At 33.0% G+C, this 86,238-nt stretch carries 71 protein-coding genes and 2 pseudogenes (1 of these 73 cut by a window edge); 39 read left to right on the top strand and 34 right to left on the bottom strand.

The window, feature by feature from the left end; all coding sequences use genetic code 11:
• Window positions 1-135: 135 nt before the first annotated feature.
• The 3 genes from WFZ86_RS13750 to WFZ86_RS13740 all read right to left on the bottom strand — a co-directional run bounded on the left by WFZ86_RS13750 (window position 136) and on the right by WFZ86_RS13740 (window position 2,500).
• The gene (locus WFZ86_RS13750) at window positions 136-636 is read right to left on the bottom strand and encodes a hypothetical protein (protein ID WP_342692461.1); all 501 of its coding nucleotides are present in this window, start codon (window positions 634-636) and stop codon (window positions 136-138) included.
• A 73-nt stretch (window positions 637-709) separates the two neighbouring features.
• On the bottom strand, window positions 710-1,561 hold the full coding sequence (locus WFZ86_RS13745; RefSeq protein WP_342692460.1) for an alpha/beta hydrolase: 852 nt from the start codon (window positions 1,559-1,561) through the stop codon (window positions 710-712).
• 66 nt (window positions 1,562-1,627) lie between these two features.
• Window positions 1,628-2,500 (bottom strand): AraC family transcriptional regulator, encoded by an 873-nt coding sequence (locus tag WFZ86_RS13740; RefSeq protein WP_342692459.1) that lies wholly within the window; start codon window positions 2,498-2,500, stop codon window positions 1,628-1,630.
• Between the two features lie 185 nt (window positions 2,501-2,685).
• Here WFZ86_RS13740 and WFZ86_RS13735 point away from each other — a divergent pair, with 185 nt between their 5' ends.
• The 3 genes from WFZ86_RS13735 (at window position 2,686) to WFZ86_RS13725 (ending at window position 4,663) form a co-directional block, all read left to right on the top strand.
• Window positions 2,686-3,081, top strand: coding sequence for a secretion protein (locus WFZ86_RS13735; protein WP_342692458.1), 396 nt, complete (start codon window positions 2,686-2,688; stop codon window positions 3,079-3,081).
• A 367-nt stretch (window positions 3,082-3,448) separates the two neighbouring features.
• Window positions 3,449-3,847 (top strand): secretion protein, encoded by a 399-nt coding sequence (locus tag WFZ86_RS13730; RefSeq protein ID WP_342692457.1) that lies wholly within the window; start codon window positions 3,449-3,451, stop codon window positions 3,845-3,847.
• A 417-nt stretch (window positions 3,848-4,264) separates the two neighbouring features.
• The gene (locus tag WFZ86_RS13725; RefSeq protein ID WP_342692456.1) at window positions 4,265-4,663 is read left to right on the top strand and encodes a secretion protein; all 399 of its coding nucleotides are present in this window, start codon (window positions 4,265-4,267) and stop codon (window positions 4,661-4,663) included.
• 81 nt (window positions 4,664-4,744) lie between these two features.
• Here WFZ86_RS13725 and WFZ86_RS13720 read toward each other — a convergent pair whose 3' ends face one another.
• Entirely contained in the window at window positions 4,745-8,185 is a 3,441-nt protein-coding gene (locus WFZ86_RS13720; RefSeq protein ID WP_342692455.1) for a methylmalonyl-CoA mutase family protein, read from the bottom strand.
• Window positions 8,186-8,472: 287 nt separating this feature from the next.
• Between WFZ86_RS13720 and purU the strand changes: the two genes are divergently transcribed.
• Window positions 8,473-9,327 carry a formyltetrahydrofolate deformylase gene (purU, locus tag WFZ86_RS13715; protein WP_342692454.1) on the top strand — a complete coding sequence of 285 codons (855 nt, stop codon included), beginning with the start codon at window positions 8,473-8,475 and terminating at the stop codon, window positions 9,325-9,327.
• A gap of 37 nt (window positions 9,328-9,364) precedes the next feature.
• Here purU and WFZ86_RS13710 read toward each other — a convergent pair whose 3' ends face one another.
• The 3 genes from WFZ86_RS13710 to WFZ86_RS13700 form a co-directional block, all read right to left on the bottom strand.
• The gene (locus WFZ86_RS13710; protein WP_342692453.1) at window positions 9,365-11,560 is read right to left on the bottom strand and encodes an outer membrane beta-barrel protein; all 2,196 of its coding nucleotides are present in this window, start codon (window positions 11,558-11,560) and stop codon (window positions 9,365-9,367) included.
• A 25-nt stretch (window positions 11,561-11,585) separates the two neighbouring features.
• Complete coding sequence (locus WFZ86_RS13705) at window positions 11,586-12,716, bottom strand: nuclear transport factor 2 family protein (protein ID WP_342692452.1); 1,131 nt, start codon at window positions 12,714-12,716, stop codon at window positions 11,586-11,588.
• 107 nt (window positions 12,717-12,823) lie between these two features.
• Window positions 12,824-13,759, bottom strand: a complete 936-nt coding sequence (locus tag WFZ86_RS13700) for a helix-turn-helix domain-containing protein (protein ID WP_342692451.1) — start codon at window positions 13,757-13,759, stop codon at window positions 12,824-12,826.
• Window positions 13,760-14,168: 409 nt separating this feature from the next.
• Here WFZ86_RS13700 and WFZ86_RS13695 point away from each other — a divergent pair, with 409 nt between their 5' ends.
• A complete protein-coding gene (locus WFZ86_RS13695; protein WP_342692450.1) occupies window positions 14,169-14,888 on the top strand; it encodes a DUF4197 domain-containing protein in 720 nt (239 codons plus the stop codon).
• Between the two features lie 193 nt (window positions 14,889-15,081).
• Here the strand turns inward: WFZ86_RS13695 and WFZ86_RS13690 are convergent, their stop codons facing one another.
• The 5 genes from WFZ86_RS13690 to prfA all read right to left on the bottom strand — a co-directional run bounded on the left by WFZ86_RS13690 (window position 15,082) and on the right by prfA (window position 21,439).
• Window positions 15,082-15,867, bottom strand: coding sequence for an alpha/beta fold hydrolase (locus tag WFZ86_RS13690; protein WP_342692449.1), 786 nt, complete (start codon window positions 15,865-15,867; stop codon window positions 15,082-15,084).
• Window positions 15,868-15,964: 97 nt separating this feature from the next.
• Window positions 15,965-16,771, bottom strand: coding sequence for an ABC transporter substrate-binding protein (locus WFZ86_RS13685; RefSeq protein ID WP_342692448.1), 807 nt, complete (start codon window positions 16,769-16,771; stop codon window positions 15,965-15,967).
• Between the two features lie 307 nt (window positions 16,772-17,078).
• Window positions 17,079-17,900, bottom strand: a complete 822-nt coding sequence (pyrF, locus tag WFZ86_RS13680) for an orotidine-5'-phosphate decarboxylase (RefSeq protein WP_342692447.1) — start codon at window positions 17,898-17,900, stop codon at window positions 17,079-17,081.
• 109 nt (window positions 17,901-18,009) lie between these two features.
• Entirely contained in the window at window positions 18,010-20,208 is a 2,199-nt protein-coding gene (locus WFZ86_RS13675) for a DUF5723 family protein (RefSeq protein WP_342692446.1), read from the bottom strand.
• 154 nt (window positions 20,209-20,362) lie between these two features.
• Complete coding sequence (gene prfA, locus WFZ86_RS13670; RefSeq protein WP_342692445.1) at window positions 20,363-21,439, bottom strand: peptide chain release factor 1; 1,077 nt, start codon at window positions 21,437-21,439, stop codon at window positions 20,363-20,365.
• A 527-nt stretch (window positions 21,440-21,966) separates the two neighbouring features.
• Here prfA and WFZ86_RS13665 point away from each other — a divergent pair.
• Window positions 21,967-24,123 (top strand): hypothetical protein, encoded by a 2,157-nt coding sequence (locus WFZ86_RS13665; protein WP_342692444.1) that lies wholly within the window; start codon window positions 21,967-21,969, stop codon window positions 24,121-24,123.
• A 109-nt stretch (window positions 24,124-24,232) separates the two neighbouring features.
• Here WFZ86_RS13665 and WFZ86_RS20415 read toward each other — a convergent pair whose 3' ends face one another.
• Window positions 24,233-24,523: a hypothetical protein gene (locus WFZ86_RS20415; RefSeq protein ID WP_425402877.1), complete on the bottom strand. Its 291-nt coding sequence runs from the start codon at window positions 24,521-24,523 to the stop codon at window positions 24,233-24,235.
• Between the two features lie 202 nt (window positions 24,524-24,725).
• Window positions 24,726-24,956, bottom strand: coding sequence for a transposase (locus tag WFZ86_RS13655; protein ID WP_342692443.1), 231 nt, complete (start codon window positions 24,954-24,956; stop codon window positions 24,726-24,728).
• Window positions 24,957-25,256: 300 nt separating this feature from the next.
• On the opposite strand from WFZ86_RS13655, the gene WFZ86_RS13650 reads away from it, so the two are divergent.
• The 7 genes from WFZ86_RS13650 to WFZ86_RS13620 all read left to right on the top strand — a co-directional run bounded on the left by WFZ86_RS13650 (window position 25,257) and on the right by WFZ86_RS13620 (window position 30,428).
• Complete coding sequence (locus WFZ86_RS13650; RefSeq protein ID WP_342692442.1) at window positions 25,257-25,565, top strand: hypothetical protein; 309 nt, start codon at window positions 25,257-25,259, stop codon at window positions 25,563-25,565.
• A 153-nt stretch (window positions 25,566-25,718) separates the two neighbouring features.
• A complete protein-coding gene (locus WFZ86_RS13645) occupies window positions 25,719-26,318 on the top strand; it encodes a hypothetical protein (protein WP_342692441.1) in 600 nt (199 codons plus the stop codon).
• 563 nt (window positions 26,319-26,881) lie between these two features.
• Entirely contained in the window at window positions 26,882-27,868 is a 987-nt protein-coding gene (locus tag WFZ86_RS13640; protein WP_342692440.1) for an alpha/beta hydrolase, read from the top strand.
• Window positions 27,869-28,203: 335 nt separating this feature from the next.
• Complete coding sequence (locus tag WFZ86_RS13635; RefSeq protein WP_342692439.1) at window positions 28,204-28,731, top strand: hypothetical protein; 528 nt, start codon at window positions 28,204-28,206, stop codon at window positions 28,729-28,731.
• A gap of 168 nt (window positions 28,732-28,899) precedes the next feature.
• Window positions 28,900-29,532 (top strand): hypothetical protein, encoded by a 633-nt coding sequence (locus tag WFZ86_RS13630; protein ID WP_342692438.1) that lies wholly within the window; start codon window positions 28,900-28,902, stop codon window positions 29,530-29,532.
• 358 nt (window positions 29,533-29,890) lie between these two features.
• A complete protein-coding gene (locus tag WFZ86_RS13625; RefSeq protein ID WP_342692437.1) occupies window positions 29,891-30,142 on the top strand; it encodes a type II toxin-antitoxin system ParD family antitoxin in 252 nt (83 codons plus the stop codon).
• The gene (locus WFZ86_RS13620) at window positions 30,135-30,428 is read left to right on the top strand and encodes a type II toxin-antitoxin system RelE/ParE family toxin (protein ID WP_342692436.1); all 294 of its coding nucleotides are present in this window, start codon (window positions 30,135-30,137) and stop codon (window positions 30,426-30,428) included. Before WFZ86_RS13625 ends, WFZ86_RS13620 begins: the two co-directional genes overlap by 8 nt.
• A gap of 235 nt (window positions 30,429-30,663) precedes the next feature.
• On the opposite strand, the pseudogene WFZ86_RS20410 reads toward WFZ86_RS13620, so the two are convergent.
• Window positions 30,664-30,789 (bottom strand): annotated as a pseudogene (locus WFZ86_RS20410) (transposase); the annotation flags it as partial.
• A gap of 256 nt (window positions 30,790-31,045) precedes the next feature.
• Here WFZ86_RS20410 and WFZ86_RS13610 point away from each other — a divergent pair.
• The 4 genes from WFZ86_RS13610 to WFZ86_RS13595 all read left to right on the top strand — a co-directional run bounded on the left by WFZ86_RS13610 (window position 31,046) and on the right by WFZ86_RS13595 (window position 34,711).
• Window positions 31,046-31,201, top strand: a complete 156-nt coding sequence (locus tag WFZ86_RS13610) for a hypothetical protein (protein ID WP_342692434.1) — start codon at window positions 31,046-31,048, stop codon at window positions 31,199-31,201.
• 454 nt (window positions 31,202-31,655) lie between these two features.
• A complete protein-coding gene (locus tag WFZ86_RS13605; protein ID WP_342692433.1) occupies window positions 31,656-32,189 on the top strand; it encodes a DUF1697 domain-containing protein in 534 nt (177 codons plus the stop codon).
• A gap of 150 nt (window positions 32,190-32,339) precedes the next feature.
• On the top strand, window positions 32,340-33,041 hold the full coding sequence (locus WFZ86_RS13600) for an LA_2272 family surface repeat-containing protein (protein ID WP_342692432.1): 702 nt from the start codon (window positions 32,340-32,342) through the stop codon (window positions 33,039-33,041).
• Between the two features lie 461 nt (window positions 33,042-33,502).
• Window positions 33,503-34,711, top strand: a complete 1,209-nt coding sequence (locus tag WFZ86_RS13595; protein ID WP_342692431.1) for a hypothetical protein — start codon at window positions 33,503-33,505, stop codon at window positions 34,709-34,711.
• A 302-nt stretch (window positions 34,712-35,013) separates the two neighbouring features.
• Here WFZ86_RS13595 and WFZ86_RS13590 read toward each other — a convergent pair whose 3' ends face one another.
• The 3 genes and pseudogenes from WFZ86_RS13590 to WFZ86_RS20490 form a co-directional block, all read right to left on the bottom strand.
• On the bottom strand, window positions 35,014-35,250 hold the full coding sequence (locus tag WFZ86_RS13590; RefSeq protein ID WP_342692430.1) for a group II intron maturase-specific domain-containing protein: 237 nt from the start codon (window positions 35,248-35,250) through the stop codon (window positions 35,014-35,016).
• 262 nt (window positions 35,251-35,512) lie between these two features.
• Window positions 35,513-35,722 (bottom strand): transposase, encoded by a 210-nt coding sequence (locus WFZ86_RS13585; protein ID WP_483788276.1) that lies wholly within the window; start codon window positions 35,720-35,722, stop codon window positions 35,513-35,515.
• A 12-nt stretch (window positions 35,723-35,734) separates the two neighbouring features.
• A pseudogene (locus tag WFZ86_RS20490) lies at window positions 35,735-35,812 on the bottom strand (hypothetical protein); the annotation flags it as partial.
• A gap of 307 nt (window positions 35,813-36,119) precedes the next feature.
• Here WFZ86_RS20490 and WFZ86_RS13580 point away from each other — a divergent pair.
• Window positions 36,120-36,719: a hypothetical protein gene (locus WFZ86_RS13580; protein ID WP_342692429.1), complete on the top strand. Its 600-nt coding sequence runs from the start codon at window positions 36,120-36,122 to the stop codon at window positions 36,717-36,719.
• A gap of 162 nt (window positions 36,720-36,881) precedes the next feature.
• Window positions 36,882-37,298, top strand: a complete 417-nt coding sequence (locus WFZ86_RS13575; RefSeq protein WP_342692428.1) for a hypothetical protein — start codon at window positions 36,882-36,884, stop codon at window positions 37,296-37,298.
• Between the two features lie 634 nt (window positions 37,299-37,932).
• Here WFZ86_RS13575 and WFZ86_RS20485 read toward each other — a convergent pair.
• Window positions 37,933-38,076: a hypothetical protein gene (locus WFZ86_RS20485; protein ID WP_483788277.1), complete on the bottom strand. Its 144-nt coding sequence runs from the start codon at window positions 38,074-38,076 to the stop codon at window positions 37,933-37,935.
• 291 nt (window positions 38,077-38,367) lie between these two features.
• On the opposite strand from WFZ86_RS20485, the gene WFZ86_RS13570 reads away from it, so the two are divergent.
• From WFZ86_RS13570 to WFZ86_RS13510, 13 genes are all read left to right on the top strand, one after another.
• Entirely contained in the window at window positions 38,368-38,922 is a 555-nt protein-coding gene (locus WFZ86_RS13570; protein ID WP_342692427.1) for a hypothetical protein, read from the top strand.
• 173 nt (window positions 38,923-39,095) lie between these two features.
• Entirely contained in the window at window positions 39,096-39,503 is a 408-nt protein-coding gene (locus WFZ86_RS13565) for a hypothetical protein (RefSeq protein WP_342692426.1), read from the top strand.
• Window positions 39,504-39,610: 107 nt separating this feature from the next.
• Window positions 39,611-40,066: a VOC family protein gene (locus WFZ86_RS13560; RefSeq protein WP_342692425.1), complete on the top strand. Its 456-nt coding sequence runs from the start codon at window positions 39,611-39,613 to the stop codon at window positions 40,064-40,066.
• 296 nt (window positions 40,067-40,362) lie between these two features.
• The gene (locus tag WFZ86_RS13555) at window positions 40,363-41,208 is read left to right on the top strand and encodes a retropepsin-like aspartic protease (protein WP_342692424.1); all 846 of its coding nucleotides are present in this window, start codon (window positions 40,363-40,365) and stop codon (window positions 41,206-41,208) included.
• A 211-nt stretch (window positions 41,209-41,419) separates the two neighbouring features.
• Window positions 41,420-41,896: a DUF6265 family protein gene (locus WFZ86_RS13550; RefSeq protein ID WP_342692423.1), complete on the top strand. Its 477-nt coding sequence runs from the start codon at window positions 41,420-41,422 to the stop codon at window positions 41,894-41,896.
• A 193-nt stretch (window positions 41,897-42,089) separates the two neighbouring features.
• A complete protein-coding gene (locus WFZ86_RS13545) occupies window positions 42,090-44,459 on the top strand; it encodes a TonB-dependent receptor (protein WP_342692422.1) in 2,370 nt (789 codons plus the stop codon).
• Window positions 44,460-44,476: 17 nt separating this feature from the next.
• Window positions 44,477-45,712, top strand: coding sequence for a DUF4374 domain-containing protein (locus WFZ86_RS13540; RefSeq protein WP_342692421.1), 1,236 nt, complete (start codon window positions 44,477-44,479; stop codon window positions 45,710-45,712).
• Window positions 45,713-45,802: 90 nt separating this feature from the next.
• Window positions 45,803-46,924: a PepSY-associated TM helix domain-containing protein gene (locus WFZ86_RS13535; RefSeq protein WP_342692420.1), complete on the top strand. Its 1,122-nt coding sequence runs from the start codon at window positions 45,803-45,805 to the stop codon at window positions 46,922-46,924.
• Between the two features lie 409 nt (window positions 46,925-47,333).
• Window positions 47,334-48,848 (top strand): ankyrin repeat domain-containing protein, encoded by a 1,515-nt coding sequence (locus WFZ86_RS13530; RefSeq protein ID WP_342692419.1) that lies wholly within the window; start codon window positions 47,334-47,336, stop codon window positions 48,846-48,848.
• Window positions 48,849-48,925: 77 nt separating this feature from the next.
• Window positions 48,926-49,405 carry a DUF2271 domain-containing protein gene (locus WFZ86_RS13525; protein WP_315171575.1) on the top strand — a complete coding sequence of 160 codons (480 nt, stop codon included), beginning with the start codon at window positions 48,926-48,928 and terminating at the stop codon, window positions 49,403-49,405.
• A 114-nt stretch (window positions 49,406-49,519) separates the two neighbouring features.
• Window positions 49,520-51,703, top strand: a complete 2,184-nt coding sequence (locus tag WFZ86_RS13520; protein WP_342692418.1) for a PepSY domain-containing protein — start codon at window positions 49,520-49,522, stop codon at window positions 51,701-51,703.
• Window positions 51,704-52,069: 366 nt separating this feature from the next.
• Window positions 52,070-52,288: a hypothetical protein gene (locus tag WFZ86_RS13515; RefSeq protein WP_342692417.1), complete on the top strand. Its 219-nt coding sequence runs from the start codon at window positions 52,070-52,072 to the stop codon at window positions 52,286-52,288.
• Between the two features lie 674 nt (window positions 52,289-52,962).
• Window positions 52,963-53,955 carry an FAD:protein FMN transferase gene (locus WFZ86_RS13510; RefSeq protein ID WP_342692416.1) on the top strand — a complete coding sequence of 331 codons (993 nt, stop codon included), beginning with the start codon at window positions 52,963-52,965 and terminating at the stop codon, window positions 53,953-53,955.
• On the opposite strand, the gene WFZ86_RS13505 is transcribed toward WFZ86_RS13510, so the two are convergent.
• The 8 genes from WFZ86_RS13505 to WFZ86_RS13470 form a co-directional block, all read right to left on the bottom strand.
• Window positions 53,952-55,349 (bottom strand): MATE family efflux transporter, encoded by a 1,398-nt coding sequence (locus WFZ86_RS13505; protein ID WP_342692415.1) that lies wholly within the window; start codon window positions 55,347-55,349, stop codon window positions 53,952-53,954. The two genes, WFZ86_RS13510 and WFZ86_RS13505, sit on opposite strands and share 4 nt — an antisense overlap.
• A 29-nt stretch (window positions 55,350-55,378) precedes the next feature.
• Window positions 55,379-57,166 carry an IucA/IucC family protein gene (locus WFZ86_RS13500; protein ID WP_342692414.1) on the bottom strand — a complete coding sequence of 596 codons (1,788 nt, stop codon included), beginning with the start codon at window positions 57,164-57,166 and terminating at the stop codon, window positions 55,379-55,381.
• On the bottom strand, window positions 57,163-57,747 hold the full coding sequence (locus WFZ86_RS13495) for a GNAT family N-acetyltransferase (protein ID WP_342692413.1): 585 nt from the start codon (window positions 57,745-57,747) through the stop codon (window positions 57,163-57,165). The genes WFZ86_RS13500 and WFZ86_RS13495 overlap by 4 nt, the downstream gene beginning before the upstream one ends.
• Window positions 57,748-57,758: 11 nt before the next feature.
• Window positions 57,759-60,191, bottom strand: a complete 2,433-nt coding sequence (locus WFZ86_RS13490; RefSeq protein ID WP_342692412.1) for a GNAT family N-acetyltransferase — start codon at window positions 60,189-60,191, stop codon at window positions 57,759-57,761.
• Between the two features lie 48 nt (window positions 60,192-60,239).
• Window positions 60,240-61,334 carry an acyltransferase family protein gene (locus WFZ86_RS13485; protein ID WP_342692411.1) on the bottom strand — a complete coding sequence of 365 codons (1,095 nt, stop codon included), beginning with the start codon at window positions 61,332-61,334 and terminating at the stop codon, window positions 60,240-60,242.
• A 24-nt stretch (window positions 61,335-61,358) separates the two neighbouring features.
• A complete protein-coding gene (locus WFZ86_RS13480; protein WP_342692410.1) occupies window positions 61,359-62,690 on the bottom strand; it encodes a lysine N(6)-hydroxylase/L-ornithine N(5)-oxygenase family protein in 1,332 nt (443 codons plus the stop codon).
• Window positions 62,691-62,694: 4 nt separating this feature from the next.
• Window positions 62,695-64,230, bottom strand: a complete 1,536-nt coding sequence (locus WFZ86_RS13475; RefSeq protein WP_342692409.1) for a pyridoxal phosphate-dependent decarboxylase family protein — start codon at window positions 64,228-64,230, stop codon at window positions 62,695-62,697.
• A 249-nt stretch (window positions 64,231-64,479) separates the two neighbouring features.
• Window positions 64,480-65,058, bottom strand: a complete 579-nt coding sequence (locus WFZ86_RS13470) for a response regulator transcription factor (RefSeq protein ID WP_342692408.1) — start codon at window positions 65,056-65,058, stop codon at window positions 64,480-64,482.
• A 414-nt stretch (window positions 65,059-65,472) separates the two neighbouring features.
• Here WFZ86_RS13470 and WFZ86_RS13465 point away from each other — a divergent pair, with 414 nt between their 5' ends.
• Window positions 65,473-67,767 (top strand): TonB-dependent siderophore receptor, encoded by a 2,295-nt coding sequence (locus WFZ86_RS13465; RefSeq protein ID WP_342692407.1) that lies wholly within the window; start codon window positions 65,473-65,475, stop codon window positions 67,765-67,767.
• A gap of 76 nt (window positions 67,768-67,843) precedes the next feature.
• Here the strand turns inward: WFZ86_RS13465 and WFZ86_RS13460 are convergent, their stop codons facing one another.
• On the bottom strand, window positions 67,844-70,477 hold the full coding sequence (locus tag WFZ86_RS13460; RefSeq protein ID WP_342692406.1) for a valine--tRNA ligase: 2,634 nt from the start codon (window positions 70,475-70,477) through the stop codon (window positions 67,844-67,846).
• 219 nt (window positions 70,478-70,696) lie between these two features.
• Between WFZ86_RS13460 and WFZ86_RS13455 the strand changes: the two genes are divergently transcribed.
• A complete protein-coding gene (locus WFZ86_RS13455) occupies window positions 70,697-71,080 on the top strand; it encodes a DUF1573 domain-containing protein (RefSeq protein ID WP_342692405.1) in 384 nt (127 codons plus the stop codon).
• Between the two features lie 6 nt (window positions 71,081-71,086).
• Here the strand turns inward: WFZ86_RS13455 and WFZ86_RS13450 are convergent, their stop codons facing one another.
• On the bottom strand, window positions 71,087-72,424 hold the full coding sequence (locus tag WFZ86_RS13450) for a retropepsin-like aspartic protease (protein ID WP_342692404.1): 1,338 nt from the start codon (window positions 72,422-72,424) through the stop codon (window positions 71,087-71,089).
• A 126-nt stretch (window positions 72,425-72,550) separates the two neighbouring features.
• Here WFZ86_RS13450 and WFZ86_RS13445 point away from each other — a divergent pair, with 126 nt between their 5' ends.
• The 5 genes from WFZ86_RS13445 (at window position 72,551) to lgt (ending at window position 77,687) form a co-directional block, all read left to right on the top strand.
• Window positions 72,551-73,750 carry a pyridoxal phosphate-dependent aminotransferase gene (locus WFZ86_RS13445; RefSeq protein WP_342692403.1) on the top strand — a complete coding sequence of 400 codons (1,200 nt, stop codon included), beginning with the start codon at window positions 72,551-72,553 and terminating at the stop codon, window positions 73,748-73,750.
• A 183-nt stretch (window positions 73,751-73,933) separates the two neighbouring features.
• Window positions 73,934-74,605, top strand: a complete 672-nt coding sequence (folE, locus tag WFZ86_RS13440; RefSeq protein ID WP_342692402.1) for a GTP cyclohydrolase I FolE — start codon at window positions 73,934-73,936, stop codon at window positions 74,603-74,605.
• 150 nt (window positions 74,606-74,755) lie between these two features.
• Entirely contained in the window at window positions 74,756-76,234 is a 1,479-nt protein-coding gene (gene cysS, locus WFZ86_RS13435) for a cysteine--tRNA ligase (protein WP_342692401.1), read from the top strand.
• Between the two features lie 197 nt (window positions 76,235-76,431).
• Window positions 76,432-76,677 carry a membrane protein insertion efficiency factor YidD gene (gene yidD, locus WFZ86_RS13430; RefSeq protein ID WP_342692463.1) on the top strand — a complete coding sequence of 82 codons (246 nt, stop codon included), beginning with the start codon at window positions 76,432-76,434 and terminating at the stop codon, window positions 76,675-76,677.
• A gap of 59 nt (window positions 76,678-76,736) precedes the next feature.
• A complete protein-coding gene (lgt, locus tag WFZ86_RS13425; RefSeq protein ID WP_342692400.1) occupies window positions 76,737-77,687 on the top strand; it encodes a prolipoprotein diacylglyceryl transferase in 951 nt (316 codons plus the stop codon).
• A gap of 50 nt (window positions 77,688-77,737) precedes the next feature.
• Here the strand turns inward: lgt and WFZ86_RS13420 are convergent, their stop codons facing one another.
• The 5 genes from WFZ86_RS13420 to gyrB all read right to left on the bottom strand — a co-directional run.
• Window positions 77,738-78,346 carry an acyloxyacyl hydrolase gene (locus WFZ86_RS13420; protein WP_342692399.1) on the bottom strand — a complete coding sequence of 203 codons (609 nt, stop codon included), beginning with the start codon at window positions 78,344-78,346 and terminating at the stop codon, window positions 77,738-77,740.
• Between the two features lie 75 nt (window positions 78,347-78,421).
• A complete protein-coding gene (locus WFZ86_RS13415; RefSeq protein WP_425402878.1) occupies window positions 78,422-80,506 on the bottom strand; it encodes a prolyl oligopeptidase family serine peptidase in 2,085 nt (694 codons plus the stop codon).
• Window positions 80,507-80,971: 465 nt separating this feature from the next.
• Entirely contained in the window at window positions 80,972-83,950 is a 2,979-nt protein-coding gene (secDF, locus tag WFZ86_RS13410) for a protein translocase subunit SecDF (protein ID WP_342692397.1), read from the bottom strand.
• A 228-nt stretch (window positions 83,951-84,178) separates the two neighbouring features.
• Window positions 84,179-85,114, bottom strand: coding sequence for a malate dehydrogenase (gene mdh / locus WFZ86_RS13405; protein WP_342692396.1), 936 nt, complete (start codon window positions 85,112-85,114; stop codon window positions 84,179-84,181).
• A 54-nt stretch (window positions 85,115-85,168) separates the two neighbouring features.
• On the bottom strand, window positions 85,169-86,238 hold the 3' portion of the coding sequence (gene gyrB, locus WFZ86_RS13400; protein WP_342692395.1) for a DNA topoisomerase (ATP-hydrolyzing) subunit B. It continues 874 nt past the right edge of the window; 1,070 of the gene's 1,944 nt are visible here — the last part of the coding sequence; the start codon falls outside the window, past its right edge; the stop codon is at window positions 85,169-85,171.

Below are 86,238 nucleotides of genomic sequence, written 5' to 3'. Positions count from 1 at the left end.
CACCAAAACAAAATTAAAATGAGAACCTATAAAACAAAAAACAGTAGCAAACCTGAGCTTGCTACTGTCTAAAATTGTACTTTTATTTTTTATTAATCCTGTATCACTTTTTCAGGACTAGACAAAAATAAAAAATTACAATCTGATTTGTTGTACTTGACTTTCATTTAAACTCAAAGCTTTCATAACTGAAATATAGTTATTAGTATCAAGGTTTTTAGAAAAATATCCTGGTACAATCACAATTCTAAATGTTTGATTGTTTAAAAATTGAGGAGTTAAAGCCAAGTTATAATTACCACCTGCATAGATTGTAAAATCCTCTTTACTAAAATCAAAATCATAATCTAATTCACCTTGCGAGGTAAACACTGTTCTAGGAATTTGTTGCCAAACCGGTGTCGAAGCATCAATAGTTCCAATCATTCTATAAATCAAGACAACATCAGAAGCATAAATTTTAGGATTTAAAGATCTGTAAATATTATAACCATCTGTTATGTTATAATCAAAATTCACATTTTTTAGCTCAAATACTTCTGCAATAGTATCTGAATCCACATTATCATCATTAGTTGTGCAACCAGAAAATGCTATTAATCCTATAACAGCAAATAATGTAATTATACGTTTCATAATTATTTAATTTTTAAGTTATATAATGTTCTGTTCAAAAATCGAACCAAAATTCCGAATCATTCCAAAACAGCTATTTTCTAGAAATTATTTTACTAAAAAACAAAACATGATAAGGCAATGCATTTTCCCAATATTCCCAAGTGTGCGCTCCTGGTCGCTCTGTATAGTCATGCTCTACTTTATTATACACCAATCTGCGATGTAATTCTCTGTTCGGTTCAATTAAAAAATCATCAACACCACAATCTATTATTAAAGGCAATTTATTAGCCTTAATAGTATCGATCATTCTTAAAACCGCGTATTTCGCATACATCTCTTGGTTACCACTTTGATCGCCAAAAACAGGCTGCATCAATTGTATTACTTGCGCCGAAGATTCTCTATTGAGCATAACGCTCATATCAACAGCTCCACTCATACTTCCTGCTGCGCAAAATAATTCTGGATGTTTGGCCGATAAATAAAGTGCACCATGTCCTCCCATTGACAAACCTGTTATAGCACGAGCTCGCTTATCAGCAATTGTTCTATACGTTTTATCAACTGCGCCAATTACCTCCTTAGTAATAAAAGTCTCGAATTGGCTACCTGAATTAACTGGGCTATCCAAATAAAAACTAAAAGTCTCCCCTTCTGGCATTACAATAATTATATCGTATTGATCGGCTAGATTTTTAACTACTTCTTTATTTGGGGTTTTGCTCAACCAATCATTAAAATGCCCATAAGCACCATGCAACAAATACAAAACTGGATATGCCGTTTTACTTTTTGTATAGGAATTAGGAAGTACAACTGCGGCTTTGTAGGTTTTATTCATCGCCACACTTGCTACTTGCAGTGTATCAACTTTGGCCGCAAAAATAAATGTGCTGTTAAAAAACAAACACAAATAGAATATAGATTTCAACTTTTTCATTTTGTAAAATTTATTTTATGCAATTTACAAAACTTAAGGTTTGAAATTTCTGTAAAATATGACAACTTACTTTAAAATTGTTTTCAATTCGTTGCGATATTGAGAAGCGCTTTTGCCCGTATAGGCTTTGAACGATTTATTGAAATGACTAAAATTATTAAAACCACTCTCAAAACACACTTCATTAATACTCATCGGTTTTTCAGCCAAAAGCTTAGATGCGTGTACGATTCTGTATTCATTAACAAAAGTGGTAAAAGTCTTATTTGTTATTTTCTTGAAATACCTACAAAAAGAAGGAATCGTCATGCTAACCAAATCAGCCACTTCTTCTAAAGCAATAGGTTCTTGAAAATGGTCTTTTACGTAATTAAAGACAACATTAATTCTGTCGTTATCCTGAACTTGCAATTCTAACGAAAAACCAACCGCATTCAAAATAATACTTTCATTAGACTCACTCATATCATGAAGCACACTCCAAAGCATCATCAGTCTATTAAAAGGATCCAACTGATCCATGATTTCAATCTTTGCTCCAATTCTAGCTTTACTTTCTCCTAAAAAAGCAATTCCAGCTTTGGCTTGTTGTAGCAAATTTTTTACCGACGCCATCTCAGGGATAGAAAAGAAATCATTCCCAACAAAATCAGGTTTCATTTGGATGACCGTTTCTGATTTATTACCCGTTTGCGCATTGGTAAATCCACAATGAGGCAAATTGCTACCTATTAATATAAGGTCACCATCTGTAAAATAAGAAAGATGACTTCCTATTTGTCGCTTTCCAGTACCCCCTTGAACATAAACCAATTCGATTTCTGGATGATAATGCCATAAATGGGATTTACTATTAGTGTTATCATCATACTTAGCAATAGTAAATGAACTTCCGTAAGAAGGAGAAATGACTTCTAATGCTGCTTCAACTTTTTTCATAGGCTTAAGAATTGGGTATTAACAAAGCTATCAAATATCAATACAATTTTACCTTTTTTAACATATAACGTTTTCGTAAATGACAAAATAGCATAGAATCATGAAAAATGTGTTGTGCAGATCTTAGCAGGATCAAAGTAATTTAGCAAAATAAATAATGACTAATAATTTAAAAAAATGAACATATGAAAATGATGAATAAATTAGGTTTAGTAACACTTTTTGCATTAACAAGTATAAACACTTATGCAGTAGATGGAGATTTTTTACTTAACGTAAAAAAAGGTAAAGGAAACGAAATTAGCTTTGCTATGAATGACATTCAAAAAGCTTATATCGCTATATATGATGTAGAAAACAACTTAATTTTTTCTGAAAACGCTAAAGGTGAAAATGGAATTGTAAAAATCTACAATCTGGACGAATTACCAATGGGAACCTATACGTTGGTAGTAAAAACTGATCTTAAAGAAGTAACGCACGAAATTAAAGTAGGAGCTTCTGAAGCAACTTTGAGCAAAAGAGCCTATTTAGAAGTTTACAAGACTTCTTTCGCAAATCAAAATGTTGCTTTTAATTAATTAGTACTTCGACCATAAAAATTCATACTTTTTAAAAGCTGTCATTTATTGACGGCTTTTTTTTTGCAATCTACTTATCAACCAACAAGCTATATCTTAAATTATTTTCAAAGAAATCATTAAACTAATAAAGTAAATTCATCAAAACAAAGAAATCAAGCGCTTTTTTAATAAATAAACCAATCTAAAAATCAAAAAAAAGATATTCTATTTTACCCAAAACATATGCTTATTTATCCTAATTTTCACTATATCGTTTTCGAAAAGACAATTTAGCATTAAAATTAGAAAATTTAGTTGTGCTCCTTTCGTATAGGTTACTCTAATTTAGCCTCAGAAATTTAACCAACAACTTAAAACAAGAATTATGAAAACAATCTCAAAATTAAGTGTAGTGGCTTTATTCGCATTAGCTAGTTTAAACACCTATGCTATCGACGGCGATTTTTTACTAAATGTAAAAAAGAGACAAGGAAACGAAATTAGCTTTGCTCTCAACGGACAGCAAAAAATTAAGGTTACGATATATGATATAAATCATAATGTATTGTTTTCAGAGAAGGCATCTGGACAAAAAGGCATCTCCAAAACTTACAATCTTGATGAATTCCCAGAAGGCAAATACTATTTGATTGTTACCACTGATTACAAATCGGTTAAACATGAAATTAAAGTTAATGCCTCGTCAGCTGTACTAAGTAAAAGGCCTGTTTTAGAAGTATACCTTAAAGAAGCCGAGGATAAAAAACTACTTGAAGTCAAATAAATATAACAACACTAACTTCATTCTCATTCTAGACCGTCTCATAGACGGTCTTTTTTTATCTCCTTCTAGTCAAGCCTTGAGTATTCCCTAAAAATTCACAGGAATAAAAATTGTTTAAACAAAAAAAGTTGCAATTTTTTATTATATTCAATAAAAAATCAATTTTAACAAACATTAATCAATAAATAGAACCAAAAAAGCTAATATTTTAAACATAATTCACACTTTTATCAAAAAACTAAAATCACAAGCTATACAGAATTACCAAAACACTATTCTATTTTACCCCAATTAACACTATATCGTTTTCGAAAAGAAAAAATAACACCTAAATTAGAAAATTCTGTTGTGTTATGATTTCGATTGTTAGGCTACTTTAGCATCAGAAATTTTAACTAACAACTTAAAACAAGAATCATGAAAACAATCTCAAAATTAAGTTTAGTGGTAGTATTTGCTTTAGCTAGTCTAAACACTTACGCAATTGAAGGCGATTTTTTACTCAATGTAAAAAAAGGAAAAGGAAACGAAATTAGCTTTGCTCTCAATGGACAACAAAAAGTTACAGTTTCTATCTATGATGCAGACAATAATCTTCTATTCTCAGAATATGCTTCGGGATTAAAAGGAATTTCTAAAACCTATAGTTTGGAAGAATTCCCTGAAGGCAAGTATATCTTGGTGGTAGAAAACAATTTAAAAACCGTAAAACATGAAATCACTATTTCAGACAAAGAAACGGTTTTGAACAGAAAAGCAATAGCGGAGGTTTACAAAAACAGTGCAAAAAAATACCTTGCCGTTGCGAATAACTAAAAATTGGTTTTTTAAAGTGTGTTTTAAAAAGAAAGGCTGTCAGTATTGACAGCCTTTCTTGATTTATTGCAATTGACAGGATTACATATTTCTTCTGTACTGTCCACCTACTTCAAACAAAGAAGCCGTAATTTGCCCTAAAGAACAAACTTTTGTTGCTTCCATCAAATGATCGAAGATGTTTTCATTCTTGATTGCTGCTTCTTGTAAGGTTTTCAAATGTTGAGCTACCAAATCAGCATTTGCTTTTTGTAAATTATTCAACATGGTGATTTGATATTGCTTTTCTTCTTCGGTAGCACGAATAACTTCAGCTGGAATCACCGTTGGAGATCCTTTAGAACTCAAGAACGTGTTTACCCCAATAATTGGGAACTCACCTGTATGCTTTAATGTTTCGTAATACAAACTTTCTTCCTGAATTTTAGAACGTTGGTACATTGTTTCCATAGCCCCAAGTACACCACCACGTTCTGTAATTCTATCAAATTCTTGTAAAACAGCAGCTTCCACTAAATCAGTCAATTCTTCGATGATAAAAGCACCTTGAATTGGATTTTCGTTTTTAGCCAAACCTAACTCTTTATTGATGATCAACTGAATCGCCATCGCTCTACGCACCGATTCTTCTGTTGGCGTAGTAATCGCCTCATCATATGCATTGGTGTGTAAGGAATTACAGTTATCATAAATTGCGTACAAAGCCTGCAAAGTCGTACGAATATCATTGAAATCAATTTCCTGAGCATGCAACGAACGACCTGAAGTTTGAATATGGTATTTCAACATCTGAGCTCTTTCATTAGCACCATATTTATTTTTCAAGGCTTTCGCCCAAATTTTTCTAGCTACACGACCGATAACTGCATATTCTGGATCGACACCATTCGAGAAAAAGAACGATAAATTCGGTCCAAAATCATTAATATTCATTCCTCTACTCAAGTAGTATTCTACATAAGTAAAACCATTGGCCAAAGTAAAAGCCAATTGTGTAATAGGATTAGCCCCAGCCTCTGCGATATGATATCCTGAAATAGAAACCGAATAAAAATTTCTAACATTTTTAGCAATAAAATACTCCTGAACATCCCCCATTAGTCGCAATGCAAACTCCGTAGAGAAAATACAAGTGTTTTGCGCTTGGTCTTCTTTTAAAATATCGGCTTGAACGGTTCCGCGAACTTGCGCTAGCGTTTTAGCTTTTATTTCATTATAAATTTCCAATGGCAACACTTGATCACCAGTTACTCCCAAAAGTAGTAATCCCAAACCATTATTACCTTCTGGTAAATCACCTTGATATTTTGGACGCTCTACTCCTTTTTCTTGGTAAATCGCTTTTATCTTAGCTTCCACTTCATCAACCAAATCATTCTGCTTGATATACATCTCACATTGTTGATCGATAGCCGCATTCATAAAAAACCCAAGCAACATAGGTGCTGGTCCATTGATTGTCATACTCACCGAAGTCATAGCATGCACTAAATCAAAACCCGAATACAATTTTTTAGCATCATCCAAGCAACAAATAGAAACTCCTGCATTTCCGATTTTACCATAAATATCAGGACGAATATGTGGATCGTTTCCGTATAAAGTCACACTATCAAAAGCAGTTGAAAGTCTTTTGGCTGGTAAACCTGCACTTACATAATGAAAACGTTTGTTAGTTCGCTCTGGTCCACCTTCACCTGCAAACATTCGTGAAGGATCTTCTCCTTCACGTTTAAAAGGATATAATCCTGCAGTAAATGGAAATTCACCTGGGACATTTTCTTGCAAACACCAACGCAAAATATCGCCCCAAGCTTGGTACTTAGGCAAAGCCACTTTAGGAATTTGCGAATGCGACAAACTTTCGGTATGTGTCGCCATTTTGATTTCTCTATCGCGAACCTTAAAAGTATAAACTGGATTCTTGTATTTATTCACTTTTTCATTCCAAGTCAGAATCATTTCCCAATTGTAAGGATCTAAATCCATTTTTACTTTGTCGAATTGATTCAAAAGTAAATTCAAAAAGATTCGGTTTTCGTCATGTGGTGCTGTAGCTGATGGCAATACAGATGCGTCATCAATTCCAGCTTTATTGAGTTCTGGTTTCTTATTGGAAACCGTCTCGATTGTTTTGTATATTCCGTATAACTTTTGAGCTACTTGCTCTTGACTTAAAGCCGTTTCATCGTATTTACGGTTGTTCTCAGCAATTTCAGATAAGTAACGCGTGCGATGTGGCGGAATGACAAAAATTTTCTCACTCATTTCGCGAGTAATTTTGAAAGTCGATTTTAAATCAGAACTGGTTTTCTCTACAATTTTATCCATAATCGATTTGTAGAGTGTGTTCATTCCTGGATCGTTAAACTGAGAAGCAATCGTCCCAAAAACAGGCATTTCATCAGGATTTACATCCCATAAATTATGATTGCGTTGGTATTGCTTTTTCACATCTCTAAGCGCATCCAAAGCACCACGCTTGTCGAATTTATTCAAGGCCACTAAATCGGCAAAATCAAGCATGTCAATTTTTTCCAATTGCGTAGCTGCTCCAAACTCAGGTGTCATTACATATAATGAAACATCTGAATGATCCATAATTTCAGTATCCGATTGCCCGATTCCTGAAGTTTCTAAAATAATAATATCGTATTTCGCCGCCTTAAGTACCTGAATCGCTTCGGCTACATATTTAGACAAAGCCAAATTAGATTGACGTGTCGCCAACGAACGCATATATACTCTAGGATTATTGATTGCATTCATACGAATTCTATCGCCTAATAAAGCTCCACCTGTTTTACGTTTCGATGGATCTACAGAGATTAATCCGATTGTTTTTTCGGGGAAATCAATTAAAAATCGTCTTACCAATTCATCTACCAAAGAAGATTTTCCTGCTCCACCGGTTCCTGTGATTCCTAGAACGGGAATTTTAGAAGTTTCATTTTTAGTATGAATTGTATCAAAAATTGGTTTTGCAATTTCAGGAAAATTCTCTGCCGCCGAAATAAGTCTTGCAATCGCAGTTGGTGTTTTATCTTCGATTAATTCTAATTCATTAGTCAATTGATTGCCAATAGCAAAATCAGAACGTTCCACCAAATCATTAATCATACCTTGTAAGCCCATCGCACGTCCATCATCTGGAGAATAAATTCTGGTGATACCGTACTGATGTAATTCTTCAATTTCTGAAGGTAAAATAACCCCTCCGCCTCCACCAAAAATCTTGATATGTCCTGCTCCTTTTTCTTGAAGCAAATCATACATATATTTAAAGTACTCGTTATGTCCCCCTTGATAAGAAGTCATTGCAATAGCATTGGCATCCTCTTGAATAGCGGTATTCACCACTTCTTCAACACTTCGATCGTGTCCTAGATGAATTACTTCCACCCCAGTTGACTGAATAATACGACGCATAATATTTATGGCAGCATCATGGCCATCGAACAGAGAAGCTGCCGTAACAATTCTTACTTTATTAACAGGAATATAAGGTTTTTGTGGTTCCATTTTATGAATATGATAATTTATAGTGCCAAATTACACATTTTTTAAAATAAAAATCGACATTTTATTGAATTAACATAAAACAACTAAATGCTGCTATTTCTTAAAAAAAATAAGTTAGTTTTGGTAAAAAAGGAGAACTAATCGCAATAGAATCAAAAGAAAACGTTTTCTTTTGTCAAATAAACAAACAAGATCTCAACCTCAAATAAACAAAAAAATAGTCATTCATCACGTTTAATGATAAAAACATTTTAAAACCTAGAAATAAAGCATAATTAAAAGAAAAAATGCAAAAAATTACCATCCTCATTCATTGTAAAGACCAAAAGTCAATTATAGCCTCAGTTACTAACTATATCGCCTCGATAGAAGGAAACATTATTTATTTGGACCAACACGTTGATGCCGATGAAAATGTTTTTTTTATGCGACTAGAATGCGAATTAGAATCGGAAAAATGGCCTGTCGAAGCCATAAAAGCTGATTTTGAAACCAATCTAGCCCTTCCATTTGATATGGATTGGAAAATTTATCCGCAACAGCAAAAACCTAGAATGGCCTTATTTGTCTCTAAATACGATCATTGCCTATACGATATTTTGGGGCGTTATAGCGCTGGCGAATTATCTCTTGAAATCCCAGTTATCATTAGCAATCATGAAGATTTAAGAAAAGTAGCCGAACAATTTTCTATTCCTTTTTATTGCGTTCCTTTTACCAAAGAAATCAAAGAAATTGGCGAAAAAGGACAATTGGAATTACTAGATCAATACAATATCGACTTCATTGTTTTGGCGCGCTACATGCAAATCATAACCCCGAAACTGATAGAAAAATACCAAAGCAACATTATCAATATTCATCATTCCTTTTTACCCGCTTTTCCTGGGGCAAAACCCTATCATTCTGCCTTTAAACGCGGCGTAAAAATTATTGGTGCTACTAGTCATTATGTAACCGAAGGTTTGGACGAAGGCCCAATTATCGAACAAGATATTGCTCGTGTAACCCACAGTCATTCCATTGAAGATTTTATTATGAAAGGACGCGATTTAGAACGAATGGTTTTGGCAAGAGCCATTAAATTGCATGCTGAACGAAAAACTATGGTGTATAACAACAAAACGGTTGTGTTTTCTTAGGAAGCACAACCGTTTTATCATTATAAATTCGATTTACTTACCTAGCTCTTCCGCTCTCAGATTCGCCTGATGATGTATTTCCGTAGTTAACTTTTTTCAATTTTCCGAAATCGTAAGTTAGTATAAGTCTATAGTAGTCAGTATTGAGTGTTCTTCCATATTCAACAAATGTTTGACCCACTTCATAATTTCCCTCTGGTTTATCCTTATGAAATATATCGTTTGCCATGAGCTTTACTTTTAAGGATTGATTAAAAAAATTCTTTTCGACTCCTAAAGTAAGTAGCGAACGACTTTTTCGATAAAAAAGACCATCATATTTCTCTCCCAAATACCATCCTAACAATTGAATTTTAAATACTTTTTTAATATCAAATTGATTGCTGGAATAAAAATAATAAAGTGGCTTACTCTCTTTTAGACTAAAAATTATATCATTGGATGTAAATTCATCATAGCTCACATTAACGGTATTCATAGACGTCCACCAATCATTACTGTAGGGAACAGAAAGCGATGCAAAATAGGACTGCAACGTACTCAGGTTTAAAGTTTTTAACACATATGAATTTTCATTATCTCCTTCTAATGCTGCACCAGAAATTGGGTCTGTGGTATAATTGTACCCTACTTTAAAATTATATTTACTTATTGATGTTGCTATTTCAAATGATTGCGTTCTTTCAGGTTTTAATTCAGGGTTCCCTTCGATGGTTATAAATGCATCTTGATAAATAATAGTGGGATTCAAAGCTTGATATCTGGGTCTGGTCACTCTTGATGAGTAAGAAACTCTAATTTGAGTTTTTCCAGACAATTTCATATTGATATACGAACTTGGAAAAAAATCTATATAATCTTCCCTTTTTTGAATAATGGTATTCAAATCATATTTAGTAAACTCACTTCGTATTCCGATACCGTAATTAGTGTTTTCATTAATTTCTCCAGCATAATTCATGTAAACCGCAGAAATCATCTCTTGATATTTAAAATCATTAGATAGCCCCTTATCCAAAACAAATGAATTACCGTTTTTAGCAACATAAAAATCAGAAACAGATTTGTTTCCAACGTTGCTGTATTTTGCCCCAAAGTCAAGTTCCCCTTTATTACTAAAGACTTTTGCATAATCAATTTGCGAACTAAAAACTTTAATTTTATGACCTATTATATTGTTTAAATTCCTAAATGATTCTTCCCCATTCACACTATTATTTTCATCAATGTAATCATTTGTATCTGAATCAAAAAGAGAGTACTGAGTTCCAATAAATAAAGAAGTACCCAGGCTATCTATTTTTGTGTTGTAATTTGCCGAAATTGAATTATTATTGGTTATAACGTCATTATAAATCTTACTTTTAAAAAAACCGTCCATAGTATTAGAAGTTATACTATTTTCACTTTTAGTAGTCCCTCCTAGATTATTCGAATATCCACTATACTCAACTGAGATATTTTTCTTTTCGTTAAAATCATATTGACCTCCTAGGGTATAGTTGGAGAAATTTTTATATTCTCTTTCCCAATCCGTTTTTAATTTTGATTTAAAATCATCAATTTCTGGTGGCCTTGTTCTTGTTGTATTTAAAACTTCTCTGGATTCTCCAAGTAGTAAACCATAGCTACCAATCAATGATAGTTTCTTTTTTCTATAGTTTATGTTAACATTAGAGGTAGAGCTTGGAGCGGAAAAATCAGATACAGTATAATATTGATTGACGGTCCCTTTATATCCCTCTTCAAAATTTGCAATCGTAATTACATTAATAACTGCTTTACCCTCGGCATCATATTTTGAAGATGGATTTGATATAATTTCTATTTTCTTTATCTGGGAGGCAGATAAAGAGGCTAAGCGTTCATTCGTTATTTGTACACCGTTCAAATAAATTATAGCTTCTCCTTTTCCAAAAACAGATACTCCATTCTCTGCAACAATAACATTAGGCGATTTAGAAAGAATTTCAATTACAGAGGTACTTGTAGCTAGAATGGTATTGGCTACATTCACCTCTACCGTCCCGTTTGATTTATTCCTAAACAAAGGTACTTTAGACACAATTTTCACTTCATCTAAATCGACTGTGGATTTTTTTCCAATCTTTACAGTATCCTTTTCAACTTTATTTTTAGAATTTGTAATTTCTGTTATCGTATTAATTGCTTGAGCATTTCCAAGCATTGAAATAAATACTAATGGTAATAGCAATAGCTTTTTCCTTTTCATTTTTTTTGAATTGAGAGGATAGAATTTAATACTGTGAAATTGCAAAACTGCCATTTATTAATTCTATAATCTTTAAAGCTACACCTCTTGACGATTCAAAATTTTGTCCAGTAACGATTCTTCCGTCTGTTTCTATATGTGAGACGCTACGAGCAGAGAACTTAAAAACTCCTCCTCTTTCTTCAATTGTCTTTTGAATTAAGAATGGGAAATACTTAAAATATTCTCCATCTTGTTTTTCGAATGAATCAGGGTAACCACTAATTTTTTTTCCTGCCACTAGATAATTGCCGTCATTTGTTTTTAAGTTTACAATTCCTGCGGTTCCATGACAAACAGAAGAGATAATGCCCTTATTTTCTTCATATACTTTTAAAGCAATAGTTTGAATTGCTACATTTTCAGGTACATCATACATGGCAGATCCACCACCAATGTAATGAACAGCTTTGTATTTTTTTGAATCAATTTCAGCTGGCTTTCTAGTGTTTTTTAGAGCATACATAAAATCTTGGTCGTATAAATATTGCTTTTGCAAAGTGTCGGAGGTGTTGATATACCCTAATGGAATACTGCCTCCTTCTGGACTTACAAAATCGACGGTGTATCCTGCTGTTTTAAAAGTATCATAAGCATTTACTATTTCAGAAAAACTATTGCCTGTTGTTATGGTTGATTTGCCATAGTAATGGGCATTAGAAACAATGAATAGGATATTTCGTCCTGACTTGTTAGACTCTAAACTACTTGCGGATTTACTGATTATTTTCCATTCGCCTTGAATCTTTTTGAGCAAAAACATATCAATATATTCTACTTTTTTATTAGGTATTACTATTTCTGCTTTAGCCAAAGCTATATTGTTATACAAATCAATTGAGATGATTCTGCCTATTCGACCATTAAACTGCCCCTGAATACCTTTTTCAAACCATTTGGTGTATTCCTTAACTGGCACAATCCAAAGGTCTTTGTCTTTATGACTTAAAAATAGATTGGCTTCGGGATAAAATGCCTTTTCGATGCTATCCGGTTTGTTGTAAGAACTCCCATTAATGTAATTTTCAATACATTTTTTAACAGATGCTTCTTCTGTTTGTGCCAATAAACAAATTGGCAAAAATAATAGTGCGATAAAATAGATGACTTTTTTCATAACCTTTTGAAATGTTTAATTGATTATTAATGCTGCGAAATTGCAAAACATCAATCAATTCAAAGGGTAAAAATCAGAAATCAGTAGTACGGATTTATATATTTGGACTATTTATACGCATTTTGAAGAAAAATGGCTGGAGTTGTGCCTTTTAATTTCTTGAAAGTAGCAAAGAAAGTAGATTTGGAATTAAACCCCACTTCATAGCCGATACCTTCCAATGTTAGTTTATTCTCTGAAACCATAATAGTACAAGCATCTTTGATGCGGTATTCGTTGATAAAAGCGGTAAAGTTTTTACCCATATTATCATTCAAAAGTTGTGACAATTGGTGTGCCGAAATATTGATTTCTTTTGATAATTCACTTAAAGTAAGATTGGCGTTTCGGTATATTTTTTTTTCAAGCATTAAATGATTTAGTTTTTCAATCAAAGCGGCAGCTGTGTCATCATCAACCTTTTTAGTCCCGTATTTATTTAAACTAGGAAAAAACAAATCATCTGTTTTTTTTCTATATAAAAGTTTTAATATGAAAATGTATAGTATAAACGTATAAGCAATTGAACCACTAATATAAATTGGATAATTGATTGGCAGTAAACTTAAAACATAAGAAGTAAAAATAAGTATATTACCGATATAGATACTCAACAACCATTTTTCAAACCCACCAAATTTCCTATCTGTTGCTGTTTTGCGTATTGAAAATAATTTATACAGCATTGTTCTGAGCAAAAATCCCGTTACCAAGATATAGACAAACCATTGCAAGTAAATTATTTTCACGAAATAGAGATTCCAATATTTCGGATAGGTTTCATACGGAAATACAATTCCTACAGGTAAAATAACAGCTAACAAAACAACAAAATTCCATTTACATTTGTTAGGAATAACAATAGTTTGTTCAATAGATGATTTTACAAAATAAAATAATGCTGGGCCAATAAAAAAACAGGCTGAAAGTCCAATTTGCAAATAAATCCTTGGCAAATCTGGTTTGAAAAACAAAAAAACAGATTTACCTATTCTGATGCTCAATGCCAACAATAATATACCTAAAAAATAATTGGAAAGACGTTTCTTCTTAGTGAAAAAGAAAAAATAGCAACTTAAGATTAAGCCATTGAATGTACCCAATGCACTAAAAAAAACAAGAGCTCTTTCGTGAAATTCATTTTTACTATATTTGTTTTTTTGCAATATTAGCTAAAATACCTGTTAACTTCCCATCAATCCTACTCGTTGAAAAAACATTTCTAGTCTGTTGATACTATTTCATACAAGAATTAATAGTTGTTTTTTCAATACTAATATTACCACTCAAATATAAGATCAAATATCTAAATATAGATCCTGAGTTTAAAAAAAACATTTTACATTTTTTTGGGAAAATTTAAAATTGACAAAACCTTTCATTTCCCTACTTTTGAAAAAAATTAAAACTAAAATGAAAAAAGCCTTATTCTTATTACTATTAATTTTACCCGCAATTAGTAACGCTCAATTCAAAAACATTCTAAAAAAATCATCCGAAACGGCAACTGGTCTTTTAAACAAAAATGGAACTGTAGATATCGCCGCTGGACTAAAAGAAGCTTTAAACAAGGGGATCACAGAACAAGTTTCTAAACTGACCCAAGTAGATGGTTTCTACAAAAATGAATTGGTCAAAATCGTAATGCCCGAAGAATTGTCCAAAGTTGATAAAACCTTGCGCAAACTAGGAATGGGTTCTCTAGCCGACGACGGAATTAAAACCCTTAACAGAGCCGCAGAAGACGCTGTAAAAGAAGCAACTCCAGTGTTTGTAGCCGCTATAAAAAACATCAAAATTGCAGACGCTAAAACTATTTTGATGGGCAATGAAAATGCAGCAACAACCTATTTACAGCAATCGACAAACAAAGAATTATACGATAAGTTTATTCCAATAGTACAACAATCCATCGGAAAAGTTGGAGCCGATAAAATTTGGAACAACATTATCCAAAAATACAATACCGTTCCTTTAGTATCAAAAATCAATCCCGACCTAAATGACTATGTTACAAACAAAGCACTTGAAGGCGTTTTTAAAATGATTGCCATTGAAGAAAAAAACATCAGAACCAATTTACAATCAAGAACTTCGACTGTTTTAAAGAAGGTTTTTGCTATGCAAGATTAACATAATATAACAAGAAAAAAATACCAAAAAAACGTTGTTAAACAGACTTAACTTATTGACAACAAAGTAATAACATAATTTTAACAAAGACATCTCGACTTATTCCTGACCTTTGTAATGTAATAAACTGGTTATTTATTATTTGGTTTTGGTTAGTTATAAAAATGTCGATATCTCAAGATGTCGGCATTTTTTATTGCGCAGTATTTAGAAAAGAAAGAACGGCTGCATTGAAAGCCAAAGGTTGCTCAACATTCACCACATGACCACATTTTTCAATAACAAAAAGTTTTGAAGAACGATAATGATTCTCGACTACCTTTCGAACAGAAGGCAAAAACATATAATCTTCTTCTCCCATAATGTAAAGTGTAGGAATATTCAATTCTACTTGTCTGAACCATTTCAGCACAGGATTAATTTCGGCTGTGAGTTTAAACCATTTTATAAACTCTTTTTGATATAATTTTTTAGCTTCATTGATAAACAACAATCTCGACTGCTTATGACTTTTCTTAGGCATAATAACGAACGCAAAAAAGCGATACAATACTAAGTAAGGCAATACATATTTGAAGGCGTTACCCAAACGCATTAAAATTTGAGAACGGAAATTCATTTTCAAAATAGCACCACCCAAAATCATACTTTGCACTTTTTGAGGATACATTTCTGCCAATTGACGAATCAAAATCGTACCTAATGAAATCCCAACAAAATGAGAACGTTCAATTTTTAAATGCTCTAAAACTTCCACTATATCATTCGCCAAAGCTGAAAAAGTATATTTCTGCTTAAAAGCCGTTTTCAGGGTTGGTTTAGATTCTCCATGCCCTCTAAGATCCAAAAGTAAAACGTTGTATTGTTTTTGAAAATCTCGAATTTGCTTAAACCATATCGACGAACTCCCACCAGCACCATGGACAAAAGTTACCCATTGCGTACTTGTTTCATTCTTATAAATCGTATAATTAAGCATTCGTTAGTTTTTTTTGTAAAAATAGAATAATAATTTTAAAAGCCAATTAATGAATTGAAATTAGCAATCTAAACACAAATCATTATCCACCTACAACTTAAACATCAATAAACAACTCTTTATGCCATTTTTTGAAATAAGAAATAGCCTTCAACAATCGGCTGCCGTGCCAAGAGAAATACTCGCCATCGACTAAACGTATTTTGGCGTTTGGAAACAAGGAAGTGAATTCGGCTAAATCTTCGTTTTTAAAAGGATAAGGTTCCGAAGAAAGCAATACCAAATCAACAGCGTCATATCGAGTCGACGCATCAACAGCTATTTCGGGGTAACGGGATTGCGTTCCAAAAAAATTATCGAATCGATTCAATCGTAACAACTCGTTGATAAAAGTAGCTGATCCTGCCACCATATAAGGCTTTTTCCAAATAAAATAAGCTACTTTTTGAACAGGAATAGTTGCTACAAAAGTCGTAAAATCAGCCAAAGCCAAATCTATACTTTGATTCAAAGCTTGAGCTTTGGCAGTTGTATCGAAAAGCAACCCAAAATCGGTAATCATTTGTAAATTATCTACAATCGTAACTACATTAGTTACCCAAACTGGCGCAATTTCAGAAAGCTCTTGCACCATTTCTAGTGTATTTTCTTCTTTGTTGCAGATAATGATATCAGGTTGTAAGGCTTTGATTTTATCAAAATGAACCTGTTTGGTGCCTCCGACAATTTTTTTGGTCTTAAGCAAATGATTTGGATGCACACAAAACTTGGTAATTCCAACGATTTGGTCCTCTAATCCTAAATCAAACAACAACTCAGTTTGTGAGGGAACCAACGATACAATTCGACGAGGTGTCGATTCAAAAAAATGAGAAGTACCGATTTGATCTGTTAGTTGTTTCATATTATTTAAACTTAAACACAAAAATTTAACCGCAAAGGTCACAAGGATTTACGCAAAGCACACAAAGTTCAACATAACACCTTTGTGTAGCTTCGTAACTTCTTAGCGTTTCTTCGTTGTAAAATATTTAACCACAAAGGGCACAAGGATTTTCACAAAGTTCACAAAGAAAAAACTTCAATAACCTTAAATGCCTTAAATGGTTTGAAAAAACTTAATCGCAAGGATTTACGTAAAGAACGCAACGGTTTAAACAAACAATATTAAATATTAAATATTAAATATTAAACCTTTAAACCTCAAAATTTCAACCCCTTAACTTAAGAATCTCCTCCATTTCCTGTTGCATTTTCAAAGCTTCGTTTCTAGCAACTTCCGCAAAATCTTCTTTATTCGAAGCGTAAATAATAGCGCGAGACGAGTTAATCAACAAACCAACTTGACTATTCAATCCGTATTTGCAAACCTCAGACAAACTTCCTCCTTGTGCGCCAACACCCGGAACCAACAAGAAACTATCAGGGACAATTTTACGAATTTCAGTAAAGTATTCTGCTTTGGTGGCACCAACGACATACATCAAATTTTGGCTATTCTTCCATGATTTTGAAGTTTCTAAAACCTGTTTGTACAATTCTGTGCCATTTACAGATAAGGTTTGGAAATCAAAAGCACCTTCATTAGACGTCAAAGCCAACATAATCGTATGTTTATTCTCGAAAGCCAAAAATGGTTCTACCGAATCTTTCCCCATATAAGGTGCTACCGTTACACTATCAAAGTTCAAATCCTCAAAAAAGGCCTTAGCATACATCGAAGAAGTATTCCCAATATCGCCACGTTTTGCATCCGCAATCGTAAAGAGTTCAGGATAATTGGCATTGATATATTCAATCGTTCTTTGCAACGACTGCCAACCTTTTATGCCATACGCTTCAAAAAAAGCTGTATTGGGTTTGTAGGCCACACATAAATCGTGGGTCGCATCGATAATGGCTTTATTGAATTCGAAGATAGGATCTTCCGTTGCTAACAAATGAGAAGGTATTTTATTCAAGTCAACATCTAAGCCTACGCATAGAAATGATTTTTTGAGTTGGATTTGTTCTAATAGTTGTTGTGTAGTCATTTCTATTGCTAATTTGTCCTCTTTTCTAAGAAGTGTATTGGGTTAAGTGGTGTGCAAAAATAAAAAAAGCCATTCAATTAAGAATGGCTTTCTTCAGAATTAAAAAAAATTATAATTTACCTTCATTGATAGTTCCTACATGTATCACTTCAGTTCTTCTATTTTGAGCTCTCCCTTTAGCCGTTTTATTACTAGCTACTGGTTTAGTATCACCAAATCCTTTAAATGTTAAATTATCTGGATTTATTCCTTTAGCAACCAAAGCATTCATCACCACTTTGGCTCTTGCTTCTGAGAGTTTTTGATTTGCAATTGGATTTCCTACACTATCGGTATGACCTTCGATAGAGAATTTCGCATTAGGATAATTTTTGATTATTTCCTTAATAGCATCCAATCTCCCGTCAGTTTCTCCTTTATCACTAGTTTGCAAGATTGCTTTTCCTGTAACAAAAAATACAGCACTAGCTTGAACTTTTAATTCTTTCAATACTTCTTTGGTAACTTCTGGACAGCCTTTATTACTTGCTGGACCAGAAATCGTTGGACAAGCATCTTCTTTATCTACAATTCCATCTTTATCAGCATCATATAGTGGGCAACCTCCATTGTCAACCAATCCTTTTTCTTTTGGACATTTATCATCTTTATCAAGAACACTATCCCCATCTGTATCTGGCCAAGGACAACCTTTGTTTTCAATAGGACCAGCAACCGTAGGACACCCATCAACATTATCCAAAAGAGTATCTTTATCGGCATCGCCCCAAGGACAACCATTATTTTCTGTTGGGCCAGCTACAGTAGCGCATTTATCATCTTTATCTACCACTGAATCGCCATCTGTATCAGGCCAAGGACAACCATTATTTTCGACAGGACCAGCAACCTTAGGACAAGCATCAAATTTATCCAAAACTCCATCTTCATCAGTGTCTTTAAACTTCTTTTGGCAAACTGGATATTTAATACCTACATAAATATCAGCGCCTTTTGAATTACTAGACACTAAATTTGTTAAAACTGAGCTCGATCCGATAAAAAGAGGTCCAAATCTCAAAGAAGATCCTACTTGAGTCCCCGTATATTCCATATAGCTAACAGGAATTGCATAAGTAAACCATCTTGTTTCAAAACGTGGCGTTAGCGTTACAGCATTGGCAATACTATTTTTATTAACGGCATTTTTATTTACTAAACTAAAATCACTGTTTAAGTTCAAATAAAACTTACGGTGTATGTTCCAGTCCACATTAGCATGCAAAGCTGTTGGTAAACTTGTTTTTATCCCTCTTTTTGTAGCAACTTTGGTATAATTATCGTTAAAAAACTCATATACATCGCCGATATTATCCACTGTTTCTTGTGTCACTACGCCTGTTACATCATAAGTGTCTTGCTTGGCATTTGAATAATTAATTGATCCAATATCTGTTACAGATATCCCAAAACGCAACTTATATTTATTCAAAGGCTTAAAGTTATTATCTACAGGCTTTGCGTTATTCAAATCATAGTTTTCATAATCAGGTCTCCATTCATATTGAAAACCTAGATCAAAACCTAACCCACTAGAATTGGCATCAAATTCAATATCTGAATTATTTTCAAAATCTTGGCTTCCTCCTATCGTTACAAGACCATTTGAAGCTAAAACACTCAATTGAGGATTTGCATTATTTTTAACAAATGTTGCTGACAAATCCTTACTATTAGCATAACCATTTACACCACCTTGCAAATATTTGATAGTAAGACCTCCTTTTAGAAAGTTTTGATTTTTATTCAAAATAACCGCAGCATAGGATATCCCAACTTCTCCCCAAGAATTTGAAACGGTATTTAAATTCCCAACAGAATAAGCAAAATCATTCGAAGAGTCAAGTCCTTCCTTAACTTCGTCAATCAAATTACCATTTGCATTTACCACATTGGTTATCGTTCTTGCTCTTGTAAATATTGCTATAGAATGTTTTGGAGCAATATTGAACATAAACGATGGGCCTAAAAAATCAACATTTACAACGGCATTGTTGTTTGATGTAGGAGTAAATTTTGATTGACGATCAAAATCATAGTCTTTTTTAAAAATGTCGCTAAACTTAACCCCATACAAATCATTTCCAGCAGAAGCGCTAATCGAGAATAAATTAATATCGGTTTTAAAACGAGAGTCAACAATAGAGGCTGGATTGTAAAGTACCCCTTGAATTCCTGCATAGTTATCCGAAGTATAGCCCACATAAGACTGAGCATTGACAGACGTTACAACTATCATGAACATGAAAAATAGTATAGTTTTTTTCATTGAAATAAATTGGTTAAATAGTGATTAAGACTTAAATTATTTTTTTATGTAAACTTTATTAAGATTTTAATTATTTTTTAGTGTTGCAGGCACAAAAAAAACATTTACTTAGAACTTGTAAGTAAATGTTCTTTTTTGGGTTGCTATTGCTAAATTAAAAAACCTCGCTAGCTTCTTTCAATTTCTCCATATTGTTCACCAATTGTAATTCGGCCACAATTTTCTGAATATCACCGTTCATGATGTTACCCAAATCATATAAGGTCAAACCAATTCGGTGATCCGTTACACGACCTTGCGCATAATTATAAGTACGAATTTTAGCAGAACGGTCGCCTGAACTCACTTGCGACGTACGTTTTGAAGCATCTTCCGCTTGTTTTTTGGCCAATTCCATTTCGTACAAACGAGAACGTAATACGTTCAACGCCTTGTCTTTATTCTTATGTTGAGATTTTTGATCCTGACATTGCGCCACCAAACCAGTTGGAATGTGCGTCAAACGAACAGCAGATTTGGTAGTATTTACCGATTGTCCACCAGGTCCTGACGAACAGAAAAAGTCCACACGAACATCATTCATATCAATTTGCACATCAAATTCTTCTGCTTCTGGAAGCACCATAACCGTTGCTGCCGAAGTATGCACACGTCCTTGAGTTTCTGTTTGTGGTACACGTTGTACACGGTGAACACCCGCTTCAAACTTCAAAGTACCGTAAACGTCCTCTCCTGTAACCTCAAAAATCACCTCTTTGAAACCACCCGAAGTTCCTTCATTCATATCCACAACCGATGTTCTCCACCCTTGACTTTCGCAATATTTGGTGTACATACGGAACAAATCTCCTGCAAAAATACTCGCTTCATCTCCACCCGTACCCGCACGAATCTCGACCATTACGTTCTTCGCATCTTCTGGATCTTTCGGAATCAACATAAACTTGATTTCGTCTTCCAGTTGTGGCAAACGCTCTTTGGCTTCCTCTAACTGCATTTTGGCCATTTCCACCATTTCGGCATCACTACCATCAGCAATGATTTCGTTAGCCTCATCAATATTGGCTAAGACAATAATGTATTCTTCTCTTTTTTCAACCAACGCTTTAATGCTTTTATATTCTTGGTTGAGTTGCACATATCGTTTTTGATCCGCGATAACATCCGGCTGAATAATCAAATCCGAAATCTCGTCGAAACGCTGTTTTACATATTGAAGTCTATCTAACATATTCTTGTCCTTATATTTTGGACGGCAAAAATACAAAAAAGAAAGCAATTTACAGAAACCCCTTTTCAGATTTTTTTAGGAGCTTAATGCTTCGCCAGTTCGCTTCGCTCGTGCCCTGCTGTCCGCTATATCTGTGGCTCTGAACCCCAGAGCCACAGGATGCCGCTCCCATCAGGGCTAGAAACGGTAACGCAACACGAATCGAAATTCCAATTTTTAAATTCCAATAATAAGAATTCATTAAAAAAATCTCTAAAATTCACACAACGACTCCCCTCTCGAAATCAAAGATTCAACGACTCCAAAAAAAAATAAACATATGGAGTTATTAGGGGTTGGGGTTGTGTTTTTTTTAATCCCAAACTTCAAAAACAAACTAAAAACAATTATTCAGCAACAAATTTTGTAATGAAAATTGTATATATTTGAAAAAGACAATAAAACGAGATAAAACTGCGATTATCTACCCAATTTTGAGGGTATAGTCGCTATTGTATAGCGTTTATACACTAGTTATAAGCCATTTTATGGAAATACGTAGAAAAAATATAACATCAATAAGTTATATACAAGTTAGTGATTACTCAGAATTCAATAATTCTTTTTTACCACCAGTGGAATTTAATAACGAAGTTATTGAGTTTTTAAAAATGGTTCCAGTAGATTTACTTCAACTATCAGACTCTTTAGAATTTTTAGAATTGTGTAATCGGACTTTGAATCAAAATGGTATTGATTTTTCATTTTTTTACTCCCATAGCTTTACTTCATTAATTGACTTATTAGAAACAACTCCACAATTGACTTTAGTTTTTTTAGATTCTAAATCTGAAATTCACAAAAATATATTTGCTAAATTTAAAAATTCAGAAAAAATCTATTTTCACTTCAGAAATTTAAATGATTTCAATTTATCTGCCAAAAATATAGTTTTAAATTATCAAGATTTTGTCCAGTTATTAGTCGAAAGACAGGATTCAATATTGAAAGCGTTAGGAATAAATAATTTTATAATAAATCCTTCAGTTAACATAATCTATAAGAATTTTAATCCATTCTTTTATTTTATTCCAACTAGAAATAACTACTTTCTCCTTAATAGCATAATTGGCAATTTTGTAGTTTCATCTGATGAGTCTGTCCAAGAAATAAATAAAAAAAATGAAGCAGAAACTCAAAAGGCTGGAAAAGTCCCAAATTCTTTTGAAAGACAAAATTCCTATTTAAGCCAAATTAATAACATTGACTTTTTCCAAATGATTTCTTTAAAAAAAGGCCTAATAAAATTGGTTACTAACATTGAACCAAAAGTATCCCCATTAATTTTAATATTGCCATTTAATAATCCAGACATAAAAAGTTTATACAAAAATAATGATGTTATTGACTTAATTCAAACTGAGCAAACTGAAAACTACATTTCAAATGTTACCACAAAAAAAACTATAACAATGGCTATTGCGGGAAGTCATATTGTAAAAGAAAGGATAACTTTTCTAGATAATGTCTCTTTTTTGCATTCATCTTTTGCATTTAGTCCAGTATTAAGATTGCCAATACAAGGAAAATCTATTTATAGAGAATTATCATTTTTTAGAAGTCTTTCTTTCGCATCTCTTAGTAATCCTCTAAATCGCAAAAAATTAAGGCGCTCAATCCTACAATTTGGTAATAAACTTTCTAAAAAAGTACTTAGTCCAAATTTACAAGATACTATAAAAGAAAGAGATGGTCAAATTGTAGCAATTACAGATTTACCTATTGAATGGCTAACAATAAATAATATTCCTTTGATTTTTACACATGATGTTTGCCGTCTTCCAGAGACGTCATTACATGGATTAATGTCTATACATGCTATAAATAAAACTTTTCGATTTTCAATTACGACTGAAACCATAACTAAAACTTTAGTTATATTAGGAAATAATGAAGACCCATTCAAATTTTGGCATGACAGGGTTTATGAGTCTTCTATAAAAAATGGCTTTGCAGTTCGACACTGTTTATCTCTGAATGAAGTTAAACATTTTGTACACCTTCTGAAACCAGATATATTAATATTTGATTGTCACGGTGGAGTGGACGATGAATCCAAAACAACTTTCTTAAAAATTGGAAATGAAATTTTGGATGGTAAATTTGTAATAGAGAATGAAATTTATGCTCCAATAGTTTTTATATCAGCTTGTGGAACAGCGCCTACTTATGGAACATATAACATAATTGCAAATGCATTTTTCGAAGCTGGTAGTTTATCCGTTACTTCAACATACATTCCTATTGCAATTAATTCTGGATCTTTTCTTTACTTAAGAATTCTTGAAAAACTACCTTTTGCAATAAAACAAATTATACATAAAAATTGGCTGGAATTTATTTGTCATATAATAAGAACATCAACATTAAGTGAAACTTACTTAAATATTCAAAAGAAATATAAAATCTCTACTGATGAATTCGTAAAATCAAACTCAAAAGCATTAATGGATTCTTTAGTTTTTTCAGAAAGAAGGAAACTTTATAGTGAGCTAGACGAACATATACAAAAACTAACTTCCGATAAAAAACTCCATTACTCGGAAACTATTCCTGAATTTCTTTTATATAGCAATTTAGGAAGAGCTGATTTAATATTATTTAAAGACTGGGAAACTGCTTATATAGAAAAAAACGTCTACTAATCGAGTAGACGGCTCCGCCCCGAACGGAACGGAGTGCGCCTCTCAAATGTTTACATTCACGAAAACCAAAAAAACAATAAAAACCTGAGTACACCACCGAGCGTACGGGTCACCTACTCGGCGGTTCGCAAAGAGATGGGTTAAGTTCGATGTAAACATCGGTTAAAGATTGATAGCCACGCTGTTTTAAGCGTTTCAAAGTAATGGTAGTACTCAAAATCGGACTCTGCGCAATTGCCCACCCGCCTTTGCGAGTGCGACTAAAAGCATAGGCGTGGTCTTGGTCAATGCCCAAGCGTATAAGATTCTTTCTCTTTCGCTCGGGTTTCTTCCAATCGTGCCAAATGCAATATCGAAGTCGGTTTCTAAGCCAGCAGTCTAGATCACGTAATTTGCCCATAATACTCGTTCCTCGAAAATAGTTAACCATCCTCGCTGGATTTGCTTCGCCTATTCGCCTTTCAGGCTCGGGTCATTGATTTTTCGGATACGTTCCTCGAGACTTATCGGTGCGGTTTTGCGTGTCACTTCTTTTAAACTCTGCTTGAGTTTTGCCCAAGTGCAATTCTATATTCCGAATGCTCTCTTTTTTCTAGCTTTCTCTAACTTCTAAGACTATTGAAATATCCATAAAGATAAAGTATAAGAAATACTTTTGATTCAAAACTAGGACGGCCTTCACTTTTAAGAATACGAGTCGTAAAACCAAGCAATTCAAGCGAGATATGCTCTACGAAAGCTTCAATAAAACGAACAGGATTATCAAGAGTGATTTTATCCTCTAAACTACTTAATTGTAACTGTTGGCGGGAGATTCCAGATATGTGTTGCATACTTAAATGTACAACTTTTCCTCCTTATGTTACTCAATTTTCACTACTTTTGAAATAAAAATAAGCGGAGGTTTTTTCACAGACTGACGTTAGTGGCAAGCTTACCAAACTAAATAATAAAATAGAATTATGTTTTCTGAAAATAAAAATGTAATATTCGAAACTGAAGTTGATAGGTTTTCAAATAGATTCTGGAAAATATTTAAATCATACATTTTTTTTTACTTAATTACTATTTCAGTTCTAATATATTTCAATTACCAAAATGATAGTTTTATAACTAAATCATGTATTCTCCTCATGTTTATTTTTATGACATTTAGATGTAAAAGCGTTATAAAATGGACGAAAACAAAAATAGAACGTATTATAAAAAATGAGGAGAATTTTGAATTTCATATTTTGGAAAAAAATGTAAAAAAGAAAATTTTTATTCCTAAAAATGATTTATTAACAATTCTTAAATGGGTAGAACATAGACCGAAAGTTTTAGAGTTAACTATCCTAAATAATGGAAAAGAAGAAATGAAATTATATTCTGCAAGTAAAATAGAAATCGAACAAGAGTTGGAAAAAATATCATATATACTAAAAAAAGCCAGCCACTAACAGGCGTTTGGCAAGATTTCGAATTTTGTAGTAAATTCACGTTTACATTTCGCAAGAAATTTTATCTTTAACAGAAAATAATTAATTCTGAAGTTTGCAACATCGCCAAGCGCCGTAACATTAGCGGATAGACTACCAAAATTGCGGTAAAATATGAAAACACCAAAGAAAAGAACATTAATAAATACAAGAAACATATTCATAATCTCAATGCTTGTAATTGCGATTACAATATTTAGCGTATGGTTTTATGGAATTGGAAAACACAAAACAGTTATTGAAAACTCATTGATCTCAACTTCAATTATTTCAATAGCATTTTTTCTCTTTATCTCAATTAGTTTATTTAACGGAACTAAACTGAAAGACAATGTTGGAAAATTAACTGATAAAATAAACTCCAAAAAATTAGACTTCTTAAAAGATTTAACTCCAACAGATTATAATGGTTTAGAACTTGGAGCTAATATTGCGGAAGGTATCGGAGGAATAGTTATGAGCATAATTTTATGGATTATTGTCACAATAGTTTTAAGTTTTTTATTTTACGCTTTAGGAACGATTATTTGGTTTTCCATTTTAGTTTTTTTAGGAATGTTGTATTGGATATTTTTTAGAGCTTTAAGATTAATTTTTAAAAAATCTGCTGAATGTAGTGGAAATATTGAACTAAGTATATTTTACGGAATTGCATATACAATTTTATATATTTTTTGGATTTACGGAATAATTCTGTTGACAAAATTATATTAAAAATGAAAAAAGTCCATCCACTAACACACGTGGCTGTTGCACAACTAAAAAAAGACTAAATCTAACTTTTAATCAATTTTTACAAACAGATTAAACATTAAAAATCAGCATATTACATTTTAAATAATTTAACAAACCAGAATTTTAAGAAGGAATTTTAGTTGTGCAACAAGCACACACGCTATAAGCAATTTGGGTATTTGGCTTAATTTGAAAATGGTTTAGTATTTGGCAATTTAATGATAACCGAAAAATAAATCTATGACAATTAAGTATTTGAGATTTTTAAAAGTGGAATCCAAATATAAAAATTAAAAATAACCGTTTTGAGACAAACTGAAGTTGGTGGCAAGTTAATGCACAAATTGTAATAAACTAAACCACTATGTTCTGAAAATTCATAGATTTGGTTTTACAGACTGAAAGTCTGCGAGGTACAATATGTTCAACACAAATTAATTTGTGAGAATTAGTAAAATTTGTGTCTAATTTTTAAAAACCTGAAAGGTAAATACACTAAATTACATTGTTTTAGTTATATATCAGACAAACAAAGATTCAAAATGAAACAAATAACAACTATTTTACTTATTTTCTTTACTTTAAATTGTTTTTGTCAGTCACATTCATTTTATACAAAGCCAGACACCTTAAGTATTGCCTCAAAAATATTTGGAACAATAAGAAAAATAACTGTAAGCATTCCTAATGATTATGACAAACTAAAACAACCCAAAAATTGTATTGTTTATGTTGATGGAGATGATGATGAAATTTCAGGCACAATTTTACAAGCCACAAATAATTTGTATTTGTATGACGACATACCACAAAGTATTTTAGTGGGTATATTTCACGAAAACAGAGACCAAGAGTTACAAGAAAAAAACAAACTTTATGATTTTATTGCTAATGAAGTACTTCCAAAAATTATAGAGAAATATTCTGTAAAAAAAGAAATAACAATTGTAGGTCACTCTTTTGGAGCATATTTTGCAACTTTCTGTTTTTTAAAAAACAATAAACTTTTCAATAACTGTATTGCAATAAGCCCTTCCTATTGGCCAAACAAAAATGATATTTATACCATTGCTGAACAAGAATTAAAAAATCAAGAAAAGCTAACTGGAAATTTTTATTTAGCGATTGGTGATAAAAGATGGGATGATGTTTCTTTACGAGATGGAGTTTTTAAATTTAAAAAAATTATTGAAAGTAATAAAAATAGTTTTAGTTTTCAGTTTAATGATTTAATTGGGTTCAATCACAATTCTACGCCAACAGTTGGATTTGGATTAGGTTTAAATTTTTGCTTTGACGAATGGGAATGGGAAAGTGTTCTAGAAGACCAAAATAATAGAATAAAATCATTCCCAAATTTTTGGCGACACTATGAGTTAAAAGGTGATGCTTTAAGACATCTTAAACGAACAACTGAATCTATAGATACTTATAAAATCACAATAGAAAAATTAAATAAGGACAAAGACATTTCGTCTACTGACAGGAAAATTTCCTTAAAAAGAATAAAGGTCAAAATGAGGAGATAACCTGCCACCAACACACGTGGCTGTTGCACAACTAAAAAAAGACTAAATCTAACGTATAGTCATTTTTTTTTACAAATCACATATTAAAAATCAATATGTTACATTTTAAACAATATAACAAATCAGAATTTTAAGAAGGAATTTTAGTTGTGCAAGAAGCACACACGCTACAAGCAATTTTGGTTTTAGGCTTAATTTGAAAATGGTTTACTATTTGATACATTTGGTTTTAACCGAAAGAATACGCATCTTTAATCCCAGCCTGCATGTAGCGCGGGAACCTTGGCTGTAATTTTGAAGAACCGACACAAATCAAAAAAAGAACATAATTGAAAATGAAAAAGTACTTATTTTATTTTGCATTAACAGGTTGGACATTAGGACTTTTAGTTCATATTCTTTCACTTGTTGACATTGATGTTACAGAAAAAGTACCTTTTGTTTGGCTTTTACATATTGGAATTTTTATAGTTTGGCTTCCTGTTGTACTTGACTTGAAAAAAAATGAAGAGTTACAAGAATATCAACAATCTGGAATGTTAAATAGAATGAACCCAATTGGATTTTATAATATTATATTTAAAGAAACACCAATTTGGATGACAATTATTGCAGGAGCAGGATTTTTCTATGCGTTTATAAACTTTTTACTTTTTACTTCATCACAAGTTGGAACACCAGACATTGAGAACGGACAATTTATTTTACAGAGCCACGGTCAACTAATTAAAACAATAACTGAACAAGAATATCACCATTATAAAGCAAACGAAGTAAGAGGGTTTTCAGGACATTGGATTTTATTTTATGGAATTGCAACTGCTATTTTATATAAATTCAGTGGACTAACAAAACAAAATTAGCTAACGAGATAAAACTACTGCCAACAAATGCTAAATCTCATGGCTAATTTTTCGGTAAATTGTTCGTTTTCTTTTCATAACCTCGCTCGGTCGGTTATGAAAAAAAGATTTCCATAAGCCACAAAAATCTATAAAATAGACAGTTATAAATTATTTTAAATTGTTTCCATGAAAAATATCATAATAATATTTGTTCTACTGATTTCAATTTTTGCAAGCTCGCAGACAAAGAATGATTTCTATAAATCATTTTCTAACTCTACGAGAACTGCCCACATAATCACATTCGAAAATGATAGCATTGTAACTCTTCAAAATGTTATGAGTCATATGAGTGGCAGAATTGCTCTAAGCGGAATTTACCACAAAGTTCAAGACACAATTTATATTTCTATTCCAGAACTTGATCCTAAAAAAATGTACCACGCTAACAAATTTGGTTTGGCCTATTTATCAGGAACAAAAATCAAGTTAATCGAAACAAAAACTGAATTATTGGATTTTGAAAATGATGCGGTTTATGTGAGGGGCAAAATCTATGGCTCAAATAGGGTTCGCCGAAAAACAATAACTTTTATAAACGGTAAAAAATATCTCGTAGATGGAGGCTTAATGGATGGCTACGGAATAATAAAAAGCGAACCGAAAAAAAATGCTAAGTTTATGAAAGCCATTGAAGAAATGGTTAAAATACCGGAAGAGTACTCGACAAAAAAATATGGATTAATAGAAGGATATCAAAAATTCGGAATATTGGCAATTAAAGGTGTTATAGATTACCGAAAGAAAAACAACCGATAACAACCACAACGGATTTACTTCGTCTGTTCGGCTTGCAACCTCGGGTGGGCATTTGGCTTAATGGAAAATTGGTTTTGTATTTGGAAGATTTGCTTCGCTTGTTCGCTATGCTCGGGTGGCAAATTCGAAAATAGGGCTTAATTTAATCCCAAACCCGCTGTAGTGCCAGAACGTCAGTCTGTAAAAAAAACTAAAATCAACCTCTTGAGAATCTCATATTTGATTTTTTTTGGTAACCCTCCGAATACTTGCTAAATTTGATGAGGTTTTTTCACAAACTGACGTTATGTGAGATTCCAAAAATAAATCGTAATAATTTGAAAAGTTACCATTTTTTGGTAACTTAGCTAAAAAAATTATGGGACGAAATACTTCTATATCTCTTGGTAATCATTTCGAAAGTTTTATCGAACACAGTGTAAATAATGGAAGATTCAATAACGCAAGTGAAGTTGTCAGAGCCGGTCTTCGTCTTTTAGAAGATGAGGAAAATAAAATTATAGCTTTAAGAAAAGCGATTAATGATGGAATTGAAAGTGGACGTGCAGTAGATTTTGATGCTAAAAAACATCTTAACGTTTTAAAAGCAAGAAAAAAATCAAATGGCTAAATATTATTTAACAAATAAAGCTGTTGATGACTTAACTGAAATTTGGGATTATACAATCGAAACTTGGTCTGAAATGCAAGCTGAAAAGTATTATGATTTACTTATAGCATCATGTGATGATCTAGCAAATAATCCAAAACTTGGTAGAAACTATGATATAGTTACGAAAGGAATATTAGGTTTTAAATCAGGTGAACATATTATCTTCTACTCAATTATATCAAAGAACGAAATAGAAATCACAAGAATTCTTCATGGAATGATGGATTTAAAAAGCAGACTATAAGGGAACCTCACATAAGACACGTAGCTGTTGCGCAACTCTCTTAAAAAAGTAAAATTTCAAGATACGCATAAAAAACAACCTCGTTTAAGGATATTTAAGCGAGGTTTATTTTTGGTTTTGAGTTGTAGTCTTTAAAAAACAAGGTGCTTAAAAACAAGTATTGCAAGTCAATGAAAGCTGTTTTTGGAGAAGTTGGTACTTTTGCTTTTGTCTCACATACAACTCCGGCTTTTGTTTTTTTGGTGATAAACTTCAAGTATTTTTTGAGATTATAGGTTAAAGCTGCCATCAAAACGTGTTTGTTGGCTTGCTTGATTCCTCTTGTGTTTACACGCTTCATATTGATAAAATTGACCAAGGTTACCGCTGTATAAAGTCTATTTCAGACTTTATACAATTTAAAATCGTTTTCCAATCCATAAAAGTATCAAAAGTCTCCTAACTTTTAACAGGAAGGCATTGGTTAGGTATAAGTATAATATGTTTGAAGAGTTGTAAAAAAACTAAAGTATTAACAAAGGTGTTGAATTCTTAAGCCGTTCACGGAAAAGTCAGGAGACTTTTATTAGATTTACGGTTTTCAAGAATATTAAAAAAATACAAAACCTAAATAAAAAATGACATCTGTAGATTCAGCAATAAAATTTCTTGCTCAAAATGAAAACTCATTGGAAGACAAAGAAGCCATTCAATTTCTCGTAAAAAAAGGAATCAATAATGAAGAAGCTATCGAAATCGTAACATTTCTGCCAATTGCTTTCGTTAGAAGTTAGCTAACCACACTGAATTGGAAAGATAATTACATAGAATACCAAAATGGAAAGTACACTGAAAAAAAATTTAGTGAAACAGAATCATATATTCAAATTCTGGAAGTAGCTAAAGCTTATTTTAATGGAAATCCGACAAAAGAAACTGTAATAAAAATTGCCGGACGAAGTGCGGAATTTAATGCAATGAATAAATTGCTAATTGAAAATCCGACCGCCAAAATAGAAGACATAAATTTTAGTAAAACAGTAATAATACGTTAAAAAAGACTACCACTAGCAGTAACTACAACGGATTTAAGAATTTGGCATAATGTATAAATGGTTCTGTATTTGGCAGTTTAGTGATAACCGAAAAATAAATCTTAATTTAGAACCCAAACCCGCTGAAGTGCCAAGAAGTTAGCGGGTATTGTAAAATGACACAACACGGAAAAGTTTAATAGCAAAGAATCGTATGATAGCAATAACAGGATTTCTTAGGGGTATTAATGTCGGCGGACACCATAAAGTGCCAATGGCAGAACTTCGTGACAGACTGAATGAAGTAGGATGTATTAACGTAAGAACTTTGCTGAATACAGGAAATTTTGTATTCGATACTACACAGACGAATATTCAAGACTTAGAAAACAATATTGAAGATTTTATTTCCAAATCATTTGGTTTTCCTATACCTGTAATTTTAAAAACTAAAAAAGCAATTTCTGACTTGGTTGAGGATAATCCTTTTATGAAAACAAATACACACAGAGACATAAGACTTTATGTTTCCTTTTTAAAAGATACTCCTAAGTTAGACTTGACCATACCTTATTTATCGGCTGATAAAAGTTATAAAATAATAAGCATTAAGGACAAAACGATTTTGAGTGTTTTAGACCTTTCGACAACGAAAACCCCAAAAGGAATGGACGAATTAGAAAAGCTGTTCGGTAAAAATATAACGACAAGAAATTGGAATACAATCAAGAAAGTAAATGATATTTAATAAACAACGACCCGCTAACACGCGCTATAGCCAATAAAGGTTTCAGTGGTTTTCGAAGTGCATCACCCGCATCAATTTTCGGTGTAACTTGATAGGTAATTAGCCCGAAATCCATTATTGGCCATAGCGTCACCGTTAGCAGATATTGCAATGAGACACACCAAAACTATAACGACAATTCTATTTTTACTATTGACAATAAGTTCTTATGGGCAAATTGGTAAAAAGAAAAACTATTTCCCAATTTGGACTTTCCATCAAGACAGTATAAACATTCATGGACTTTCAATCGGACTTTGGTCATTTAACAGTGAACCAAGACATACGAACACAAACGGAATTAAGTTAGAATTAATTGGTATAGGAATTGGGATTCCATTAATACCAAGAAGCCCGATTGTTGAGACGGACAGTGCATTTATAAAATTAGAAAAAGAACCTCTGTCTGAGAGAATAAACGGACTAAATTTATCTGCGTCAGGTTCTGCTTGTCACTGTTTGACAAATGGTTTGACCGCAGGTTTTATAGGACAAATACATTTTCAAGTCAATGGAATATCGACATCTCTATTTATGAACTTCACACAGAGACATAATGGACTAATGACCGCATTATTCAATGATGCATATTATATGAATGGCCTACAAGTTGGACTTGGAAATAATGGATTTAAGACGAAAGGCGTTCAGATAGGCGGTATAGGAAATTATGCCCGAGAAATGAAAGGGGTTCAAATAGGACTTTACAACAAATCAGAAAAATTTAAAGGTATTCAAATAGGACTTTGGAATGTAAATCAAAAACGAAAACTACCTTTGATAAATTGGAATTTTAAACAAGACAATGAATGACGAAAGAAAGAACAACATATGCTAACAGCAAGAGTTTCGTTGGGTGCGTAGCACCAACAATGAAACTCGTGTTGAACGAAACCGCAATACGTCCATCCCAATGGAGTTATCGAAAAGTGTGAAAAGGAATATTTAAGAAAGCTCACTAAGCTTATTATCGATTTATCAACAAATAACTGATTTTAAACAAATTAAAACTTATTGATTTGTTTTTTACAGCACTAAAATGAGCCATATATTTATGTTGCACTATTATTTTTAAAATTTTACATTCCTATTTGAGACCTTGTATTAAGCTAATACAACTACCGAAGGTTTAGTTCAACAGCGGTTTGCAAAAATTGGGGTTTTGGTCTTGACTTTACACTTTGTTTTGTACTTTAGTGGTCAGTGATTTACTAAAAGTTTAAGCTAACCAAATCTCCAACTTCTGCAAGCCACGAGACGCTAACTACAAGCGTATGAAAAAACCGCAAATAATCATATTTTTAATTTTATTCACGCTTCCTTTATTCTCTCAAACAAAAGAAATAAAAGGAGATACTATTTATTGGTATAAAAGTAATATTAAATTACAAAAAACTTTAGACTTAAAGAATTTTGAAAAATCTTCTGATGAATTTAATTTTAGATATAGAGATCACGGTCAAGTAATTGAAATTTCAAAAAATGATAATGAATTTTATGGAACAATAACAAATTTTATTTATCATACAAGAAAAGCAAAAAACAATAAAACAGAAACTTTATCAAGTAAAATTATTTTACCCGCTAAACAAGTTGAAAACATTTATAATATTGTTCAAAACTCAAAAATTTTAGAATTACCATCGGACAAGAACATAGAAAATTGGGATCAAGGAATAGACGGAATAACATATATTATTGAACATTCCGATAAGAAAAGCTATTGGTTAAAAAACTACTGGACACCATCTTCTCAAGGCTCAATCCCAGAAGCAATTATTGTTTTAGATTTAGTAAAAAATCTGTCTGAAACACTAAATCTAAAAGAAGAATATTCATCATTTAAAAATACATTACCAAAATATGGCTGTTATAATTCTGGAGGAAATGTAAATATGTGTTATCTTTCTAACTCTTTAGAATTAGGTTATAGTGGAGCATATAAATTACCATTAGGTTTTTATTCTTCATATTCTGCAATATATTTGGGGAAGTCAAAAATAAATGGAAGCACTTCTCTACAATATAACTTTAATAATGAGGGATTTCATCATTTGAATTTACAATTAGCCAAATGGAATATTTTTTACAAAAAATCAAACTTATCAGATTATCTCGCATACAATTATCAGAATAGAATTCTCAATATTGATAACAAAAAAAACAAATTTGAAAATCATCAAATAAAATATGGTTTAAATCTAAAAAAGAATATAGGAATTGGTATTGGATTAGACTATTTAAGTAGAAATTATGAAAAAATTGGAGGTCAACTTTTTGTAAATAAATGGTTTTCAAAATCCAATATAAGTGCGACAATTAGTACTTCAATATTTGAAAATCAGATAAATTACAAAACCGAAATATTTAAATCGGTTAATTTAAATCAGAGATTTATAATTAATAGAATCTCTATCGGAATAGCATATGAAAATTTTATGAACTATAAAGATTTGTACTTTAATGTTCGAATATTAATCTAAAAAAACGCCAGCAGTTAATCGAGTAGACGGCTCCGCAAGAAACAGATGGAGTGCGCCTCTCAAATGTTTACATTCACGAAAACCAAAAAAACAATAAAAACCTCAGTACACCACCGAGCGTACGGGTCATCCCGCAAGCTTTCGGGACAGGCTGTACTCGGCGATTCGCAAAGTGATGGATTGAGTTCCATGTAAATCTCCAACATCGATTGATAGCCTTTCTTCTTAAGTCGCTGTAGGGCAATTGTAGTGCTTAGAATCGGACTCTGGGCGATTCGCCAGCCTCCTTTTCTGGTTCAGCTCTAAGCATAAGCATGGCCTTTGTCAATCCCTAATCGCATCAGGTTTTTCCTTTTGCGCTCGGGCTTTTTCCAGTCCGTCCAAATGCAGTAACGCAGTCGGTTGCGCAACCATCCGTCGATATCTCGTAACTTTCCTTGAATACTCGTTCCTCGAAAATAGTTTAACCATCCCCGCTGAATCTCATTGATTTTTCGGATACGTTCCTCGAGACTTATCGGTGCGGTTTTGCGTGTCACTTCTTTTAAACTCTGCTTGAGTTTTGCCCAAGCGTTGTCCCCTACCGTGAGTTGACCCGAGCCGATAGGCGAACTGGCGAAGCATACCTGCCTTTTACCCCTTTTTGATAGGTCGATGCAAACGAAAATCCCAATATCGTGAACTGAATCGGCTTTCTAATTCCGCTCTTTTCCATATTTATGGTCAATTTCAGCTTGTCTCTCAGAAATAGAAAGATTGTGTTACCAATCGTTTTGGCTTGGGTTTTGGATTCAATATAGACTAAGTGTTGGTCGATTTTCTTTTGATAAAATTGGCTTTCTCACTATTGTGCGCCCGACTTTTGGTGCCATCAATAGCAATGGTTTCCCCAGCGATCAGCTCAGCATCTTTAAGAAACGAAACAAACAACTTGAACATTTTTTTTAATCCCGATGGATTATTTTTTCTAAAATCAGAAATACTGTGATAATTGGGTACAATGCCGCACAAAACCCATTGCAATTCTATATTGCGAATACTCTCTTTTTCTAGCTTTCTCGAACTTCTAAGACCATTGAGATATCCATAAAGATAAAGTATAAGAAATACTTTTGATTCAAAACTAGGACGCCTTCACTTTTAAGAATACGAGTCGTAAAACCAAGCAATTCAAGCGAGATATGCTCTACGAAAGCTTTAATAAAACGAACAGGATTATCAACAGTAATTTTATCTTCTAAACTACTTAATTGTAACTGTTGGCGGGAGATTCCCGATATGTGTTGTATACTTAAACATACAATTTTTCCTCCTTATCTAACTCAATTTTGACTACTTTTGATAAACAATAAGCGGAAGTTTTTTCACAGACTGACGTTAGCAGCAATTTTAAAAAACTATCATCTTTATGAGAAATTACAAAGCATTAATGTTTTTGTTTTTCATTTTAAGCTGTAAAAACAACAGCAAAAATATTATTATTGAACAAAATTCTGAAATCAAAAAAGTTATTGAATGTGTTATTATGGACGACAGCTTGAATATCTTAAGGAGCGATTCAATACCTATACCTTTGTCTAAAGAACTAAATAAACTGAAAGTTTATAGATTAAAAATGACAAATAACAAAAGACCGCCTAAACCAGAAAAGGGTATATATCTAGAAGATTTATTCTATTATCGCTTAGACAATAAGTTTATTCCTGAAAAAGATTCTTTATACCTTTTGAATCAAAACGAAAGTGTGAAAACATATGTGATTGAAAATACTTTTCAGAAAAAAATCAACTTGACAACATTTAAAGAACAAAAAGATAAACGCAAAGCGAATAAAAATGCTGAATTCGTGTATTTAACCTTTCCAATATTTTCTTCAGACAACGCTAAAGCTTACCTAGAAATTGTAAACGTGTGCTTTGGAGATTGTGGCTCGGGGCAAGCTGTATATTTAGAAAAAAAGAATGGAAAATGGCAAATTGTTTATGAGCATCAATTGTGGGTTGGATAATCTAAAAAAAACAGCTACTAACAGCAACTCCTATGTAAAGCATCATAAAGTAATTCACAACTTTTGAGGGGGATTTCAGGACGCTACAGCAGAATCAAGAATATAAAACAAAATTAAATCAAAAAAGAAATTGTGATTTGAAAACTAACTACAAAAGAACGTATGAAAACAATGCTTTTAATCTCCCTATTTGTAATCACATTTCTCAAAATTGATTGCCAAAATAAAGTCCTAATTGGAAAATATAAAGTCGAGTTTTACGATAATTATGAACAAGGTTATATTATAACTTTTAGGGAAAATAACTATTACAAAACCAATTTAAAAGGCGAAACTATTGGAAAAGGTGAAATAACTAAACACTTAAGAGAAAACGGAGAAGGAATTATTCATTTGAAAGATTACTCGATATATATTCCTGCAGGTAAAATAGATAATGTTGAACATAAAAGTTTTTCTACATATTATACAGAATTATTGTTTGACGGAAAAGATACTATTCAATTTGGAATTCACCACGAGAATAGTGATCCTCATTTCGCATATAAAAGTGGAAGAATTATAAAAATAAAACAATAACCAGCAACCAATCGAGTAAACGGCTCCGCCAGAAACAGACGGAGTGCGCCTCTCAAATGTTTACATTCACGAAAACCAAAAAAACAATAAAAACCTCAGTACAACACCGAGCGTACGGGTCATACCGCAAGCTTTCGGGACAGGCTGTACTCGGCGATTCGCAAAGTGATGGGTTAAGTTCGATGTAAATCTCCAACATCGATTGATAGCCTTTCTTCTTAAGTCGCTGTAGGGCAATTGTAGTGCTTAGAATCGGACTCTGGGCGATTCGCCAGCCTCCTTTTCTGGTTCAGCTCTAAGCATAAGCATGGCCTTTGTCAATCCCTAATCGCATCAGGTTTTTCCTTTTTCGCTCGGGCTTTTTCCAGTCCGTCCAAATGCAGTAACGCAGTCGGTTGAGCAACCATCAGTCAATATCTCGCAACTTTCCTTGAATACTCGTCCCTCGAAAATAGTTTAACCATCCTCGCTGGATTTGCTTCGCCTATTCGCCTTTCAGGCTCGGGTCATTGATTTTTCGGATACGTTCCTCGAGACTTATCGGTGCGGTTTTGCGTGTCACTTCTTTTAAACTCTGCTTGAGTTTTGCCCAAGTGCAATTCTATACTGCGAATGCTCTCTTTTCTAGCTTTCTCTAACTTCTAAGGCCATTGAGATATCCATAAAGATAAAGTTTAAGAAATACTTTTGATTCAAAACTAGGACGGCCTTCACTTTTAAGAATACGAGTCATAAAACCAAGTAATTCAAGCGAGATATGCTCTACGAAAGCTTCAATAAAACGAACAGGATTATCAAGAGTAATTTTATCCTCTAAACTACTTAATTGTAACTGTTGGCGGGAGATTCCAGATATGTGTTCAATACTTAAATATACAACTTTTCCTCCTTATGTAACTCAATTTTGACTACTTTTGATAAACAATAAGCGGAGGTTTTTTCACAGACTGACGTTACCAGTAATTTTAGAAAACCGACAATGCAGAAATTTGAGTTGACAATTTTCAGACAATCGAGAGTTTTACTTGGACTCTTTTTGACACCGGTTACATTAATTGGGTTGCTCATTTTGGGTGCTGAATTAAACAGTATTTTAATAGGACTATTTCTTTTTGTAGTTTATCTTTTGACAATTTATTACTTTGTTGTTGGACACTTAACAATTACTATTGACAATGGGCAATTAAAATTCGACTGGACAAGAAAACTCATATTTAACTATGACGACATTGCGCCAATAAACATTGCGGACATTAAAACTATTGTAATTGACAGCGGACTATTATTACGGAAAATAGCAACTGTTGACACGACAATAAAAATTAACAATGCAAAAGTTCAACAAAAAGAAGCTCACAAATTTATTTATGAACTTGTTAATTTGACAAAGGAAAACAATGTTAGAGAAATAGACAGTTGGGACGAATGGGCTGACAAAGGTTATATAAAAACAGCTTACAAAATCAACACTATTATACTTGTTTTAGCGACAGTTCTTGTGACATTTTTTATAATTAAAAAGGGTTTTAATTCACGACATTTATTTTTGGTATTACTATTAATACCTCAATTGTTTTTATATGGACAACAAATGAAACAGAAAATAAAGAATGACAAAAAATAGAAAAACTACTGGTAACTGCTTGGCAATAGGCGGGGGTTCGTCTCCTCTTGATAGTTTTGTGGTTAATCAAAATTTGGTTCTCCGCATCAACATTTATGGTAAAAAAAACGCCCATTGCCAATCTGCAAATCGTTATAGGCAATTCTACAGAACTTTACGGTTAAAATTTAAATATGAAAAAGCATTACAAATATTTTTTGTTTTTATTATTAATGTTGTCTTTTGGATGTCATTATAATAGCGCAAATATTATAATAAGAAATGAAACAAATAAAAAGATTTGGTATTCTACTTTAGCTAAAGATATTGACAACACTTTTTATGACATTTCTGGTGGTGGTCAAATAGATTCTCACGGCTCTGATTCACCACCAGTTAGAGGAAGTTCGGAAGGTTTCAGAACTGACGTAAATAGTTATCCTGACAAATCAATTTACATAGCTTTTTATCCTGAAGAAATTTTTGAATCTGTAAACAAAAATATAGATTCCACCATAAAGGCAGGGAAAATAAAAGTAATTAAGTTCTCGAAAAAAGAACTGGACAGTTTAAATTGGACAATTATATACACTGAGAAATAACAAGAACTGCCTATAACAGCTACTCCTATGTAAAGCATCGTAAAGTTATTCACAACTTTTGAGGAAAGTGGAAATTACTAAAAGCAAGAAAATTAACATCAAATAAAATGATAAAAGGACTTTATGAAACTCATTTGTACGTTGAAAATTTAGAAATCTCAATTGACTTCTATAAAAACATTCTTGGACTTGATTATTGTTATTCAGAAAAAGAAAGAAGAGTTGCTTTTTTTTGGATTGGAAAAACTAAAGAGGCAATGTTAGGAATTTGGGAAAAACCAAAAGAACAAATCGACAAACGTCATTTTGCGTTTAAATGTGAAACTGATTTTATACTTAATGAATCCTTTGAATTCTTAAAATCACATAACTTAAAACCTAGAAATTTTTTAAGCAACGGAAAAGAAGAGCCAATGGTTTTTGCTTGGGTTCCAGCAATTTCGATTTATTTTGAAGATCCAGATGGTCATTCATTAGAATTTATATCAGTTTTGGAAGGAGAATCAAAACCAGAAAATGGAATTATAACTTATGAGAAATGGCTGGAACTTGAAAATAAATAAAAGTCCGAACCGCTAACAGGCAAGATTGCTAATTTTGTAGTAAATACAAGTTTACATTTCGCAAGAAATTTTATCTTTAACAGAAAATAACCGGTTCAGAGTCTCGAAACCTCGCTATGCGCGGGAACGTAAAACTGTCTAAAAACTTAAATCAAAACTCTAAAATTCCATATTTTGAGATTTTTAAAAGATAAGAATCCAAATGTAAAAATTAAAAACGGAGGTTTTGAGACAAACTGACGTTAGCAGAAATATTAAGAAAAAATATGCTAAGAAAAATAACACTAGTTTTTATAATGTTACAATTAACATTACTAAATGGTTTCTCCCAAAATAGAAAACAACTATCCAAAAAGGGTTATGTAAAACAAAAAGAGTACTTTGTTGAAATACCTTTTAAATATGTAAACAAACATATTTTTATCGAAGTGATGATTTCAGAAAAGAAATACAATTTTCTTTTTGATACAGGATGTGAAATCACTACAATTGATCCAAAAATCTCGAATGAAATAAATTATAAATTTATAAAAGAAATTAGTTTATCTGGAAGTTCTATTGCCAACCAAAAAGTAAACTTAGTTGAATTACCAAATATTTCTATATCAAATTTAATTTTCGAGGAAACTTATGGAATGATGCAAGATTTATCATACATAAAAGAAAATAAAGAAAGTAATAAAGTAAATGGAGTAATAGGAAACAATTTAATGAGAAAATCTAGATGGCAAATTGATTATGTTAAAAAGGTTATTCGCATTAGCAACAAAATTGATCAATTTAAAAACATACCAACTGCAAAAAAAATTGAACTCAACAAAAAAGATTGGGGGCTTGGCTATGTGGATATTGAACTTAACAATCAAAAACATAAATTTATCTTTGACTTGGGTTCTAGTGGTGAACTTACCGCAAACCATTCTTTTGTAAAATTTCTAAAACAAAAAGATACCCTATTGCAACAAGAAAAACAGACCTTTCCAGTAGGAAAAATCAAAGTAGGAGAAATTGAATTAGATGATAAGTCAATAACCTTAGAGAAAAATGCTTCCTCACTACTAGGAAATGCCTTTTTCGAAAATTATCTAGTAACAATTGATTGGGATAAAAACATCTTGTATTTGAATCAAAATACAAACTAAAAAATTATGAAAATTCTTTTAGCTGTAGCGCGCAACTACTTCTTTTAAAATAATTTCTCATCAACCACAAAATTCAAAAATTGGGTTACCTTAAAAATAAGTTATTGAAGTCATAAAAGGTAATTTTTTCAAAAGCCTAGTCAATTATAAAATAAAAACACTGTTCTTTTTCATAAATTTGCGCCATCAATCCAAACAAAAAACTTGCATCATGTTTCAAAAAACGACACTTTTATTGGTCTTTGTAGCACTTGCGTCTTGTAATAACAACGCGAATAAAAATGAAAAAATCAAAGCTTCGCAATGGTTATTAGGCACATGGACCCAGCAATCTGAAAAAGGAATTTTAGAAGAAACATGGGAATCTGTAAACGACAGCACTTTTGAAGGCACTTCGTATTTCATAAAAGGAAAAGACACTTTGCACAACGAAACAATTGTGTTGCAACAAAAAGGAGAGAACCTAATCTATAAAGCTACTGTAATAGGCGAAAACAATGACGAAGCCGTATCGTTTCCCCTCACCTCCACCACCGAAAAAAACTTGGTATTCGAAAATCCAAAACACGATTACCCACAAAAAATCAATTATAAATTAGCCGATACCAATACATTAATTGCAAAAATTTCTGGAAAACAAGCGGGAAAAGTTACCTCAGAAAGCTATACCCTCAAAAAGGTAAAATAATACACACCCATTACTCTTTTACACCTCGATTCTAAAAAATCGAGGTTTTTTTATCCGTAAAACACTATCATTTAAACGGATAGAAAGTTGTTTTTATTTTTATTTTTATTTATTCTAAATAAATTTTGTTTATATAATAAAGACTTTTACATTTGCTTTATTATTTTAATTAAATCTAAATAAGACAAGAGAAATGTTTCCTATTATAAATAATATTAAGTCCAATACAACAATCTTCTATTTGATATTAGTCTTTTGTTCTTTACATATTTATGGTCAAAAATCAACTACAGGTGTAATAATTGATCAAACTTCAACTCCAATAGTAGATGCTACAATAGAGATCATTGAATTAAATATCGCTACAAAGACAGATGAAGATGGTAAATTTAGTATAGAATTACCTTCTGGAGAGTGGACTTTAAAAATAACTCATTTTGGGTATGAGAATCATTCATACAAAATAAATACCAATAGTAAACAAAATATACAAATTCAATTAAAAAAGCGCACCAATCAATTGGCAGAAGTAGCTATTAAAGGGAAAACAGCCGCAAAAAGACAAAAAGAGACTGGTTTTAATATAGAGATTATAAACACCAAAGAATTACAAAATTTAACATTAGATGCCAATCAAGTACTCAAAACCAAATCTGGAATAAACATAAGAGAATCAGGCGGATTGGGTTCTGGTTTTAATTTATCATTAAATGGTCTATCTGGGAATCAAATACGATATTTCATAGACGGTGTCCCTATGGAAAACTATGGTTCATCATTGACCTTAAATAATTACCCAATCCTTTTATTAGAATCTATTGAAGTTTACAAAGGCGTTGTACCTATTAATTTTGGAGGTGATGCTTTAGCTGGAGTGATTAATATGAAAACTGAAAATAAAAAAGAATCCTTTTTAGATGCTTCTTATAGCTATGGTTCATTTAATACAAGTAGGTTCGCCCTTAGTTCTAAATATTATAACAAAGAAAATCAGTACTATTTTAAACTAAACTCTTTTTATAATTATTCAGACAATAATTTTAAAACCGATAATGTTCCTGTATTTGATGCTTTAGGAAACATTACTGGTACTGCATCTGTTAAACGATTTCATGATCAATACAAATCAGCAATGTTATCAGGTGAATTTGGATTGGTAGACAAGTCTTTTGCGGACATACTTAGTTTTAAACTTACTTATGCCCAAAACAAAAAAAACCTACAACATCCTGAGTTTAATATATTAAGACCCTTTGGTGCGTTTAATACGAGAAATAACACCTATTTATTTTCTGCTAATTATAAAAAAGCATTTCAAAAATTAAGAATTAATGCAAATTTAGTTGGAGGTAGGGTTCAAGAAATAATAGACGATACTAGTGATAAAAGATACAACTGGTTGAATGAAGTAATTGAAACAAGAGATCCAGATGATTTCAAAGGAGAACTTTTTGAAAGAAGATCATTGTTTACATTACAAGATATACTATTTAATTCTCAAGTTTATATAAAATATCCATTTAATAAAAACCATGACTTATCTGTTAATGTGGTTCATAATTATTTAAAAAGAAAAGGAAATGATGCAGTAGACGAATTAAATAGGGCTTTCAAAACACCAAGTACTCTTCAAAAATATATAACAAGTATTGCCTATACATTTAAGGATAATAATGAAAAAATTGATTTTTCAGCATTTGCAAAAAGATATCAATTATTAGCGTCAATATCTTTGAATGATCCTTTGGACAATGTAGATGCAATCATTCTTTCTGAGCCAAATTATTCTAAGATAGGCTATGGTGCGTCTTTAGCACTGCATCCTTTTCGTTTCTTAACCACAAAACTATCTTACGAAAAAGCATACAGACTACCTGAATCTTATGAAATATTAGGAAATGGTGTTAGTCAGAGTCCTAATATTAGATTAAAACCCGAAACTAGCGATAATTTTAATATTGGGGTTATCATACAAAAAAACATTTCGAATGTGGAATTAGAATATGAATCAAATATATTTTTAAGAAAATCAACTGATTTTATTCGTTTTTCACCACAAGGTCCTTTCGGAAATTATGAAAATTTACAAGACGTTTTGAGTAGAGGAATCGAAAACAGTATTAGCATTGATTATAAAAAGATAGCTAAACTTTCTACCAATGTTACATATCAAAATATTACAGAAGAAAATCAATTTAATGAAGGTGTTTTAAATAGTAATTACAAAGGAAAAGTAGCTAATATTCCAACATTTTTTATGAATATCAATCTATCGGTAAAACCTTTTTATAAAAAATTTGACAACAGATGTACACTATATTGGAGTACATATTTTGGAGATGATTTTTACTTAGCAGAAGAAAATGGTGGTGCTTCAGGAGAAAAAAACACCATCCCTTCTCAATTGACGCATAGATTCGATCTAGAATATATTTTTAAAAATAAAAAATTTAGTATTTCTGGTTCTGTCACAAATCTAACAGATGCAAAAGTTTACGACAACTTTAGAATTCAAAACCCCGGAAGAGCAGCATACATAAAATTACGCTATTCCATTAAATAACTCAAATATAAATATCTATGAAAAATTTAAAAAGCTTAAATTGGGCATTAGCAGTGGCATTGCTAACATTAGGATCTTGTGATAGCGATGATAATAAATCGAACACGAACGATCAAAAATCCTCAGGAATTTCAATGTCATTGATTACCTCTGGAGCAGCTGGAACTGAATACATTGTAAGCAAAGAAGATGTAATGTCTGGAGAAATTTCAGCTCAAGGAACAGGAATAGAACAAACAGGATGGCGTTTTTATTATCCAGTGGGCAAAACTTTATTTGCATCGGGATTTAGTGCTGATAATCAATGTGCTGGCTATGCTGCAAATAATGAAGGGGTTATTCAGCTAAAAGGGCAATTCATTTTTGAAAACTCATTAGAAATGTTCGGGAAATCAGATGATAACAAAACATTACTAGCAATGGAAATTCCACGTGTTGGCTTTGCAAACAGAAGATTACATTTTATTAATGTTGATAATGTATCGGTTCAAAAAATTGTGGGCACAAAAATTTTCTCTGACGAAGCAAACAAGCAAGTAGCTTGGCCAACAGCTTTAGAAGTTAGATCAGATAAGTTATTTATCCCTTATCATGTCTTAGATTCAGAGGGTAACTTTTCTACACTTGATGCCAATAAAGCCTATGTAGCTGTATATTCATATCCAAATGTTGGGACAACTCCCGAAAAAATAATCAGTGATGATAGAACTTCAAATATTGGAGTAAACGGAGGAACAACAGGATTAATAGAAACAGAAAGCGGCGATTTATATTCGTTTTCTTGCGGAACAGTTTCAGCTGGTTTTTCGACTGCATCAACAAAACCTTCTGGAATTTTAAAGATCAAAGCACAAACAACAGAATTTGATAAAGACTATTTCTTTAATATAGAAACAGCAACCAATGGCGGAAAAATATTTTGGTTTGACTATATCGGAGGAAACAAAGCTTTGGCTAGAATATTGAAAGCTGACACGAATATTCCTTGGGATGCTTTTTCTAGAAGCCAAACAGCATTTAATCAAAAGTTAGTTATCATAGATTTAGTTGCAAAAACCGTTACTGATGTAGCCAATGTCCCTTTACATGCTAAAAGATATACTTCTCCTGTATTTATCCAAGATGGAAAAGTTTACGAAAGTATAGAAACAGAAACAGAAGCCTATGTATATCAAATAGACATTGCTACAGCTACTGGTAAAAAAGGAGCTAAAATAGTAGGTCAATCTATCAAAGGATTTTACAAATTATAATCTAAATGTTTAAAAAATAGATTTGTATTTCTAACACTTCAAAACAATAATTTGTTTTGAAGTGTTAATCGTTTATAAGGTATTTACAAGATGAAAAAAAATAATTTTAAAAATACAATTCGACAAATACACCTTTGGTTAGGGTTGAGTACTGGTTTGGTTGTTTTTATAGTAGCTATGACTGGCTGTTTGTGGGTTTTTAAAACTGAAATAGAAAGTTTATATTCAGATTATAAAAAGGTAATTCCACTTAATCAGGAATACATTAGTGCTTCAAAAATAAAAGAAATTGCAAGTAAAGAAAATCCAAATCGGAAAATTCATGGTGTACTATTTGGACAACCAGACGAAGCTATAGAAGTAATTTATTACGAAGCCGAACCTGAAATATTTTACCAAAGCCTATTTTTAAATCCATATACTGGAAAAATAATTCACCAAGTAGATAATGATGGTGGTTTTTTTGGATTTATACTAAAAGGACATATACGCTTATGGTTACCAGAAGCAGTTGGTTCATTAATAGTATCGTACTCAATATTATTGTTTTTTGTATTGATAATTACTGGATTAATCCTTTGGTTACCCAAAAAAAGAAAAAATTTGGGTCAACGACTACAATTCGATTGGAATAACAAAACAAGATGGAAACGCAAAAACTTTGATTTGCATACCGTAGTTGGATTTTATACCTCAGTATTCGCTATAATTTTAACTTTTACAGGATGTGTAATGGCTTTTGGATGGTTTTACTACATCACTTATATCGCTACGGGTGGTGATAAAAATCCTAGATTTGTAAACCCTAAAAACGAAAAAGTCTTTACCCAAGTTGCCCAAAAAAATCTAGTTGATGGATTAATCCCAAACTTAAAAAAAGAATATAAAAACGCAAGAAGTTTTGAACTACATTTTCCTGAAAATGACACAACTTCAATTTTGGTTGAAGTTTCTAATTCTGATGAACTTCATTACGACATGGATTATCTTTTCTTCGATCAAAATACTTTAAAAGAGCTTGAACCCAATAGCATCTATAGTAAATACAAAAACGCAAATTTTGCAGACAAAGTTATTCGTATGAATTATGACATTCATATTGGTGCTATTGGTGGGATTACAGGTAAGATTATTGCATTCATAGCGAGTTTACTTTGCGCATCACTACCTATAACTGGTTTCTTATTATGGTGGGGCAGAAAATTTAAATAACAATAAAAAAATAAAACAAAAAGCTGGACTCATTTAATTGAGTATTATCCTCTTGCTTTTATCAAATAATTCCGTTTTGTTACGAAGTTTGATGGGTAATATTAATTTAAAAAAATGTACTTGATATTGATAAAAACTTCTTAACTCCAATATTTTTAAGTATTTAAGTTTTCTAAACAAACCATACTTGCCGTTTTTTATTTAGTATGGTAAAATAAAACAATGATTTCACATTAAATTATGAAACTCCATTAAACCTTTTACCTTTATTTGTGTCTATATATAGATATCAAAAGCGGTATACAAACGCTAAATAAATATTGGTAAATTATTATTTATTTTTACCTTTGTCATTATTTTTATTTATTCTAAATAACACTAAAAAACATATCGTTTTACCTTTTCAAACATGAAAAAATACTTTTTAACCCCATTAGTCTTTACTGTTACTCTATTATGCAGTGCCCAACAAAAAAATAGCCTACTCGATCAATCCTTTTGGAAAACTTCGCCAGATGTGGCTGCTGTAAAAGCAGAAATCGAAAAAGGCAACAGTCCATCTGCGGCAACTCCCAATGCTTTTGATGTCACTGTAATGGCCATCAATAATGACGCGCCAGCTGCTACCATTAAATTCTTGTTGGAACAACCTGGAAACGAAGTAAACAAATTGACCCACGACAACCGAATTTACCTGCATTGGGCGTCTAACAAAGGGAATGTGGAAATTATAGAATACTTAATCGCTAAAGGTTCCGACATCAATTTGGAAGACAGTAAAGGAGAAACACCGCTTACCTTTGCTGCCATTGGTGGACAATCGAATCCAAAATTGTACGACGCATTTTTCAAAGCTGGCATTGATCCAAAGAAAAAATACAAAGACGGTATTAATCTGCAACTTATGACCATTGCAACGGATAAAAACTTAACTCTAAGTGATTATTTTGCTACAAAAGGCTTATCCCTAAAAGATGTAGACAGCAACGGCAGCACAACATTTGATTATGCTGCAAAAACTGGTAATGTTGCTTTCTTGAAAACCCTTTTAGCAAAAGGAGTAAAATACACCAACAATGCGCTTCTTTTTGCCGCTCAAGGCACACGTAGAGAATCAAGCACACTTGAAACATATAAATACTTGGTTGAAGAATTGAAAATCAAACCTACTACTAGCAGTAAGTCTGGTGAAACAGTACTTCACTTTTTAGCAAATAAACCTAATCAAACAGAAATCATAGCCTATTTCCTTTCAAAAGGTGTGGATCCTAACCAAGCAGACAAAGAAGGAAACACACCATTGATGCTTGCTGCAGCTGGTCGTGAAACCGCTACTTTGGAACAATTAATAGCGGTAACCAAAAACATCAATACGCAAAACTCAAAAAAAGAAAGTGCCTTAACTTTTGCAGTTAAATCTGGAACACCAGAAGCAATCACGCAACTTTTGAATCATAATGCAGATATAGCTGTAACCGATAAAGATGGTAACAATTTAGCCTACTATTTGATTCAATCGTATCGTCCTCAAACAGGCGGCGGACGTGGTCCTGAAGCAGCCAACACGCCAAAACAAGATCCTTTTGAAGCTAAAATAAAGATCTTACAAGACAAAGGCTTTGTCCTTTCTACACCTCAAAAAGACGGAAATACATTGTATCATTTGGCGGTGATCAAAAACGATTTAAATTTGCTCAAAAAAATAGCCGATTTAAAAATAGATGGCAACGCCAAAAACAATGATGGCTTGACGGCTATACACAAAGCGGCGATGATTGCAAAAGATGATGCTATTTTAAAGTATTTAATCTCTATTGGGGCACAAAAAGATGCTAAAACAGAATTTGACGAAACTCCATACACATTGGCGAAAGAAAACGAAACATTAACCAAAAAGAAAACAGATTTAGAGTTTTTGAAATAGTTTAATTAGTTCTTAGTAGTTAGTCCTTAGTGACTAGCAATCAAGCTCAACAACATAAATCATAATTAATCCTTATAATGAAATCATTCTTAAAAATAAGCTTACTTACCCTTATCAGCTTTTTATCTTTTCAAGCGACTGCTCAAACTAGCAAATACAAATGTATGTTGCAAATGTCTAACTATGTAGGGGAAGGCGCCTATATTGTAGTGTCGTTAATCAATCCAAAAGGAGAATATGAGAAAACACTTTACGTAATGGGTGATGATAAAAAATGGTACAAAACCATCAAAGAATGGCATAAATTCCAATCGAAAAAACAAGAAAACATAAGTGCCAAAACTGGAGCTTCTGTAACTGGAGGTGATCGCAGTATTACCACTATCGAAATAGAAGATGCCAAAATCAACAAAGGCTACAAACTCCGTTTTGAAAGTGCTGTAGAGGACAATAAATACTATGTTGCAGATGCCGAAATCCCATTAACCACAGAAGGATTGGCTGCCAAAACAGATGGCAAAGGATATATCCGCTACGTACGATTCAATAAAATCTAAAACATCTTGAAAAAAATAGGCAAAGTCATTTAAGATTGAGGAACCACAACCTTTATCTTATTTGACTTCGTTTTTTTCAATTTGTACATCATAAAAACTAAAAGTCCTTTTTCTATGACTCTTTCCTTTTGGCGCTACGCACATTTGGTTCTAGCGATTTTCTCTTCCCTTTTTTTAGTCCTAGCAGCCGTTACAGGTACCATTCTAGCGGTAGATGCCATTCAAGAAAAAATCCCTTCCTACCAAATCAGTAATTTCAATGAAATAACGCTGGCAGAAACGCTTCCTGTTTTACGAAAAACCTATCCTGAAATAACAGCGGTAAGTGTGGATCACAATCAGTTTGTTTTACTTGAAGGAATAGATCAAGAGGGAAATGACGTAAATGCCTATGTGGATCCAACCAATGGTAAAATTCTAGGAAAACCAAGTCCAAAAAGCGAATTCATCCAATGGACTACGGCTTTACACCGCTCTTTGTTTTTAAAAGAAACTGGACGATTTATAGTAGGCTTTATTTCATTTTTATTGGCGCTTATTGCACTTTCTGGCTTGGCATTAATTATTAATCGTCAAAGAAGCATTCGAAGTGTGTTTTCAAAAGTTGTAAAAGAAAACTTCGCTCAATATTATCACATCATTACTGGAAGATTAGCGCTACTTCCAATACTTATCATTGCAACTACTGGGGCTTATCTTACGCTAGAAAAATTTCATTTTTTTATAGAAAACGATGCTTCAGCAACCGAAACTGTAGCTCAGCCTTCGTCCAAAAAACAAAAAACATCTTTTTTCAAGACGGCGCTTTTGGCTGATGTCACCAAAATTGAATTTCCTTTTTCGGATGATCCTGAAGAATACTTTATCATTCATTTAAAAGATAAAGAAATAGAAGTACATCAAGTAACTGGAGCTGTAGTCACCGAAAAATTAATAGCAACCACCACACAATTTAAAGACCTAAGTCTCGATTTACACACCGGCAGAACCAACATTCTGTGGGCTGTACTTCTTGGTTTGGCTAGTATCAATCTATTGTTCTTTATCTATTCTGGATTCGCAATGACGTTGCGACGCAGAGCCAGTCGCATCAAAAATAAATTCAAGGCCAAAGACAGCGAAATTATTCTCCTCGTAGGTTCTGAAAACGGAAGTACCCTTCGATTTGCCAATGCTGTACAACAACAATTTATTGCTCTTGGCAAAAAAGCGTATCTCGCCGAGATGAATTCTTATACATTATTTCCAAAAGCAGAACAATTACTCGTTTTTGCAGCAACTCACGGAATGGGTGATGCACCATCTAATGCGGATCAATTTATTGAATTACTGAGCAAAAGGGAACAAAAACAAAAAATCAAAACCACTATCATTGGTTTTGGGTCTAAATCCTATGCGGAATTTTGTGGTTTTGCTTATGATGTAGAAGCTGCATTGGCAAAACAAAATTGGAGCGAAACCATCGTACCGTTACAAACTATAAACGACAAATCAACAGAAGAATTTGTCACTTGGATTCAGCTATGGAATACCGCAACTTCCTTACCGCTTGCCACTACTCCATCGCTTTACAATGAAATACCAAAGGGACTAAAAACTTTTGAAGTAGTTGCCAAAACACAAGTGTCCACGGACGAAGACACTTTTTTGGTCAGCTTCAAAACGCCTTGGAACACCAAATTCCAATCGGGAGATTTATTAGCAATTTATCCTGCTAACGACAGTAGAGAACGTTTATACTCCATCGGTAAACACGACGGACAACTACAATTGGTGGTCAAATTGCACGAATACGGATTAGGTTCGGGTTATTTGAATCGACTAGAAGTAGGCTCGAAAATTAAAGCCCGAGTAATTACGAATACAGCTTTTCATTTCCCCAAACAAGCACCTAAAGTTGCCTTAATCTCTAATGGAACTGGAATTGCGCCGTTCTTAGGAATGATTCAAGAGTCGACACCCAAAACGGAAACGCATTTGTATTGCGGTTTTAGAACCGAGACAAAAAGCGTTGCCAGTTATACAAAACTTACACAAGAAATGATAGACCAACAAAGGCTCCAAAGTTTTAATTTGGCCTTATCTAGAATACCTGACGGCTGTCGTGTGACACAGTTGGTCGAGCGTGATGCCGCTTTTTTTAAAGCGCTGTTGAATGAAAATGGCATCATTATGATTTGCGGTTCTTTGGCGATGCAAAAAGATGTAGAAAAAGTGCTCGAAACCCTTTTGATTGCAACCGAAACAAGCCTTTCAGATTATAAAGCCAAAGGGCAAATTTTGACTGATTGTTATTAAAAGCCTCACCCCATCCCTCTCCAAAGGAGAGGGAGAAGCAATGTTCTGGCACTACAGCGGTTTTGAAACTAAATTAAGCCATATTTTCGGATTTACCAAATCATACCAAGTACAAGACCATTTTTCCATTAAGCCCAATGCCCAAATCCGTTCTAGCATCTATGTGACGGCTATTTACGTGTTTATCTACGTTTTTTTCTAGCTTCTAATTTTTAAGTTTCGCATTTCCATTCCAATTTTCAAGTTTCTGCTTTTTTATTTAAAAAAATAAAGAAACACTTATTGATAGATATAAATTATTATTTATTTTGTTTTAATAAATAATTACTATATTTGTATTAGATATTAACAATAAAAAATTATATCATGATAGAATATGCTTTTCAATCCAATTCAAATAGTGCAACAAAAAAAGTTGCTGAATTTATAAAAGGATTTAGTCCTAAAATCGATTTTATAATAGAAGATGGACATTTTGGTTTAGCAATTAATTGTAAGTTTGAAAGTCAAAATGATAAAGATTCTTTTATTCATACGTTAGTTGATTCGCTTAACATTGCTGAAGACGGAAGTTACATAGCATAATTCAAGCATTATCAGACATCAATAAATCGACATGTATTTTCATTTTATTTTCCACTTCCAACTTTCAGTTTTTGAGCTTATACCCCAAAATAATCTGAAGTAAAAAGTGCTAATAATTAGTATAAAAACATATATGTTGTATTTAGCTAAGTTTTTTCTGTAGCTGTCACATAACTTAAAGATTAGTCGTGTTGTAACAATTTCCTGCAAGGTCTTTTTTTGACCTCCTATTTAAATTCAAGAAACATACCTACAAGGTTTTGAAAACCTTGCAGGAGTGTAAAATAGTTAACATCAAAATAAGCAACACAAAAAAAATAGAGCGTCTATAAGAGTTTGTAGAGCTTTACATAGTGCCGTTTTCATTACAATTCGAATGGTGAACAACTCATTTTCTTTAGAAACGTTTGCGTGAGGGCAATGTCATTAAGTTAAGGGGAAAAAGAAAAAACAGCACGCAGATTCAATAGATTTTAACTGATTTTTCTGCGTAAATCTGCGAAATCTGCGTGAAAACAAAAAGAGTAATTCCTTAACTTAATGACATTGTGCGTGAGGGATGGCAGTGGAGCTCTCCCGATTTTTCATCGGGAAGCGGGAACGTACAGCCCGACCCGCCTTTTTCTGGCGGGGCACGCCCAAAATCAATATATTTACATTATACAACATACGTTATGTCAACCAAAAATCTTTTCCTATTGCTACTCGTTTGGAGTGTTTCGTGTCACAGTCAGGTGCTACGAAAAAAAACGACTTTGCTTATGGGCGGACGTTTTGACATTACGATTGTAGCCGAAGATTCGGCCTCGGCTAAAGAAAATATCGATGCTGTTGTTGCCGAAATCACTCGTATTGAGCATTTGATTTCGGACTGGAAACCCACTTCTCAAGTTTCGGAAGTGAATCAAAATGCGGGTATTCGTCCCATAAAAGTCGACAAAGAAGTATTTGAATTGACCCAAAGAGCGCTTGAATTTTCTAGGATTACCAAAGGTGCGTTTGACATTAGCTTTGCGGCTATGGATAGGATTTGGAAATTTGACGGGTCGATGACCAAGATGCCAACGGCAGAAGCCATTAAAAAATCGGTTGAAAAAGTAGGCTATCAAAACATTATTTTAGACTCCGTTCAATCGACCATTTTCTTGAAAGTAAAAGGAATGAAAATTGGTTTTGGCGCTTTAGGCGAAGGCTACGCAACCGATAAATGCCGCGCTATGATGCTGGACAAAGGCATTCCTGCTGGAATCATTAATGGCTCTGGGGATATGAGTACGTGGGGAACACAGCCTAATGGCAAACCTTGGAATATTGGCATTACAAACCCTTTTCGACCCGAAAAAATTATGGCAATCGTTCCCTTAAGGCAAGAAGCCGTAACCACTTCTGGGAGTTATGAAAAATATGTCGTTTTTAATGGCAAACGCTATTCGCACATCATTAATCCCTCTACGGGTTATCCTGCTACGGGTTTGTGTAGCGTGACCGTTTTTGGTCCCAATGCCGAAACTGCCAATGGTTTGAGCACCTCACTTATGGTTTTGGGACAACAACAAGGATTGCTTTTACTCGAAAAATTCTCGGATTACAGCTGCATTATGATTACCGATAACGGAAAAGTGATTCGGTCCAAAAACTTCAAAAAGAAAAAAATGAATCGAGGCTAAACTTTCACATTAATCCATTTTCCCCTTCGATACATGATAATACTCATAATGGTTATTAATGTTTCGGCTAATGGAATCGCAATAAAAACTCCTAAAGTATTTAGCTTGAAGGTATAGGAAAGAATATAAGCTAAAGGTATTTGTATCAACCAAAATCCAATAAAGTTTATCCATGTAGGTGTCATGGTATCTCCTGCACCATTAAAAACATTATTGAGCACCATACCAACCCCATAAAACAAATAGCCATAACTTACAATTTTTAAGGCTGAATAAGCAATTTCAATAATAGCTATATCATTAGTAAAGAAACCAATCATTTGTCTACCAAAAACCAAACACAAAGTCATTGCTAAACCTAAAAAAATCATGCTGTATTTTGTTGTCAAAACTATAGCCTCTCGAACTCTTTCTTTGTTTTTAGCCCCTAAATTTAATCCGACCAACGTTGCCGTTGCATTACTCAATCCCCAAGCGGGCAGCATAAAAAACATCATAATTCGGATAGCGGTTTGAAAACCTGAAGATCCATTTTCTCCGCCTGTTTTTGCAACAATTTGGGATAAAAATATCCAACTACAAGAAGCGATGACATATTGCATGATGCCTGGCGTAGCGACTTTTATTAGCGAGGTAATCAGTTCAAAGCTAGGTTTTATATATTTTAATTTTATGATTACTAAACGCATCTTAAAAAATAAAAAATAAAGCTGATAGAAAACACCCAATGCTCTTCCAATAGCTGTTGCTAGTGCAGCCCCCACAATTCCCATGGCTGGAATAATACCCCAGCCATTAATTAAAATGGGGCATAAAATGATATTACAAATGTTGGCAAACCAAAGGCTTTTCATGGCCAAGGCTGGATTGCCAATTCCTCTAAAAATACCGTTAATCAAGAAAATCAAGATAATAAAGCAACTGCTTCCGAAAATAATTTTAGGATACATAACTCCATAGGTTCTGCTTTGTGCTGATGCTCCTAAAAAAGTAAATAATTCTTCAGTATACAAAACACCAAAAACACTCACAACTAAGGAAATAACCAAAGCAACAAATATAGATTGCATGGCAACTTTCCCAGCTTTGATGGGCTTCTTTTCGCCTACTCTTCGAGATACAATTGCTGTTGCAGCAACGCTTAATCCAATAGATATGGAATAGATTATAGTATTAACCGATTCTGTTAGACCAATAATTTGTATGGCAAGATTACTTTTTTCTAAATGCCCTACAAAATATAAATCCACTAAAGCAAAAACAGATTCCAAGACCAACTCTAAAACCATTGGAATGGCTAACAATAGAATGGCCTTGTTTAAATCTATAGCTGTAAAATCATAATCTTCTTTACCACTTATTACTTCTTTTAAAAAGCTTATTTTATTTTTCATTATTATTTTATAGAAGAATTCCTCTTCTTTTAAATGCTATGTATTGGGTTTTTCAGTTTCCCTACAAACTGTAAGCTTTCGGTTGGTGTGGTTAAATCTAACATTTGTTTGTTGTTTTTTAATTGCAATCGGTTTAAACAACAAGCATCAAATTCTGATACAAATAAATCGTATTTCTCAAATTGTGATTGTAATGCTGGGTGTGCTATTTGATACTCTAAAATACAATTAGATACTAACTCCCAAAATTCATCTTGATGCATCACTTTATTTTCATGTAAAATAGCTACTAGAAATCTAAAGAAAAATTCAAAAATATCATTCTGCAAACATAATACTTTGAGTTTTTCGTCCATGTCGATATAAATACGTTTTGCTTTTTCTGGCAAAGGAATATTGGGATTAAAAATCATCACTTCTTCGGTAATGTCTTTCATGATTGCTTTTACTGGGATATTGTCTTCTAAAACCAATATTAGGTTCTCACCATGTGGCATAAAAACCATTTCATGTTTATAAAAACAATGCAACAATGGAGACAAATAACTGTCCAAATAATGGCTTATCCATTGTTTTGGGGAAATTCCAGAAGCATCAATTAGTTCTTTAACAAAAGCTTTTCCCTCATTATCTACATGGAGTAAAGCAGCCATCGTCATGCATTTTTGGGACTGTTCTAATTTTGGAATTGGACTTTCTCTCCAAAGAGTTGCCAACATTTTATTGTGTGGAATAGCTCTACCCAAAGGTTCGTATAAGAAATTTCGATAACCAAGTGTGGCTACTTCTCCCAATAAAGTAAATCCTTTCTCTTGCAAATAAGCATCCTTTTTAACCAGATCATCAACCCACATTGTGATTGCTGGTGTACTTTCCATATAGTAAGGAGAAAGCCCACGCATAAACCCCATATTTATAACTGATAATGCTGTTTTTGCATAAAATTTCTCTGGATTGCTTAGGTTGAAGAAAGTACGAATAGATTGTTGTGCCGAATAAATGTCTTTACCATATCCTAAGCAGATTAATTTTCCGAAAGCAATATCTTCCGAAAAAATCATGGTTAATTTATTAAACCATTGCCAAGGATGCACAGGAAAAATATAATAATCCTCTGTATCTAATCCTTTGCTTTTGATCGTATTTTTGAAAGCAATATAATCCTCAATATCTAATTCTTGTTGGATTACTTTATCGTAATTCAACGATTCAATACAAGAAAAGGTAGCTCTGCTTTTATGACCTGCCAACCAAATCATTTGCACAGGACTATTGGCTTCTGGTGAATAATTTATAAAATCAAGACTATTGAATCCGTTTTTTCCACTGTTTGCTAAAAAACATGGATGGCCTTCCGTCATGGCGTGCTCTATTTCTTGATATTCTTGATTCACCAATTCAGAAGCAGTAAATTTTTGATTGCTAATTTTAAAAGCGGTACTATAAATAGTGCTAGTAATTTCTTCCAGATAAGTTGGTAATAGTATTTCTGGGATTCCTAATACCGATTTGAATTCGATAATAAACTCGGTAAGCGACAAGAAAACTTCTTTATCTTCAACAAACTTTTGAATAGAGTTTACTTCAATTGACCAATGATGTAAGGACAAAACTTTTGCTTTAAAAGTATATTTTATTTTCCCATCGGGAGTAGAAACAGCATATTTATGTTGGTCTTCTAAAACAGGAATTATTAATTGTTCGTGAGCAAACTCACTCAACGCTTTTTTTATTAAAAGCAAGTTCCCGTTCTCCCAATTTTCTTTTGTGATATGTCCAATACTTTGATCTGGGTTTGCTAATACAGTAGTGATCATAATTTTGTTTTTTTTAGAGCATTATAGTAATCCTTACGAGTACAAAATTCTAAGTGGGCTTTTTTATTAGGCAATTCTATTATTTTTTGAAAAACAAAACCTGCCTTTTTATTGAGTTGGTGAATCTTGTGATTTCTGGCATCTGGCTCTACAACAATTCGTTTTGTATTGGGTTTATCAAAGATAAAATCCATGATAAAGGAAAAAACTGACCAAGTAAAATTCCGAAGAGGATTTTCTGTTGGAGCAACAAGTATGTGCATTCCTTTGTCTCCTTCTTCCACTTCGTAGTAGTTGCCAATGATGTCTTCTGAAGGTTCATAACATTCTAATAAAAAACTAATTTTAGTATCAAACAAACCGATGTAGACTTGTGTGTGTTCTAGTATTTTTTCATAGGCAGCCTTTACTTCTTCCAATGAAAAACCAATCATTCCCCAATAAATTGCATATTCTTTATTCACCCAATGATGAATAATACTGCAATCTGTTTCTAAATCAAAAGGTCGCAATTCAAAAACTCCCATTTCTGGAATTATTTTGGTGAAAACAATTTTTTCAGTGCTATTTATATTTATCATCCTACAAAGATTTAGGCTATTATATTTTTATATGGTGCAATGGGATTGTCTAGTTTTCCTTTAAATTGGAGGAGTGCCACAGGATCATCTAAATCAATCATAGTTTTGTTGTTGTTGATCTGTAAACGATTGAGACATGATAACTCAAATTGAGTTTCAAATAAATCATAACGCTCAAATTTATCAGTAAGATGAGGTTGTGATTCTTGGTATTCTTGTATAGAATTTGCTACTAACTCCCAAAAACGATTTTCATCGTAGCTGGCATGTTCTACCAATATGCTCGACAGGAATCGGAAAAAGCCATCAAAAACATCAATAAAAATGGATAGTAACTTTACGTTTTCTGGTACCTCTGCGTAAATTCTTTTAATATTTTCTGGGATTTTTACATCAGGATTTAGTATTACTGCTTCTTCTGTTATGTCTTTCATAAAAGAACGTACCGGAATATTGTTGTTAAAGCCTAGAATTAAGTTTTCTCCATGCGGCATGAAAACCAAATCATATTCATAAAAGCAATGCAATAGCGGACTTAAATACACTCTAAAATATTCTTTTAGCCATAAATCAATAGACAGTTCAGATGCTTTAATAATTTCTGGAAGTAAAGCATGTCCTTCATTGTCGATATGTAATAATGCGGCCATCGTCATCAATTGCTCTCCTTCATTAAGAAAAGCAACGGGACTTTCTCTCCATAATGAAGCAAGCATTTTGTTATAAGGATCATGTTTACCGTAATTCTCAAAGTAAGGATTGATGTAGCTAATTGAGGCTATTTCTCCTAACATCCCGAAATTGACGCTTTGCAAATAACCATCGGTTCCTAATAAATTTTCAAGCCATTTTGCCATCTCTGGAGCCGTACCCAAATAATATACAGGCAAACCACGCATGAAACCCATATTTAATATGGAAAGAGACGTTTTTGTGTAAAACTTTTTTGGATTACTTAGGTTGAATAAAGTACGAATAGATTGTTGTGCTTGATATAAATCTGGTCCATAACCTACACAGATTAACTTATTTTGAGCTATTTCTGGCGAAAAAATATTGGCCAATTTATTATACCATTGCCATGGGTGTACGGGTATGAAGAAATAGTCTTCTGATCTTTCTCCTTTATTTGTTATCACTTGATTGAAAGTGGCAATAGTTGCCTCATCTAGTTCATGACGAATGAGTGTCTGATAATCTAAGGCCTCAGTTCCTGCATATATCGTTCGATCTATATGCCCTGCTAACCAGAGCATCTGAAACGGATTTCCTGCTTCGGGCGTGTAGGCTTTGTAATCCATACTATTGAAACCTATTCTTCCATTATTGGCAACAAATCCTGGATGCCCTTCGGTCATGGATTGTTCTATCGTTTGAAAATCGGAGGTCGCCAAGTCCTTTGCAGAAGGTGCATTTTTCTCTAGTTTATAAGCACTTCCATATAATGTACTAATTATTTCTTCGATATATAATGGAAACTGTGCTTCGCTTATCCCAAGGCTTTCTTTGAATTCGGACATAAAAAGTACAGCATCTAGTTCTTTGATGCTACCGTTTATTTCTTTTTTTATGGAACTACTATCTATTGTGAGATGGTTCAAGGCATTGGGTTTAGCTCTAAAGGAATATTGGATTAGAGTGTCTTTGGTAAACAAACTATAGCAATTCCAATCACCTTCTTTTTTTTCGAACTTAGGCTGAAGCAATAGTTCGTGAGAGAATTCACAAATAGCCTTTCGTACTAATAATCGGTTAGCTTTTTTCCATGTTTCAAGCTGAACATGTTGAGTAGCTTGTTCTGGATTTTCTATTTGGTTCTTATAGTGCATTGCCGTTTCTTTTAAATATTGTGAGTCTATTTTTTTTACAAATTGTTCTCTTGTGCAAAAAGCTAGTTGGGCTGTTTTGTGTGGCAAATGAATTACCTCATCGTTTACAAATCCCACTTTCTGACAAATTGCAAACATCTTTTCATTTCTGATGTCGGGTTCTACTACCACTCGTTCAATGGTCAAGTCATTGAAAATAAACTTCATGATACTTGTAAAAATATGCCAAGTAAACTGAGGTATCGGTTTGTTGACTGGAGCCACAATAACATGCATACCGCAATCATAATTTTTTACCTCATAATACTCTCCTATTGCATCATTTTTAGGATTGTAACGCTCTAAAAGAAACGAAATTTCTCCATTTACTAATCCAATGAAAACATCAGAATGTTGGGTTATTTTTTCATATTCTTTTGTAACTTCTTCTAAACTCTTGCCTAGCATTCCCCAGTATTGTGCATACTCTTGAATGACCCAATTATGAATGGTTACAATATCTTTTTCTATATCTAATGGTCGGAACGAAACTGACCCTAGGTTAGAAATGAAATTGGTAAAAACAATTCCACTTCTTTTTGTTTTATGTTTTAAACTGTTATTATAAAGTGTCATAAGTTTTATATTATGTTTTTGAAAAAAAATCAGCAATCATCTTTTCATTTATGCAACGCTGAAAGTATCCTCTTTTTGAGTTTTCTGTTTGAGTCGTAAAAAAAGTGTATTGACCAAGAGTGTTAGAGAGGTCATTAAAATAATTAGCAATGCGACAACAAATTGATCATGTTTCCAAAATCCAAACACATACATCCCCCAATTTATAAGTACCCATTGAATTACATATAAGCTTGTTACATTTTTACTTAGATAGGTTATGGCTTTGAAGAATATTTTGTTTTGTTCGCCTATTAATTTTACTAAGAAATTTGAGAACCAAAGAAACATTACTATTACACCCATTAAAACAATACTTCCGCCTGGTCCCAAATGATAGTAATCACCAAAATGATATTCCGGATCCAAATAAATCAAAAATGCTCCGGATAATACAAATAGTACTCCAAGAATGACTAGGTTTTTAAAAAAGACTTTTTGATTCTCTTGAAGTTCTTTTAGCCATTTACCTAGGAAAACACCAATCAATATGAATGAACTCCATGGAAAAATGGGGAAGTAAACATTGAATTTATTGCTGAAAAACAAATCACACAAATAATCTATTCCCGTTATTCCTAATCTAAATCCACTTACTTCTCTCGAAATGGCAATAATTAATAATCCTATTACTAAAGGAGTCCACTTGTTTTGGCTAAATAAATTAATGATTGCAATTACAAAAAGTGTAATTCCTGCGAGTTGAAGAATGTCTCCTAAGCCAAGAAAGAACAGGGCAGATTCTAGAGTTTGTGAAGTTAATCCATACGCTGCAAGAAATTCTTTTGGAAGTCCTCCAAAAATATATTCTGGCACCCAAAATTTTAATATATTAAGTAAATATCCCACCGAAAGTATCCATAAAGCTCTTTTACACACAGAGGAGAAATCTTGTCTTCTGGATTGAATGAATGATATTCCCATGATGACCAAAAACATCGGTGTTCCTCTTCCCATCCATAAAATTACTTGACCTAGGATAGAGTCCGTTTGAGTTGGAATACTTCCATAAATTAACATGGTGTGTACAAAAACAACCATTAGAACACTTATACCTCTTGCAAAATCGATGGCTACAATTCGATTCTTTTTTAAACTATTCATCTGTGAAATTTTAAATTTGTTGATTTATGAAATTAGCTCAAAGGATTCTGTATGAATCATTTCTTCTTTTGCGACTTCAAACTGTTGGAAAGCAATTCTTTTTTCGATTGGATAATACTCTACCCCAGTAATTTCTTTAATGATGTATGAATTTCTATAGCATGCCATCCCCAAATCTGGTGTAACAAAACCATGCGTGTGAGATTCTGCATTTTGAACAAAAATTTCAGAAGCACTTTTATCAATACTATAATTTCTATGGGTCGCAAATCGTCCTTTTTTATCCCAAAGAATTCGGTTGGTTATGCCTTCTAAAAATTTAGGCAACTTATAACTATAACCTGTTGCTAGAACTAAAGCTTCTGTAGCATGTCGGTATTTTTTGTCTTGTTCTACTTGATGTAATTCTAAATAGAATTTTTCAGATTCTTCATGATAACTTGATTGAATACATGCCGCATTAGTCCTCAAGTTCACATCAATAAAACCCATTACTTTTTTTTGATAAATAGTATCGAAAATACTGCCTATCAAATCTTTATTAATGCCTTTATAAAGTTGCTTCTGATTACTTAGTAACTCATCTCTTTTATCTTCTGGTAAATTGTAGAAATAGTCAACATATTCTGGAGAAGTCATTTCTAAAGTTAACTTACTATAATCCATTGGAAAAAAACGTGGAGAACGAGTTATCCAATTTAGTTGATAGTTATAGGTATCTATTTCTTGTAGCAAATCATTAAATACCTCGGCAGCACTTTGTCCACTTCCTAAAACTGTGATTGATTTCTTTTTTTGTAGCTCACTTTTATATTGTAGGTAATTGGCAGAATGAATCGCACTTTCTTTCAGGTTTTGACACGATTTTGGAATATATGGTGACGTTCCTGTACCTAAAATAATCTTCTTAGTCGTATAAAGACTTATTACTTTTGTAATAGTACATTGTGCTGTAACTACATAACAAGCTTCTTTTTCGTTATAATCAATTTGAATTACTTCAGTATTAAAAAATATATTCGACATTTTTTCAATCGCCCATTGACAATATTGATTGTACTCATTTCTCAACAACAAAAAGTCTTCTCTAATATAGAACGAATACATCTTTCCTTGCTCTTTAATATAGTTTAGAAAACTAAAAGGACTTGTTGGATCGGCAAGCGTAACCAAATCCGCAAGAAAGGGAATTTGTAAAGTTGTGTCTTGTAATAACATTCCAGGATGCCAATTGAATGATTCGTTTTTATCGAGAAATATACCTTTTAAATCTTTAATTGGTTCTGTCAAACATGCCAGCCCCAAATTGAACGGGCCTACTCCTACTGCTATAAAATCGTATGTTGTTTTTTGCATTATTTTAATTTTTTAATGAATATTGTTGCCCATGAAATACAATTAAATCGATCACCTCTTCAATATCTTTTGTAGTTGTTAATGGATTTAATAAAGTGAATTTTAAGAAAACTTCTTCTCTTACTTTTGTACTTGTAATAATAGCTTTCCCTTCATTAAAAACAGCCTTTCGAATATGACTGTTCAAGTTGCAATAGGAAATATCTAAATCAGAATAAGGAGTGTATCTAAAAACAATTGCACTAATTTCTGGTTGATGAATGATTTCAAAATCATCTCTTTTTTTTAAATATTCAGCGGTGAATTGAGCGTTTTCTATTGCTTTTTCTAAGTACGAGCTGAGACCTTGAATACCTATTATTCTTAAGGTAAACCATAGTTTCAAAGCATCAAATCGCCTTGTGGTTTGTATCGACTTTTTAACCATATTTGGAATTCCTTCTTCATCTTGCTCTTTCGAATTAAGATAATCAGCATGATATTTTATATAATCAACAAACGATTTGTTTCTCATAAAAAAACCACTAGAACTTACTGGTTGATAAAATGTTTTATGATAATCTATCGTTGCAGAATCTGACAGTTCTATACCTTTTAGTTTATGCCTATGTTTTTTACTAATTAACAAACCACCACCATATGCGGCATCAACATGAAACCACAAATTATTCTGTTTTGCTAGTGCTGAAATTGCTATCAATGGATCAATTGAACCAAAATCAGTTGTTCCTGCAGTTCCAACAATCGCTATAGGAATATTCCCTACTTGTTTCTGCTCTTCTATTGCTAATTCTAACTTCTTAATATCCATTTTAAAATCAACATCAACACTAACAGGAATTACAGCATTTTGTCCAAGTCCCAATAAGCTTAAATTTTTCTTTAAACTAAAATGACTTACTTCTGAACAAAAAACTCTAAACTTTGAAGCATCTGCTGGCAATCCATCCATTTTTGGATCAATCGCATAATTATTTTTAATATAATGATCTCTAGCCAACAATAGTCCCATCATGTTTGACTGAGTACCACCGCTTGTAAAAATTCCGTCACCACTTTTTGGATATCCCAAAATATCTAAAGTCCAATCAATAAGTTTTAACTCAATGAATGTCCCACCTGTACTTTGATCCCAAGTATCCATTGAAGAATTTAAAGAAGAAATAAAAGCTTCTGCTACCAATGTTGGTGTAAGTATTGGACAATTTAAATGTGCAATATATTTAGGATGATGAAAATGCACACAATCATCTAAATATAGTTCTTTAAGCTCCTCAATAACATACTCTAAAGAATGTGTTTCTTCAAAATGTTCGAATTTAATTCTTTCAAACCTGTCTTTTAATGCTTCAATTGACTTTCCTGTAAAGGGTGTTTTTCGCTCTTTCAAAGTATTAGTAATTGCATGAATTGCCTTTTTCATACTATTCTCGTAATTGGTAATACCATCTTTTTCATTTGAAAAAATATGCCCATTAGCATGATCTACAAGTACTAATTTATGGTTTACATCTTGTTTGGTTTGTTCAAGTATGTTCATTTGTTATTTTTATTTAGATTAATTATAAACAATAAAAAACAAATGTAGATGCAATTTACAGAAGTGTCAATACTCTTTTTAGGGTAAATTAATTTATTAAATTAAGTAAACCAAATACCATAAATATGGTAGTATTAAATAATAATTTATGTTAATTAGATTGCTAATTAATTAAGCTTCTATAGAAAATGGAATAAAAAAACGGTATTCTATAAATAGTGACAATTTAATACAACAAATCACTACTATTTAAATTAAAGAATTGTTGATAGCGTATAAAACTAATTTTGATAATGAATTAATTTTGGTTTTTTTCATTATATTTTTTCTATGCGTTCTAAAAGTGTGAACACTAATAAAAAGTTCTTTAGAAATTTCCTCGCCACTTTTTCCTTCACCAATTAATTTTAAAATTTCGGTTTCGCGATTTGTCAATTGGTAGACCATTTCACTACTATTCTCAATTCTATTTTTTACTATTTTTGATAAAATTTCATTACAAAAATAGGCTTCGTCTTCCTCAATTTTAGCAATTGCTTCTTCAAAAATATTTTGTTTGTTTGTTTTACAGATATAGCCTTTTATCACTTTTTGATATAATAGTGACTCAGAAATTCCATGCTGTGAACAAGTTGTTATTATTATTTTACACTTCGGAAATTGGTCATTCAAGCTAATTATTTCCTCTAGATCAAAGCTTTTTATATTATATGGATCCAGAAACAAATAACTAATTTCATTGTTATTAAACCATTCAAACAATTCCTTTTTAGTGGATGCCTCTTTAATTTGTACTTTTTTAAAATGTTTTTTTACAATCGATTTCAAACCAATTCTGTAAAGATTTTGACTATCTGCAATTATAATAGTAATTGAATTCATTCTTTTTTTATTTATTTAGACTTAATAAAAATAATGTTTTATAATTAAAAAAGTATAAAATAATTATGATTTTTTAATTTGATTGAATCAAACAATAGTCACCATACATTTTTTTAAACAGAAAACATACTTTTTGATAAAAGAATGGTATTTACAATTTGGAGCTAAAAAATACTTATTATAAAAATGAGTTTATTTTATTTAAAAAAACTAACTGACACATAAAAACTAATCAACTGATTTTAAACATCCTGTAAAACACAGTGCTTTTTTATTGATATTTAATCTAAATAAGCTTTGTGGTTTCAAAAGAGGGTTTTATATTTGCACCGTTATTTTTAATTATTCCAAATAAACAAGATGAAATATATTTTCCTTCCCGCAATGCTTTTCAGTTATTTTGTCAGTAATGCACAAGACAACCATCAAGCAAGCGCTACTCCAAACGACAAAAAAACAACTACTGAATCTTTCGAATTAGAAATTGATACTGTAAAAAATAAAAAAGGCGCTGTTTTAAATGAAGTAATCGTTAAAGCGCATAAACAAAGACAGCCCGTGACAGCTATTCGTTCAGGTTTAAAACCAATGGATAACCCACAAACGGTTCAAGTTATTGGCGCTGAAATCATCGAACAACAACAAGCGATTCGATTAAGTGATGTGATTAAAAACGCCAACGGAATTTATGTTGGTTCCGCACGTGGTGGTGCGCAAGAATCATTCTGGTCTAGAGGTTACGATATGACTGCCAATAATATGTTTAAAAATGGCTTTAGATTTAATGGTGGTTCTATTCCAGAAGTTTCTGGATTAGAAAAAGTAGAGTTTTTAAAAGGTGGTGCAGCCTTATTATATGGAAACGTAGCCCCAGGTGGTATATTAAATATGGTTACCAAAACCCCAAAATTTACTGATGGAGGAGAATTTTCAATCCAAATGGGAAGTTATAATTATTATAAACCTGCCTTTGATGTTTATGGTCCTTTGAATCAATCCATAGCCTATCGTTTTAATGGTTCCTATGAAAAATCAGAAAGTTTTAGAGACTTTGTAACCAATGATAGAATTTACTTCAATCCTTCTTTCTTATTTTTATTATCTGAGAAAACACAAATTACGCTTCAAGGAGATTACTTAAGCGCTGATTGGACACCTGACTTTGGTACAGGAATCATTGGGAAAGAAATATTAGATTTACCAAGAAATCAGTTTTTTGGAGCAAAATGGTCTAACGGAAACACCAAGTCTTCAAGTGCATCGGTTCAATTACACCACGATTTTAATAGCAATTGGAAATTGAATTTTAATTCATCCTTTCAAAATTATGCCCGAAGCCAAAAATCCACAGCGCAACTTTCCAATTTAAACACGTATGCGGTGCCAGGGACGTGGAACAGAGGATTGGTTCAAAATAAAAATTTAGAGAAAATATTTGGTGACCAGTTAAGTATTGAAGGTACTTTTTATACTGGAAAAGTAAAACATCAAATCTTTACTGGGGTAGATTATGAATTGTCTATTGCTGATAACTACACCTATGTTTTTAACGAAAAAGCGGTTATGGTAAATGGAAAATACGACCCGAGTTTATATGACACCATCAATCTTTTTAGTTTCAATCCTGACTCACAAAGAAACGACATTCCAAATGCAGCCAATACACAAATTGCAGTTACAGAAACTAGTCGTTTTGGTGGATTTGCACAAGATTTGATATCGATTACGGATAAAATTAAAGTTTTGGCAGGTATTCGTTGGTCTTGGCAAGAAGCTCAAGTAGTAACCACAGATTTTACAAAAAACACAGTTACTGAAGGAGCTAAAAATTTAAATAGAGCGTTCTCTCCAAAAGCAGGCTTAGTATACCAACCTAATAAAACCACAACGGTGTTTGGCAGTTATTCTAATTCTTTCACTCCTAATACAGGAACGACAGTTGATTTTAAACCACTTGATCCTTCTATCATTGACCAATATGAAGTAGGAATCAAAAAAGATTTTATGAAAGGTTTGATTACAACAAACATTACCGCCTATATTATTGAAAATAACAATCTTGCACAAACAGCTCCTTTTGCAGCTGATGGAGTTACCCCAAATGTAAATACGAACTTGAGAGAATTAGTAGGGGGAACGAAAGGAAAAGGGATTGAAATTGACATCAATGCTAACCCAGTTAAAGGTTTAAACGTTTTGGCAGGGTATAGTTTTAATGAAACCAAAATCACTAAAACTTCTGGTACAAGTGGAAGTTTAATTGAAGGTGATTTATTAACCAGAACCCCTAAACACACCGCCAACTTTAGTGTTTTTTACAAAATTCCAGAAGGTTTTTTCAAAGGAATAACCCTTGGCGGTATCGCTAGCTATGTAGGTGACCGAGTGGGCGGATGGAATGATCGTTATGTATGGACTGAAAAGTTACCTGCTACAACACCCAAAACGTATACTATAACTATAGAAGATCGCGACATTCCATTAAAAGGATACACTACCATTGATATTTCTGCAGGCTACGATTGGAAAAAAATCTCATTGTTATGTAAAGTTTCCAACATTACTAACGAATTGAACTACACCGTACACGAAAATTATAGTGTAAACCCAATTGCGCCAACTCAAGTAATGGCGATCTTGAAATACAAATTATAATCAGTAATTATTAATCTATAAAAAAAACCAATGTTGAATACAACATTGGTTTTTTTGTTTTATACTTTAACAGATGTTATTTCAATCCCGCTAAACTTTGCTCAATAGTCGCAATTTTTGCTAAGGCATCTGCTTCTTTTTTACGTTCCATTTCAATGACTTTCTCAGGTGCACCAGCTACAAATTTTTCGTTAGCTAATTTTCCTTGTACTGATTTCAAAAAGCCTTTGGTGTAGTTCAATTCTTCCGTCAATTTAGCAATTTCAGCTGCTACATCAATGTTTCCTGTGATTGGAATAAAGTATTCGTTTGATTTTACACGGAAAGACAAAGCGCCATCCACTTTTTCTGAAACATATTCTAATGAAGTTATATTCCCTAATTTAATTACTATTGCATCGAAATAAGTAGAAGCTTTATCATTGTTCACCACTTTCAATTCGATAGTATCTTTAAACGGAATGTTCTTATCTTTACGAATGGTTCTAATTCCAGAAATTACTTCGATTGTATTTTCAAAATCAGCTATTAATGCCGAATTAAATGGTTTAATTTCTGGCCAAGTTGAAACAATTAAAGCCTCCTCTTTGGTTCTATCCGCGATTAAATGCCAAATTTCCTCTGTCAAGAAAGGCATAAACGGATGCAACAATTTCATGTTATTTTCTAACATTTCAATGGCTTTATCAAACGTAGCTTTATCAATTGGTTGTTGATAAGCAGGTTTGATCATTTCTAAGAACCAAGAGCAGAAATCGTCCCAAACCAATTTGTAAATTCCCATCAAAGCATCTGAAATTCTATACTTTTCAAAATTGTCTTCAATTTCAGCTAAGGCTTGTTGCAACTTCGCTTCGTACCATTCAATGGCAACTTTTGAAGATTCGGGTTGTGGAATTGTTTCCGAAACTTCCCAACCTTTGATCAATTTGAAAGCGTTCCAAATTTTGTTAGAAAAACCTTTTCCTTGATTGCATAATTCTTCGTCAAACATAATGTCATTTCCAGCAGAAGCACTCAAAAGTAATCCTACACGAACCCCATCAGCACCAAACTTTTCAATTAATTCCAATGGCTCTGGTGAATTCCCCAAAGACTTGGACATTTTGCGACGTTGTTTATCACGAACCAATCCCGTTAAATACACATTAGTAAATGGTTTTTCACCAGCATATTCATATCCTGCAATAATCATTCTAGCTACCCAGAAAAATAAGATATCTGGTCCAGTAACCAAATCATTAGTTGGATAATAGTATTTAAAATCTTCGTTTTCTGGATCCATGATTCCACCAAAAACTGACATTGGCCATAACCAAGAAGAAAACCAAGTATCAAGAGCATCAGGATCCTGACGAAGGTCAGAGGTTAGAAGTGATGGGTTAGAAGTTTTTTCTTTGGCTAACGCCAAAGCCTCTTCAATGTTTTCAGCCACTACAAAATCTTCTTTACCATCGCCATAGAAATAAGCAGGAATTTGTTGTCCCCACCACAATTGACGGGAAATATTCCAATCTCGAATGTTGTTCAACCAATGCGCATACGTATTGTTAAAACGAGAAGGATGCAATTTAATATCTCCGTCTTCTAAAACTGATTTAATGGCTGGTTTTACTAAATCATCCATTTTTAAAAACCATTGATCAGACAATCTTGGTTCGATTACCGCCTTAGTTCTCTCAGAGGTTCCCACTTTATTTAAATGAATTTCGGTTTTAGCCAAAACACCAATGGACTCTAATTCTTGAGCAATTTCGGTACGAACTACAAAACGATCTTTTCCTTGGTAGTGTAAACCAAAACTATTTAAAGTTGCATCTTCATTGAATATGTCGACAATCTCTAAATTATGCTTCTCACCCAAGGTTTTATCATTCATATCGTGTGCTGGTGTCACTTTCAAGCAACCTGTACCAAACTCCACATCTACATACTCATCCTCGATAATTGGAATCACACGGCCACAAATTGGTACAATCGCTTTCTTTCCTTTTAAATGGGTAAAACGTTCATCATTTGGATTGATACAAATTGCAGTATCTCCAAAAATTGTTTCAGGGCGCGTTGTCGCAACAGTCAAGAAATCTTCTGACCCTTCAATTTTATATTTTAGAAAAAATAATTTTCCTTGTTGTTCTTCGTAAATTACCTCTTCATCAGATAATGTAGTTTTAGCTTCAGGATCCCAATTCACCATTCTATAGCCACGATAAATCATTCCTTTGTTGTACAAATCCACAAAAGATTTAATAACAGAAGCCGACATATCTGGATCCATTGTGAATTTCGTTCGGTCCCAATCACAAGAACAACCTAACTGTTTCAATTGATCTAAAATGGTTCCACCGTATTTATCGGTCCAATCGTAGGCGTGTTTCAAAAATTCTTCACGAGTCAAATCGGCTTTATTAATACCCTCCGATTTCAATTTGGCCACTACTTTAGCTTCTGTAGCAATGGAAGCGTGATCCGTTCCTGGTACCCAGCAAGCATTAAACCCTTTCAAACGAGCTCTTCGTATTAAAACATCTTGAATGGTGTTATTCAACATATGTCCCATATGTAAAACTCCCGTAACATTTGGAGGTGGAATTACAATGGTATAAGGAGTTCTATGGTCTGGTTCAGAATGAAAATAATTGTTTTTCATCCAGTATGCATACCATTTATTCTCAATGGTTTTAGCGTCAAATTGTGCAGGAATACTCATTTTATAATAGATACGTTTTATTAGTAATTGTATGTTTTTAGGTCATTGAATATCAAACTCAAAGAAAGTAAAAATACCACATTTAGTTTTTGGTTCGATATTTGTAAGTGTACCGTTGGCAAAAGTAATTAATTAAAGTAGAGTATAAAAAGCGAATTAATAATTTGTACTCTAATTAAAACAAACTATATTTACTCAACCCAAAAAAAACCTACTTATATGAAAAATCTTATCATTGTAATTGCTACTGCGCTCTTTTCAATTACAACCTACAGCCAAAGTGGTCCTAAAATTGAATTTTCGGCACCTGATAATACTATTGATTACGGCAAAGTGAGTAAAAACGCAGACAACGGCATTCGTACTTTTGAATTTAAAAATACAGGCGATGCTCCATTGCAAATCATCAATATACTATCTACCAAAGAATGCAGTATTTTGAGCAAACCCACTTCAGCCATTCTGCCTGGGCAAAATGGCAAGATAGAAGTAAAATACAATATGACACCCGGACCAATCAGAAAAACCATCACCGTTGAGACCAATGCTGTGAATCAAGAAAACGGTAGGATTGCCTTAAAAATCAAAGGAGAAGTATTATAAACCAATTTAAAGTTCGCTTTCTAACTTGAAAGCGAACTTTAATTGCTTAGTATCTCTTAAAACCACTATAGTTATATTTTTATCTTCTTCAACCATAAAAAGACTATTTATCTTTTGGAGCGAATACCTAAATACTGGAGTTCCTCCAATAGAAACAATCTCATCTCCAACTTTTAAACCACATTTCTCAGCAGCCGATTTTTTGCGAATGTTAGCAATAACATAATTCGGTTTCAACTCGAATTTATATTTGTAGTCATTTCTTACAATAACCTTTCCTGATTCTTGATTGCCATACCCATAAGAATTTACAAGACTATTTTCAAGTTTTATATAATCTTCTACCCATTTCAATCCGTTTTGCTCTATCTCAATACCGCTTTTATTATACTTAAAATGAGATTTGAAATTAGCATTTTTTTTAAGATACATTATCCCTCTTTCATAATCAAAAACAACTCTGAACCTCCTAAAAATTTCGGCACCTATAGACCCCACTCTATTCTCAACCATTTTAACATGTTTCAACGAACTCGAGTCAGGAAAGGCAACAATTGGAGTACTAAACTTAAAATTAGCCATTTTTAATTCACTTACTTTAGCCCTTTTGCCCTCAATATCTCCACTAAAACCTTTTCCTAAAAAATCATCAAAATTCTTTTTAGGCACATTAATACCCTCAGTATAGTTTTGGAAAACCCAAATTGCATCGCTGTTGCCAATATCAATCAACATTTTTGATTGAATATAAGTATCCTGCATTTTCAACTGAACATTGAAATAAGGTTTAGCTTTTTCGATTGAAATAGGAATCTTGACAAATTTTTTATCCAATTCTTTCTGGTATTTGGCATTGAGTTTTGTTACCGTTACTTTTTTTCGGATGTAATCAATTTCTACCAAATTATTTTTAAAAAATTGTGTTCCGATAATTCCATTTACAGGAATTCCAATATGCGATGAAAGATTGAAATTTTGATCTAAAATGATATAAAAGTTTTGTTTAGAGGAAACCAATCCTTTTACAAACATGTAATTATTAGAAGATTTCAGTCCCTCAATAGACTCATTACTACCCAAACCTCGTAGTTGAATTTTATCTACATTGTACAGATTTAATTCTTTTTTATCATCCAAACTAAACAACAAAGTCTCCTCTACTCCAGTGTCTAATAAAAAATTAAGTTCAACACCATTAACTGTAATTGGAATAAAAATCAGATTATTAATCAACTGAAACGGTATCACAACTTGAGTTTGATTGGCCAAAAACTGAACCCCTTCTTGAGCGCGGTTAGGATACAGTCCTAGAAAAAAAAATATAAAAAATAGAGATATTCTCATTAAAAAAGGGTTTCGTTAATATTACAAAAAATCCAACATATTTGTTAGAATTTGACAACAAATAGGACTTAAATTTACATTTAATTTGGAAAAAAAATCGCAATTTTGCACCAAATTATAAAAAACATGCCTAGTATTTCAATCAGAGGTAAAAAAATGCCTGAATCGCCGATTCGAAAATTAGCCCCATTTGCAGATTTGGCCAAATCAAAAGGACGTAAAGTCTATCATTTAAACATTGGTCAACCCGATATTAAAAGCCCCGAACTCGCAATTGAAGCTATCAAAAATATACAACTAGATATTATTGAATATGGACCATCTGCTGGTTATGAAAGTTATAGAAAAAAATTAGCCAAATTTTATCAAAATCAAAATGTTTCCGTAGCTACTGAGGATATCATGATTACAACAGGAGGTTCAGAAGCTTTGCTTTTTGCCTTAGGAAGTATCATGGACCCCGAAGACGAAATAATTATCCCTGAACCTTTTTATGCTAATTACAGTGCTTTTTCAGCTGAGTCAAGTGCACGAGTTGTTCCGGTAATTTCCAACATTGAAAGTGGCTTTACTCTTCCAACTATTGAAGAATTTGAAAAAGCTATTACCAGTAAAACGAAGGCAATATTAATATGCAACCCCAATAATCCTACTGGATACCTCTACTCTGAATCTGAAATAAATCAGCTTGGTGCATTGGTTAAAAAATATGACCTCTTCCTTATTGCTGATGAAGTATATCGTGAATTTATTTACGACGAGAAAGACCAACATTTCTCTGTAATGAACCTAAAAGGAATTGAACAAAATGTCATTATGATTGATTCAGTTTCCAAAAGATACAGTATGTGTGGCGCTAGAATAGGCTGCTTGGTAACCAAAAACAAAGAAGTTATTGCCGCTTCAATGAAATTTGCACAAGCTCGTTTGTGTCCACCTACTATTGAACAGATTGCCTGTGAAGCTGCTATAGACACACCAAAAAGTTATTTTGACGAAGTAATTTCAGAATACAAAGAAAGAAGAGACATTTTAATCAATGAACTTAACAAAATAGATGGAGTACTAGTAAAAAGCCCAAAAGCAGCTTTTTATTGTATCGCCCAACTCCCTATAGATAATGCCGACGATTTTGCACAATGGCTTTTAGAAACCTATGAATTTAATGGAGAAACGGTTATGGTAGCGCCTGCGGCTGGTTTTTATTCTACTCCTGGTGTGGGCTTAAATCAAGTTCGTATTGCCTATGTTTTAAGTAAAGAAGAACTCATAAAAGCGGTTCACATTCTAAAAGAAGCTATAAAAGAATATAATCAACGTTCTTAGAAACAAAAAATAGATAATAAAAAGACAATAATTCAAAGGAGTTATTGTCTTTTTTTGTTAAAATTAAATCCAAAATATTAAGAAAAACAAGGCAATTAATTCCCTCAAGCGATTGAATTTGTTACTATTTATTATTTATCTTTACCCCTTGAAAAATACACACCCAACAAATAGTAATTTTTAATGACAAATAACGAAGAATTCCACGACGAAATAGGAAATAATCATATTAGTACCAACGCTAATAATCCGATAAGAGAAGATGCTTTTGCTATTACGGATGAAGAAAAAATTGAGCGCATCAAGAAAGATGTAGAAAATATGCTGCTAACTTTGGGTATGGATTTAACAGATGACAGCTTAAAAGGCACTCCAAATCGTGTAGCAAAAATGTTTGTGAAAGAAATTTTTGGAGGTTTAAATCCAAATAAAAAACCAAAAGCCTCAACCTTTGATAATAACTACAAATATGGTGAGATGTTGGTTGAAAAAAACATCACCTTATATTCTACCTGTGAACATCATTTGTTACCTATTATAGGAAGAGCACACGTGGCTTATATTTCTAAAGGCACTGTAATTGGCTTGTCTAAAATGAATAGAATTGTTGAATATTATGCAAAAAGACCTCAAGTACAAGAGCGTTTGACAATGCAAATTGTTCAAGAACTTCAAAAAGCATTAGGAACAGAAGATGTTGCTTGTGTAATAGATGCCAAACATCTTTGCGTGAATTCTAGAGGAATAAAGGATATCGAAAGTAGTACGGTAACCTCTGAATTTGGCGGAAAATTCAAAGAAGCTCAAACCAAAAGAGAATTCTTGGATTACATTAAACTAGAAACAAAATTCTAAACATTTATGGTTTGTTGTTCAATCGGTTAAATAGTTAATCGATAAACAACAGATTGTTGACTTTTTTAATATAAGCAATCACCAATCATAAGTTTGCAATCAATAATTCAACGTTAAACATTAAACAGTTAAACGATTAAACAAAAAGAAATGTCTTTATATAACCATCAACCCCTCAAAATATACAATTCTCTATCTGGAGAAAAAGAACCATTTGTACCCGTTCACGAAGGAAATGTAGGAATGTATGTTTGTGGTCCCACTGTTTACAGTAATGTTCACTTGGGGAACGTAAGAACTTTTATGTCATTTGATGTAATATTCAGGTATTTATTGCATTTGGAATACAAAGTTCGTTATGTGCGCAACATTACCGATGTAGGTCATATCGTGGATGATGTTGATGAAGGAGAAGATAAAATTGCTAAAAAAGCAAGATTAGAACAACTGGAACCGATGGAAGTGGTTCAACGTTATACTGTTGATTTTCATCGTATTTTGAGTGCCTTTAATTTTTTACCTCCGAGTATTGAACCTACGGCCACTGGACATATTATTGAGCAAATTGAAATTATCAAGAAAATAATAGACAATGGTTTTGCTTATGAAGCCAATGGTTCTATTTATTTTGATGTGGTAAAATATAACAAAGACCACAACTACGGCATCTTGAGCGGAAGAAACATTGAGGATATGTTGGCCAACACTAGAGACCTAGACGGTCAATCCGACAAACGAAATCCTCAAGATTTTGCTTTATGGAAAAAAGCGGAGCCTCAACATATTATGCGTTGGCCTTCGCCGTGGAGTGATGGATTCCCAGGTTGGCACTTAGAGTGTACCGCTATGAGCACTAAATACTTGGGCAATCATTTTGACATTCATGGTGGTGGAATGGATTTGAAATTCCCACATCACGAATGTGAAATTGCTCAAAATGAAGCTTGCACAGGACACACACCTGTTAATTATTGGATGCACGCTAATATGCTTACTTTAAACGGTAAAAAAATGGCAAAATCGACTGGGAATAATATTTTGCCAGGAGAAATTTTGACGGGAGACAACACCATTTTAAGTAAACCTTTCTCTGCTTCTGTGACGCGTTTCTTTATGCTACAGGCGCATTATAGAAGTATTCTTGATTTTTCGGATGATGCTATTGTGGCGGCCGAAAAAGGATACAAACGATTAATGGAAGCTCTTTCTTTATTGAAAGACTTACCTACAAGTGCTCAATCGTCTGTTGCGATTGAAGATTGGAAACAATTGTGTTATGATGCGATGAATGATGATTTTAACACACCAATTTTGATTGCACATTTGTTTGAGGGTGTTCGTTATATAAATGTCATCAAAGACGGCAAGGAAACTATAACAGCAGAAGATTTAGAAACATTTACAATTGCTATAGAAGCGTTTGTTTTTATGGTTTTGGGGCTTGAGAATGAAAAAATTTCGGATAGCAGCAACGATAAACTAGAAGGTACCATTCAGTTATTGATTGAAATGAGAAAACAAGCCAGAGAAAACAAGAACTTTGCGCTTTCTGACCAAATTAGAGATCAATTATTGGCGCTAGGTATTCAATTGAAGGACGGAAAAGAAGGAACTACCTTTAGTTTATAAAACAGAAATTAGAGGTTAGAAATTAGAAGTTTAAAGTTTCCAAAAAATCAATTTCTATCCTTTTAGCCCCGATGGGAGTGGCATCCTTTGCCTTTTTCCTTTAAAAAGGCAAAGATATAACAGACAGCGGGAACTATGATTACTAAAAAAACACCTTTGTTTACTGCTCCTAATGATTAGTTGACTAACAAAAGATGATGTTAAATAAAATTTTTACCTATCCATTAATTCTTTTGGTACGCTTTTATCAAGGAGCCATCTCCCCTTTTACACCAGCCGCTTGTAGGTACGAGCCCACTTGCTCGAGCTATATAATAGAAGCGTTGCAGAAACATGGCTTTTTGTTTGGCACTTATTTGGGTTTGAAACGCATTTTGAGTTGTCATCCATGGGGAGGAAAAGGCTACGACCCTGTTCCTGAAAAAAAATACACACACAAATAGTAATTAAACGTTCTCAATTTGATTACATTTAAAGTTTATATTTACAAAAAAAATTACACATGACACACGCTTTAAACTTAGTTTGGAATCCATCTGAAGGATTAGATTTAGGCTTTTTTATGATTCGATATTACAGTCTAATGTTTGTAGTAGCTTTTGGATTGGGTTGGTACATAATGAAACATATTTTTGAACGCGAAGGAGAATCGATAGACAAATTGGATTCGCTTTTTATTTGGACCGTCTTAGCTACGTTGATTGGAGCGCGATTGGGTCATGTTTTCTTTTATGATTGGGAATATTACCGCAATCATATCGTTGAAATTGCACTTCCAATTCGTGAAAATGTCAATGGAAACCTTTTGGGTTTCATCAAGGGTTGGGAATTTACAGGTTTTACAGGTTTAGCGAGTCATGGTGCTGCTATTTCTATCGTAATTGCTATGTATTTCTACAGCAAAAACATTCTGAAACGTCCGCAATTATGGATTTTGGATCGCGTAGTTATTCCTGTGGCTAGCGGCGCTATTTTTGTGCGTTTGGGTAATTTTTTTAATTCTGAAATCATAGGGAAAGAAACCACCTCTTCTTTTGGAATTCGCTTTTTGAGAGATCAATTTAGTCCAAGAGACGCTGTGAACGCGACAGGAATCACAAACCCAAACGAAGCGTATTCTGCGATTGCAACTGATCCAAAGTTCGCTGATTTATTGGCTCAAGTTCCTGTTAAACATCCAACTCAGTTGTACGAGGCATTTTGTTATATCTTCGTTTTTGCCATTTTGTTTTTCTTGTATTGGAAAACAGAGGCAAGAAAGAAATCAGGCTTTTTGTTTGGATTGTTCCTAGTACTTTTATTTACGGTTCGTATCATTGTTGAGTCGGTAAAAGAAAGTCAAGGCGGTTTTGAAAGCGATTTGGGCAACATTCTGTCTACTGGACAATGGCTAAGTATTCCTTTTATCCTTATTGGTTTGTTTTTTGTTTTTAGAGCCAAAAAAGAAGCTTAAAACATTCTAGTTATATATTTATCAAGCGTTACTTTCTAGTAGCGCTTTTTTTATAGTGGAAAAACAATACCTAGTTCTATATTTTTAGTATTGAAGCCAGCGTTGGATGTATTCAAACCTGCATTGGAAGTGTGTCGAAAACTGGGTCGTACATCCAATGCAAAATACTTGAAATCTAAAGTATACCCTAGTGCTAGAATGTCACAAAAAGCAAATCCTTTTGACAATCGTTCAGTTTCTGTATCCGTAAGCATTGGACTTATACTTCCTAAAACGTAAATAGCACTTCGTTTACTAATCTTTTTCTGAACCGTCATTCCTAGATGCAAAACACCTTCATTAATAGTTTTTAATTGCATAAAAGCATCTCGTTTGGCTTCATAATTTGGCGTTTCTGGTTTTACAAAATAAAAATTTAGCAATTGATGAGAAGCGTGATTGTATTCAGGACCAAAGAAAAAAGTAAAATCAATTTTCTTGTAAGTCCGCCATTTTTTATAAAACAGCACTTTATAACTGGAATTGGTATAGGTATAATCGGTGTTTTTAATAGCATTTCCAGTTCCATAAGAAAAACCTACTTTCCAGCTATCCTTACTCGATTGACACCATATAAGATTACTACAAAGGAGGAATAAAAAAGAAATAAATAATCGCATGCACTTGATGGGTTTAAATAAAAAAGCATTCCTATGAATCTAGGAATGCTTTCAAAAGTAAACTAAAAATTTGTATTATTTAGGAATGGATTTAAATCCCATATTGAACAAAGTAAACGCCTGAATATCGGCAGCTTCTTCAATTGTCTTAGAAACTGGTTTTCCAGCACCATGTCCTGCATTGGTCTCAATTCGAATTAAAACAGGATTACTGCCTGTTTGCTTTTCTTGCAATTCAGCCGCAAACTTAAAACTATGGGCTGGCACTACTCTATCGTCATGATCTCCAGTGGTTACTAATGTAGCAGGATATTTCACCCCAGACTTAACATTATGCACTGGTGAATAGCCTTTTAAATAGGCAAACATTTCTTTGGAATCTTCGGCTGTACCATAGTCGTACGCCCAACCTGCACCAGCAGTAAACGTATGATAACGTAACATGTCCAAAACACCAACCGCAGGAAGAGCTACCTTCATCAAGTCGGGTCTTTGTGTCATCACAGCGCCAACCAATAACCCACCGTTAGAACCACCGCGAATCGCTAAGAAATCCGAAGAAGTATACTTTTGAGCAATTAAATATTCACCTGCTGCAATGAAATCATCAAATACATTTTGTTTTTGCATTTTGGTTCCCGCATCGTGCCATTTTTTACCGTATTCGCCGCCTCCACGCATATTGGCAACAGCATAAATTCCACCCATTTCCAACCAAACGGCATTGGCAATACTAAAACTTGGTGTTAAACTCACATTAAATCCACCATAACCGTACAAAATGGTTGGATTCTTTCCGTTTAATTGCAATCCTTTCTTATGTGTGATAATCATCGGTACTTTGGTTCCATCTTTTGACGTAAAAAACACTTGCTTAGACTCATAATCTTCAGAAACAAAATCAACTTTAGGCTTAACATAAACAGACGACTTACCACTTTCAGGGAAGAAGGTATAAGTGGTGCCTGGTGTAACGTAGTTGGTAAATGAGAAATACAACTCTTTATCTTTGGCTTTACCACCAAAACCTGAAGCTGTTCCAACACCCGGCAAGGCAATGGTGCGGATTAATTTTCCTTTATAATCAAATTGTTTCACCACAGAAACAGCATCTTTCATATAATTAGCAAAAATATATCCTGAACCCGTAGATGGATTCAATACTTGCTCAGTTTCTGGAATCAAATCTTTCCAATTTTCAACATCTGGATTCGCTACATCAACAGTAACAATCCTTTTGTTAGGCGCTTTTAAATTGGTAACAATAAACAATGTACTGCCTTCATTATCCAATACGTCAACATCATATTCAAATCCTTTATGAATAGCAACAATAGGGCTATTTGAAAGAGATAAATCTTTAAAGTACAATTCATTCCCAGAGGTAGAATTAGCGGCAGAAATAAACAGATAACGATTATCATCCGACACATAGCCACCAACATATCTGCGTTTTTCTTGATCACCAAATAGTATAGTATCCTCGGCTTGTTTGGTTCCAAGCTTGTGAAAGAATAAACGGTGTTGGTCTGTTTTAGCCGAAAGTTCACTTCCTTTTGGTTTTTCGTAACTAGAATAAAAAATGCCTTCATTCCCTTTCCAAGATAAACCACTAAACTTTACATCAACCAAAGGTTCACCGATACTCTGTTTCGTTTTGGCATCAATAAAAATTACCTTTCTCCAATCACTTCCCGCTTCAGATATCGAATAAGCCACCAAAGAACCATCTTTAGAAAAACTCACACCATCCAATGAAGTTGTAGCGTCTTTAGAAAAAGTATTAGGATCTAAAAACAACTCTTCAGTACCTTTAGCATCTTTTCTATACATAACCGATTGATTTTGCAATCCATTATTCTTATAATAGTACGTATAGTCTCCTTCTTTAAAAGGCGCTGAGACTTTTTCGTAATTCCAAAGTTTTTCCATACGTGCTTTAATCGTATTTCGAAACGGAATCGCTGCTAAATAATCGAAGGTAACTTTGTTCTGTTCTTTCACCCATTCAGCAGTTTCGGCTGAACGGTCATCCTCCAACCATCTAAAAGGATCTGGAATGGAATTACCAAAATACACATCCACTTTATCAATCTTTTTAGTGAATGGATACTTTATCGCGGATTGCCCAAACGAAAGCAAAGAAGAAGAAATAATCATAGTACTTAAAATTACTTTTTTCATATTTGTGAAATTAATTTAAAATGGAAGACAATTTGATAAAAATACTTCAAAACAAATCTAATAAATTACCCTCAAAGTAAATATAAAACAAAAGTTATTTTTGGGCGTGCCCCTCCATAAAAATTCCGGGTCGGGCTGTACGTTCACGCTTCCCGATGAAAAATCGGGAGAGCTCCACTGCCATCCCAATGTCATTAAGTTAAGTAATTGCTCTTTTTGTTTTCACGCAGATTTCGCAGATTTATGCAGAAAAACGAGTGAAAATCTGATGAATCTGCGTGCTATTTTTTCTTTTTCCCCTTAACTTAATGACATTGACTGCCATCCCTCACGCAACTCTTAAACAATTTCTATTTTAGTAAACACAACTATAAACCTAAATATATAAACAAAAAAAGGGCGCATCATACAATGCGCCCTTTGTTATAAACAGACTATAACTTATTTGTTCTCATTATGTCTTTCTTCAATTAATTTTTTATCAGCAATTGAAATGGTGTCTACTAACACTGGTGTTGCGATAAATAGTGAAGAATAAGTTCCAACTATAATACCAATCAACATAGCAAAGATAAATCCTCTAATGGATTCTCCTCCAAAGATGAACATGATTAATAATACTACAATCATTGTCAAAGAAGTATTAATTGTTCTTGACATAGTAGAGTTGATAGAGTTATTTACAATCTCACCAAAATTCCCTTTTGTTTTACCATCTAAGAATTCACGAACTCTGTCAAATACAATTACAGTATCATTCATAGAGTAACCAATTACGGTTAGGATTGCCGCGATAAAATGTTGATCAATTTCCATTCCGAATGGCATGAATTTATAGCATAATGAATAGATTCCCAATACAAAGATAACGTCATGCGCTACCGCAGCAAGAGCTCCTAAACTATATTGCCATTTTCTGAAACTGATTACCAAATACAATCCAACAATAAGCATTGCACCTAAAACTGCCCAATAAGCATTCGTTTTAATATCTTCTGCAACGGTTGGTCCAACTTTTGAAGCGTACATCACTCCAATATTTTTACCATCATAAGCATTAACAAACTTATCATAAGTAACCCCAGCAGAATAATGTTTCTTTAAGGTTTCGTACAACATTTTGTTTACTTCCTCATCGGCTTCACTTCCGTTTACTTGAACTTTATATTTAGTAGTAATTTTTAATTGATTATCATTACCAAATACTTTAGCTTCTGCACTACCAAAAACTTTAGTTAATTCTTCTTTAACTTCTTCCGCTTGGATTGGTTTTTCAAAACGAACTTGGAATGTTCTACCTCCAACGAAATCAACTCCTTGGTCAAAACCATTAGTAGCAATAGAAATAATAGATACTACCGTTACAATAGCTGAAAATGCATAAGACCATTTTTTAATTCCTAAGAAATTAAAGTGGAAATTAGTAAAGAAGTTTTTAGAGAAATTAGTAACGAATGACAAGTCATTTTTACCAGCAATATTTCTATCGATAAAAATTCTAGCAATAAAGATTGAAGTAAATAAAGACGTTACAATACCAATTAACAATGTTGTTGCAAAACCTTTAATAGGTCCTGATCCAAATATAAACAATACCGCACCAGTCAAAATGTGAGTTACGTTCGCATCAACAATAGAACGCATAGCACCTTTCCAGCTATAAGAAGCAATAACAGCTTCGTTTAAAGTTTTTCCTGCACGTAATTCTTCTTTTGCTCTTTCATAAATAATGATGTTCGCATCTACTGCCGTACCCATCGTTAATACGATACCCGCAATACCAGGCAATGTTAATACCGCACCTAAACTTGCTAAAATTCCAAACAAGAACAATAAGTTTACTGCTAAAGCTAAGTTAGCATACCAACCTGCTTTACCATAATACACCATCATCCAAAGTGATACTAACAATAAACCAACAAGCGCTGAAGTAGTACCATTATCGATCGCTTCTTGACCTAAAGATGGTCCTACCACCTCAGATTGAACGATATCTGCAGCAGCAGGTAATTTACCAGCTCTTAAAACGTTAGCTAAATCTTTAGTTTCAGTAATATCAAAGTTACCAGAGATTTCAGATCTACCGCCAGAAATTGGACCGCTTGAAACACCTGGTGCTGAATACACCACGTTATCTAAAACGATAGCAATATATCCTTTTGAAGTATAAGCTCTACCTGTTAATTCTTCCCATTCTTTAGCTCCTTTGCTATTCATTTGCATAGAAACCGCTGGTTTACCCATTTGGTCAAATGTATCGGTAGCATCTGTTACCACACCACCTGCCATTGAAGGCGCATCATTTCTATTTCCTTTTAATGCATATAATTCTACTGCATCAATTTTTTTACCTTTTGTTTTTGCATCTTCAATAGTAGTTGGCTTACCCCAAACAAATTTAGCATAACGTTGTTCACCTGCTAATAAGTTTTTTACTTCTTGTCTTTTTAAGTAACCATTAACAACAGCTGTATCTTTAGGAGAAAACATTCCTAATACAGGACCACCACCTTGAGCAATAATTTTATCGAATAAAGGATTTTTCCCTGCTTTTGTAGCAGTTGAATCTTTTTCGTCAGTCAACAAAGCACTTAAAGTATCTTTTGCTACTTTTTTAGTTTCCACTTTAGCTACTTCAGTTTTTTTCAAAGCATCATTCGCAGCTACTAAGAAATTACCAATTTCCTCAATTTTATAAGTTTCCCAGAATTGTAATTCTGCTTTACCTTGTAATAATCTTTTGATTCTATCAACATCTTTTGCACCTGGTAACTCCACAAGAATTCTTCCTGTTTCACCAATTTTTTGAATGTTAGGTTGAGTAACTCCAAATTTGTCGATACGCTCTCTTAATACACCAAAAGCACTTTCAACAGATTCGTTAACTTTTCTTTTAATAACTTTTTGAACTTGAGCATCGGTCATTTGAAAATCAACACCACCTTCACCTTGCAAGCTTCTGTTTGCAAAAATTTCAGGAGAAGCTAACTTAGTAGTTCCATTAGCATTAGCTTCAAAAGCTTCAAAAAAAGCATCTAAATAGGTCTGATTTCCTTTTTGGTTAGCAGTAGCATCAGCTAAAGACTTGTTAAAAACTGGGTTTTTAGAATTATTAGATAATCCTTTCAAAATGTCTTTAACAGAAATTTGAAGAATTACGTTAATTCCACCCTCTAAGTCAAGACCTTTATTAATTTGTTTGTCTTTAACCTCATTGTAGGTAAAATCAGTAAACCCAAGGTTAAACACTTTTTCTTTCCCTATGGAATCTAAATATTTTACTTCTTTTTCAGTGTTTCCACCAGCGAAAGATTTAGCATCACCTTGAATCTTATTAGATACAAATGTGAAAGAAAGTTGGTAAATACTTACCAATGCAAATAGAATTGCGAAAAATTTAATAAGTCCTTTATTCTGCATTATTACTAAAAATTAATTATTTTTTTATTACTCTTTTTGTTTTAAACCTCAATAAAATAAGCTTTGACATCGTTTTTTTTAAAACAAAAAAATCAATCGTGCATTATGTCATTTTTTTTAAACCGAGCAAATATATCATTAACGAAAAGATTAACCAATTTTTTTATTAATTAATCTCAAAAAAAAAACTGCAAAACTGCAGTCTTTTTCTTTTGTTAATAAAAAACGTTATGCTAATACCGTTTTCAAATCAGCATTCATACTTCTAACTGCATCTGCACTTTTAGCAAATGCTGCTTTTTCAGCCTCATTCAAGTTGATATCGATGATTTGCTCAACACCATTTTTACCAATAATACATGGCACACCGATACAAATATCGTTTTGACCATATTCTCCTTCTAAGAAAACAGAGCAAGCGATCATTTTCTTTTGATCGTTCAAAATACTATCTACTAAATAAGCCACAGAAGCTCCTGGTGCATACCATGCTGATGTACCTAATAATCCTGTTAAAGTAGCCCCGCCTACCATAGTATCAGCAGCAACTTTATCTAATACTTCTTGAGAAGCAAATTGTGATACAGGAATGCCGTTATACGAAGCCAAACGAGTTAAAGGGATCATTGTTGTGTCTCCGTGTCCTCCGATAACCATTGCTGAGACATCATTAGAAGGAACATCTAGTGCTTTTGATAAATAATATCTAAAACGAGAACTATCTAAAGCCCCACCCATTCCAATGATTCTGCTTTTTGGTAAACCCGTAGCTTTTAACGCTAAATAAGTCATGGTATCCATTGGATTTGAAACCACTACTACAATACAATTTGGAGAATGTGCTAACACATTTTCAGCCACAGATTTTACTATTCCAGCATTGATACCGATTAACTCTTCTCTTGTCATTCCAGGTTTTCTTGGAATCCCCGAAGTAATAACTACAACATCACTGTTAGCTGTTTTGGAATAATCATTAGTACTTCCAGACACTTTGGTATTAAAACCAGTATTAGTAGCACATTGAGAAATGTCCATTGCCTTTCCTTCGGCAAAACCTTCTCTGATATCTAATAAAACTACTTCACTTGCAATTCCTCTATAAGCAATTACATCTGCGCAGGTTGCTCCAACATTTCCTGCTCCTACAATGGTAACTTTCATTTTTTTCTAATTTTATTTATGTGTAAAATTGATTCTTATAATCAATCCACTAATTTACGCATCTATTTTGGCATAAACAGCATTTTTCTCAATAAATTCTCTACGAGGTGGCACCTCATCTCCCATTAACATAGAAAAAACTCGATCTGCTTCAACCAAACTGTCAATATTCACTTGACGTAGCGTTCTAAAATTAGGATCCATGGTTGTTTCCCACAATTGTTCTGCATTCATTTCTCCAAGACCTTTATAACGCTGAATAGCGGCACTTCCACCCATTCTTTCATTGGCTTGATCTCGTTGAACATCTGTCCAAGCGTATTCTTTTTTATTTCCTTTTTTAACCAAGTACAAAGGTGGCGCTGCGATATAAACATGTCCTTCTTCGATCAACTCTTTCATAAAACGGAAAAAGAAGGTCAATATTAAGGTAGCAATGTGACTACCATCGACATCCGCATCACACATGATGATTACCTTATGATAACGTAGTTTAGATATATTCAACGCTTTACTATCTTCTTCTGTTCCTACAGTTACACCAAGTGCTGTAAAAATATTTCGAATCTCTTCATTTTCAAAAACTTTGTGGTGCATGGCTTTCTCCACGTTCAAAATCTTACCTCTCAAAGGCAAAATAGCTTGAAACGCACGATCACGGCCTTGTTTTGCTGTTCCACCAGCCGAATCTCCCTCGACAAGATACACTTCACATCTAGCAGGATCTTGTTCTGAACAATCCGATAATTTACCAGGTAAACCTCCACCGCCCATAACGGTTTTACGTTGCACCATTTCACGCGCTTTCTTAGCTGCGTGACGCGCTTGAGCCGCTAAAATTACTTTTTGGATAATGATTCTAGCATCATTTGGATTCTCTTCCAAATAATTCTCTAACATTTCTCCTACCGCTTGACTTACAGGAGAAACTACTTCTCTATTCCCTAACTTCGTCTTAGTTTGTCCTTCAAACTGAGGCTCTGCTACTTTTACAGAAATAATTGCAGTTAACCCTTCACGGAAATCATCTCCAGTAATTTCGAACTTTAATTTATCTAGCATTCCAGAAGCATCGGCATACTTTTTAAGGGTTCTTGTCAAACCACTTCTAAAACCTTGCAAAT

The sequence above is a fragment of the Flavobacterium polysaccharolyticum genome (assembly GCF_038739875.1).
Classification (GTDB): Bacteria; Bacteroidota; Bacteroidia; order Flavobacteriales; family Flavobacteriaceae; genus Flavobacterium; species Flavobacterium polysaccharolyticum.
This window is presented reverse-complemented; position numbering and strand designations above follow the sequence as displayed.

What these genes read in the sequence shown, in the direction of transcription:
- WFZ86_RS13685 (WP_342692448.1), bottom strand. Translation starts at nt 16,771, where the DNA reads ATGAAACAACTAACAGATCAAATCGGTACTTCTCATTTTTTTGAATCG.
- WFZ86_RS13475 (WP_342692409.1), bottom strand. Translation starts at nt 64,230, where the DNA reads ATGAACATACTTGAACAAACCAAACAAGATGTAAACCATAAATTAGTA.
- WFZ86_RS13415 (WP_425402878.1), bottom strand. Translation starts at nt 80,506, where the DNA reads ATGATTATTTCTTCTTCTTTGCTTTCGTTTGGGCAATCCGCGATAAAG.
- mdh (WP_342692396.1), bottom strand. Translation starts at nt 85,114, where the DNA reads ATGAAAGTTACCATTGTAGGAGCAGGAAATGTTGGAGCAACCTGCGCA.
- WFZ86_RS13505 (WP_342692415.1), bottom strand. Translation starts at nt 55,349, where the DNA reads ATGAAAAATAAAATAAGCTTTTTAAAAGAAGTAATAAGTGGTAAAGAA.
- WFZ86_RS13730 (WP_342692457.1), top strand. Translation starts at nt 3,449, where the DNA reads ATGAAAACAATCTCAAAATTAAGTGTAGTGGCTTTATTCGCATTAGCT.
- WFZ86_RS13535 (WP_342692420.1), top strand. Translation starts at nt 45,803, where the DNA reads ATGAAAAAAAATAATTTTAAAAATACAATTCGACAAATACACCTTTGG.
- WFZ86_RS13450 (WP_342692404.1), bottom strand. Translation starts at nt 72,424, where the DNA reads ATGAGAATATCTCTATTTTTTATATTTTTTTTTCTAGGACTGTATCCT.
- yidD (WP_342692463.1), top strand. Translation starts at nt 76,432, where the DNA reads ATGTTAAATAAAATTTTTACCTATCCATTAATTCTTTTGGTACGCTTT.
- WFZ86_RS13555 (WP_342692424.1), top strand. Translation starts at nt 40,363, where the DNA reads ATGTTACAATTAACATTACTAAATGGTTTCTCCCAAAATAGAAAACAA.
- WFZ86_RS13560 (WP_342692425.1), top strand. Translation starts at nt 39,611, where the DNA reads ATGATAAAAGGACTTTATGAAACTCATTTGTACGTTGAAAATTTAGAA.
- WFZ86_RS13520 (WP_342692418.1), top strand. Translation starts at nt 49,520, where the DNA reads ATGACTCTTTCCTTTTGGCGCTACGCACATTTGGTTCTAGCGATTTTC.
- WFZ86_RS13445 (WP_342692403.1), top strand. Translation starts at nt 72,551, where the DNA reads ATGCCTAGTATTTCAATCAGAGGTAAAAAAATGCCTGAATCGCCGATT.
- WFZ86_RS13630 (WP_342692438.1), top strand. Translation starts at nt 28,900, where the DNA reads ATGAAAAATATCATAATAATATTTGTTCTACTGATTTCAATTTTTGCA.
- WFZ86_RS13575 (WP_342692428.1), top strand. Translation starts at nt 36,882, where the DNA reads ATGAAAACAATGCTTTTAATCTCCCTATTTGTAATCACATTTCTCAAA.
- WFZ86_RS13500 (WP_342692414.1), bottom strand. Translation starts at nt 57,166, where the DNA reads ATGATCACTACTGTATTAGCAAACCCAGATCAAAGTATTGGACATATC.
- WFZ86_RS13525 (WP_315171575.1), top strand. Translation starts at nt 48,926, where the DNA reads ATGAAATCATTCTTAAAAATAAGCTTACTTACCCTTATCAGCTTTTTA.
- WFZ86_RS13610 (WP_342692434.1), top strand. Translation starts at nt 31,046, where the DNA reads ATGACATCTGTAGATTCAGCAATAAAATTTCTTGCTCAAAATGAAAAC.
- pyrF (WP_342692447.1), bottom strand. Translation starts at nt 17,900, where the DNA reads ATGACTACACAACAACTATTAGAACAAATCCAACTCAAAAAATCATTT.
- secDF (WP_342692397.1), bottom strand. Translation starts at nt 83,950, where the DNA reads ATGCAGAATAAAGGACTTATTAAATTTTTCGCAATTCTATTTGCATTG.
- WFZ86_RS13720 (WP_342692455.1), bottom strand. Translation starts at nt 8,185, where the DNA reads ATGGAACCACAAAAACCTTATATTCCTGTTAATAAAGTAAGAATTGTT.
- WFZ86_RS13695 (WP_342692450.1), top strand. Translation starts at nt 14,169, where the DNA reads ATGAAAAAAGCCTTATTCTTATTACTATTAATTTTACCCGCAATTAGT.
- WFZ86_RS13645 (WP_342692441.1), top strand. Translation starts at nt 25,719, where the DNA reads ATGAAAACACCAAAGAAAAGAACATTAATAAATACAAGAAACATATTC.
- WFZ86_RS13420 (WP_342692399.1), bottom strand. Translation starts at nt 78,346, where the DNA reads ATGCGATTATTTATTTCTTTTTTATTCCTCCTTTGTAGTAATCTTATA.
- WFZ86_RS13595 (WP_342692431.1), top strand. Translation starts at nt 33,503, where the DNA reads ATGAAAAAACCGCAAATAATCATATTTTTAATTTTATTCACGCTTCCT.
- WFZ86_RS13495 (WP_342692413.1), bottom strand. Translation starts at nt 57,747, where the DNA reads ATGATAAATATAAATAGCACTGAAAAAATTGTTTTCACCAAAATAATT.
- WFZ86_RS13510 (WP_342692416.1), top strand. Translation starts at nt 52,963, where the DNA reads ATGTCAACCAAAAATCTTTTCCTATTGCTACTCGTTTGGAGTGTTTCG.
- WFZ86_RS13725 (WP_342692456.1), top strand. Translation starts at nt 4,265, where the DNA reads ATGAAAACAATCTCAAAATTAAGTTTAGTGGTAGTATTTGCTTTAGCT.
- WFZ86_RS13690 (WP_342692449.1), bottom strand. Translation starts at nt 15,867, where the DNA reads ATGCTTAATTATACGATTTATAAGAATGAAACAAGTACGCAATGGGTA.
- WFZ86_RS13545 (WP_342692422.1), top strand. Translation starts at nt 42,090, where the DNA reads ATGTTTCCTATTATAAATAATATTAAGTCCAATACAACAATCTTCTAT.
- cysS (WP_342692401.1), top strand. Translation starts at nt 74,756, where the DNA reads ATGTCTTTATATAACCATCAACCCCTCAAAATATACAATTCTCTATCT.
- WFZ86_RS13565 (WP_342692426.1), top strand. Translation starts at nt 39,096, where the DNA reads ATGAAAAAGCATTACAAATATTTTTTGTTTTTATTATTAATGTTGTCT.
- WFZ86_RS13530 (WP_342692419.1), top strand. Translation starts at nt 47,334, where the DNA reads ATGAAAAAATACTTTTTAACCCCATTAGTCTTTACTGTTACTCTATTA.
- WFZ86_RS13550 (WP_342692423.1), top strand. Translation starts at nt 41,420, where the DNA reads ATGTTTCAAAAAACGACACTTTTATTGGTCTTTGTAGCACTTGCGTCT.
- WFZ86_RS13490 (WP_342692412.1), bottom strand. Translation starts at nt 60,191, where the DNA reads ATGACACTTTATAATAACAGTTTAAAACATAAAACAAAAAGAAGTGGA.
- WFZ86_RS13650 (WP_342692442.1), top strand. Translation starts at nt 25,257, where the DNA reads ATGTTTATTTTTATGACATTTAGATGTAAAAGCGTTATAAAATGGACG.
- WFZ86_RS13705 (WP_342692452.1), bottom strand. Translation starts at nt 12,716, where the DNA reads ATGAAAAAAGTCATCTATTTTATCGCACTATTATTTTTGCCAATTTGT.
- WFZ86_RS13740 (WP_342692459.1), bottom strand. Translation starts at nt 2,500, where the DNA reads ATGAAAAAAGTTGAAGCAGCATTAGAAGTCATTTCTCCTTCTTACGGA.
- WFZ86_RS13485 (WP_342692411.1), bottom strand. Translation starts at nt 61,334, where the DNA reads ATGAATAGTTTAAAAAAGAATCGAATTGTAGCCATCGATTTTGCAAGA.
- WFZ86_RS13625 (WP_342692437.1), top strand. Translation starts at nt 29,891, where the DNA reads ATGGGACGAAATACTTCTATATCTCTTGGTAATCATTTCGAAAGTTTT.
- WFZ86_RS13750 (WP_342692461.1), bottom strand. Translation starts at nt 636, where the DNA reads ATGAAACGTATAATTACATTATTTGCTGTTATAGGATTAATAGCATTT.
- WFZ86_RS13675 (WP_342692446.1), bottom strand. Translation starts at nt 20,208, where the DNA reads ATGAAAAAAACTATACTATTTTTCATGTTCATGATAGTTGTAACGTCT.
- WFZ86_RS13515 (WP_342692417.1), top strand. Translation starts at nt 52,070, where the DNA reads ATGATAGAATATGCTTTTCAATCCAATTCAAATAGTGCAACAAAAAAA.
- WFZ86_RS13455 (WP_342692405.1), top strand. Translation starts at nt 70,697, where the DNA reads ATGAAAAATCTTATCATTGTAATTGCTACTGCGCTCTTTTCAATTACA.
- WFZ86_RS13710 (WP_342692453.1), bottom strand. Translation starts at nt 11,560, where the DNA reads ATGAAAAGGAAAAAGCTATTGCTATTACCATTAGTATTTATTTCAATG.
- WFZ86_RS13605 (WP_342692433.1), top strand. Translation starts at nt 31,656, where the DNA reads ATGATAGCAATAACAGGATTTCTTAGGGGTATTAATGTCGGCGGACAC.
- folE (WP_342692402.1), top strand. Translation starts at nt 73,934, where the DNA reads ATGACAAATAACGAAGAATTCCACGACGAAATAGGAAATAATCATATT.
- WFZ86_RS13540 (WP_342692421.1), top strand. Translation starts at nt 44,477, where the DNA reads ATGAAAAATTTAAAAAGCTTAAATTGGGCATTAGCAGTGGCATTGCTA.
- WFZ86_RS20415 (WP_425402877.1), bottom strand. Translation starts at nt 24,523, where the DNA reads ATGGGCAAATTACGTGATCTAGACTGCTGGCTTAGAAACCGACTTCGA.
- lgt (WP_342692400.1), top strand. Translation starts at nt 76,737, where the DNA reads ATGACACACGCTTTAAACTTAGTTTGGAATCCATCTGAAGGATTAGAT.
- WFZ86_RS13745 (WP_342692460.1), bottom strand. Translation starts at nt 1,561, where the DNA reads ATGAAAAAGTTGAAATCTATATTCTATTTGTGTTTGTTTTTTAACAGC.
- WFZ86_RS13665 (WP_342692444.1), top strand. Translation starts at nt 21,967, where the DNA reads ATGGAAATACGTAGAAAAAATATAACATCAATAAGTTATATACAAGTT.
- WFZ86_RS13600 (WP_342692432.1), top strand. Translation starts at nt 32,340, where the DNA reads ATGAGACACACCAAAACTATAACGACAATTCTATTTTTACTATTGACA.
- WFZ86_RS13735 (WP_342692458.1), top strand. Translation starts at nt 2,686, where the DNA reads ATGAAAATGATGAATAAATTAGGTTTAGTAACACTTTTTGCATTAACA.
- WFZ86_RS13480 (WP_342692410.1), bottom strand. Translation starts at nt 62,690, where the DNA reads ATGCAAAAAACAACATACGATTTTATAGCAGTAGGAGTAGGCCCGTTC.
- WFZ86_RS13465 (WP_342692407.1), top strand. Translation starts at nt 65,473, where the DNA reads ATGAAATATATTTTCCTTCCCGCAATGCTTTTCAGTTATTTTGTCAGT.
- WFZ86_RS13620 (WP_342692436.1), top strand. Translation starts at nt 30,135, where the DNA reads ATGGCTAAATATTATTTAACAAATAAAGCTGTTGATGACTTAACTGAA.
- purU (WP_342692454.1), top strand. Translation starts at nt 8,473, where the DNA reads ATGCAAAAAATTACCATCCTCATTCATTGTAAAGACCAAAAGTCAATT.
- prfA (WP_342692445.1), bottom strand. Translation starts at nt 21,439, where the DNA reads ATGTTAGATAGACTTCAATATGTAAAACAGCGTTTCGACGAGATTTCG.
- WFZ86_RS13635 (WP_342692439.1), top strand. Translation starts at nt 28,204, where the DNA reads ATGAAAAAGTACTTATTTTATTTTGCATTAACAGGTTGGACATTAGGA.
- WFZ86_RS13580 (WP_342692429.1), top strand. Translation starts at nt 36,120, where the DNA reads ATGAGAAATTACAAAGCATTAATGTTTTTGTTTTTCATTTTAAGCTGT.
- WFZ86_RS13460 (WP_342692406.1), bottom strand. Translation starts at nt 70,477, where the DNA reads ATGAGTATTCCTGCACAATTTGACGCTAAAACCATTGAGAATAAATGG.
- WFZ86_RS13655 (WP_342692443.1), bottom strand. Translation starts at nt 24,956, where the DNA reads ATGCAACACATATCTGGAATCTCCCGCCAACAGTTACAATTAAGTAGT.
- WFZ86_RS13640 (WP_342692440.1), top strand. Translation starts at nt 26,882, where the DNA reads ATGAAACAAATAACAACTATTTTACTTATTTTCTTTACTTTAAATTGT.